We start from the raw sequence: 110,052 nt of genomic DNA on the forward strand, positions 1-110,052 counted from the left end.
CGCGCTGTGGGCCGCCGCCGCCGCGCAGGTCGCGCGGGCCGCCGCCGCCGTCGGGCCGCGCGGCCGCCTGCGCCTGCACCACGCGCTGACCGCGCTCGGCGCGACCACGCTGGTCAGCACCCCGACGGGCGCGATGGACCTGCTGGCCCGCCTGCACCTGGAGTTCCTCCTCGACCCGCTCGACCTCGGGCTCGAACACATCGTCCTGACCGGCGAGATCGCCTCCAGGCGCACGATGGGGCATCTGGCGGGCGAGTTCGGCTGCGCGGTCACCGAAGTGCTCGCCAGCCCGTTCGGCGGGGCCGCCCTCGCGTTCAGGACCGCCGAGGACGCGCCGCTCACCCCGCTCGCGGACGGCGTTCTGGGCCTCGCCTCGCTGACCAAGGACGACCTGGCCGGCCAGGAGGACGCGCTGGCCGAGCTGGTCCTCACGCCGTCCGGGCACTCCACGCTGGGCGACGCCGTGCTCAGGACCGGCCTGGTGGCCAGGGCCGGCGGCGCCGGGCTGCCCGCGCCCGCGCACACGGTCGGCGAGCACGTGCTGGTCAGGGGCGTGTGGCTGGCGCTGCCGCGGGTCGAGAAGGCGCTGTCGAAGATCGACGGCGTGACCGGCTGGGAGTTGTCGGTCGAACGCCAGGGCACCCTGGACGCCGCCGCCCTGACCGTCTCGTTCGGCCGGGAGAGCCTGGTCAGGAACCCGATGTGGCGGTCGAGGATCGAGCAGGCCGTGCGCGCCCTGACCCCGATCTCGATCGACGTGCGGATCGCCCAGGACGTCCTGGAGACCCCCGCGCCCGGCACGGTGGACGACCGGCGCGGCCACCATCTCGGCCGGGACAGGGCCCTCGTCAGCTAGCGCGACGGAGTAGCCGATGGCATCGATGCCCGACTGGGGGACGCTCCCCCGCATGCTGCGCGACCAGGCCGCCCGCCATCCGGACGCCGTCGCGGTCGTCGAGGGCGCCGCCCGCGTCACGCTGTCGGAGCTCAGGACGGGAGCCGCCGAGGTGGCCCGCGGGCTGATCGCGCTCGGCGTCGAGCCGGGCGACCGGGTGGCGATCTGGGGCTCGAACTCGGCGTCCTGGGTGCGGCACGCGTTCGGCGTCTGGGACGCGGGGGCCGTCCTCGTGCCGTTGTCGTCGCGGTACAAGGGCATCGAGGCGGCCGGGCTGATCGAGCGGACCGGGGTGAAGGTCGTCATCGTCGGCGATCCGCCGCTCGCCGGCCTGCTGCCGCCCATGGACGCCCGGGTGGCCGTACGCGCGACCGGTGACCTGGACGCGGGCGGGGTGACCGTACGGGCGGGCGAGGAACGGGCGCTGGCGGTCGGGCCCGGCGACCTGTGCGAGATCATGTCCACGTCCGGCACCACGGGCACGCCCAAGGGCGTGATGCTCGACCACGCCCAGGTCCTGCGCGGCTACTGGGACTGGGCGGAGATCGTCACGCTGGACGAGCACGACCGCTATCCGGTGATCGCGCCGTTCAACCACGGGTTCGGGCTGAACGCCGGGCTCGTCGCGTGCGTGCTGCGCCGGGCCACGATGTTGCCGATCCCGGTGTTCTCGCCGGACGCCCTGATGTCGCTGATCTCCTCCGAGCGGGTGACGATCCTGGCCGGGCCGCCCACCCTGTTCGCCCGGATCCTGGACGAGCTGGACCGCGCCGACTGGGACGTCTCCTCGCTGCGGGTGGCCATCTGCGGAGCCGCCTCCGTGCCCGCCACGCTGATCACCCGGCTGGCCGAGCGGGTCGGCCTGGAACGGATGATCAACGCGTACGGGCTGATGGAGGGCACGGTCGTGTCCATGACGCGGGCCGGCGACCCCATCGACGTGATCGCGAACACCACCGGCAGGGCCGTCCCCGGCATCGAGGTCAAGATCGTGGACGACGACGGCAAGGAGGTCGCGCCCGGCCTGCGCGGCGAGATCCTGCAACGCGGCTACGGCGTCATGCGCGGCTACTGGGACGAGCCCGGCAGGACGGCCGAGGTGATCGACGCCGACGGCTGGCTGCACACCGGCGACGTCGGCGTGCTGGACGCGGCCGGCAACCTCGCCATCGTGGACAGGAAGAAGGAGCTCTACATCGTCAACGGGTTCAACGTCTCCCCTGCCGAGGTCGAGGCGCTCCTGCTGCGCGAGGGCTCGCTGGCCCAGGCCGCCGTGGTCGGCGTGCCCGACCCGGTCTCCGGCGAGGCCGGCGTGGCGTACGTGGTGCCCCGGCCGGACGCCCGCGTCACCGCCGGCGCGCTGCTGGCCTGGGCGAAGGCCAACATGTCCAACTACAAGGTGCCCAAGCGCGTCGAGGTGGTGGACGCGCTGCCCGTCAACGTCAACGGCAAGGTCGACAAGCTCGCCCTCCGCTCGCGGGCCGTCTCCGGATAGCGGCGTTTCAGGGGCTGCCATGAGGGGCCTCGTGAGCGAGAATCCGGTTGGACGGGTATTCACGGAAGACGGGTTCACCGGCGGGCGACCGGGGATACATCGAGCACACGGGCCGGTTGCACCTCTAGGGACGCGTCCTCCGCGTCGCACCTTCACCGGCATGAGGAGGCAGCGTGGCGTTGCACGTGGCGGTCATCGGGTCGGGCCCGGCCGGGATCTACACGGCCGAGGCGCTGGTCAAGCAGTCGGCCGAGCCTGTGCTGGTCGACGTCCTGGAACGGCTGCCCACGCCGTACGGGCTGGTCAGGTACGGCGTGGCGCCCGACCACACCTCGATCAAGTCGATCGCGAACTACCTGCGCAGGGTACTCGAACTGCCCCAGGTGCGCTTCCTCGGCGGCGTCACGCTGGGCGACCACGTCTCCGTCGCGGACCTGCTCGGCGTCTACGACGCGGTCGTCTACTGCACGGGCGCGATGGTCGACCGGCGGCTCGGCATCCCCGGCGAGGACCTGCCGGGCAGCGTGGCGGCCACCGACTTCGTCAACTGGTACTGCGGCCACCCCGACGTCGATCCAGGGCGCTTCACGCTGGACAGCTCCGAGATCGCGGTGATCGGGGTCGGCAACGTGGCCGTCGACGTCGTCCGTGTGCTGGCCAAGACGGCCGACGAGCTGCGGCACACCGACGTGCCCCACGACGTGCTCGACCGGCTGAGCCAGAGCCAGGTCAAGGCGATCCACATGGTCGGCAGGCGGGGGCCCGAGCACGCCAAGTTCACCCTGAAGGAGCTGCGCGAGCTGGGCGAGCTGGTCAACGCCGACGTCTGCGTGCGCCCCGACGAGGCGGCCGTCCTCGGCGCCGACTTCCCGCGCCAGGTCCAGGGCAACATCAAGGTCCTGCAGTCGTGGGCCGGCCGCGAGCCCGTGGGCCGGCCGCGCCGCCTCGACGTGCGGTTCTGGCTGCGGCCGGTGGAGATCCTGGGCGCCGACCGGGTCGAGGGGCTCCGGCTCGAACGCACCCGCCTGTCGGAGGAGGGCCGCGTCGTCGGCACCGGCGAGTACGAGACGCTGCCCGTCGGCATGGTGCTGCGCTCGGTCGGCTACCAGAGCGTCCCGCTGCCCGGCGTGCCGTTCTCCGAGCGGACCATGACCGTGCCCAACGAGGCGGGCCGGGTGCGCCCGCGCGAGTACGTGGCGGGCTGGCTCAAACGCGGGCCGACCGGCGTCATCGGCACCAACAAGTCCGACGCCGCCGAGACGGTCCGCACGCTGCTGGCCGACCTGGAGGGCGAGTCCCTGGAGGGCGGCGAGCGGATGTCGCGGCCGACGGTCGAGTCGCTGCTGGCCGAGCGGGGCGTGCGGCCGGTGACCTACGACGACTGGCTGGCCATCGAACGGGCCGAGGGCGAGCTGGCCAGATCGCTCGGCCGGGGCGAACGCGTCAAGCTGGTCGGCGTCGACACCATGCTCCGCGCCTGCGCCCACCTGGAATGAGCCCGTACGTGCCCGACGAGCCCGTGCCCGGTTTCGCCGAGGTGTACGCGGTGCAGCAGGCCCGCTACCCGATGGCCGAGCCGGGCCGGCAGCCGGTCCACACCGTCTACGTGCCCGCCGACCGTTTCTCCGCCTCGACCGTCGCCGAGTGGGGAGGGCGGGCGCTCTCGCTGGCCGAGGCGCATCTGGAGGCGTTCGCGCCCGACGTGCGCGACCGGGTGCTCGGCAAGCTGGCCCGCGAGCCGGTCGAGGACCTGCGGATCGACTTCGAGGACGGCTACGGCGTGCGCCCGTACGAGGAGGAGGACGGGCACGCCGATCAGGCCGCGCGGGCCGTGGCCCGTCTGCACGCCGCCGGGACCCTGCCGCGCCGGTGGGGGCTGCGGGTGAAGTCGTTCGCCGACGGCGACCCGGCGAGGTCGGTGCGCACGCTCGGCGGCTTCCTGGCCGGGGTGCTGGAGCATGCGGGCGAGCTGCCGGCGGGGTTCACGGTCACGTTCCCGAAGGTGCTGATGGAGGCGTACCTCGGGCAGTTCGCGGGCGTGCTGGAACGGCTGGAGGCGCGGCTCGGCCTGTCCGGGCTGCGCTTCGAGATGCAGGTGGAGGCTCCGCAGACGCTGCCCTTCCTGCGGGCCGAGCTGCCCGGGACGCTCGGCGGACGGCTGGCCGCGGCGCACTTCGGCGTGTTCGACTACACCGCCGCCATCGGCCTGCCGCCGCACGAGCAGCGGCTCGACCATCCGGCCTGCGACCACGCCAGGCACGTGATGCAGACGGCGTTCGCGGGCACGGGCGTCGAACTGTCCGACGGCTCGCTGGCCGCCGGGCCCGCCTCCGACCGGGCGGACGACGTCCACGCCCTGTGGGGCAGGCACGCCCGGCTGGTCGGCCACTCCCTGGCCCACGGCTTCCACCAGGGCTGGGACATGCATCCGGCGCAGCTCGTCAGCAGGTTCGCCACCGTCTACGCCTTCCACCTGGCCCACTACGACTCCTATCGGGAGCGCGTCCGGGCCTGGGAGGAGCGGCGGGCGGCCGGGGGCGGCGTCATGGACGAGCCGGCCACCGTCAGGACGCTGGCCGCCGCCCTCCGCCGCGCCGACGCGGCCCTGTTCCCCTGAGCCGGGCGGCCCGGGGATCCCTGGGGCCCTGAGGGGCTCAGTCGCGCTCGACCAGGGAGCGCCACTGCCGGACCAGCCGCCACTCGACCGGGTCCGTCCAGCTCGCCCGTACGGCCGAGCCCACGTGGAAGGCGCGGATGCCGTAGTCCAGCAGGTCGGGCACGTGAGCGGGCTTGAGCCCGCCGCCGGCCAGGATGATCGACCCGTCGCCGGCCTCGGCCCTGGACCTGAGCGTGGACAGCCCCGCGCCGACCCCCTGAGGGGAGCCGGAGGTGAGCACGGTGGCCAGGTTGGGCAGCAGCCGCACGGCCCGCCAGGACGCCTGCACGTCGGCGGCGTGGTCGACCGCGCGGTGGAAGGTCCACGGGAGCGGCGAGACGGCGTGGATGAGCGCCTCGGTGGCCGCCAGATCGACCACGCCAGCGCCGTCAAGGAAACCGAACACGAACCCGGCCGCGCCGGCCTGCGCGAGCTCCTTGGCGTCGCGGCGCAGCCGGTCCAGGACGTCGGGATCGGCGGTGAAGTTGGCCGCGCAGCGGAGCATCACCATCTGGGGCAGGGGGCACTCCGCGGCGATCGCGGCGACCGTCTCCGGTGCGGGGGTGAGCCCGTCGGCAGCCATGTCGGCGACGACCTCCAGGCGGTCGGCGCCGCCCTGCTCGGCGGCCACGGCGTCGCGCACATTGAGCGCGATCACCTCAAGGAGGGATCCGGTCATGGCAAAGAGGTTATATGGCGCTCTGTCCACTTGCGCCGGAAACGCGCGTGCTCATTGGGGCCGCTGCGGTACGATCTTGGCCCCACTCGACTGGCTGGAGGCTTGGTGCCCGAGGTGCTGGCGCTGTCGTCCGAGGATCCGGGGGCGGTCGGGCCGTACACGCTGGAGGGGCGGCTCGGGGCCGGCGGCCAGGGCGTCGTCTACGTGGGCCGGGACGGCGGCGGCGGGCGCGTGGCGGTCAAGCTGCTGCACGCGCACCTGATGGCCGACGAGCAGGCCCGGCGGCGCTTCCTGCGGGAGGTGGAGACCGCCAGGCGGGTGGCGCCCTTCTGCACGGCGCAGGTGCTCGACTCGGGGTTCCTGGGCGGGCGGCCGTACATCGTGAGCGAGTTCGTCGACGGGCCCTCGCTGCAGAGCGCCGTACGCGACAACGGGCCGCGCGGGGCGGCCGCCCTCCAGCGGCTGGCGGTCAACACCGCCACCGCGCTGGCGGGCGTCCACCAGGCCGGGGTGGTCCACCGCGACTTCAAGCCGGCCAACGTGCTGCTCGGGCCGGACGGGCCGGTCGTCATCGACTTCGGCATCGCCAGGGCGCTCGATCTCAGCCAGTCGGCGGTCAGCAGCCAGCCGATCGGCAGCCCGGCGTACATGGCGCCCGAGCAGATCGCCGGGGACGCGGTCGGGCCGGCGGCCGACCTGTTCGCGTGGGGCGCGACCATGGTCTACGCGGCCACCGGGCAGCGGGCCTTCCCTGGCGACTCGATCCCGCGCGTCCTGCACACGATCCTCCAGGGGGAGCCGGAGCTCGGGCGGCTGGACGGGGTGCTGCGGGAACTGGTGGGCGCGTGCCTGGCCAAGGACCCGTCGCTGCGTCCCACCGCCGCCCAGCTCGTCGAACGCCTACGCGCCGTCCCCGCCTCGCCCCCGATCACTTCCGGAACCCCTCACGGGCCTGCCGCTCCCGGCCCCTTCACGTCTCCCGCCGCTCCGGCGGGGGGTGCGGGCAGGCGGCCGCTGATCGTCGGTGCGGTGAGCGTGGTCATGCTCGTCGCCGCCGCCACCGGCTACCTCGCCTGGGCCCCAGGCGAACGTACGGCGGGCGCGGCGGCCCCCACGGTGTCCTCACCCGCGTCCGCGCCGGTCTCCTCACCGGCCGTCACCACGCCGGAGGCGCCGACGCCCACCCCCGAGGGCTCGGCGCAGTCGTCGTCGGCCAAGGCCACCTCCAAGGCGGCCGCGACCAGGATCGCCGACCCCACGCGCACGCCCGCCGCCACCCACAAGCCCCGCACCAGCCCGGCCGACCCCGCACCGGACGCCCCCACCGCCACCAGGGAACCGGCCCGCAAGCCGACGAGCCGCCCCGCCAAGAGCACGCCGCCGCCCGACGACGACCCGCCGCCGCCGTCCCAGGGCACGATCACCTTCACCGACGTCCAGGAGTACTGCAAGGCGCAGGGCCAGAACATGGGCGGCGGGACCTGGGACAACCTGTGGTGCTTCGGCGGCGCGCGCATCACCGCGACGACCGTGTGCCAGTGGAAGTTCCAGGGCCGCGACGCCGTGGCCGAGCAGCCTTCGAACAACATGGCCAACGAGGTGACCTGCCGCCTGACATGAGGCGGCGCGCGACCACCGGCCGGACCCGGCCCTCTTCCGGACCGGATCCGGCCAGAGGGGTTCGCTAGGCGCTGATCAGCTCCGCGACCGTCAGGTCACGGAAGGCCGTCGTGGACAGGTCGCGCGACGGCCGCTGGAACAGGGCCCCGGACGAGCGGTGCGGCAGGTCCACCGTACGGACGTGCCGGAAACCGCGCATGCGGTAGTACTCCTGCAGCCGCGGGTTGGCCTTGGCGCAGTCGAGCCGGAGCCAGGGCAGCCCGGCGGAACGGGCCGAGGAGCAGGCCCAGTCGAGGAGCGCGTCGCCGAGCCCGCTGCCGGACCACGGCCTGGCCACGGCCAGCTTGTGGACGTAGAGCGCGGCCCCCGGGTCGTCGGACGGGGTCCAGAACTCCGGGTCGGCGTTGCCGTCGAGGGCGATGGTCGCCACGGGCGGGGCCTGGACGTCGGGGTCGAGATAGCGCAGCTCGTCGTCGAGCAGGTACAGGACCCGCTCCTCGATGAGCGGCTCGATCCGCTCGGGGCCGAATCCCTGCCGCGGCCACTGCCGCACTCCCTGCGTGTGCAGCCACTCGGCGGTGTCCGCGAGAAGCCTGAGTACGCCGGGAAGGTCCGCGGGCTCCGCACGCCGGAGTGCGAGCGGGTGAAGGAGGGTGTTTGTGTGCATAATACAGCCCTTCGATGCGTTGGGTGCCCATGCCGACACACAGCGTGATGACGCAATGTCGCGCAGGGGCGATATGGGTCCTCAACCCGATATATATGGATAAATGGCGATTTAGGGGAGTATGCACGACTCCCCTAGGCCAGCGAGGCGGCTTTCTCGCTGCGCCCGGCCGGCGGGATCACCCCTTCAACCGAGCCCGTCAGCGGCGACGATCGAGCTCGTATCTGATCAGATGTTTGTCGGCGGGCAGCACCGACACAGCGACACGCACTGGCATGTCGGCCCCGTCGTATCCGACTCGGACGTAGACCATGACTGGCGTGCCGAGTTCGAGTTGGAGGCGCTCGGCCTCCTCCTGGTTGGGCATGCGGGCCCAGATGTCGTCGACGACGCGAATCTGCGCGTGGCCGAGTTCTTCCAGGACCCTGTTCGCCCCGCGCGCGATGTCTCCGGGCCTGGCGATCTCGGAGTCGGCGACCAGATCACGGGGGAAGTAGGAGTCGTTGGTGTTGTACGGCTGGCCGTCGACGAACCGCAGGCGGCGACGCACGACCGCCAGCTCTCCGTCGGCCAGCTCGAGCCTGCTGGCGATCTCCTCGACGGGAGAAACCGTCAGCACTTCAATGTACTGGCTCGGCGCCCGGCCTTCCTGCGCAACGGCGTAGGCGAAGGCCTCCTTCAGTTCTCCGGTGGGCTGCGGCTCCAGCTCGCGCTGCGGGTAGATGAGCAGCGGCCTGCGGTCGCGGACCACCGTGCCGCGCCTCGGCGTGCGCGTGACCAGCCCCTCGTTGACGAGCTCCCCGAGAGCCAGCCTGACGGTGTTCCTGCTCACCCCGTGGTCTTCCATGAGCTGTGCCTCGGTCGGCAGCTGCGCCCCGGGGCCGAGGACACCCGAGTAGATGGCTCGACGCAATTCCGCCGCCACCTGCTGATACAGCACCGACCTTGCCACTTTCACCCCTTTTGTTCCAACAATTTAGACGATCTGGTTCTAGCAGGCCACAACCCCTTGACCGAAGCCCCTCGACCGGCCCATCATCCATTCGTTGGTACAAATCCATCTAAAGGCCGGTGAGGGGGGTGGAGGCCAAGTGTTGCCGGTTCACTCGGACACGCCGTTCCTGCCCTGGCAGGACCCCCGCGAAGCAACTCGTTTACTGCGTTACGCGTTGCGGCGCGACGGGTTCTCCCACAAGCACCAGAGCAAGGGAAAGGCAATGTCCGTGCTCTCGGTGTCGACCGAACTGACCGTGTGGTGCATAGACGGATCCTTTGTCTGGAACGAGGAGGGTGGCGCCCCCGTCACGCACCCCATCGATGACCCTGTCGGTGCGGCTCGACGCAGCACCGTTCGTCACCGGCGGCACGTGCCTTCGCACACCCCCACCGACTCCGTGAGCGAACTCGCGGCCTAGGACTCCATCCCTCGCCGGAGTCCTGGCGTCGCCGTTCACGGGGCAGGAAGCGCGTCCTGGCGGGTCCCCCACGCCCGCCAGGACGCGCCTTCCTCCGAGAGGGACCTTCTTGCGCCGCCGTACCGCCCCCCGTGCCCGGAGGGCTGCGCGCCATCCGAGCCAGGCCCGGGCCGGCGGCAGGAGTCAGCGGTCGTGACCTCGGTGTCACGTCTGTCGCCGAGTCGCTACCGCACACGTACGCCGCCACGTCCGGGTCGCCTCCATGGTTGACGCCTCAGCTTCATCATCAACCCTCAGGGGCCAACCTGTAGGCACCTTCGCAATGGTGGGACTGGTGGGAATTTCCGGTACGAATCGAATGTCCGGATCTGGACCGATCAGCGGGAGGATGTGCGCTCGGGCGAATGGGCATCCGCGTCCCCGGTCAGGGGCTCCCAGTCGAGCAGGGTCAGCCGATCGTCGATGCGCGTGCGCACCCCTCGTACGCGCTGGCCGGGCAGCGGCTCGGGGGCGGCGCCGCGCCAGTTCCCGTGCACCAGGCAGCCGGGCACGGCGTCCAGCCGGACCATCACCACGACGTACGGCTCCCCCGCCCCCGGTATGAAAGGCCGGCGGTTGACGATCCAGCTCTCGACCACGCCCTCGGCCGGCACCGGGAGCCACCGCCACGCCTCGCCCCGGCAGGACGGGCAGAAGGCCCGCGCCGGGAAGCGCGCGGTGCCGCAGCCGTCGCAGCGCTGCACCGCGAACCCCTCCCGCGCCAGGCGCTCCCACCACTCGGCGGAGTCCCGGTCAGGCTCGGGACGGGGACCGTGGGTCATCGGTCAGGACCTCCTGAGGATCAGGGCGGAGGTGGCGGGCAGGATGTAGCCGGGCTGGGCCGTCGAGAGCGCCACCTCGGCGCCGGGCACCTGCCGGTCGCCGGCCTCGCCCCGGAGCTGGGCGACCGCCTCGGCGACGTGGTTGACGCCGTGCACATACCCCTCCGACAGGAAACCGCCGTGGGTGTTCACGGGCAGCTCGCCGTCCGGGGCCGTGGCGCCCGACTCCACGTACGGGCCGCCCTCGCCCTTGGCGCAGAAGCCGTAGTCCTCCAGCTGCACGATCACCGAGTACGTGAAGCAGTCGTAGATCTCGGCCACGTCCACGTCGCCGGGGCCGAGGCCGGCCTGCGCGTACAGGCGCGGGGCCAGGGCGGCGGCCGCGGTGACCGTGGGGTCGGCCGGGCCCGTGCCCGACAGGTGGGACGTGCCGCCGCCCCAGGCCGCCGCCGAGATCAGGACGGGGTGGCGGCGCAGGTCGCGGGCGCGTTCGGCGGTGGTGACGACGAGGGCGCAGGCGCCGTCGGTCTCCAGGCAGCAGTCCAGGAGGCGGAACGGCTCGGCGATCCACCTGCTGGCCAGGTAGTCCTCCAGCGTGATGGGGGTACGCATGAGGGCCCGCGGGTTCTTGACCGCGTTGGCGCGCTGGGTGACCGCGAGGCGACCGAAGTGCTCGGGCCTGGTGCCGTACCGGAGCATGTGGGCGCGGGCGTACATGGCGTACTGCTGCGGCGGGGCGAAGTAGCCGTACGGGGCCTGGTACTGGACTTCGGGGCTGACCGGCACGCCACGCCCGGTGCCGCCCATGCGGAACTCGGAACGGGCGTTGATCGCGCGGTAGCAGACGACGGTCTCGGCCATCCCGGTGGCCACGGCCAGGGCGGCCTGGCCGATGACGGCGTGCGAGACGCTGCCGCCGCCGAACTGGTCGAGGTGCCAGGCGAGGTCGGGCAGGCCGAGGGCGGGGGCCACCAGGGAGGGCGGGGCCGAGTCGCCGACGCGGTGGGTGGCCAGGCCGTCCACGGCGTCCGGGGGCAGGCCGGCGTCGTCGAGGGCGGCCAGGACGGCGCGGCAGGCCAGGGTGAGGGTGCTGACGCCCGAGTTCTTGGTGAAGGGGGTGTAGCCGACCCCCGCGATGGCGGTCACATCCCGGAAATCAAGCAAGCGCTTGGGCACATAGATCACGCTATGCCCACCTTTTTCCCCATGTCAACCGCAGGCGACCCGGCAGCGGAGGAACGAGCGGCGGCCGGGGCCGGACCACGCTCCGGACGGATTGACAGGGTTTCCGGGACGGACCTAGTGTCCAAGCAAGCGCTTGGTATGTATGATGGGCGCAGTCGGTGACGAGGAGGCGGACCCCATGAGCACACACGCTGCCCGGCTCATAGCGCCGGACGGCTGTCGCGGCCTTCCGGCGCCCCACCAGCGCAGCAGGACTCGCAACGGAGCCGCCATGCCGCCCGGCCCAACACAGCACAACGGGAACGGCCAGGTCGACAGCCGCCGGTTCCGTCAGGTCCTCGGCAGGTTCGCGACCGGCGTGGTGGCGATCACCGCCCTCGACCCGGCGAACGACCAGCCGTGCGGCCTGGCGGCCAACTCCTTCACGTCCGTCTCGCTCGACCCGCCGCTGGTGGCCTTCTGCGTGGCCCACACCAGCACGAGCTGGCCCCGGGTACGCGGCGCGAAGGTCGTCACCGTGAACGTGCTGGCCGAGCACCAGCAGCCGGTCTGCGCGCAGATGGCGGCCAAGGGCGGCGACAAGTTCGCCGGTCTGGCCTGGACCGGCTCCCCCGGCGGCAACCCGGTGCTGGAAGGCGCGCTGGCCTGGCTCGACTGCGTGATCGAGGCCGAGCACCCGGCCGGCGACCACATGATCGTGGTGGCCCGGGTGCTGCAGCTCGACACGCACGCCGACGGCGGCCCCCTGGTCTTCTTCCAGGGCGGCTACGGGGGCTTTGTTGAGCCTGCGTGAGCAGGCCCGCGCCTGGCTGGAGGAGAGCCTGTCCGGCGAGTTCGCGCACGTCCGCGGTCTCGGCGGCCCCGGCAGGGAGCACGAGGGGCACGACCTGCGCCTGGCCTGGGAACGCCGGCTCGGCCAGGCGGGCTGGACCTGCCTGAGCTGGCCCGAGCGGTACGGCGGCCGGGCCGCCTCCCTCGACGACCAGGTCGCCTTCTACGAGGAGTACGCCAGGGCCGGCGCCCCGGCCCGGGTCGGCCTGATCGGCGAGGGGTTGATCGGCCCGACCATCCTGGAGTTCGGCACCGAGGAGCAGAAAGACCGCTTCCTCCCACCGATCCAGCGCGGCGAGGAGCTGTGGTGCCAGGGCTACTCCGAGCCCGAGGCCGGGTCCGACCTGGCGAACGTCCAGACCAGGGCGCGGCTCGAAGGCGACGAGTGGGTGATCACCGGGCAGAAGGTGTGGACGTCGCTGGCCCACGTCGCCGACTGGTGCTTCGTCCTGTGCCGGACCGAGGAGGGCTCGCAGCGGCATCGCGGGCTGTCGTACCTGCTGGTGCCGATGGGCGGGCCGGGCGTCACCGTACGTCCGATCAGGCAGCTCACCGGCACCTCCGAGTTCAACGAGGTGTTCTTCGACGGCGCGCGCACGGCGGCGGGGAACCTGCTCGGGGCGCAGGGCGACGGCTGGCGGGTGGCCATGGCCACGCTGGGCCACGAGCGCGGCGCGTCCACGCTGGGGCAGCAGATCGGGTTCCGGCGGGAGCTGGCCGAGGTGATCGCGACCGCCCGGCGGACCGGGGCGGCGCAGGACCCGGTGCTGCGCGACCGGCTCGTCCGGTCGTGGCTGGAGCTGGAGATCATGCGGCTGAACGCCCTGCGGATGCTGGGCCCGGACCCGGGTCCGGAGGTGTCGATCGCCAAGCTCTACTGGTCGGAGTGGCATCGCCGGCTGGGCGAGCTGGCGCAGGAGGTCCAGGGGAAGGCCGGGCTCGTGGCGGCGGACGGTCTGAACGACCTGCAGCGCTTGTATTTGTTCAGCCGGGCGGACACGATCTATGCCGGGTCGAGTGAGATCCAGCGGAACATCATCGCCGAGCGCACTCTCGGACTCCCCCGCTGATTGGAGCACGGATGGCACCGCCCTATCCGAAGTCGCACGGTCTGCTCGACGGCAAGGTCACGCTGGTGACCGCCGCCGCGGGCGCGGGCATCGGCTACGCCACCGCCAGGCGCTGCGCGGAGGAGGGGGCGACGATCGTCCTGTCCGACCGGCACGAGCGCCGCCTGGCCGCCGCCGCCGAGGCACTGACCGAGCTGACCGGCGTCAAGCCCCTGGCGGTCCCGTGCGACGTGACGTCGGAGCCGCAGGTGCTGGCGCTGTTCGACGCGGTGGTGGAGGCGCACGGCCGGCTCGACGTGGTGATCAACAACGCCGGCCTCGGCGGTACGGCCCCGCTGGCCGAGATGACCGACGAGCAGTGGCACACGGTCCTCGACGTCACCCTCAACGGCACCATGCGGTGCACCAGGGCGGCGGTCCGGCACATGATCGGCCAGGGCTCCGGCGTGATCGTGAACAACGCCTCGGTGGTCGGCTGGCGGGCGCAGCGCGGGCAGGCGCACTACGCGGCGGCCAAGGCCGGGGTGATGGCGTTGACGAGGTGCGTCGCGCTTGAGGTCGCCGAGCACGGCGTCCGAGTGAACGCGGTGGCGCCGTCACTGGCCGTGCATCCCTTCCTGGCGAAGGTGACGAGCGAGGAGCTGCTGGCGGAGCTGGCCGCCAAGGAGGCGTTCGGGCGGTCGGCCGAGCCGTGGGAGGTGGCCAACGTGATCGTCTTCCTGGCCAGCGACTACTCCTCGTACATGACGGGCGAGACCGTCTCGGTGTCCTCGCAACATCCCTGACCTGGCCCTGTCAGGGAGAATTCGGGGTAGGCGGCGAGGATCCGGCGGGCTACCGTCCGTGTCATGGGCACACGCTCCTCCTTCCTGCTCGACGTCCTGATCAGCGAGTTCGGCGAGTCGATCAAACGGGACCCGGCCGCCTTCCGGCGCAAGTTCCGCAAGATGGCGGCCTCCCCGTTCGCCTTCTACCGGGGCAGTGCCGGCCTGTTCTACGCCGACCTGACCGGCGACTTCGCCGACGGCTCCTACCTCGACGAGCCCACGGGCCGGGTCTGGATCCACGGCGACCTGCACGCCGAGAACTTCGGCACGTACATGAACGCCTCCGGGGTGCTGGTCTTCAACGTCAACGACTTCGACGAGGCCTACGTCGGCCCCTACGTCTGGGACCTCAAGCGCTTCGCCGCCAGCGTGGCGCTGATCGGCTACGCCAAGGCGCTGTCGGACGAGACGATCAGCGCGCTGGTGACCGAGTTCGCGCGGGCGTACCTGGCCGAGCTGCACGGCATCGCGACCGGCGGCGACGACGCCATCGGCTCGCTCACCCTGGAGACCACCGGCGGCGTGCTGCACCGGGTGCTGCAGACGGCGCGGCTCAGCACGCGGGTGGCGATGCTCGACGTGGAGACCGTCATCGACGACTACGACCGGCGCTTCGCCCTCATGGACGGCCGGGAGGAGGTCGACGCCGCGGCCCGGGAGAGGGTGCTGGCGGCGTTCGAGGGCTACCTCGGCACGCTGCCCACGCCGTCCAACCCGGTCGAGCACGTCGTCAAGGACGTGGCGCTGCGCAAGGGCGTGGGGATCGGGTCGGCGGGGCTGCCGTCGTACAACCTGCTGCTTGAGGGGCGTTCGCAGGCGCTGGAGAACGACGTCATCCTCTACATGAAGCAGGCCCAGGTGCCGGCCGTGGCCCGGTACGTCGACAACGAGAAGGCGGCCTCCTACTTCCTGCACCAGGGCCACCGCACGGCCGAGTCGCAGCGGGCGCTACAGGCATATGCCGACCCCTGGCTCGGGTACGCCTCACTCGACGGGGTGGGCCAGCTCGTGGCCGAGGTGTCGCCGTACTCGGCCGACCTCGACTGGGACGACGTCAACGAGCCGGACGAGCTGCGTTCCATCATGCGCGACCTGGGACGGGCGGTGGCGCGCATGCACTCGGTGGCCGACGACGAGTCCAGTCACGACCTGGTGGACTTCTCGACGGAGGAGGCGATCGTGGCGGTCATCAACGGCGATCAATCCGGATTCATCGGCATGTTGGTGGATTTCGCCCACCGATATGGGGCACAGGCTCGTGAAGACCATCAACGGTTCGTCGACCTGTTCAGGAACGGTCGCCTGCCCGGAGTGTGAGCCCGCGCGGCGGCCGCGGAGGAGCATCGTGCGTCATCTCATTGGGCTGCTGCTGGGGACCGAGGAGGACTGGCCGGCGGCGTTCGAGACCGTGTTACGCCGGTTGGGGCCGATCAAGGGGGTGGGCGAGTTCGACGTCGAGCGCATCACGATCGAGCCGTTCGACCTGCGTGCCAAGCCACGTCACGAGCTGGTGATCGACCGGCTGGCGTACTGGTACTACCACCCCCGCGAGTGGCTGAAGAAGATCGCCATGATGGACGACGTCTATCTGCTGAACAGCCCGTTCACGTTCCAGTCGATGGAGAAGCACGCGGCCTACTGCGCGATGATGCGGCTGGGGCTCAAGGTGCCGGAGACTGTGCTGGTGCCGTACAAGAACCCGGTGGACAACTCCCGCTACGCCTACACCGCCGAGCGTTACAACCAGTCCTTCGACCTCGACGCGGTCGCCGAGCGCATCGGCTATCCGCTGTTCATGAAGCCGTACGACGGCGGCGCCTGGCGGGGCGTCTCCCGCGTCCGCGACCGCGACGAGCTGCACCGCGCCTACGACGAGAGCGGCGAGATGCTCATGCACCTCCAGCAGTCCGTCGAGGGGTACGACGCCTTCGCCAGGTCGTTGTCGATCGGCGCGGAGACCATGGTCATGCGCTTCCGCCCCGACGAGCCGATGCACGCCCGGTACGCCGTGGACCACGAGTTCCTCTCGCCGTCCGTGGGCGAGGAGGTCGTCACCGTCGGGCGGCTGGTGAACGCGTTCTTCCGCTGGGAGTTCAACTCCTGCGAGACGCTGGTCAAGGGCTCCGACGTGCACCCGATCGACTACGCCAACGCCTGCCCCGACGTGGCCCTGACCAGCCTGCACTACTACTTCCCGTGGGCGATCAAGGCGCTGGTGAAGTGGAGCGTGTTCTGCGTGGCCACCCGCCGCCGGCCGCGCATCGACCTGGAGACGCACGACTACTTCGAGGTCACCGGCGACTACGGGGAACGGCTGGCCCGGTACCGCGAGCTGGCCGACCGGTACTTCGAGGTGGACCGGTACGAGGAGTTCTGCCGGACCCATCTGGGGCACATCGACGAGATCGTGCTGGAGTGGGTGGCCGGCCCGGAGTTCGACCGGCTGCTGGTCGACACGGTGGCGGCCACGTACCCGGCGGCCGAGCGCGAGCGGTTCACCGAGCACTTCCGGGGGCTGTTGCGACTCTGGGTGAAGGACGAGGGCAGCTAGTAACCGACCAGTCGGTATGGCATGCTTCCGGAACATGAGTCTGTTCTCGGTGGAAGGCAAGACGGTCGTCGTCACCGGCGGTTCGCACGGCATCGGCCGCATGATCGCCGCCGGGTTCGTCGCGGCCGGCGCGACCGTCGTCATATCGGCACGCAAGGCGGCGGAGGTCGACAAGACCGCCGCCGAGCTGGGCTGCACGGCCGTCCAGGCCGATCTGTCCACGCCCGAGGGGGTGGACATGCTGGTCACGGCGGTGGGCGGCCCGCTGCACGTGCTGGTCAACAACGCCGGCGCCACCTGGGGCGCGCCTCTGGAGGAGTATCCGGAGCACGCCTTCGACAAGCTCTGGGACATCAACGTCAAGGGCGTCTTCTACCTGACCCAGAAGTTCCTGCCGAACCTGCGCGAGGCGGCCGGCCCGGACGACCCGGCCCGGGTGATCAACGTGGGCTCGATCGACGGCATCCGGGTGCCCGCCCTGGAGAGCTACGCCTACTCCTCCACCAAGGCGGCCGTGCACATGCTGACCCGCCACCTGGCCAGACAGCTGGCCAAGGAGCACATCACGGTCAACGCCATCGCCCCCGGGCCGTTCGACTCCAAGATGATGGCCTTCGCCCTGGACGACCCCTCCACCCGCGCCGCCATCGCCTCGACCGTGCCCCTGGGACGGATCGGCCGGCCCGACGACATGGCGGGCGCGGCCGTCTTCCTGTCCTCGCGGGCGGGTTCGTACCTGACGGGCACGGTCATCCCGGTGGACGGCGGGATCTCCTGCTGATCAGACCAGCTCCCCCAGAGCCCTGGCGAAGTTCGCCGCGGCGTCCGGCGCGTACCGCAGGAACAGGTACGGCTCGGTCAGCTCCAGCTCGATGACCACCGGCGTGCCGTCGGACAGCCGGACCAGGTCGATCCTGGCGTAGAGAAGGGCGTGGGGAATGGCTGCTAGCACCTTCTCGGCCAGGTCGACCTGGTCCGGGGCCGGGGTGCGGAGCTCGGCCCGCGCGTTGTAGTCGAGGGTCGCCTCCGCCGCCAGCATCGGATGGCGGCGGACGGCGTGGCTGAGGCGGCCGTTGAAGTACAGCAGGGAGGTCTCGCCCTCCGACTCCACCATGTCGAGGTAGGGCTGGACCATCGGCTGCCGCCCCGCGGCCTCGAGCGCGGCGGCCAGCTCCGCGGCCTTGTCGCGGTCGGTGGTCCTGGTCGTGTCGCGGGCTCCGGCGGAGATCGCGGGCTTGACGACGTACTCGGGCCAGTCGGGCAGGTCGTGGGCGGACCAATGGGTGGGCACGGTCGGCACGCCCAGGTCTCTCAGGTAGGTCTTGTCGGTGTTGCCCTCAAGGACGACGACCGGGTTGAGCAGCTTGGTGACGGACTCGACGCGGCGGGCCCAGGCCAGGAACTCTTCGCGCCGGTCGATGTAGTCCCAGGCCGATCGCACCACGACGGCGTCGTAGGCGCTCCAGTCGGCCGCGGGGTCGTCCCAGCGTTCGGCGCGGCCTTCGATGCCGTTGGCCTGCCAGTGGGAGAGGGCGAGGTCGCGCTCGTCGTCGAGGCCGGTTGGGTCATCAAAGGTGACATATGCACAGTTCGTCATCCAGGGATGGTAGTGGGAGCGGGCCGGGCCGCCTCGACCCGGCCCGCACGGGGACGCCCTCTCCGCGCCGGAGGGCGCCCCCGGGTCCGGCTAGGAGTCGACGCTGGTGCCGGCGTGGCTGTCGTCGGTGGCGGTCGTGGCGTTGCCGTTGACGTTGTTGACGCTGGTGGCGTCGGTGCCGCTCACGTTGACGTTCACGACGTTGCCGAAGTTGTTGCCCGACTGGGAGGTGTCATGGTTGGAGCTGGAGTTGCCCGCGGTGACGTCGGCGTGGGCCGGGGCGGACAGGAGCGTCAGGGCGGCGGCCGCGGCGACGGCGCCGGTGGTCACGCAGAGCTTCTTCATCATGTCGATGTCCCTTCCTCAGAGCTGTACGGAGGTCAGTAGAAGATGTAGGTCACCGCGATGCCGCCGTCGGTGGCGGTGGTCGCGACGCCGTTGATGTTGTTGACGTTGGTCGAGTCCCAGCCACCGCGGTTGGCCGCGGAGACGTCGCCGAAGTTGTTGCCCGACTGCGACGAGTCGCTGTTGCTGCTCCAGTTGTCGGACCAGGTGTCAGCGTGGGCGGGAACGGCCGCCATGGCGACGCCGGCCGCGGCCAGCACGGCACCTGCGGCGCACAGCCTTTTGATCACTTCTGCTCCTTCACCGGTGAGGACCCCTGCGAGGACGGCGGGCGCCAGGGCCCTGGGCAACCGCCGCCCCCTTTTTGACCTTCTGTGACCCATTGGGATCAAGGTCAATGCGACTATATAACTCTGCGTTGCCGTTCGGTAGCTCAGAGTGATCAGAACATTGTTCGCCGCCTACCCTGACATGAGATGGCAGCGACCCCGCCCTAACGTCCGGGCATGATCTATGAACTACGGCGGTACACCCTTCACCCCGGACGGCGCGACACGCTGATCACGCTGTTCGAGCGCGAGTTCGTCGAGCCGCAGGAGGCGCAGGGCATGCGCGTGGCGGGCACCTTCCGCGATCCCGACGCGCCCGACACCTTCACCTGGCTGCGCGCCTTCCCCGACATGGAGGCGCGCCGGGCGGCGCTGGAGGGCTTCTACGACGGCCCCGTCTGGCGGGCGCACCGCGACGCCGCCAACGCCACGATGATCGACTCCGACGACGTGCTCCTGCTCCGCCCGTCCGGCCCGGAGCTGCCCTCCTGGGAACGGCCGCCCGCGGGCGCCGCCGAGCCGCCGGACGCCCTGTACGTCGCGACGATCTGCCACGTCGGGGCGGACTTCGCCGAGTTCTTCGCCCGGCGGGTCGCGCCCGCGCTGGCCGAGGCCGGGACGCCGCCGGTCGGCTGCCTGGAGAGCGAGCACGCCCAGAACACCTTCCCCCGCCTGCCCGTCCGGACCGGGGAGAACGTGTTCGTGTGGTTCACCCGGTTCGCCCGGCCCGAGGACGAGCGCCGGGCGGACCTGCCCATGCTGGACGCCCGCCTGACCGCCCCGCCGGTGCGGCTGCGCCTGCGTCCCACCGCCCGGTCGTCGATGCGCTGACGACTTCTTCCAACCCTCGGGCCCTCGGTGGAGTTGATTTCCTACATGGACCGCTACGAGGGGTTCCACGAGTTCGTACGCGCCCGTCAGCAGTCGCTGATGCGGACCGCGTACCTGCTCACCGGAGACCCCCATCTCGCCGAGGACCTGTTGCAGACGGTCCTCACCCGTGTCGCCTCGCACTGGGGCAAGCTCGCCAAGGACGGCAACCCCGAGGCGTACGCGCGCCGGGCCCTGGTGAACCAGACCATCTCCTGGCGCCGGCGCAGACGGCCCGAGCTGCCCGCCGCCGAGCTGCCGGAGACCGGCGGGCACGCGCACGACGAGGCGACCGTGCGCCGCCTGACCCTACTCGACGCGCTGGGCCGGCTCACCCCGAAACAGCGCGCGGTGATCGTGCTGCGCTTCTACGAGGACCGCACCGAGCACGAGACCGCCCGGCTCATGGGCGTCTCACTCGGCACGGTCAAGAGCCAGACGCACTACGCGCTGTCCAGGCTGCGTGCCCTCACCCCCACGGAGGTGTACCGATGAAGACGCTGCGCGAGGACCTGCGGGCGCTGGCCGAGCAGGCACCGGTCGTCGACCTGGCCGCGCGGGCCGTCCTGCGCGCCCGGCGCAGGCGCGCGGCCCGCCTGGCCGTGAGCGTCGCGGCGGCGGTCTGCGTGATCGGGGGCGGCGGCGCGGTGCTCCTGCGGGAGGCACGCCCGGCGCCGCCGATCGTGCTCACCCCGCCGACGGCCACCGCCCTCGAACTGCCCGCCGAGGGCGTCGCGCCGGTCGAGCAGTTCTACCGGCCGATGTGCCGCGACGACGCCTCGGCCTGCCCGTGGCGGCTGGTGACCCGGGACGGCGCCACGTACGAGCTGGCCGACGGGCCGCAGAACGGGCCGGTCGAGGCGACGGCCGACGGGCGCAGGATCGCCTACTACAGCCCCGGCAGGCACGCGATCGTCGTCCGGGACCTGGCCGGGGGCCAGGTGTGGACGTCGCCGCTGAAGCAGGATGCGGAGGACTTCGCCGCCGAGTACGCGCTGCGGCTCTCGCCCGGCGGCCTGCGCTTCGTGGTGGCGGGGGCGGGCGTGCCCCGGCTCGTGGACGTGGAGCGCGGCACGGCGACCCCCCTGCCGAAGGGCTCGTGGCCGGTGAGCGTGGCGGACGGGACGGGCCCGGTCGTGCTGGCCAGTGCCAAGGAGGACACCACGTCGTTGCGGGTGCTCGGCCGCGACCCGGTGACGGTTCCGGAGCACACCTACGACTTCAGCGCCCTGGCCCCGGACGGGCGCACGATCGCACGCGTCGGCACGACCCTCGACCGGAACCGGGAGCCCATGGTGCAGCGCGACGGCACGATCGTCGTCTTCGACGTCACGGGAGGAAAGGAGCGCCGGGTCAGGCCGTCGGGACTCGCCGAGGGGCTGCGGCCGGCCAAGCTGGGCGGCTGGACGTCCCCCCAGGAGGTGACGATGCTGGCCTATCCGGACGACGACCCCCGCGCCGTCGCCAGGGTCTACGCGGTGGACGTGACCTCGGGGCGTGCCACCGAGCTGTTCGCGCTGCGGGGGGACGGCCAGTCGTCCGTGCCCGGGCTGGTCCGCTAGCCGGCGGGGATCAGGGGGCCGCGCCGTAGACGGGCTCGGGGGCGGGCGCGGCCTCCAGGAGCGTGGCGACGGCCTCGCCCACCTCCTCCGGCGACCAGCGGGCCCCCCGGTCCACGGCGGGGCCGTGGCGCCAGCCGGTGGCCAGCGCGATCGTGCCGCCCTCCACCTCGAAGACCCGGCCCGTCACGTGCGCGGCGGCCGCCGAGCCGAGCCAGACCACGAGCGGGGCGACGTTCGCCGGGTCCATGGGATCGAACCCGGCCCGCGGCCTGGCCATGGTCGCCGCGAACACCTCCTCGGTCATCCGGGTGCGGGCGGCCGGCGCGATGGCGTTGACGGTGACGCCGTAGCGGGCCAGCTCGGCGGCGGCGACCTGGGTGAGCGCGGCGATACCGGCCTTGGCCGCCGAATAGCCGGCCTGGCCGACGCTGCCCAGCAGGCCCGCGCCCGACGAGGTGTTGACCACCCTGCCGGACACCTCCTCGCCCGCCTTCGAGCGCTCCCGCCAGTACGCGGCCGCGTGCCGCAGCGGCAGGAAGTGGCCCTTGAGGTGCACGCGGACGACGTCGTCCCACTCCTGCTCGGTCATCGAGACCAGCATGCGGTCGCGCAGGAAGCCGGCGTTGTTCACCAGGACGTCCAGCCGGCCGTACGCGCTGACGGCGGTCTTGACCAGCCGGGCGGCGCCGGCCCAGTCGGACACGTCGTCGCAGTTGGCCACCGCCCGGCCGCCGAGGGCCTCGATCTCCGCGACGACCTCGTGGGTCGGGCCGGACGACGCGCCGCCGCCGTCGCGGGCGGTGCCGAGGTCGTTCACCACGACGCGGGCGCCCTGCCGGGCGAACTCCAGGGCGTGCTGCCTGCCGATGCCGCGTCCGGCGCCTGTCACGATCACCACGCGGCCAGCGCAAATGCCCACAAGACCTCCCAAGGGGATCATGCACAGATATCAAGAAATATCGTCAGAAGCTAGGTGTTGCCAGGCGGGGATCTCGCCGCCGCCGTCCACCCGTACCTCGGCGCCGGTGACGTAGCCGGGGGCGGCCAGCCACAGGCACGCCGCGGCCACGTCGGCGGGCGTGGCGGGGCGGCCCGCGGGGATGGTGGCGTCCGCCCGCCCCTGACCGGTGTACCGCTCGGCCGCCGTGGTGTCGGCCAGGCCGACCACGACCGAGTTGACCCTGACCTCGGGGGCCCATTCGGCGGCCAGGCAGCGGGCCAGGTGGTGCAGGCCCGCCTTGGCGGCGCCGTACGCGGCGGTGCCGGGCGAGGGACGCGCGCCGCTGACGCTGCCGATCATCACGATCGCCCCGCGGGCCGCGGCCAGCAGCGGGTGGGCCCGCTGGGAGACCAGCAGGGGGGCGGTCAGGTTGAGCTCGATGACGCGGGCGTGCAGGCGCGGCGAGGTGCCCGACACGGGGGCGGGCGGCGAGCCGCCGGCGTTGTTGACCACCACGTCGAGCCGGTCGAACCCGGCGACCAGCCGTTCGACGTCCGCCGGGACGCGCACGTCGGTCTGGACGAAGCGCAGGCCGTCCAGGGGGCCGGGGTCCTTCCTGGCGCAGACCGTCACGTCGGCGCCGGCCGCGCGGAAGGCGTGGGCGATGCCCACGCCGATGCCCTGGGTGCCGCCCGTCACCAGCACGGACCTGCCCGTGTAGTCGTAAGTGACCGTCACGGGTGCTACCGTACCAAGCAAGCGTTAGGTGCGACCAGGGAGCGCGATGGGGATCACACTGCGGGACGGGCCGGTCGCCGAGGTCGTGGTGGACGTGCCGCCGGTGAACGCGTTGACCGTCCAGGGCTGGGCCGACCTGGCGGCGGCGGTGCGCGCGGCCGGGCGCGACCCGGCGACCAGGGTGGTGGTGCTGCGGGCCGAGGGCCGCGGGTTCAACGCCGGCGTGGACATCAAGGAGATGCGGGCCGACCCCGGGCACACGGCGCTCGTCGGCGCGAACCGGCAGTGTTTCGAGGCGTTCGCGGCCGTCTACGAGTGCGAGGTGCCGGTGATCGCCGCCGTGCACGGACACTGCCTGGGCGGCGGCGTCGGCCTGGTCGGCAACGCGGACGTGGTGGTGGCGAGCGAGGACGCCTACTTCGGGCTGCCCGAGGTGGACCGCGGGGCGCTCGGGGCCGCCACGCACCTGGCCCGGCTGGTGCCCCAGCACCTCATGCGGGCCATGGTCTACACGTGCCGGAACGTCACGGCGGCCGAGCTGCACGCGTTCGGGTCGGTGCTGGAGGTGGTGCCGCCCGACAAGTTGCGCGAGGCGGCGATGGAGGTGGCCGGGCAGATCGCGGCCAAGGACCCGTACGTCATCCGCCGCGCCAAGGAGTCGCTGAACGGCATCGACCCGGTGGACGTGCGGCGCAGCTACCGCTTCGAGCAGGGCTTCACCTTCGAGCTGAACCTCATGGGCATGGGCGACGAGCACAGGGAGCGGTTCCGATGAGCAAGGTTATGTCCGTCGAGGAGGTCGCGGCCTCGGTGGAGAGCGGGATGACGGTCGGGATCGGCGGCTGGGGCTCGCGGCGCAAGCCCATGGCGCTGGTGGGCGGCCTGCTGCGCACGTCCGTCCGGGATCTGACGATCGTCTCCTACGGCGGCCCGGACGTCGGCATGTTGTGCGCGGCGGGCAAGGTGCGCAGGGTCGTGGCGCCGTTCGTCACGCTCGACTCCATCCCCCTCGAACCGCACTTCCGGGCGGCCAGGCAGGCGGGCGCGGTCGAGTTCACCGAGTACGACGAGGGCATGTTCATGTTCGGGCTGCTGGCGGCGGCGCACCGGCTGCCGTTCCTGCCGACGCGGGCGGGGCTGGGGTCCGGCGTGCTGCGGGTCAACCCGGAGCTGCGGACGGTGCGCTCGCCGTACGGGGACGGGGAGGAGCTGGTCGCGGTGCCCGCCCTGACCATGGACGTGGCCCTGGTGCACCTGAACCGGGCCGACGTCCGCGGGAACGCCCAGTACCTGGGCCCCGACCCGTACTTCGACGACCTGTACGCCAAGGCGGCCGGGCGCTGCTACGTGTCCTGCGAGCGGCTGGTGGACACCGCCGACCTGCTGAAGGAGGGGCCGGTGCAGTCGTTGCTGATCAGCCGGTCGATGGTGACGGGCGTGGTGGAGGCGCCCGGCGGGGCCGGGTTCACCTCCTGCGAGCCGGACTACGGGCGCGACGAGGAACGGCAGCGGCGGTACGTGGAGGGCGGCGTCGATGACCAGAACTGAGGTGAGCAGGGCCGACGTTTGCGTGCTGGCCTGTGCGGAGGCGTTCAGGGGCGACGGGGAGATCCTGGCGGCCGGGATCGGCGGGGCGGTCACGGTGCTGGCCGCGCGGCTGGCCCGGCTGACGTTCGAGCCCGGCCTGCTCACCTCCGACGGCGTCTGCCTGCTCACCGGCGACGTGCCCGCGCTGGGAGCGGCGCCCGAGGTGGTGGAGGGGTGGCTGCCGTTCCGGGAGCACCTGTGGCTGGTGCTGAACGGCCGCCGGCACGTGATGCTCGGCGCGAGCCAGATCGACCGGCACGGGAACAGCAACATCTCCTGCATCGGCGACTGGGCCCGTCCCAAGGCCCAGCTCCTCGGGGTGCGCGGGGCGCCGGGGAACACGCGGTGCGACCCGACGAGCTACTGGATCCCGCGGCACTCGCGGCGGGTGTTCGTGCCCGCGGTGGACATGGTGAGCGGGCTGGGCACCGACCGGGGGGCGTACGAGCTGCGGCGGGTGGTGACGGACCTGGCGGTGCTCGACTTCGCCACACCCGACGGCTCGATGCGCCTGGTGTCCACGCATCCGGGGGTGAGCGTGGCCGACGTGCTGGCCGCCACCGGCTTCGACCTGGTCGTCCCGCCGGAGGTGCCCACGACGCGGGAGCCGGACGCCGTCGAGCTGGCCGTCCTGGACCGGCTGGATCCCGGCCGGGCGCGCGACCGCGAGGTGGCCGGATGAGGACGGCGCTGACCGAGCTCACCGGCTGCCGCCATCCCGTCGTCCAGACCGGCATGGGGTACGTCGCGGGCGCCCGGCTGGCCGCGGCCGTCTCGGCGGCGGGCGGGCTGGGCGTGATCGGCGCCGCCACCATGTCGGTGCCCGAGATGACGGCGGCGGTCAGGCGGGTCAAGGAACGGACCGACGCCCCCTTCGGGGTGAACATCCGCTCCGACGCCGACGACGCGGCCGAGCGGGTGGAGGTGATGATCAGGGAGGGCGTGCGGGTGGCGTCGTTCGCCCAGGCGCCCCGGCGCGAGCTGATCGCCCGGCTCAAGGGCGCGGGGGTCGTCACGATCCCGTCGGTGGGGGCGCGCCGGCACGCCGAGAAGGTGGCCGCGTGGGGCGTGGACGCGGTGATCGTGCAGGGCGGCGAGGGCGGCGGGCACACCGGCCCGCTGGCCACCACGCTGCTGCTGCCGCAGGTCGTGGACGCGGTGGACATCCCGGTGATCGCGGCGGGCGGCTTCTTCGACGGCCGGGGCCTGGTCGCCGCGCTGGCCTACGGCGCGTGCGGGATCGCCATGGGCACCCGGTTCCTGCTGACCCGCGAGTCCCCGGTGCCCGGCGCGGTCAAGGACGTCTACCTGGCCGCCCGCGAGACCGTCGTGACGACCAGGGTGGACGGCGTGCCGCACCGCGTGCTCAGCACCCCGTTCGTGGCCTCGCTGGAACGCTCGCGGCTGCTGCGCGCGGTGCTGAACGGCGCCCGCTTCCGTCGGCTGTCCGGCCTGTCGTGGGGCGCGCTGGTCCGCGAGGGACGCCGGATGCGCCGCGGCCGGGAGCTGACCTGGGCGCAGGTGCTCCAGGCGGCCAACACGCCGGTGCTGCTGCGCGCGGCGATGGTGGACGGGCGGGCCGACCTCGGGGTGATGGCCTCCGGCCAGGTGGTGGGCGTGATCGAGGACCTGCCGTCGTGCGCCGAGCTGATCGGGCGGGTGATGGCCGAGGCCGAGGAGGCGCGCAAGCGCCTGGCCTGACCAACCCGACGCCTGACCCACGCGATGCCTGCCCCACCCGACGCCTGGCTCACACGATGCCTGGCTCACACGATGCCTGGCTCACACGATGCCTGGCTCACACGACGGTGATGCCCCGGGCGGCGAGGATGGCGTTGGCCTGGGCTTGGTTGATGATCGCGCCGGCGAAGGCGCGCAGCTTGGCGTCGTCGGGCTGCCCGAGGTCGGCGCCGCGCAGGTCGGCCTTGGCGAACGTGGTGTTGAGCAGCCGCGTGCCGATGAGCCGGCAGTCGCTGAGGGTGGCCTCGGTGAAGTCGCAGCCCGACAGGTCGGCGTCGTCGAAGCGCACCCCCTCGATGAACTCGCCGCGCAGCGAGCAGCCGCCGAGGTTGGCCAGCGTCAGGTTGCACCGCGCGACCTTGAAGCCGGTGCCGCGCGAGGCCGTGAGCGCGGCGCCGATCATGCGGCAGCCCTGGAAGGAGGCGTCGGTGAGCAGGGCGCCGCCGAACTGGGCCGAGGACAGGTCGACGTCGGTGAACGTCGCGTCGATCAGGTCGGCGTCGTTGAACCTCGGGCGCATGCCGCCGCCGCCCGCGAAGACCGCGCCGTCGAGGTCGGCCTTGCGCAGGTCGGCGCCGTCGAGCACGCAGGACTCGAAGCGGGCGCCGGCCAGCGCGGCTCCGGACAGGTCGGCCTCGGTCAGGTCGCAGCCGCGGAAGACGTGCGGCCCGTCGTCGTGGAGGGCGGGGCGGCTGTGGGAGAGGTCTTCGCCGTCGAGGATCACGGTGTCACAGCGTACCGGTGAGCACCTCCGCCGCCGCCTGGCCGCAGACCCGCGCCGACCCGTACGTGGCGATGTGCACGGCGCCGAGGTCGGAGCGGGCGGGCAGGCCCATCTCCACGACGACGGCGTCCGGCCGGGCGCTGAGCAGGTGCCGCAGCGCCTCGCCCTGCCAGGCGTAGCGGTGCGCGTCGCGGACCACGATCACCAGCGGGCGCTGCGCCGCCTCGCCGATCAGCCGCTCCAGCCTGGCCCCGGTGGTGTCCCCGGCCGCCAGCCGGGTGACGGCGGTGCCGGGCAGCAGCCGTCCCAGCGGCTCGCCGACGCCCCACGGGGTGCCCTTGTCGATGGCCAGGTTCATCTCGGGCGTCAGCTCGACCACGTGCGCCGCCCCGGTGAGCGGCAGCACGGGGGCCGTGGACCTGCGGGTGACGCGGACGGCCCGGCGGGCCGCGGAGAGCCCGAGGTAGCCGTCCTCCGGTACGGGGCTGCCCGAGGAGGTGGTCCAGGCGGCCAGCTCGCGGACCCTGCGTGCGGCGTCGGCCAGTCGCTCCTCGGGCAGCAGTCCTTCGGTCACGGCGGCGGCGATGGCGTCGCGGACCTCGACGGCGGTGGCCTCGTCGGCCCGCTCGCCGCCCACGCAGATCGCGTCGGCCCCCGCGGCTATGGCGCGGGCGGAGGCGCCCCCGATCCCGTACGCCCCCGACACCGCGGCCATTTCTATGCCGTCCGTGATGATCATTCCCTGGAAGCCCAGCTCCTCGCGCAGCAGGCCCGTGAGGACCTTGGGGCTGAGCGTGGCGGGCAGCTCGGCGTCGTAGGAGGGCACGAGCAGGTGGCCGGTCATGATCGACCTGACCCCCTCCTTGATCGCTTCCCGGAACGGGAAGAGCGCCTCCTCGATGCCGGCGTCGGCCACCACGGGCACGCCGTGGTGGGAGTCGACGGTGGTGTCCCCGTGGCCGGGGAAGTGCTTGGCGCAGGCGGCCACCCCGGCCGACTGCAGGCCGCGGACGAACGCCCTGGTGTGCCGGGCGACGAGCGCCGGGTCGGCCCCGAAGGAGCGCAGGCCGATGACCGGGTTGTCGGGGTTGGAGTTGACGTCGGCGGAAGGGGCGAAGTCGATCGTGATGCCCGCGGCCGCCAGTTCGCCGCCCATGTCCCTGGCCAGGGCCTCGGTGAGGCCGATGTCGTCCACGACGCCGAGCGCGTACCCGCCGGGACGGCTGCTGCCGGTGCTCACCTCCAGCCGGGTGACCTCGCCGGACTCCTCGTCGGTGCCGACGAGCACCGCGGGGTTCTCCGCGCGCAGCGCGGCGGTGAGCCGGGCGACCTGCGCGGGGTCGGCGATGTTGCGGGAGAACAGCACCACACCGGCCAGTCCCTCGCCGAGTCGTCGGCGGATCCAGTCCGGAGGCATCTGTCCCGCGAAACCAGGGAGGAGGACGGCGTCGGCGAGGCGAAGAAGGTCACCGCTGAGGGGCATGACCCGAAATCTAATAGGAAAGTTTCCTATTTGCTAGAGGCATTTTCTGATGTCAGCCCGGTTCCTTCCGTGTCTTATTCAACCATTGCCGGAAATGCTCACTTCAGTTGGCGCGGCGCGCCTTTCAGCCGAGGCGTTCGATGACGGTGACGTTCGCCTGTCCGCCGCCTTCGCACATGGTCTGCAGGCCGTACCGGCCGCCGGTGCGCTCCAGTTCGTGCAGCAGCTTCACGGTCAGGACCGCGCCGGTCGCGCCGAGCGGATGGCCGAGCGCGATGGCGCCGCCGTTGGGGTTCACCCGGGCCGGGTCGGCGCCGGTCTCCTTGAGCCAGGCCAGCACGACGGAGGCGAACGCCTCGTTGATCTCGATCGCGTCGAAGTCGTCGACGGCCAGGCCGGTCCGGCCCAGGGCGTGGGCCGTGGCGGGGATGGGCGCGGAGAGCATCATGATCGGGTCCGCGCCGCGCGCCGAGAGGTGGTGCACGCGGGCGCGCGGGGTCAGCCCGTGGTCGCGTACGGCCCGGGGCGAGGCGACCAGCAGCGCCGCCGCGCTGTCGGAGATCTGGGACGCCAGCGCCGCCGTGAGCCGCCCCCCTTCGGCCAGCGGCCTGAGCGCGGCCATCTTCTCCGGCGTGGTGTCCCTGCGGGGAGCCTCGTCGTCGGCGACGCCCTCCCAGGGGACGATCTCGCGCCGGAAGCGCCCCTCGTCCACGGCCCGCAGCGCGCGGCGGTGGGACTCGTAGGCGTAGCGCTCCATGTCCTCGCGCGACAGGTCCCAGGCCACCGCCATCTGCTCGGCCCCGGCGAACTGGGAGACCTCCGCCGTGCCGTAGCGGGCGGCCCAGCCCTTGGACCCGGCGAACGGGGTCTCGTGCCCGAGCGGCCGGCCCGCCAGCATGGCCGAGGAGATCGGGATCATGCTCATGTTCTGCACGCCGCCCGCCACCACCAGGTCGCTGGTGCCCGACAGCACGGCCTGGGCGGCGAAGTGCAGGGCCTGCTGCGAGGAGCCGCACTGGCGGTCGACGGTGACGCCCGGCACCTCCTCGGGCAGCCCGGCGGCCAGCCAGCAGGTACGCGCGACGTCCCCGGCCTGCGGCCCGATCGTGTCCACGCAGCCGAAGATCACGTCCTCGACGGCGGCGGGATCGGCGTCCGCGCGGTCCATCAGCTCGCGCAGCACGTGCGCGCCGAGGTCGGCCGGGTGGGCCGCGGCCAGCCCGCCGTTCCTGCGCCCGACGGGGGTACGGACGGCGGCGACGATGTAAGCTTCGTTCATCTCCGCATCCTAACAAGCGCTTGGTAAGCAAGATAATGCCCTACGAGCTGGGCCTGACGTGTGAACAAGCGATTGTCTGAGGGCTCATAATGGGAAACGTGACCACGCGAAAGAACTCCGGCACCACCACGTCACCGGCGAAGCGCCAGCGTGCCTCCTCCACCGGGGCGGCCTCAGAGCGGCGCGACCACCTCGTCAAACTCGCCGCGGAGCTCTTCGCGCGCAAGGGCTTCCAGGCCACGACCGTACGCGAGATCGCCGACGAGGCGGGCATCCTGTCCGGCAGCCTCTACCACCACTTCGACTCCAAGGAGACGATCGTCGACGAGGTGCTGTCCACCTTCCTCGACGACCTCATCGCCCGCTACCGCGCCGCCGTCGACAACAACTCCGACGCCCGCACGGTCCTGTCGGAGATGGTCCGCATCGGCTTCGGCACGCTGGAGCCCCACCGCGCCGCGATCACCGTCATGCAGAACGACTGGAACTACCTGCGCCAGTTCGAGCGCTTCAACTACCTGGTCAAGGCCGAGGACGAGGTCGAGCAGATCTGGGTGACCCAGATCAAGGCCGGTCAGGCGGCCGGGCTGTTCAGGGCCGACGTCGACCCCAAGCTGACCTATCGGATGATCCGCGACACCATCTGGGTGGCCGTGCGCTGGTTCCGTCCCGGCGGCAGGCTCAACACCACCGCGCTGGCCGAGCACTACATCACCGTGCTGTTCGACGGGCTCGCCACCGGCGAGCGCACGACCCAGCGTCAGGGATGAGTCTCGGCAAGGCGGTGCGGCTGGCCCTTGAGGAGGTCGCCGAGCCGGACAAGGCCGAGCCGATGCGCGCGTACATGAAGTCGGAGATGCCCTTCCTCGGCGTGCAGGCGACGCCGAGGCGGGCGGCGCTCAGGCGGGTGTTCGCCGGCCACCGCATCGACTCCGCGCCCGAGTGGCGGCGCGCGGTGCTCTCGCTGTGGCGGGAGGCCGAATACCGCGAGGAGCGTTACGCCGCCGTCGAGCTGACCGGCCACCATTACTACCGCGACTTCCAGACCCTCTACACCGTGCCGATGTACGAGGAGATGATCGTCACCGGCGCCTGGTGGGACCTGGTCGACGAGCTGGCCACCCACCGCGTCGGCGGCCTGCTGGCCGCCTACCCCGACACCATGCGCCGGCTCATGCTGGAGTGGGCGGCCGACGCCGACCTGTGGAAGCGCCGCACCGCGATCCTGTGCCAGAACCGTTTCAGGTCCCGCACCGACACGGCCCTGTTGTACGCCTGCATCGAGCCCAGCCTGTCCGACACCGACTTCTTCGCCCGCAAGGCCATCGGCTGGTCCTTACGCGAGTACGCCAAGACCAACCCCGACGAAGTCATCCGGTACGTCCGCGCCAAGGGCATCTCCGGCCTGAGCCGCCGCGAGGCCCTGAAGAACCTGCCCGTCAGCTAGCCCCTCCCTTTCCGGCCTCACCCGGCCTCACCGGGTCCAGAGCGCGTCCTGCACCGCCTGCACCAGCGCCATCAGCTCCGGCGTCACCCGCTCCCGCGCCCAGGCCAGCGCGTAGGTGATGCGCAGCTCCCCCGCCTCCAGCGGCACGAACCGCACGTCGTCCCGCCTGACGGATCTGACCAGGAGCTGCGGGATCGGCAGCAGCCCCGCCCCGGCGGCCACCAGATCGAGCGCGGCGGCGAAGTCGTCGTCGGCCACCATCCGCGAACGCCCCGGCAGCCCCGCCCACGGCCGGCTCCCGGGCGTCAGCAGCACCTGCCCGCCCAGGTCGTCCGGCGTGACCCTGCCGTGCCCGGCCAGCCGGTGCCCGAGCGGGACGGCCAGATGGTCGACGGTCACGTGGAAGCGGGCCGCCGTGACGAACTGCGCGGGCGCCGGCGTGGCCAGGATCGCGGCCGAGACCTCCCCGCTGCCCAGCGCCCGGGCCGCGGCGCCCCGTCCGGCCGCGACGAGCTCCACGCCGATCGCCGGGGCGCGCCCGGCCAGCCGCCTGGCGATGCGCGCGGCGAGCGTGCCCACCATCGGTGGATAAGCCAGGTGAATGGTCGGACGGGCCAGTCTGGCGGCCTCGGCGGTGAACGTCTGAGCCGATTCGAGCACCTGCCTGGCGTACGGCAGCAGCCCCTTCCCCTCGGCCGTCAGCCGCACCTCGCGGGCGCTGCGCTCGAAGAGCCTGACCCCGGCGGCGCGTTCGAGCCGGTTGATGGCCTGGCTGACGGCGGGCTGCGACATGCCCAGGTCGGCGGCGGCGGCCGAGAACCCGAGCCGCTCGGCGACCAGGAGGAAGCAGTGGATCTCCTTGAGCATAAGCAGCACTTATCGATGATGCACCACCTCCGCTCCGCCGGACACGATTCCCGCATCTGACCGACGTGATCGAGGAGCTGAGATGTCGCCATTCCCCACGTCCACGGTGCTCGGGTATCCGAGGATCGGGCCGCGACGGGAGCTGAAGCGGGCCCTGGAGTCGTACTGGGACGGGCGGTCCGGCCGGGCGGAGCTGGAGCGGACGGGCGCGGAGATCAGGGAGCGGACCTGGCGCCGGCTGGCCGAGCTGGGCCTTGCGGGCCTGCCGTCCAACACCTTCTCCCTGTACGACCACGTGCTGGACACCGCGGTCCTGCTGGGCGCGGTGCCCGAGCGCTACCGCGCGGCCGAGGATCCCTACTTCGCGATGGCGAGGGGCACCGAGGGCCTGGCGCCGCTGCGGATGACGAAGTGGTTCGACACCAACTACCACTACATCGTGCCGGAGATCGGCCCGGAGACCGTCTTCAAGCTGGACGCCGCCAAGCCGCTCGCCGAGGTGCGCGAGGCCCGCGCGCTCGGCTACGAGACGCGGCCCGTCGTGGTCGGGCCGGTGACGTTCCTGCTGCTGGCCGGGGCGCCCGAGCGGCTGGAGGACGTGCTCGGCTGCTACGAGGAGCTGCTCGCGGCGCTGGCCGCCGAGGGCGTCGAGTGGGTGCAGCTCGACGAGCCGGCGCTGGTCGGCGACCGCACGCCCGAGGAACTGGCGGCCGTGCGGCTGGCCTACGACCGGCTGGGGTCGGCGGCCGTCCGTCCGGGGCTGTTCGTGGCCTCCTACTTCGGTGACCTCGGGCCCGCGCTGCCGGTGCTGGCCGGCACGCCCGTCGAGGCGATCGGCGTGGACCTGGTGCGCGGCGGCGCCGTGCCCGACCTGCCGGGCAAGACCGTGGTCGCGGGTGTGGTGTCGGGCCGCGACGTGTGGCGCACCTCGCCGGAACGCGCCCTGGCCGCCCTCGGCGGCGTGCGCGCGGACCGGGTGACGGTGAGCACGTCGTGCTCGCTGCTGCACGTGCCCTACGACGTGGACGCCGAGCCCGACCTCGATCCGGCGCTGCGGGAACGGCTGGCGTTCGCCGAGCAGAAGGTGGCCGAGGTGGTGGCGCTGGCCCGGTCGGACTTCCGGGGGGCGGTCCCGGCCGGACCCTCGGTGCCGCTGACCGCGCCGGCCGCGCCGGAGGAGCGGGCTCCGTACGCGGTACGGGCCGCCGCCCAGGACGCCCACCTGCGCCTGCCCGTGCTGCCGATCACCACCATCGGCTCGTTCCCCCAGACCGGCGAGCTGCGCGCGGCGCGGGCGGCCGTGGTGGCCGGCACGCTGTCGGAGGAGGACTACGAGCGGCGCGTCGAGGCCGAGATCGAGCACGTCGTCAGGGTGCAGGAACGCCTCGGCCTGGACGTGCTCGTGCACGGCGAGCCTGAGCGCAACGACATGGTGCAGTACTTCGCCGAGCACCTGGACGGGTTCGCGGTCACCAGGAACGGCTGGGTCCAGTCGTACGGGTCGCGTTGCACCCGGCCGCCGATCCTGCACGGCGACGTCAGCCGTCCCGCGCCCATCACCGTGCGCTGGGCCTCCTACGCGCAGTCGCTCACCACCAAGCCGGTCAAGGGCATGCTCACCGGGCCGGTGACGATCGTGGCCTGGTCGTTCGTCCGCGACGACCTGCCGCTGCGGGACGTGGTGTTCCAGGTGGCCGACGCGGTACGCGAGGAGGTGCGTGACCTGGAGGCGGCCGGAGTGTCGATCATCCAGGTGGACGAGCCCGCCCTGCGCGAGCTGCTGCCGCTGCGGCGGGCCGCGCAGGCCGACTACCTGGAGTGGGCGGTGGCGGCCTACCGGCGGGCCACCTCCGGCGCGGCCGACCGCACCCAGATCCACACCCACCTGTGCTATTCGGACGCCGACCAGATCCTGGCCGCCATCGACGGCCTGGACGCCGACGTCACCACGATCGAGTCGGCCCGCTCGGGGGCGCGCATCCTGGGCGCGGTGCGCGCGTTCGGCCGCGGCCTCGGCCCCGGCGTGTACGACATCCACTCCCCGCGCGTGCCCGGCGCGGACGAGGTCGAGGACCTGTTGCGCAGGACGCTGGCGGCGCTGCCGGCCGAGCGGGTCTGGGTCAACCCCGACTGCGGGCTGAAGACGCGCACGTACGAGCAGGTGGAAGCCTCGCTGGCGCACGTCGTCGAGGCCACCCGGCGGCTGCGGGCAGAGCTTCAGCCGTAGAGCGCGGTGAACTCCTCGACCGTCATCCCGAACAGGATCCCGTCGTCGTAGCGCCCGGCGGCGAAGCGGCTCCTGCGCCGGCGGCCTTCCTCGACGAAGCCGAGCCGCCGGTGCAGGGCCAGCGACGGGTCGTTGGAGCTGTAGACCCACGCCTCGGCCTTCTGGAAGCGGCGCTCGGCGAACATGTAGCGCAGCAGCAGCACGATCGCCTCGCTGGCGTAGCCCTTGCGGTGGTGGGGCGTGCCGATGGAGATGCCGTAGCAGAACGTGCCGTGCACACGCTCGACCTCGTGCGTGTTGAGCATGCCGACCGGCCGGCCGTCGCCGGCGTCGGCGATCACCAGGCGCAGCTCGTCCATGTCGGACTCCTGCTCGGCCAGCTCCCTGGCCCACTTCTGCGCCTGGGCGGCCGAGCGGGGCGGAGGCACCCGCCAGCCGTTCCTGGCCGCGTCGGTGTCCTCGTCGAAGGCGAGGAACGCCGCCCAGTCCTCCGGTTCGATGGCCCTCAGGCGCACCCGCTCGCCGACCCACGCAGACGTCATGAGGGGGAGCAAACCAGAGCACGCCCCCCGCGCGCGAACCCTTTTCCGGCCCTCACCCGCGCCCGTACGTGTCCTCGGCCCGCCAGAAGTACCAGAGCCCGGAGATCAGTCCGGCGACCGCCCAGAACGCGCAGCTCAGCCAGACGAGCGGGCGAGGGCTGTACGCGTGGATCAGGATGTCGCGCATGAACTCAATGGTGGAGGCGGCGGTGTTGAGATACATGACGTCGGCCACCCACTGCGGCAGCCCGGCCCCGCCGACCGGCCTGCCGGTGACCGGGTCCGGATAACCCACGATCTTGTACTGGATCGAGTAGAAGACCCCGGAGGCGTACAGCCAGGTCCGCAGGACGAACGGCAGGAGCTGGTTCACGTCGCGCAGCGAGGCCCCCAACCGCGCCAGGACCAGGCTCAGCCCGATGTTGAACATCGTCTGCAGGAGCAGGGCGACCGGGATCAGCAGCCAGAACCAGGTGGGGAACTCCCCCATGACGACCACGAGGACGAGCAGCACGCCCATGGAGATGGCCGACTGCCGCAGTTCCTGAAGGGTGTAGGCCAGGGCAGCGCGGCGCGGGGGAAGTGCAGGGCGCGGATGAGCGAGAGGTTCCCCGAGACGGACCTGGCCCCCGCCGAGGCCGACCGCTGGCTGTAGGTGAAGACGAACATCCCCGTGACGAGGAACGCCGCGTAGTTCTCGATGTGCTCTTGTCCGCCCAGGACGAGGCCGAACATGACCCAGTAGATGCCGGCGTTCAGCAGCGGCGTCACCACCTGCCAGAGTTGCCCGAGCGCGGAGGCGGAGTACTTCGAGGCGGTGCGCGAGGTCGCGTACACCAGGATGAAGTGCCGGCGTTCCCATAATCGGCGCAGGTAGACGTGCATGTCCGGGCGGGCCGTGGCTCGCCGCAGCCCGTGCCGGGTCGCGAGGGCGGCGAGTGATTCCTGTTCGGGTGCGGATGACATGGGAGTCCCTCACGGCCTGCTGCGTCGCGGGATGCCCAGGAGTCTAGGCTCCGGCGTGGCGGGGCGGGCGCTCTCGCGCGCCTCCGGCAGGGACGCCCTGCGAGCCCGCGAGGGGCACGGTTCCGCGTGGGCGCCGACGTCGGGTCAGACGGCTCGTCCGTCCAGGAAATCGACGACGCGGGTGTTGAGGTCGGCGGGCTCGTGCCACGGCATCGCGTGATGGGACAGGTGCGGCAGCACCGCGGTCCGCGTGCCCGGCAGCAGGCGGGCGGCGGCCGACGCGACGCGGTGCGGGGAGTGCGCCCTGCCGCGTCCGGCGACGAGCACGAGGGCCGGCGTGGTGAGCGCGCGCAGCGATCCGGGCTCGGGCCGCTTCCCGGTGACGATCTTGGTGTCCGGGAACTCCGCGGCCAGGCCGTAGAGCCGCAGCCAGGCGGGGTCGGCGGGCGCGCCGCCGGTCTCCCACTCCAGGAAGGCCCGCGCGCGCGAGGCCGTCGGCCGCAGCAGGGTGGGCAGCGCGCGGGCCAGGTATTCGGCCCGGAACCCGCCGAAGCACTGCGTCGGGTCGAGGAGGACGAGCCGCCGGACCCGCCGGGGCGCGTGGAGTGCGTACGTCAGGGCGATCCACCCGCCGTAGGAGTGTCCGCACACCGCGGCGCTGTCGATCCCGAGGCCGTCGAGCACGCCGTCCAGCCAGCCGAGCAGGTCCTGGACGTTGCGCGGGGGTTCTTCGCCCCGGACGCTGCGTCCCGGCTCGCCGATGCGGTCGACGGCGTAGACGCGATGGCGGCGGGCGAACTCGGCGACGTTGGCGAACCACATCGCCGCCGTGGTGCCGCCGCCGTGCAACAGGACCAGCGGCGGGCCATCCGCGGGGCCGCACGCGTTCACCCGGGTCGTGCCGTACGCCGACGGCAGGTCGATCGGCTCGACCGGAACCGGCCAGCGTTCGAGGACGGCGTCGTACGCGGAGAGGAAGTCGGACATGCCGTACCTCACTAAATAGCTTGCTCAGCAATAATCTCGTTGGGCGAGATAATGCCATACTGGTGGCATGACGATGCCGCGGGAGGATGCCGGGAACATGGACGATCAGGACGCCGGGATGCGGCTGGTCCACCTGCTGCGCGCCGTCACCGTGGAACTCGACCGCATGGGCGAGCGGTTCGCCGCCGCGCACGCCCTGCACCCGACCGACGTCCGCGCCCTCATCTGCCTCCTCGACGCCGCCCGCACCGGCACCCCCGCCACCCCCGGAACGCTGGGGACGCACCTCGGCCTCAACTCCGCGGGCACCACGGCGGTGATCGACCGCCTGGAGAGGCTCGGTCACGTCCGCCGGGAACGCGACACCCGGGACCGGCGACGGGTGCTGCTGAAGGTCGACGACAGCGCCGTCACGCTCGGCTGGAGCTTCTTCGGCCCGCTCATCCAGGAGATCGTCACCCTCATGGACCGGTACGACACCACGGAACAGGCCACCATCGAACGCTTCCTCGGCGACGTCCACCAGGCCGTCACCCAGGGTTAGGCCGGCGGCTCAGGTGAACGTGGCTGTTGCAGCCTGCTCTCGGCCTGGAGGTTCCCGGCCAGTTCCGCCAGGGTCGCCCCGCAGCGGACGTTGGAGAGCCCGCTGTCACGGGACACGAGGGGGACGCGGAACGCGACCCAGCCGCCGGTCACGTCGATGATCCGCCACCCGGGAAACCTGCCGAGAACTTCCTGGACCGTAAGGCTCATGCCCGTGCTCCCACCGTGAGCGCGGACCTCTCCTGCGACCTGCGCAGTTCCGCGTAGAGGAAGGCGATCCGGCGCGCGGCCCGTGCTGACTCGATGGCCGGATGGCGGGCGTACAACACCCGCGTACGCCAGCCGTCCCAGTCCGCTCGCCACCAGTACCACTCCCCGTCGCACCAGATCACCAGTCCGTCCCACACCCACACCAAGGCGAGGCCGTATCCGATGTGGCTGTCCGTCTGGATGCCGTGCTCGTCTCGCAGGACCTTGCACAGGAGATCTACGGATGGTCCGGCTTGGAGTTCCTTGCCGTTCTTGGGTACGGCGATAACCTTGTCCTGCATCGTTGACGCCCCAAAGCTCTCGATGCCCAGACCCCTGCTTACGAGTGGTGTTACAGCACCGTTTGTCCCGTAGGTGGGGGTCTACTACAGCCCCGATTTAGGGGGGCTAAAGTCGAGGGTAGAGCCGAGGTGAGACCCCTGCAATAGGGGGTCTAAAGTGCGCCGAATGTCGGTCGCTGAGGAGGCGGCACACGGATGGACTTGAAGACGCTGAGGGAAGTCGCCCAGGTCAGCGATCCCGTGGAACGAGCCCGTGTTCTCAGCCGACTCATGACCGAGGAACAGGGACTGGTGACCGAGGCCGCCAAGATGCGGCGGCAGGCCATCGCCGAGGCGCGGGAGTCCGGCATGAGCCTGGAGGACATCGCCGGGCGGCTGGGCGTCTCACCGGGACGCATCTCGCAGATGCGGAAGGGACCGGCGGCTCGCGCGCCAGAAGGGCCCGCCTCGCCCGCCCCTCGGGTGCTGGTGCAGCGGGCCTTGCCGACCGAACCGGCAGTCCGAGGCTCGAAATCGCTCTTCCTTGCCGAGGCGGAACGGCAGGGGCTCAAGGCGGATCGCCGCATGTTGTACGTCGGGCTGGAGCCCGCCAGTGAGCATGTGGCGGCGTGCCTGCGTGTCGAACCCGAGGCCGAGATCGTGGCCCGGCGCAAGATGATGAGCGCGAACGACGTACCGGTGCGGATCGCGACGAGCTACTTCCGGGCGGACCTGTTCGGCGATACCCGGATCGCCGAGCCGGAGTTCGTGACGCCCTCGTTGCAGTCGGCGTTGACCGCCCTGGGCTACGCGTTCGGCCACGCCGAGGAGAATCTGACCGCCCGGTCACCGACCACCTTCGAGCGTGAGACGTTGGAGCTTGATCCAGGCGAGTGGGTGGTCCAGGTGCTGCGCGCAAGCTATTCGACCGAGGGCACGCCGATCCATGTCCTTGAGACGATCTGTGCCGCGAGTCGGCACATCTTCCCCATCGGCCAGGTCTCCGGGTACGACGAATTCTGAGGCGCGACCAGCGAGATGGCACCGCCGCCCGGAGACATCTGGCATCCGGTTTCAAGAGCCACTGCCCTTGGACGCGACTCCTGGCCGGAATCCCAGTCGACCAGTCCGACGACCTGGTGCTCTGACCGCACAGGTCGCCGTGGTGGCGGTCGTGGCGGTTCGATGTGCGGTGACGCCCACCGCAGTCTGATCAAACGCCCCTGGTGGAGAACGTCAGATGCTCGCACTACGGGCGATGCGGTACAGCACGTTCGGACGCAGTGGCCCTTCGGGCTCGGTGGGGTCGTCGAAGTCGTCGGCCGGGTCCCGGGTCATGCCGATCCGGCGCATCACCGCCTGGGAACGAAGGTTGGTGGCCGTTGTGACAGCGAGGATCTCAGGAAGCTCAAGAGCGTCGAAGCCGTGGGCCAGGACCGCCAGCGCAGCCTCGGTGGCGTAGCCCTGGCCCCAGGCCGAGCGGGCGAGCCGCCAGCCGATCTCCACTCCCGTGAACGGCATGTGGTCGTCCACTTCATCCAAGCCCGCGAAGCCGATGAACTCGCCCGTGGCCTCCACCTCGACCGCCCACCACCCGTAGCCTCGCTGGTCGAACTCGGCCTGAAAGAGCGACACGGAGGCATCGCTCTGTTCGCGGGTGAGCAGGTCGCCCAAGTGCTCCCGGACCTCGGGATCGGCGTTCATGGCCGCCCACGGTTCAAGGTCGGAGTCACGCCATCGGCGCAGGACGAGACGATCGGTACGCAGTTCAGCCATGCCGGCCAGCCAACATGAGCTCTGGCCCCCAGGCAATCAATTTTCTTGCGTGACACCGCCTCCCAGAAACACGGGCCGCTCCCAGGGCCAACGAAACGACCACCGATCCGGCGAACGTATCCGGTCAGAGCACTGGCGCCTCGCGGCGCCATGGCGCCGCCAGGCGCGGGGGTTGCGCCGCCAGGCGCCCCAAGAAAGACCGCCTGAGTCTCCAAGCGCGAAGCGCCCCCGACGAAGCCCACTGAGCCAGAGGCGAAGGCCGTTGAGCCCTGGGGCGGACCCCCTTTAGGGGAAGCCGTTCACTTGAGGGCTCCAGAGGTCAGGCCGGACTGGATCTGGCGCTGGAACACCGTGTAAACCACCAGCATCGGCAGGATCGCCAACGTCAGGGCGGCGAACAGCGCCGACCAGTCCTGGTCGTACCCCGCCGACGTGGAGATGTCGGCGATCCCCTGCGTGAGCACCCATTTGTCCCGGTCCTGGAGCAGCACCAGCGGAAGCTGGTACTGGTTCCACTGCCCGAGCACGTTGAAGATCGTGATGCTGATGATGCCCGGCCGCGCCATCGGCAACATGATCTGGAAGAACACGCGGGTGTGCGAGGCGCCGTCCACCATGGCCGCCTCCCCCACCGCCGTGGGCAGCGTACGGAAGAACGCGGTCAGGAAGAACACCGTGAACGGCATCGAGTACGCGATGTAGACCAGCACCAGCCCCGCGTGCGTGTTCAACCCGATGTACGGCCCCACCAGCGGCACCGCCCCCATGTTCTGCACGACGAAGAACAGCGGCGTCAGCTTCAGGTACACCGGGAAGGCCAGCCCGGACACGAACAGGAGGTAGATCGGCCGGTTGGCACGGAAGGGGTACCGGGCCAGCACGTACGCGGCCATCGAGCCGAGCAGCATCGTCCCGGCCACGCTGAAGGTGACGACGATGACGCTGTTGAGCATGTACTGCCCGATGTGCGCCTGTTCCCAGGCGCGGGCGAAGTTGTCCCAGTTGAGCTTGGCCGGCAGCCCCCATGCCTCGCCGAAGATCTCGTCCTCGCTCTTCACCGAGGCCAGGAAGGTCCACAGGATCGGCACCACGACGAGCACCGTCCACACCAGGAGCGCGACGTGGGAGAGCACGGCCATCGGCCCGAGCCGTCGCCGGCGCTCCTGGCGGGCCAGTTTGCGGGAGTTCGCCACCGTCCACGTGGTCGTCGTTGTCATCTAGTACTCGATTCGTTCGCGGCGTGACAGGCGCAGCGAGAGGATGGCGAAGCCGACGGTGAAGAAGAACATCATGATGCCGAGGGCCGAGGCGTAGCCGAAGCGGAAGTACTGGAAGGCGTTGCGGTAGATCTCGGCGGCCATGACGGTGGTCGACCAGTCGGGGCCGCCGTGCTGGTCGGTCATCACCCACACGATCGCGAACGCGTCGAGCGCCAGGATGCCGAGGTAGACCCAGGCCACCTGGATCGTGTCCCAGAGCAGCGGCAGCGTGATGCGGAAGAACAGGCTGAACCGGCCCGCGCCGTCGATCTGCGCGGCCTCGAACATGTCGCGCGGGATGGAGGCCAGCCCGGCCGAGAACAGCACGACGTAGAAGCCGACCGCCTGCCAGACCAGCACGCCGAGCACCGACCAGAAGGCCACGCCGGGGTCGGACAGGAACCCGACCGGCTTGGCACCGAGCGCGATCAGCGGCCCGTTCAGCATGCCGCTGCCGTCGGGCCGGAACACCTGCTGGAACAGCACCCCCACCACGGCCACGGCCAGGACCTGCGGGAAGAAGAACACCACGCGGTAGAACTTCGAGCCCGCGATGCCCGAGGAGCCCTTGCGCCCGCCCACGTTGAGCAGGAAGGCGAAGAACAGCGCGATGACGATCGTGAGCAGCGGCAGCAGCACGAGCAGCATGGCGTTGTGGCTGACGGCCTTCCAGAAGACGCCGTCCTTGAACAGCCGGACGAAGTTGTCCAGCCCGATGAAGTTCGGTGTGGCCGTGACGCCGCGCCAGTCGGTCATCGCGATGCGGAACGCCTGGAGCAGCGGCGAGATGACGTAGACGAGGTAGAGGATCACCGGGGCTGCCAGGAACGCGGTGATGAACAGCCCGCGGCGATACCTGTTGAACAACATCAACGCTTGAACTTCTTGATCGAGGAGTCGTTCTTGATCTCGTCGGCCTTCTTCTGCATGCGCTCCAGGTACTTCTCCGCCGTCAGGCCGCCGGACATCAGCTCGCCGGTGGCGGCGATGCCCTCGTCCTTGAGCTGGCCGTACCAGGTGTTCCAGCGGTAGTAGACGGTGTTGGCGCCCGCGTCGGCGACGGCCTTGGAGGCGCTGGTGACGCCGGGCGAGATCGTACGGCCCTCGGTCGCGCCCTTGACCGCGGTCACCGTCTTGACCATCTCGCTGAAGTCGCCGGCCGCCTTCTTCGACAACATGCCGCGCAGGTACTCGATGCCCGCCTGCGGGTTGGCGCTCCTGGCCGAGACCATGAAGTTCTCGCCGGGCTGGGTGTGCAGGGTGCCGTACGGCATCTTGTCGGAGCCGGTGACGTCGGGGATCGGGAACATGCCGTACTCGAAGTCGGGCGGGGTGGTGCTCTTCTGCTCGTTCTCCAGCCACGACCCGGACGGCAGCATGGCCACCTTGTACTTGTTCTGGGCCGTCTGGGTCTGCACGTGGTCGAGGCCGGTCGTGCCCTCCATGAGGTACTTGGCGCCCACCTCGGCCCAGGCCGTGGCGGCGGTCTTCATGGCCTCGGTGGTCCAGGCGCCGTCCTCCAGGTTGTCGATGTTGACCAGCACCTCGTTGCCGCCGATCTTGGCGGCCATGGTCAGCAGCGGCTCGTACAGGTACTGGGGGAACTTGCCGGCGTACGTGAAGGGCGCCATCTTGCCGGACTTCTTGATCGCCTCGCAGAGCTTGACGAACTCGTCCCAGGTCTTGGGGATCTCCCAGCCGTTGTCCCTGAACACCTTCTGTGAGTACCAGATGCCGTGGATGTAGTTCACGTAACCCAGCACGCTGAACTTGCCGTCGTAGGTGCCGATGTCGATGAACGACTGGTCGATGGTGTCCCTGACCTTGACGGCGGGGTCGTCCCAGCTCGGCGCGTCGAGGAGGGCGGTGAGGTCCTGGAGCTGGCCGTCCTGGGACAGGGCGCCGAAGTCCATGAAGTTGGCGCCGGAGTTGTCGATCACCTCCGGCGGGTTGCCGCCGGCGAACCGCGGCTGGAGGACCTTGGTGATCTCCTTGGTCGCGTTGTGCTTGATCTCGCTCTTCGGGTACTTCGCCGTGAACAGCGGCTCGTGGATGTTCTTGGCGTAGTCCTGGCCGAAGCCGCCGTCGAAGATCCACACCTCCAGCGGCTTGCCGTCCGCGACGCCGAACGGGTTGGCCGCGCTGGTCGCCACCGGCGCGGACGAGGTGGTGGCCGTGGGCTTGGCGGCCGGGGTGGCACAGGCGGCCAGCGTCCCCGCGACGGGGACGAGGGCCGCGCCGCGCAGGAGTTGACGACGACTGATATGGGGGGTGTCAGACATTGATGGCTCCTAGATGTTCATGATCCTCGTCGTATTCGCCCTGCGTATCGGCTCTCCAGGGCCTTGTTGTGCTCGTCGCCGCCGGTCACGTTGACCGACAGGTAGACGGGGGGCCGCTCGCCCAGGGCGACGAGCTCCTCCACCGCCTCGGTGACCACCATCTGCGCCAGCAGCGCCGAGGTGATCGTGGAGACCGCGCCGTACGTGCCGCCGTCCGGCAGGTCGAGGACGGCGTCCCCGTACGGGGAGCCGTTGTCGAGCACGACGTCGGCCAGGTCCATGAGCTTGCCGCCCGAGGGATGGCGCGAGGTCATGCGCGTGCTGTGCGCGACCGAGGTGATCGCGACGAGCGGGTGGCCGCGCTCCTTGACCAGCGTGGCCAGCTCCACGACCGTGCCGTTCACCCCGGAGCTGGAGACCAGGACGAACACGTCCTGCGGCTCGACGGGGGCCAGGTCGTAGATCTCGTGGGCGACGGCCGGGTCGCGTTCCAGCTCCGGGGTGAGCACGCTCGGCGGCCGGCCGCCGTACAGGACGAGGTCACGCGGGGAGAGGCGGTTGCTGGGCACCAGGCCGCCGGCCCGTCCGGCGATCTCCATGGCGATGGCCTCGGAGTGCCCCGACCCGAACGCGTTGACCACCCCGCCGGCGCGCAGCGCGGCGACGATCAGGGCGGCGGCCCGGCGCACCGGCTCCGCCTGGCTCTCGGCGACCTGTCCGGCGAGGGCGAGGGCCGTGGACGCGTACCGCATGTCAGCCTCTCTCCACGCGGTGGCTCTCCACCGCGCTGATCGTGAGCTCGAACGCCTCGTTGGTGCGCTCGTACGTGCGCTGCGCGACCGCCACGTAGACGGCGTCCAGCACGAAGAGCTGCGAGTGCACGGCCGCCAGCCCGCCCAGCCGGAACGTGGTCTCCCTGCTGGCCGTCGTCAGCACCAGACCGGCCAGCTCGGCCAGCGGCGAGCGGGCGAAGGAGGTGACGGCGACCGTGGTCGCGCCGTGGCTGCCCGCCTCGGCCAGCGCCTCCATGACCTCGCGGGTGCGGCCCCGGTGGCTGATGCCGATGGCGACGTCGTCCGCGCCGAGCAGCGCCGCCTCCGACAGCGCCACGTGCGCGTCGCCGGCGCTCCAGCACGGGATGCCGATGCGGCGCAGCCTGCCTTCGAGCATGGTGGCGACGTTCCCGCTGGTGGAGACGCCGATCAGCAGCACCCGGCGGGCCCTGACGACGGCGTCGGCGACCTGGGCCACCACGGCGAGGTCGAGTTGGGCGGCGGTGTCCTGGATGAGCCTGGCGTCGGCGGCGGCCATCACCTCGATGGCCGAGTCGAGCGGGTCGTCGGGGCCGATCTCGTGCCCGACGCCCGCGCCCCAGCCGGCCTGCGCGGCCCGGCCGGTCTCCGTGGCGAGGGCGACCCGCAGCTCGGCGTAGCCGGAGAAGCCGAACGCCCGGCAGAACCTGGTCACGGTGGCGGGCGAGCTGCCCGCCCGCTCGGCCAGCGCGATGATGGTCGACCGCGCGGCCTCGGCGGGGTCGCCGAGTATCACCTCGCCGACCCGGCGCAACGCCTCCGGCAGGCCGGGCAGTTCTGTTTCGACGCGCCCGAGGGCTCCTGAAGTCACGAATATTCCTTCCGAATACTCGGTCTTCTGGCGAAAATTATTCTTGCTTCCCGGTCACGTCAACCCCCAGAATTCGACCGTGACCAAATCGCTGGTGGTCGGTGTCGACGCGGGAGCCACCTCGACGCGCGTCTCCGTCCACACCCTCGACGGCACCCGCGTCGGCTACGCGCGGGCGGGCGCCGGCAACCCCTCGGCGCACGGCCTGGACAAGGCGGTGGCGGCGATCGGCACGGCGCTCGGCCAGGCGCTGGGGTCGCACGACGGCGGCCAGGTCGTGGCCTCGCTGGCCGGGGTCGCGGGCCAGGTCGACACGCTGGTCCCCGAGCTGGCCCGGGTGTGGGCCGGCCACGGCATCGAGGCGGGCCCCCTGATCGAGCGCGACGTGGCCGTGGCCTACGCCGCCGGCACCGCCGAGCCCGACGGCTCGCTGCTGCTGTCGGGCACGGGCGCGGTCGCGGCCAGGGTCACGGGCCACCGCATCGAGACGATCGCCGACGGGCTCGGCTGGCTGCTGGGCGACGAGGGCTCGGGCTTCTGGATCGGCCGCGCCGCCGCCAAGGCCGTGGTCTCCGCCCTCGACCGGGGCGCGACGGGCGAGCCGGGCAGCCTGGTCACGCTCGTCGTGGAGCATTTCCTGGGCGAGGAACGTCCGGGGTCGCCGCGGGCGGTCGCCGACCGGCTCGTACGGCTCGCGCAGGCCGATCACATGCGGCTGGCCGCGCTGTCCGCCCTGGTCAGCCGGGCGGCCGAGGCCGGCGACCCGATGGCGCTCAAGGTCGCCGAGGAGGCCGCCGACCGCCTGGTGGCAACCCTGGGCAGGGTGCACGTCTCGGGCGACGTCGTGCTCGCGGGCAGCGTGCTGACCAGCGAGGGGCCGGTGCGCCGGGCCGTGCTGGCGCGGCTGTCCGGCGAGCGGGTGCGCACGGCGCGCGACGCGGCGGGCGCGGCGGCCTGGCTGGCGGCCCGCGGCGTGCTGCCCGGCGACGACGGCAGGAGCTCGCACGCCGCGTTCACGCTCACTCCCTGACGTTCACCGCGTGAGCAGGGCCGCGCTGCCGTAGCTGCCGTTCACCGCGTGAGCAGGGCCGCGCTGCCGTAGCTGCCGCCGAAGCCGGTCACCAGGGCGGTCTCGCGCCCGGCGCGCAGTTCCCGCACCGCCTGGGCCACGTTGTTGAGCCCGTGCACGTACCCCTCCGAGAGCAGGCCGCCGTGCGGGTTCACCCAGGCGTGCCGCCGCTCCAGCAGGTACGCCCCCAGGTCCTCGCGTGCCGCCAGCCCGAAGTCCTCCAGTTGCCGGGGCACCAGCCAGGAGTAGGCGTCGTAGAGCAGCGCCGCCCGGACGTCCGAGGGCCGCATCCCGGACGCCGCCCACAACAGCGGCGCGACGTGCGCGGAGAAGACGGCCGTCACGTCCGGCGAGCGGTCCATGGAGGAGCAGCCGGGCCCGCCCCCGCGGACCACCGCCCGGATGCGCGGACCGTCCAGGACGCCGCTCACCAGCAGCGCGCACGCGCCGTCGGTCTCCAGGCAGCAGTCGGCGGTGCGCAGCGGCGTGCTGACGTACGGTTTGGCCAGGTAGGCGGCCAGGTCGAGAGGCTCGCGGCGCAGGGCGCGCGGGTTGGCGGCGGCGTTGCGCCTGGACTGGTCGACCACGGCGTGCAGGTGCTCGGCGGTGAGCCCGGTGTCGTGCAGGTAGCGGGTCGCGGCCATGGCGAACAGCGGGATCGGCCCCGCCAGGCCGTAGGTGTGGCGTTCCAGGGGGCCGGTGGAGGCGGTGTTCATGCGCGTGCCGGACCGCCCGTTGAGCGCCCGGAAGACCAGGACGTTCCTGGCCACTCCGGCGTGGATCAGCATGGCCGCGTCCCCCAGCACGGACGCCGCCTGCGTGCCGCCGCCGGAGATGTCGTTGTGCCAGCGCAGCCGCTCGATCCCCAGCGCGCGGGCGACCTGGACGACCGGCGCGGAGTCGTTCATGTGGTAGCTGAGCAGCCCGTCGACGTCGCCGGGCGCGATCCCGGCGTCCGCGCAGGCGGCCCGGCACGCCTCGGCGGCCAGCTCCAGCTCGGTGCGCCCGGACTGCCTGGTCAGCGCGGTCATCCCGATCCCGGCCACGGCCGCGCACCCGGCGAAGGACTGCATCCCGCCCCCTCCAGCTCGGCGATCACGATAACACGCCAAGACAAGCGCTTGCTCGGTATGGGGACGTGTATACCTGTAGCGCAACGTCGAGGGAATCGAGGACGAGCATGCTGACCGTTCCGGGCGCCCGCCTCCACTACGAGCTGCGCGGCACCGGCCCACTCCTGCTGCTCGTCGCGGGCGGCGACGGCGACTCGCGGGCGAGCGCGGCGCTGGCCGACGGGCTGGCCGACCGCTACACCGTCCTCACCTACGACCGGCGCGGCCTGTCGGCCAGCACGGTCGACGACCCCGCGCGGCCGACCACCCTGGCCACCCACGCCGACGACGTCCACCGGCTGCTGGCCGCGCTCACCACCGAGCCCGCCCACGTCTACGGCAGCAGCATCGGCGCGTTGATCGCCCTGGAGCACCTCTCCCGCCACCCCGGCCAGGTGCGGCTGCTGGTCGCCCACGAGCCGCCCGCCGTCCAGCTGCTGCCCGAGGCCGAGCGGGCGGCGGCCGACGCGGCCCAGGGCGAGGTGGAGGAGACGTTCGCGACGGAGGGGGCCTTCGCCGCGCTGGCCAAGTTCGTGGTCATGGCGGGCATCGACCCGGCCGACCGCGAGCGGGACGCCGTGCTGCCCCGGCCGGGCCGGCAGCGGCAGGCGAACCTGGAGTTCTTCCTCACCCACGACGCCCCGGCCGTGCGCCGCCACCGGCTGGACCTGGCCGCGCTCAGGTCGGTCGCCGACCGCGTGGTGCCCGCCGTGGGGGTGAGCACGGGGCCGATCATGCCGTACCGCTGCGGGGTGTTGCTGGCCGAGGCGCTGGGGGTGCCGTACGCGGAGTTTCCGGGCGGCCACAACGGCGGCGTCTTCCGTCCGAAGGCCTTCGCCGCCAGGTTGGGCGAGGTCCTGAGCAGCGGGAAGGCATAAGCCGTGACTGGACGTCTTCACGCGGGCTGCCCCGTCTTGTAATACGGAGATGTGATCAGCCGATAGCCCATCATCATCACCCCGAGGTGAGAGATGGATCTGCGCTACGTCAGATACGCGATGGCGATCGCGCGCGCCGGCAGCCTCCGCCGCGCCGCGACCGCGCTGCACATCGCGCAGCCCACGCTGTCGGAGCAGCTCAGGGCGCTGGAGAAGGAGATAGGCGTCGAGCTGTTCAGCCGTTCGTCCAGCGGCGTGCGGCTCACCGAGGCGGGCGAGGCGTTCCTGGCCCAGGCCACGGTCGCGCTCGACGCCTACGAACGAGCCGTGGCCGCCGCCCGCGGCAGGGGCCGCACCGCCCGGCTGGGCGTGGCCGACGGGCTGGCCGACGTGGCCGCCCGCCTGCTCGCGCAGCTCCAGAACGTGCCGGTGCGGATCGCGCCGATGAGCACGGCCGAGCAGATGGTCTCCATCGCCGACGGCACGTTGCAGGCCGGCCTCGGTTACGCCCCCGGCTCGCTGCCGAGGGGCGTGGCCCGCATGCTCGTCCACCGCTTCCCGGTCCGCGCGCTGCTCCCCCGCGACCACCCCCTGGCCGGCCAGGAGGCGCTGTCGCTGGCGGACCTGGCCGGCGAGCCGCTGATCATGCCGGAGTCGGACGCTGTCGCCGGTGCCCGGCGGTTCCTGCAGGGGTTCGTCCGGCATCGGCTGCATCCCCGGCTGGGCCCGGCCGCCGCCACCCATGACCTGGTGATCGACATGGTGGGCGCGGGGGCCGGCTACAGCCTGTGCGTCCACGAGGGCAGCACCGTGCCCGACGCGCTCACCTTCGTCCCCATCAAGGAGGACGTGCCGCCGCTGGAGGCGGTCTTCCTGTGGAACCGGCAGGCCGACGTGCACGAGGTGGTGAGCGCGGCCCGCCACGTCGCCCGCTCTGGATAGCGCTATTATCTATCGATGCGCATCTCAGAACTGAGCGCCCGATCCGGTGTCGCCATCCCCACGATCAAGTACTACCTGCGTGAGGGCATGCTGCACCAGGGCGAGCAGACCGCCGCGACCCGCGCGGAGTACGACGAGTCCCATCTGCGCAGGCTGCGCCTGATCCGGGCCCTGCTGGAGGTGGGCAGGCTCCCCGTGGCCGCCATCAAGCAGGTCATCGCCGCCGTCGACGACGAGACGCTGCCCATCCATCACATGCTGGGGATCGCGCATTACGCGCTCGGCCCGGTCGTCGAGCCCGAGCAGGACGAGGAGTGGCGGGCCGCCAGGGCCGAGGTCGACCGGCTGCTCGCCGAGCTCGGCTGGACCGTCGCCGAGGACGCCCCCACCCGCGACGAGCTGGCGCAGACGGTGGTCCGCATGCGCCAGCTCGGCCTGCGCGTCGACCTCAGGCCGTACGTCGAGGCCGTCAGGAAGCTGGTGACCGAGATCGAGATGGACACCATCCCCTTCGACGGGCCGCGCGACGCCGCCGTGGAGGCCCTGGTGCTGGGCACCGTCCTGTACGGCAAGGCGTTCGACACGCTGCGCCGCATGGCCCAGGAGTCGGAGTCGGCCCGCCGGGTGGGGCAGCGCTAGCGATCAGGGCCGGTCAGGGGCGGTCAGAGCACGCCGTTGCGCCGCAGGATCTCGACGGCCCGTACGGTGGCCGCGCCCCGCCATTCGAGCGCGCCGGCGGGCGAGATCTGCGCGTAGTCCACGACCCAGCCGCCGTCCTGCTGCTGCGTCCCGGCCAGCCGGTCGAGGTCGGCGGCGATCACCTCGGGCGCGAACAGCTCGCGCGCCGGCCGCCCCGGGTAGGGCGCGAAGTCGAGGGGGTGCAGCCGCTCCTCCGCGGTGCCGCCCTCCACGGGCACCCGCCCGTCCTCGGGGATGTGGACGGACAGCCGCTTGAGCAGCCCGGCCGCCTCGGGCCGCGTCCTGTGGACGGCGTCGAGGAAGCGCACGGCGAAGGAGAGCACGTAGGCGTGCGGCCGTTCGTCCAGCGCCTGGATCGCGTCGAGGCAGTAGCGGGTGGCCCGCTCCAGCCACGGATGCGCGGCCACGGCCGGGTCGTGGGCGGCCACGCCGTGGGCCGCCGCCGCGGAGACGGCGTGATCTGCAACGACGAGGTGCTCGTGTCCGCGCCCGCCCACCAGGGCGCGGTGCCGTCGGCCAGGGTGAGCGGCAGCGCGAACGGCAGGCCGCCGTCGGGCATCGTCACCGACTCCAGCCAGTCGCACAGCGCGACGGCCTGCGGCGCGGTGTCGGGGCCGATCTCCTCGAACACCTCGAAGGCGTGCAGCGCCGCGCCCGGCTGGCTCTCCGGCGAGCGCAGGTCGGGCTCCAGGCCCCAGCCATAGCCGCCGTCGGGGTTGCGGTAGGCGTCGAGGGCGTCGAGCACGGAGGCCGGGCCGGTCTCCTCCATGAGCAAGTGGAAGCGGCGCCGGTCCAGGACCCGCGCGTGCGTGGCCAGGAATCCGGCGACCGCCGAGAGATTGACGTTCATAGGGCCATCGTGCCCGCCGCGCGAGCTCGGGTCTTGTCCGAACCGGACACGTCAGCCGGTGTCGCCCACCGGCCGTTTCAGCAGCCACGACGCGGCCCGCTGGAGCAGGGTCCGGTGGATCTCGTTGTCGTAGGACCTGGTGTCGTGCCCCAGCGCGTCGTAGACCACCCGGCCGCGGCGCACCGGACGCGCCCACACCAGCGGCTGGCCGTTCGAGGAGGCCAGGGGGCGCACGTCCGGCAGCACGTCGAGGTCGCTGTAGACCTCGTCCACCAGGTCGAAGTCACGCAGGCCCGCCACGATGGGGTGGGCGGCGCCGTGCACCCGCACGCCGGTCCAGCCCAGGGGTGGGTGGTGGGACTTGGGCCAGTTCCAGCAACCGCCGAGCACCCGCGGCCAGCCCTGCCAGTCGTCGAAGCAGACCGCGGCCGTGTGCAGGCACAGCAGGCCGCCGCCCCGGTCGAGGTGGTCGAGGAGCGTGGTGCGGGCCTGGGCGGGCAGCGCGAAGCGCCATTCGCCGCGCAGGTCGGCGAAGCGCTCCTGGCCCATCTGCCAGCGCAGCGCGTTGACGGTGATGAGCTGCACCTCCGGCGGCTCGCTCAGCGCGCCCGCGATGTCCTCGGTGATCTCGGACTCGACGCCCACCTCGCCCAGCACGTCGGCGAGCACGGCCGACGTGGCGGCGAAGTCGTGGAAGAGCCCTCCTGACAGGATCAGATTTCTGGCCACGCCCCCAGCCCATCACGCCCGGCCCGCCTTGACCACCCACCGTGCCATTCCACCGGGCCGCCCCGCCGAGTCGCCCGGCCGGGTGACAGGGCATGATGCCGGACGTGGACTTCGAGCAATACCGCCCGATGCTGCTGGGCCTGGCCTACCGCCTGCTCGGCAGCATGTGGGACGCCGAGGACGTCGTGCAGGAGGCCTGGCTGCGGTGGGAGGGCACCGACAGGAGCCAGATCAGGGAGCCGCGCGCGTTCCTGCTGACCGTGGTCTCGCGGCTGGCCCTCGACCAGCTGCGCTCGGCCCGGGTGCGGCGGGAGGCGTACACCGGGCCGTGGCTGCCCGAGCCGGTCGCGACGGGTGAGGCCGGGCCGCTGGACACGGCCGAGCTGCGCGACACCGTCTCGTTCGCGACCCTGCACCTGATGGAGAAGCTGTCGCCGCCGGAGCGGGCGGTGTTCGTGCTGCGGGAGGCGTTCGAGCTGCCGTACGACCAGATCGCCGAGATCGTCGGCTCGTCGGTGGCCAACGCCCGGCAGATGCACCACCGCGCCTCGGTCCGGGTGTCGCAGGGCCGCGACCGGTTCACCCCGACGAACGAGGACCACGCCAGGCTGCTGACGAAGTTCATGGAGGCGGCCGGCGGCGGCGACCTCGACGCGCTGACCGAACTGCTGCACGAGGACGTCGTCATGTGGAACGACGGCGGCGGCAAGGTCAGGGCAGCCCTGCGGCCGATCCTGGGCCGGCGCAAGGTCAGCGCCTTCATCGGCGGCCTGCTGGCCCGCTACGACTTCAGCCGGGCGCGTCTCGTCGAGGCCAACGGCCGCCCCGCCCTGTGGACACACGTGGCCGGAACCGACCAGCTCATCGCCCTCGACGTGCGCGACGGCCGCATCCAAGGGCTCTACGGCATGCTCAACCCGGACAAGCTGACCCGGGTGCGGCCGGACTGATCGGCCCGTCACTATAGTCGGCTTATGGATCTCGGCATCTCGGGCAAGGTCGCCCTGGTCACCGGCGGCAGCGCGGGCATCGGCCTGGCCGCCGCCAAGAGCCTCGCGCGCGAGGGCTGCGACGTGTGCGTCAGCGCGCGCAACCCCGAACGGCTCGCGGACGCGGTGGTGGAGCTGCAGCAGTTCGGCCACGTGGTGCACGCCGTGCTGGCCGACGTGGAGGACCCGGCGGCGGCTCAGCGGGTGGCCGACGAGACGCGCGACGTGCTCGGCCCGATCGACATCCTGGTGGCCAACGCGGGCGGCCCGCCCACCGGCCGCGCCGACGAGGTCGGCCTCAAGGACTGGGACGTCGCGGTGCAGCGCAACCTGCTCGGCACCGTCCGGCTGATCCAGGCGGTGCTGCCGGAGATGCGCTCGCGGGGGTGGGGCCGGATCGTCACCGTCACCAGCTCGTCCGTCCGCGAGGCGATCGACGGGCTGGCGCTGTCCAACGCCATGCGCCCGGCCGTCGCCGGGCTCGTGCGCACGCTGGCCCGCGAGGTGGGCGGCGACGGCGTGCTGGTCAACAACGTGCTGCCGGGGGCGATCGACACCGAACGCCTGCGCGGCATGTCGGGCGGCGACGACCTGGTCGAGGAGCGCGGCCGGGCCGTGCCGGTCGGGCGGGTCGGGCAGGCCGAGGAGGTGGGGGACGTGATCGCGTTCCTGGCCAGCGAGCGGGCCTCGTACGTGAACGGCGTCTCGATGCTGGTCGACGGCGGCGCCGGCCGGGTCATCGCCTGAGCAGGGTGGCGACGACGCCGGCCGCCCACTCCTCGTCCTTGTCGGCCGGGTCGACGAAGTAGGACAGGTTGGCCCGGTGGAAGCAGGCGCCCATCAGCAGGGCGGCCGCCGCGCCGGGGTCGAGGCCGGCGTCGGCGCGGCCCGCGGCCCGCTCGGCGTCGAGGATCTCGGCCAGCGCCCCGATCGGCAGGTGGGGGCCGGTGCCGGTGGTGGCGAGCATGTGCTTGAACCGGGCCAGCAGCGAGGGGTCGGCCAGCATGCCGGAGGCGATGGTGGCGGCCTCGGTGTAGAACTCCAGCGCCGCCAGGGCGAAGCGGGTGAGGTTGTCGGCCAGGTCGCCCTCGCCCGTGCTCAGCCGCAGCCGGGCCAGCGCGGGGGCGAGCGCGGGCAGCCGTTCGAGCAGGACCGAGAGGAACATCTGCTCCTTGCCGGCGAAGTGTTTGTAGAGCAGCGCCTCCGAGCAGCCGGCCGCCTGGGCGATGCGCCTGGTGGTCGCGCCCGAGATGCCGAACTCCCGAATGGCCTGCTCGGCGGCGTCGAGGATGCGCTCACGGGTGCTCATCCGCCCATGATATGAGCGAGTGCTCACCAACCCACGCGTGCATGACATCCTTCCCTTAGGGACCATTGGGGAGAAGGTAGGGGAATGGACAAGCCGGTCATCGTGACGGTTGACGACGACCCGGGGGTGTCGCGGGCGGTGGCGCGTGACCTCAGGCGCCGGTACGGCCATGAGTACAGGATTGTCCGCGCCGAGGCGGCCCACGACGGCATCGAGGCGGTCAAGGAGATGCGGCTGCGCGGCGACGAGGTGGCGGCGATCCTGGCCGACTACCGGATGCCGCAGATGAACGGCGTGCAGTTCCTCGAGGCCGCCATGGACATGTACCCGTACGCGCGCCGGGTGTTGCTGACCGCCTATGCCGACACCGACGCCGCGATCCAGGCGATCAACGTGGTCGACCTCGACCATTACCTGCTCAAGCCGTGGGACCCGCCGGAGGAGAAGTTCTACCCGGTGATCGACGGCCAGCTCGCCGCCTGGATGCGGACCGACCGGACGGCGCGTCCCGAGCTGCGCGTGGTGGGCGACCGCTGGTCGGCGCGCTCGTACCAGGTGCGGGACTTCCTGGCCCGCAACCACGTGCCCTACCAGTGGATGCTGGCCGAGGACCCAGAAGGCGCGCAGCTCGTCAAGGCGGCCGGCGAGGGTTGTCACCTGCCGCTGGTGGTCACCGAGGACGGCACCACGCTGGAGTCCCCCGACCAGGCCGCGCTGGCCACCGCGGTCGGGCTGTCCACCACGCCGGCCACCGACTTCTACGACCTGATCGTGGTCGGCGGCGGGCCCGCCGGCCTCGGCGCGGCGGTCTACGGCGCGTCGGAGGGGCTGAACACGGTGCTGGTCGAGGCGCACGCCTCGGGCGGCCAGGCGGGCCAGAGCTCCAGGATCGAGAACTACCTGGGCTTCCCCGACGGCGTGTCCGGGCAGCAGCTCGCCGACCGGGCGCGCCGGCAGGCGCTGAAGTTCGGCGCCGAGCTGCTGAGCGCGCGCAAGGTCACCCATCTGGAGCCGCGCGGGCAGGCCCGGGTGATCGGGTTCAAGGACGGCGGGGAGATCGCCGCCCACGCGGTGATCCTGGCCACCGGCGTCACCTACCGGCGGCTGGAGGCGCCCGGCCTGGACGACTTCGTCGGCCGGGGCGTCTTCTACGGCGCCGCGCTGACCGAGGCGCCGGCGTGCAAGGACAACGAGGTCTACATCGTCGGCGCGGCCAACTCGGCCGGGCAGGCGGCCGTCTACCTGGCGGGATTCGCGCGCAAGGTCCATTTGTTGGTGAGGGGTGATGGTTTGGAGAAGTCCATGTCCCACTACCTCATCGAGCAGATCAACGCGATCGACAACATCGAGGTCAGCCTCCTGACCGAGGTCGTCGCCGGCGCCGGTGACGACCACCTCGAACGGCTCACGCTGTCGACCAAGGGCGAGGAGCGCACGGTCGACGCCCAGTACCTGTTCGTGTTCATCGGGGCCGAGCCGTACACGTCGTGGCTGGGCGAGACGGTCGAGCGGGACGCCAAGGGGTTCGTGCTCACCGGGCCCGACCTGGTGCAGGGCGGCCGGCGTCCGCGCAACTGGGCGCTGCGCCGCGAGCCCTACTACCTGGAGACCAACGTGCCGGGCGTGTTCGCCGCGGGGGACGTGCGGGCCGAGTCGATCAAGAGGGTGGCCTCCGCCGTCGGTGAGGGCGCGATGGCCGTCGCGCTGGTGCATCGTTATCTGGAGAAGCAATGACCGACACCGTCGACATCGACGAACTGCGCAAGCTCTTCCTGTTCGAGCGGCTGACCGACGAGCAGCTCGGCAAGCTGGCCGCCAGCGGCCGGGTGCGCTCGTTCGCCCAGGACGAGGACATCGTCCGGCAGGGCGAGCCGGCCGAGTGCTTCGCCGTGCTGCTGGAGGGCGAGGTGCAGATGATCAACGAGACGGTCAGCGCCGGCACCGTCGCCATGCCGCGCGCCTCCCAGCCCGGCGTCTACGGCGGCGCGACCTCGGCGTACCTGGGCGACCGGGCGCCGGAGACCTACCAGCACACGCTGCGCGCGACCGCGCCCTCGCGGATCTTCCTGCTGCCCGCCAAGAAGTTCGCCTACATCGTGGCCGAGTGGTTCCCGATGGCGATGCACCTGCTCGACGGCATGATGTCGGGCGGGCGTATGCAGCGGGAGATCATCGACCGGCGGCAGCGGCTGACCGCGCTCGGCACGATCACGGCCGGGCTCACGCACGAGCTGAACAACCCGGCGGCGGCGGCCGTGCGCGCGGTGAGCGAGCTGCGCTCGCTGATCAAGGCGTCCCGCATCCAGCTCGCCCAGCTGGCCGAGGCCGGCATCCCGCCGGAGAAGCTGCGCACGCTGATCGAGGCCCAGGAGGCGTGCACGAGCAACCTGGGCAACCAGCCGCAGCGCTCCCCGCTGGAGATCTCCGACGCCGAGGACGAGCTGGGCGAGGCCCTGGAGGACGTCGGCGTCGAGGACGCGTGGGAGCTGGCTCCCGCGCTGGTCAACGCCGGTTTCACCGCCGAGTACCTGCAGAAGATCCGCGGCAAGGTGGGCGAGGAGCACACCCCGGCCGCCCTCCACTGGCTGGCCGAGGCCGTCGAGATCTCCCAGATGCTGAACGAGGTCACCGAGGCCACCGAGCGCATCACCTCGCTGATCCGCTCGGCCAAGCAGTACTCGCAGATGGACCGGGCGCCGTTCCAGATGATCGACGTGCACGACCTGCTCGACAGCACGATCGCCATCTTCCGCGGCAAGACCCCGCCCGGCGTCAGCGTGGTCACCGACTACGACCGCACGCTGCCGCTCATCCCCTGCTACGCGGGCGAGCTCAACCAGGTGTGGACGAACCTGATCCACAACGCGCTCGACGCCATGGGCGAGGAGGGCACGCTGACCGTCCGCACGGCCCACGACGAGGACGAGGCGATCGTCGAGATCGGCGACACCGGCCCCGGCGTGCCCGAGGCGATCAAGGACCGGATCTTCGAGCCGTTCTTCACCACCAAGAGCGTGGGCGAGGGCACCGGGCTCGGCCTGGACATCTCCTACCGCATCGTGGCCGGGCGGCACGGCGGCGAGCTCAAGGTGCGCTCGGTGCCGGGCGAGACCTGGTTCGAGGTGCGCCTGCCGCTGCGCGAGCCCGCCGCCGTCCAGTAGGCCGGGTCCGCTGAGCCGGGCCTTCTGACGCGGCGCGGGTCACCAGACGTTGTCCCGCGCCGTGTCGAGGGCCGTCAGCACGGCCCCCTCCAGCACCGCGTTGCCCCCGACCCGGGTGGCCCTGACCTCGGTGGGCGCGGGCGACAGCTCGCGCAGCCGGACGGCGACCTGCTCGGCCAGCTCGTCGCCGCCCTCCTGGCCGGTGGCCCCGCCGAGCACCACCAGGCCGGGGTCGAGCAGGGTGACGAACGCGAAGGCGCCCTTGGCGACCCGGCGCGCCAGCTCCTCGGGCCGGGTCGTGTTCTGGAGCAGGATGCACAACGGCGTGCCCTCCACGTCGAGGAAGCCGATCTCGCCCGCGCCCCCCGACGCGCCGCGCCGCACCCGCCCGCCGAGCACGACCGCGGCGCCGATGCCGTCGTCCAGCCAGAGCAGTACGAAGTCGTCGCTGCCCTGGGCGGCGCCGGTGCGCAGCTCGGCGACGGCGGCCAGGTTCACCTCGTTCTCCAGGACGACGGGCACGCCCAGCCGCTCGCGCACCGCGCCCACCAGGCCGGGCCGCCACCCGGGCACGTCGTTGGCCACCGCCAGCTCGCCGTCCATGGGCTTGACCAGGCCGGGCGCGCCCATGACCACGTTGTCGAGCCGACGGCCCGCGGCGGCCTCGGCGACCGTGGCCGCGACGAGGCCGACCAGGTCGCCGGAGATCTCGCGGACGGCCGAGCCGACCACGTGGCCGGTGAGGTCGGCGACCGTGACCTTGATCGCCGTACGGCGCAGGTCGACCCCGGCGACGTGGGCCCGGCCGGCGACCAGCGCGTAGAGGCGGGCGTTGGGGCCGCGCCGGTCCTCGCCGCGCTCGCCGGCCTCCTCGATGAGGCCGCCGCCCCTGAGCCGTTCGATCAGGTCGGAGACGGTGGGCCTGGACAGGCCGGTCAGCTCACGAAGCTGCGGCGCGGTCAGCGGACCGTGCTCCAGCAGCAGGTCGAGGGCGAGCCGGTCGTTGATCGCACGGGCCATGGACGGGGTCGCGGTCTTCACGCCGCCCATAATAGTCAGGAAGGCTCCCTGATAGCTCTTTTCATCAGGAAGGTTGCCTGATAGTTTTTCTGGCCATGAGCCCTCATCGCGCCATCGCGGCCGTCTTCGCCGCGCACGGAGCCGTCGCCGGCAGTTTCGCCACCCGCATCCCGTGGCTCCAGGAGCACGTCCACCTGAGCGCGGGCATGCTCGGGTTCGCACTGCTCTGCCCCTCGATCGGGGCCTTCGCCGCGATGCCGCTGGCCAGTCGCCTGGCCCACCGGTTCGGCAGCCGCGCCACCACGCGCGCGCTGCTCGCCTTGTGGTGCGGCGGCCTGGCCCTGCCCGCCTTCGCCCCCGCCCCCGTCTGGCTGTTCGTCATCTTCCTGCTGTACGGCGCGTCGGCGGGCATGTGCGACGTCGTCATGAACGCCCACGGCGTCACGCTCGAACGGCATCTGAAGAAGCCGGTGATCTCCGGCCTGCACGGCATGTGGGCCGTCGGCAGCCTGGCGGCGGGCGGCCTCGGCACCCTGGCCGCGCACGCCGGCATCGACGCCCGCCTGCACCTGGGGGTCGTCGCCGCCGTCCTGGTGGTCGCGGGCGGGATCGCCGGGCGCGGGCTGCTGCCCGACGGGCCGCGGGCCGCCGCCGGGCCCGCGCCGCGCCGCTTCGCCCTGCCCTCGCGGGCCATCGCGGCCATCGGCGTGGTCGGCTTCTGCGGCACGTTCGCCGAGGGCGCCAGCTCCAACTGGGCCGCGGTCTACCTCACCAACGTCGCCGACGCCGGGCCCGGCGTGGCCGCCGCGGGTTACACGATCTTCATGCTCTGCATGGCCGGGGCCCGGCTGCTGGGCGACCGCGTGGTGCGCCTGACCGGCCCGGTGCGGGCGGTCAGGGCGGGCGGGATCGTCGCGGTCGCGGGCGGCGTGCTGGTGGTCCTGGCCCGCACGCCCGCGCTGGGCATCGTCGGGTTCGCGCTGGTCGGGCTGGGGGTCGCGGTCATCGTGCCGCTGGTCTTCGCGGCGGCGGGGAACGCGGGGCCCACGCCGGGCGAGGGGGTCGCCGGGGTCGCGACGATCACGTACCTGTCGGGGCTGACCGCGCCGGCGGTGACCGGATGGGTGGCCGACGGCGTGTCGTACCCGGCGGCGTTCGCGCTGATCACCGGGATCCTGGTGGCGCTCACGCTGCTCGCGCCGGTGCTGCGGCCGCGCGCGGCGGCCCAGGAGGTGGCCCTGGAGCGGCAGCCGGCGTGATACGCTCCCAAGCGAGCGCTTGGTTTACATACGGAGAGGCCGCCGCATGAAGTTCTCGACCTTCCACCTCTTCCACCGCTTCGACGGGCAGAGCTTCAAGGACGTCTACGACTACCATCTGGAGCTCATCGAGCTGGCCGAGGAGCTGGGCTTCGACGGGGTGCGGCTGGCCGAGCACCACTTCCGCGACTACGGCGTGGCGCCCAACCTGTTCACCATGCTCGCCCACGCCGCCGCCCGCACCTCCCGGCTCCGGCTCGGCACCGGCATCGTGGTGCTGCCGCTGCACAACCCCATCCATGTGGCCGAGGAGGCCGCGCAGGTGGACGTGCTCTCCGGCGGGCGGCTCGACCTGGGGATCGGGCGGGGGTACCAGAGCTTCGAGTTCGAGGGCTTCGGGATCGACCTGGCCGAGGCGCGCGACCGGTTCAACGAGGCGCTGGAGGTGATCCTCGGGCTGTGGACGCGGGAGTCGTACCGGCACGAGGGGAAGTTCTACCGGACCGGCGCCGAGGTCTCGCTCGCGCCCCGGCCGCTGCAGTCACCCCACCCGCCGCTGCACGTGGCCGCGGTCTCCCCCGAGACCGTCACCATGTACGCCGAGCGCGGCCTGCCCGTCCTGGCCGACCCGGCGGCGACGTTCCGCAAGGTCGTCAGGGCGGCCGAGACCTGGCGCGAGACGGCCGCGCGGGCCGGCCACCCGGCGGGCGCCGACCTGGTGGTGGCCCGCAGCGTCTACGTCGCTTCCACGCTGGAGCGGGCCCGCGAGGACCAGGCCAGGTTCGAGGTCTCCTTCGACCGCTCGCGCATCTTCAACGAGCGCAGCGCGCCCATCGACCCCAGGACCGGCAAGGCCGCCCAGGGCTTCGAGTACTACCAGGACCGCTACCTCAAGGGCGGCTCGGTCTCGCCGGACTTCCGCTGGGAGCAGCTGGAGGTCATCGGCGACCCCGCCCGCGTGATCGAGCAGATCTCGCTGCTCAGGGACGCCGGCTTCAGCAACCTCCTGTGCGACTTCGGCAGCACCAGGCCCATGCCGCTGGAGGACATGAAGCGGGTCATGCGCTTCTTCGCCGCCGAGGTCATGCCGGCCTTCGCCCCCGCAGGAGGATGACGATGATCCACAGCCTCACCCTGTCCGACGTCCTGGCCGACCACGCCCGCAGCCGCCCCCGGGTCACCGCCGTGGTGGACGGGGACGTGCGGCTCACCTACCCCGAGCTGGACGCCCGCGTGACGCGGCTGGCCGACGCCCTGGCCGGGCGCGGCGTGGCCGCCGGTGACCGGGTGATGTGGCTCGGCCAGAACTCGCACGCCGTGCTGGAGCTGCTGCTGGCCTGCTCCCGCCTGGGCGCGGTGCTCTGCCCGGCCAACTGGCGGCAGTCGGCGGACGAGCTGCGGTTCGTCCTGGCCGACCTGGCGCCGAGGGTCGTCGTCTGGGAGCACTCCGACACCGCCGCCGAGCTGGCCGACGAGGCGACGTGGGTGCGCGCGGGCGAGGCGTACGAGGAGCTGGTCGCCGGGGGCTCGCCGCGCGAGTTCCCGCAGGTGGACGACGCCGAGCCGGTGCTCGCCCTCTACACCGCCGCCTTCGGTGGCCGGCCCGGCGCCGCCCTGCTCAGCAGCGCCGCCCTGGTGGCCCACAGCGCCACGCTGCTCGTCGTACGGCAGATGGAGCCGGGGTTCACCTTCCTCAACGACGGGCCGCTCTTCCACGTCGGGACGATGATGTTCTGCCTGGCCACCCTCCAGATCGGCGGCACGAACGTGTTCACGCCCGCCTTCGACGCCGAGGAGGTCTGCCGGCTGGTCGACGCCGAGCGGGTGACGCAGGCGTTCCTGTTCGGGCCGATGATCGACGCGGTCGCGGCGGCGAACGCGGGCGGCAAGTACGACCTGTCCTCGCTGCGCTTCGTCGCCCACTCCGCCGAGTGGGACGACATGATCACCGTGGACGACTCGCCCTGGTGCCGCTCGAAGATGGGCGGGTACGGGCAGACGGAGGTGGGCGGCATGCTCACCTTCCTCGGGCTGGCCGAGGGCGGCGCGGGGTTCGCGGGACGGCCGTCGCCGCTGGTCCAGGTGCGCCTCCTGGATCCGGAGGGCGTGGAGGTGCCGGTGGGCGAGGTGGGCGAGATCTGCGCGAGGGGCAAGACCCTCTTTTCCGGATATTTCGCCCGGCCCGACTTAAATGCGGAGAAGTCGCGGTACGGCTGGCATCACACCGGCGACCTCGGCCGCCGCGAACCCGACGGCACCATCACCTTCATCGGCCCGCGGCTCCGCATGATCAAGTCGGGCGCCGAGAACATCTACCCGGCCGAGGTCGAGCGCGCCCTCAGGACCCACCCGGCGGTCGCCGACGCCGCGGTGATCGGCGTGCCCGACCCCCGCTGGCACCAGGCGGTCAAGGCGGTGGTCGTGCTCAGGCCGGACGCCGCCGCCACGCAGGAGGACCTGGTCGCGCACGTCCGGGGTGAGCTGGCGGCGTACAAGAGGCCGCGGGAGGTGGTGTTCGCCGACGCCATCCCCAAGCAGGGATTCACCCCCGACTACGACGCCCTCGACGCCGCGTACGGCGGCGGCAACTACCCGGGCGCCTGACCCGCGAGCCCGGCCGCCCGGTGCGGGCCGGGCCGCACAGGAAGCCCGGCCTCCAGGTGGGCGAGCGCCCTGTCCAGCTCGGCGGGGCCGTCCATGGCCGGGTTGCGGACCCGTTCGAACCACAGGGCCACCATCACGCCCGTGACGGCACCCGTGACATTCCTGATCCGCGCGCTCACTCGTCGGAGATCGATGGATATTGCTAGGCAACTCTTATTTGAGAGTTTACTCTCAGAATTATGCGACTTCCCATCGAACGTCCCACGGAATGTCCCTTCGATCCCCCGGCCGGGCTGGCGGGCCTTCCGGCGATGAGCCGGCTGGAGTTCGCCGACGGCCATCTCGGCTGGCTGGCCACCACGGCCGAGGCGGCCCGCGCGGTGCTGGGCGACCCCCGGTTCAGCGCCCGGCAGGAGCTCAAGCACCGGGCCGCGCCCGGAGGCCCCGCCGGGCTCGGCGTCCCCGCCCCGCCGGGCTTCTTCGCGGCCCTGGACCCGCCGGAGCACACCCGCTACCGCCGGCTGCTCACCGGCCGGTTCACGCTGCGCAGGATGCGCCTGCTCGAACCGCGGATCGAACGCATCGCCGCCGACCACCTCGACGCCATGGCCGCCGCCGGGCCGCCGGCCGACCTCGTGACGGCGTACGCGCTGCCGATCCCGTCGCTGGTCATCTGTGAGCTGCTCGGCGTCCCGTACGCCGATCACGGCCGGTTCCAGGAGCTCAGCGCCCGGCTCGTCACCTTCGGCGCGGACGGCGCGGGGGCGCTCGCCGAGCTGACCGGCTACCTGCGCGACCTGGTCCGCCGCAGGCGCCTGGAACCGGACGGCGGCCTGATCAGCGACCTGACCGGCGAGCTCGACGACGACGAGCTCGCCGGGCTCGCGGTGATCCTGCTGGTGGCGGGCCACGAGACCACGGCCAACATGCTGGCACTGGGGGTGTTCGCGCTGCTGGAGCGCGGGTGCGCGTACGAGGAGGGCGCGGTCGAGGAGCTGCTGCGCTGGCTGTCGATCCTGCATCTCGGCGCGCCGTCCAGAGCCGCGCTGGAGGACGTGGAGGTGGCGGGCGTGACGGTCAGGGCGGGGGAGACCGTGGCCCTGTCCCTGCCCGTGATCAACCGCGACCCGGCCGTGTACGCCGACCCCGACCGGCTGGTCCCGGACCGTCCCGAGGCGCGCCGCCACCTGGCCTTCGGGCACGGCGTGCACCAGTGTCTCGGCCAGCAGCTCGCCAGGATCGAGCTGCGGATCGGCTACCGGGCGCTGTTCGAGCGCTTCCCCGGCCTGCGCCTGGCCGTGCCGGCGGCCGAGGTGCCGGTCAAGCACGACGCCTCGGTGTACGGCGTCAGGAGCCTGCCCGTCACCTGGTGACCGGGCGCGCTCACAGGACGGCGAGCGGGGTGATCGGGCTGCCGGTGCCTCCCTCGATGCGCAGCGGCGCGGCCATGAAGACGAACTCCGTCCGCCCGGCCGCGCCCAGCTCTTCGAGCCACAACATCTCGACCAGGTGGACGCCGTGCCGGTGGAGCAGGATGAGGTGCAGGTCGTCGGCGGCGCACTCGTCGGCGAGCTGACGTTCGTTCAGGCCGCCCACGGCGGCGTTGTCGCAGGCCACCGCCGACACGTCCTGGGCGGCCAGCCAGGCGCCGGCCTCCGCCGACAATCCCGGCTGCCCCGCCCAGTACTCCTCGCGCGACCGCTGCCACACCAGCGGCCATCCCGTACGGACCACCGCGACGTCGCCGGGGCGCGGCGTGGCGATCTCCTGGAGCAGCCCGGCGGGGATCCGGAAGTCCGCCGGCAGGTGGTCGAGCCCGAGCCGCCGGGGCACGTCGAACAGCACTCCCCTGGCCACCACGCCGCCGACGTGCTCGATCCCGCACCTGGTGGCGCCGTAGGAGCGGACGCGGGCGGCCGGATGGCCGTTGTAGAGCCGGTCGCCGGTCCACATGTGGCACAGCGCGTCCATGTGGGTGGTGGTGCCGTGGTGGCTCACCAGCAGGGCGTCGTCGGCCACGCGCAGGCCGTCGCCGACCGGCCGCGCGCCCGCGGCGTAGTCGCCGCCGTCCACGGACATGAAGTGCTGCGGCAGCGGGCGGCCCCGCAGGTGGGGGACGGTCGTGGGGGCCGCCGAGGAGGTGGCTCCCCTGATCGGCATGGCCAGGCTCAGCACCTCGCCGGTGACGGCGCTGCGCAGGGCCTCCAGGACGACGGCGGGGGTCAGCAGGTTGAGGGTGCCCCGCTGATCGTCTGGGCCGAATCGTCCCCAGTTGTTAGGCTCGTGCACCAAGTAAGCGCTCCCTTTCCTGCGGAGGTCTGATGTACTGCGATCCCCGGTTCTCCCGCGTACGCGAGGCGTTCGAGCGGAACTTCGCCGAGGGCGAGGAGCTGGGCGCCGCGGTGGCCGTCCACCTCGACGGCGAGCTGGTCGTGGACCTGTGGGACGGCGTCGCCGACCGGCACACGGGACGGGCCTGGGAGGCGGACACCCCGGCCTTCGCGTACTCGTGCACCAAGGCCGTGACGGCCACCGTGCTGCTGCGGCTCGCCGAGCGGGGGCTGGTGGACGTGCGGGCGCCGGTCGCCGACGTGTGGCCGGAGTTCGCCGCCGGAGGCAAGGACGCGGTCACGGTCGAGCACGTGCTGACGCACTCCTGCGGGCTGCCGGTGATCGAGACGCCGGTGCCGGTGGCGGAGTTCGAGGACCAGCCCGCCATCGCGGCCCGGCTCGCCGGCCAGACACCCCTGTGGGAGCCGGGGACGGCGCACGGGTACCACGCGCTGACGTACGGCTTCCTGGCCGGGGAGGTGGTGCGGCGGGTCACCGGGAAGTCGGTGGGCGAGCTGGTGGCGGCGGAGATCGCCGGGCCGCTGGGGCTGGACCTCTGGGTCGGCGCGCCCGACGACGTGATCCCCCGCGCCGCCCGCCTCAAGGCCCCTGCCCGCCCTCGCCCCGACCCCGAGAACCGTACTCCAGACACCCCGGCTCCCTCCGGCGGCGGGACCGGGCCCGGCACCGGTGGGGGGCGGGATCTGCTGGGCGAGATGAGCCGTGCGGTGCTCGATCCGGGCAGCCTGATGAACCGGGCGCTCGGCAACCCGGCCATCCGCCTGCTCGACGGCGGCGCGAACAACCCGGTGATCCTGCGCGCCGGATGGCCCGCCGCCGGGGTCGTCACCACCGCCAAGGGCCTGGCCGGGTTCTACCGCGCGCTGGTCGGCGGCGACCTGCTGAGCCCCGCGACCCTCCAGGACGCCCTGCGGCCCCGCGTCAGCGGCCCGGACCGCGTGCTGTTCATGGACACCGCGTTCGGGCTCGGCTACATGCGCCCGTCGTTCACGTTCCCGATGCCGTCGGCGACCGCGTTCGGCCACTCGGGGATGGGCGGCTCGCTCGGCCTGGGCGACCCCGCCCGCAACCTGGCCTTCGGGTACGTGATGAACCGGATGGCCGACAGCCTCACCGGCAACCTGCGCGGCCTGCGCCTGATCGAGGCCGTCTACCGCTCCCTGTGACCCCATGGCGCGCGTCACTGCATGGTCACGCCGCCGCTCACCGACAGCGTCTGGCCGGTGATGTAGGCGGCGCGGTCGGTGCACAGGTAGGCGATCAGCCCCGCGACGTCGGCGGGCGTGCCCAGCCGGCGCAGCGGGATCCCCTTGGCGATCTTGTCCACGAGCCCCGGCTCGGCCTCGGAGATCCGCCGGAGCATCGGGGTGTCGGTCGGCCCTGGGCAGACGACGTTCGAGGTCACCCCGCCCCTCGCGGCCTCCCGGGCGAGCGTCTTGGCCAGGCCGAACAGGCCCGCCTTGGTCGCCGCGTACGCGCCCTCGCCGCCCGACCCGGCCCTGGCGCCGTCGGAGGAGACGAACACCAGCCGTCCCCAGCCCCTGGCCGTCATGCCGGGCAGGAGCAGCTTGGTCATGAGCATCGGGCCGCGCAGGTTGACCTGCCACATGAGGTCCCAGTCCGCCGGGTCGCTCGCGGTGAACGGCCGCACGACCGACACCCCGGCGTTGTGCACGAGCACGTCCACCGGCCCGGCCTCGGCGCAGAACGCCTCGACGGAGGCGGGCGAGGCCAGGTCCACGGCCAGCGCCCGCGCCCCGGCCAGCGCCGCGGCCGTCCGGCGGGCGCCCGGCAGGTCCACGTCGGCGACGGTGACGCGGGCGCCGAGCGCGGCGAGGTCGGTGGCGACCGCCGTGCCGATCGCGCCCGCTCCCCCGGTGACGACGGCGACGCGGCCGTCGAGGCGCAGGCCGTCCATCACGTCCACGCCCGGACGAGGTCGGCCGCGGCGACGCGGGTGGCCAGCAGGCCGATCGTGTTGCGCAGGACGGCCTGCGCGTAGTCCTCGGGGATCCCGGCCACCGCGTCCCGCACCACCGTCACCCGGTAGCCGAGGTCGACCGCCTCCAGCGCCAGCCCCGGGATGCCCAGGTTGAGCGAGACCCCCATCGCGACCACCGACGAGACGCCGAGGGAGCGCAGCGTCATGTCCAGCGAGGTGCCGGTGAACGGCGAGAACCCGTGGTGCCGCCGGCTCTCCAGGTCGCCGTCCTCGCGCAGCTCGGGCAGCACCTCCACGGCGGCCGTGCCCTCCAGCATGTGCGCGGGGTCCTTGAGCAGGGAGACGATGAACGGGCAGTTGCCGGTGTGCGAGCCCGCCCGGTCCGGCCGGAAGGCGGCCGTGCAGTGGATCACCGGGAGCCCGGCCGCTCGGGCCGTGCGCAGGACGCGGGCGGCGTTGGGGACGACGTCGTGACGGGCACAGGCCGCCACCAAATCCGGAAATTTCGTGAGATCGCCGACGACCCCCCGCTGCATCTCCATCACCAGCACGGCCGACCGCTCCACCCGCACCCTCCGTCATTTAGCCGAGCGCTTGCTTGGGTTCGCTACAGCATAACACCGCCCCCACGGCCTCACCTTTCATCACAAACGGCGAAATTTCTCCAGACGTGACAACCCACACCCCGGGTGAGACCGTCGAATGCACGACGGCATGCCTGATGGGGGTTGGACTTGGTCCCTGGTTACCGTGAAGTTCGTCAGCTCGGCGCTGGCCGCACCGGCCGCGTGTTCCTCGCCACCTACCAGTCCACCGGCGCCTACGTCGCGATCAAGTACCTGAACGCCACCCTGCGCAGGGACCCCGAGTTCATGGACCGCTTCAGGGCCGACACCCATCAGCTCGTCGAGATCGACGACCCCAGCGTGGTCCGCATCTACGAGTACGTCGAGACCCCGGCGCGGGCCGCCGTCGTCATGGAGCTGGTGGACGGCGTCTCACTGCGCACACTGCTGGCCGAGCACGGCCGGACGCCCCCGGAGGCGGCCCTGGTGCTGCTCAAGGGCATCCTCGCCGCCCTGGCCGCCGCGCACGAGAAGGGCGTGCCGCACCGGGACGTCAAGCCGGAGAACGTCCTGGTCCAGGCGGACGGCACGAGCAAGCTGGCCGACTTCGGCGTGGTCGTGCACGCCGAGGAGCCGGGGGTGCCGGCGGGGAGCCCGGCGTACATGTCGCCGGAGTTGTGGACGCAGGGACGGGCGGGGCCGCCGGCCGACCTGTACGCGGCGGCCTGCGTGCTGTTCGAGGCGGTCAGGGGGCGGCCGCCCTACCGGGCGTACAAGGAGGGCGGGGACGGCGAGCAGGACGTCGCGGCCCTGCGGGAGCTGCACCTGACGGACCCGGTGCCGCTGGAGGTGGTCCCGGACGCCCTGCGCGACCTGCTCAGGCGCGGGCTGGCGAAGGACCCGGCGGCCCGGTACGCCTCGGCCCGGCAGTTCGCCGCCGAGCTGGAGGAGGACGCCGTCGCCGGGTACGGGCCCGACTGGGAGCAGCGGGGCCGCCGCCGGCTCGCCGAGCTGGCCACGCTGCTGGCGCTGCGCTTCCCGCTGGCGGCCAGGACCGAGCGGGACGCCCGCGCCCCGGCCGGGATCCGCGGGCGGGCGGTCCGGCTGCCCGCGCTGCCGCCGCACCTGTGGGTGGCGGGCGCGACGGTGGTCGCCGTGGCGATCGCGCTCGTGATCTCCGGCGGACGGCTGTCGCCGGGGGCGGGCACGATCCTGATGCCGCAGCCGAAGCCGTCGGGCGAGCTGAACCCGGCGCCGGTCGACGCCCACACGCCGACGCCCCGCAGGAGCACGCCCGCCACGTCCCGCGGCAGCGCGCCCCCGCCCGCCCCCACCGGCGGGCCGCACGTCTCCACCGGCCCGCCCGCGCCCACGAGTGCCGCGCCGCCGATTCCGCCGCCGATGCCGACGCGGGCGCAGAGCGGGAGCGCCCTGCCGCCGCCCGCCGTGCGGGAGGCGAGCATCGCGCGGTGGAGCGGTTCGGCGGGCGCGATCAGGGTGTCCGCGGACGGCACCGGGCCGGTGCGGCTGCGGATCGCGTACACGCGGCGGCTCGGCGACGGGCCGGTCACCACCGTGCGGCGGGAGACCCTCACGTTGCGCGGCAGCACCGCCTACACCAGCGGGGTCCGGCACGATCCCGGCAGCGTGGACTGCGGGGTGCGGGCCTACCTCGGGATCGTCGTCATGACCGAGCCGGCGGCGGTCAACGGGCCGCAGGTGAGCGAGGTCCCGGTGGACGGCCCCGCCTGCCCGACCCCACCGCCGACCCGCTCGGGACCGGCCACCCCGACCGGCACCGCGTCCCCGACCGGCGGGCAGCCCGTGGACCACCCGGCACCGGGGGCGACGTCGCCGGCCGGCGGGCAGCCCGTGGCACGTCCCACGCCGGGGATGACGTCCCCGGCGGCCGCGCTCCCGCCCACCCCGGCGGACTCCCCCTCAGGGGAGGGCGGGCTGGTGCCCGGCAGTCAGGAGCGGGAAGGCCGCTAGGAGCAGGGCCATGAGGGCGCAGCGCGCAGTGCAGGGGGGCGGGCGCGGTGGGCCGGTTCGGGGAGGCGGTGGCTCTTGTCGGGTAACCAAGCGTGCGCTAGCTTGGCAGCGATGAGCGGTGACACCTCCCCCACCGGCGCCGCAGGGGCGCGCGGCGAGCTGGTGATCCAGCGCTGCGTGTCCTGCGGCCGCCGCGGCTGCCTGCCCGAGCCGTCGTGCCCGTCCTGCGGCGGCGGCGAGCTTGCCGCCGAGCCCGCCAGGGGCACGGGGACGGTCCACACGTTCACCGTCGTGCACCGGTCGTTCGCGCCCGGTTACCGGGGGCGGGAGCCGTACGTGCCGGCGTGGGTGGACCTGGACGAGGGTGTGCGCGCGTTCGGGCACGTCGTGGGGTGCGCGCCGGAGGAGGTCCGCGTCGGGATGCCGGTGCGGGTGACGTTCGTGGACGATCTGCCGCATTGGAGGCCCGTGTGAAGCTCGGCAACGTGCTCATCCCCGTAGCCGACCTGGACGAGGCGATCGCCTTCTACGGCCTGCCGGTGAAGTTCAGGGACGGCGACAGGTTCGCCGCGCTGGACGGCGGCGGCGTCACCGTGGCGCTGGCCGGTCCCGCCGAGCACGTCACCGCGTCGGCGGCGCCGTCGTACAAGGTGGACGACGTGGCGGTGACGGTGCGCGAGATGGCGGCCCGCGGGGCCGAGGTGGTGCGCGCGCCCGAGGACGGGCCGCACGAGAGGCGGGCCGTGCTGCGCGACCCCTCAGGAAACACGTTCGTGCTCTACTCGCCCCTCTGACCTGGAGGCACCCCCATGGCGCGATCACCCTACGGCAACTACGGCCACGCGATCCTGACCGCGGGAGCGCTGCGCACGCCCGACCGGGTGGCGCTGACGTACTGCGGCGAGCGGAGCTTCACCTACGACGAGCTGAACCGGGCCGTCAACCGCCGGGCGAACGCGCTGCTGGCGGCCGGGATCACCGCCGGGCAGCGGGTGGCGGCACTGCTCAACGAGACGCTGCTGGTCGCCGAGGTCTACCTCGCCCAGGCCAAGATCGGAGCGGTGACGGCGGCGCTCAACCCGTACTGGCCGGCCGAGACGCTGCGGGCGGTGGTGGCCGCCTCCGGCTGCACGGCCTTCGTGTACGACTCCACGGTCGCCGAGCTGGTCGACGGCATCAGGGACGCCCTCCCGGAGGTCACCACCTGGATCGACGCCGGCGAGCTGACCGGCGGCCAGGAGGAGGAACCGCCGCTGGGCGGCTTCCACGACGACCCGCTGGCCCTCTACTACACCTCCGGCACGACCGGCCTGCCCAAGGCCGTCGTGCACACCCACGCCTCCTCCCTGGCGACCGCCCAGATCTGGCTGGACGTGCCGCGCGGCCCCGACTCGGTGTTCGGCACCGGCGCGATCATCTGGGGCATCGGCTTCCCCGCCATCGTCGGCCCCGCCCTGTACGCGGGCATGCGCCTGGTGCTGGAGCAGGACTGGGGGCCGGCGAACTTCCTGCGCGTGGTGCCGCGCGAACGGGTCACGCACGTGTCGCAGATCCCGTCGTTCTACGCGGCGCTGCTGGGGACGTCCGAGCACGAGGGCGTGGACCTGTCGTCGATCCAGGTGATCATGCTGGGCGGCGAGCCGCTGACCGCGACCATGCTCGACCGGATCAAGGCCAGGCTGCCCGGGGCCGGGGTCTACTCCTACTACGGGCAGACCGAGGCGCCGTACACGTGCATGGGCCGCGTGGACGACGGCTCGACGCCGCTCGGGTCGTCCGGGCGGGCGCGCACGGGCAACGCCGTACGGATCACCGGCCCGTCCGGCGCCGCCGTGACCGGCGAGGTCGGCGAGATCAACCTGGCCGGGCCGCACCGCATGGCGGGCTACGACGGGACGGACGACCACGGCGTCCTGCGCGGCGAGTGGTACGTGGGCGGCGACCTCGGCACGTTGTCGGACGACGGCGTGCTGCGCGTCCTCGGCCGCCGCGAGGACTCCATACTCAAGCACGGCCAGTGGACGCAGCCGGCCACGATCGAGGAGGCCGTCTCGGCCCTGGACGGCGTGGCCGAGGCCGGCGCGGTGGGCGTGCCCGAGGGAGCGGCCGAGCAGCGGGTGCTGCTGGCGGTCGTGCCGCGCGCCGGGCAGTCGCTGGACGCCGCCAAGCTGTCGCTCGCCCTGGCCGACACGCTGCCGCCGCACCAGCGGCCCGACCACATCGTGGTGACCGGCGAGCTGCCGCACTCGCAGGACGCCTCCGGCGGCCCCGGCAAGCTGCTGCGCCGCCGGATCCGCGAGCAGCACGGGCACCTGCTCGGGTGAGCGCCCAGGAGCAGGGGAGCGGGGACGTCCACGGCGACGGGGAAAGCCACGACGTCCCCCGCGAGCACGAGGTCAAGGAGCTGGTCGCGGAGGCCGGGGTGCCGGTGCCGCGCGGGGTCGTGGTGCGCGACCTGGACTTCACGGCGGCCGGGGAGCTGGCCGAGCCGCTGGTGCTGAAGGCGTTCGGCCCGGGGCTGGTGCACAAGTCGGAGGCGGGGGCCGTCCGGCTCGGCCTGCGGGTGGACGGCCTCGCCGCGGCGGCCGCGGAGATGCGCTCCCGGCTGGACGTGGAGGGTTTCCTGGTCGAGGAGCAGGCGCCCGCCGGGGTGGAGCTGATCGTCGGGCTGGTCGGCGACCCGGGGTTCGGCCCGGTGCTGCTGACCGGGCTGGGCGGCGTCTGGACGGAGGTGATGCGCGACACGGCGCTGCGCCTCTGCCCGATCTCCGAGCGGGACGCGCGGCTCATGCTGGACGAGCTGCGCGGCGCGGCCCTCCTGCGCGGCCACCGCGGCAGCCCGCCCGTGGACGTGGCCGCCGTGGTCAAGCTGCTCATGACGGTCGGCGGCCCCGGCGGCCTGTGGGAACGGCTGGAACTGGGCGAGTTCGAGCTGAACCCGGTCATCGCCACCCCTTCCGGCGTGACCGCGGTGGACGCGCGCCACCTGCCCGGCCGGGCGCGCCCGCCCGCCGTCCGCGAGCCGGCGGACTTCCTGCCGCTCTTCGAGCCCCGCGCGGTGGCCGTCGTCGGCGCCTCGGCGAGCAGGCCGAACTTCGGGAACATGTTCCTCGACTTCTACCAGGCCGCCGGGGTGCCGCTGGTGGCCGTGCACCCGTCGGCCGCCGAGGTGGCGGGGGTGCCCGCGGTGCCGTCGCTGGCCGCCGCCGACGTGGACTACGCGCTGGTGGCGGTGCCCGCCGAGCGGTGCGCCGAGGTCGTGCGGCAGGCGTCGGGCATTCCGTACGTGCAGGTGATGAGCGGCGGGTTCGGCGAGGCCGGACGCGCGGACCTGGAACGCGACCTGGCCGAGGCCGCCCGCGCGGCGGGCACCCGGCTGCTCGGCCCCAACTGCATGGGCGTGTACTGCCCGCGCGGCCGGCAGACGTTCGTCGGCGGCGGCGTCGGACCGGCGGGGACGGTCGCGCTGATCTCGCAGAGCGGCGGCCTCGCAGGTGAGGTGATCAAGGTCGGGGAGCGGCGCGGGCTGGCGTTCAGCCGGGTCGTCACCGTGGGGAACGCGGCCGACGTGACCCCCGCCGAACTGCTGTCCTGGCTGGCCCGCGACCCCGAGACGCGGGCCGTCGGGCTCTACCTGGAGGACCCGCGCGGCGGCCGGGAGCTGCACGAGGCGCTGCGCGCGGCCGGGCTGCCGGTGGCGCTGCTGGTCGGCGGGCGCAGCTCGCAGGGACAGCGGGCGGCGCTCTCGCACACCGGCGGCATGCTGAGCGACCTGCGGGTGTGGGCGGCGGTCGCGGCCCAGACCGGCACGGCGCTGGTCTCCTCCCAGGACGACCTGATCGGCGTGCTGGCCTTCTTCCAGGCGCACGGCTCCCGCGTGACGGACGGCGACCGGGTGCTGGTGATCGGGCCGAGCGGCGGCGCGGGGGTGCTGGCCGCCGACGCGTTCGACCGGGCCGGCGTGCGGCTCGCCCCGCTGCCGGACGGCGCGCTCGACGGGCTCGGCCTGGCCGCCGCGGGCAACCCGCTGGAGGTGCCGGTGGGCCCGCGCGGGCGTCCCGGGCTGGTGCCGGAGGTGATCGAGGCGATCGTCCGGCGGGAGCCGTACGCGGACGTGGTCGCCCACGTGAACGTGCAGAGCTTCTTCGCCTACGGCGACGCGGCCGAGCCCCTGTACGCCTACGCGCGGGCCCTGGCCGGCGCGCAGGAGGCGCTGCCGCACGTCAGGATCACGCTCGTGACCAGGAACGGCGAGTGCGCGCCCGCGGGCGTGGAGGACGAGGTACGGCGGATCGCGGCGGCGGCGGGCGTCCCCGTCTACCGCTCCATGGAGGCGGCCGCGGCGGCCGTCGCGGCAGGAGGTAGTCGTGGGACTGCTTGACGGCAAGGTCGCGCTGATCACGGGCGGGGCCAGGGGCATGGGCGAGTCGCACGTGCGCCTGTTCCTCGAGGAGGGCGCGCGGGTGGTCTTCGGCGACGTGCTGGAGGAGGAGGGCAAGGCGCTGGCCGCCGAGACCGGGGCCACGTACGTGCGGCACGACGTGCGCAGCCCGGACGAATGGCGGCGGGCCGTCGGCACGGCCACGGAGCTGCACGGCCGGCTGGACGTCCTGGTGAACAACGCCGGCATCCTCACCTACGGCCGCATCCAGGACATGGCCCCCGAGGACTTCGACCGGGTGATCGACGTGAACCTCAAGGGCACCTGGCTGGGGGTCAAGTCGGTGATCGACCCCATGAAGGCGGCCGGGCGCGGCGCCATCGTGAACATCTCCTCGATCGAGGGGTTCGTCGGGGCGGAGGGGTTGTCGGCGTACGCGGCCTCGAAGTTCGCGGTGCGTGGGCTTACCAAGTCCGCGGCGCGGGAGCTGGCCAGGTTCAGGATCCGGGTGAACTCGGTGCATCCGGGGGCGATCAACACGGCGATGGCGGTGAACCCGGACCTGATGGCCGAGGTGGACGCGGAGGCGTTCGTGAAGTCCATGGTCATCAAGCGGTTCGCGAAGCCGGTGGAGGTCTCGCACGTGGTGGCGTTCCTGGCCTCGGACCGGGCCAGCTACTGCACCGGGAGCGAGTTCACGGTGGACGGAGGGCTGCTGACGGGGGCCGGTTACTAGGGCTCCGCGGCACGACACGCGGCACTTTTCCTGTTAAATCACCCACCTTGGGCGCGCCCGACAGCTCGGTTGAGCTGCGGTTATGCGCCCGGTGATGTCTTTACCTGTTCTTGGGGTGTGCTTGACCTTGGTCACGAAGCGGTAACCTCGCACCGCACGGAAGACTACAGGTTTCCGGTTTTGCCACACATGTCCCGGGTTACCCCCGTGTACCCCAGCATGTGCGGATAAATCCGGATCTTGACCGGAAGGTTCCCCCATACTTCCATGACGCCCGAGATGCAGAAGTACATCGACCTGCTGGAAAGCCAGCTCGGCTACTCCGAGAAGGCCGGTGCGTACACCAAGTTCGGCGACTGGTACGGCAAGACCGTCGAGTTCGACGCCGACTACTCCGCCGCACCCTGGTGTGACATGTACCTCTCCTGGGCCGCGCACAAGCTCGGCTACCAGGAGTGGATCGGGCAGTTCGCCTGGACCGTACGGCACGCCGAATGGTTCAAGGCCCAGGGAGCCTGGGGGAAGACGCCCAAGCCCGGCGCGTTCGTCTTCTACGACTGGAGCGGCACCGGGAAGATCGACAACATCGACCACGTCGGCATCGTCACGCGGGTCGAGGGCGACACGATCTTCACCATCGAGGGCAACATCGACGGCGGCGTCGCCAAGCGCAAGGAGCGCGACACCAGCAAGGTCGTCGGCTACGGCTACCCCGAGCGCATCAAGGCCCGCCTCGACGAGGAGGCGGCCCAGAAGCGGGCCGACGAGCAGGCGGCGACGCCCGCCAGGCCCGGCACCGACGTGGGAACGCTCCAGCTTCCCGCCGACTCGCTCAGCTCCCTGATCCCGCACGTCGAGCAGGAGCGCGCCGCCGAGGTCCCGCTCGCGGCGCGTCCGAAGGCCAAGTCCGACGAGCCGGCCAGGACCACGGCGTCCTCGACTCCGGCGTCGCCCGCCGCGCCCTCGGCGTCCGCCTCGCCCGCGACGGGGGCGGCGCCCGTGCCGACGGCGGCGGCCGGCAGGTCGGGACAGAAGTCCAAGCACGCCAAGGCGACGACCGCCGACACCACGTCGGCCACCGCCGAGCCCCTTCCCGCGCTCGTGGACGCCTCCTCGCCCGGCTCGCTGTCCACGATCGGCTCGCCGTCGCTGGTGGGGTCCGCGCTGATCGCCGCCCTGGCGCTGGTCGCCCTGGCGAAGACCCGCCAGGGCCGCCTCCGCCCGGCGACCGCCGCGAAGGCCGCCCGCGTACGCGCCGCCTCCGCGCCGAGCCTCTCCACAGGGGAAGGCGTCACCCTGCGCACCGCCGCGCTGAGCGTCACTTCGGCGGAGAGCACCTCTGCGGGCGTCGTCGCGGGCATCGCCGTGCCCGTTCCCGTGCCCGTCGCCGTGCCTCTTCCCGGGACGCGTTCCAGGCGCGGCACCCACGCCGCCCCCTCACGCCACCGGCGTCGCCGCCGTCCCGCGGAGACGCGCCACGAACACACCCGCCCGTCCCCGCGGCGGACCACCGCCGAGCCCTTCGAGCTCACCACCCCTTCCGGCACGGGCTCCGAACGCGCGGCCGCCTCTCACGAGACCGGTCAGGGCGACCGCTTCGAGCTTGGCACGGGCTCTTTCGAGGCCGGCCGGAGCCGCACCGTCGAGTTCGCCGCCCCCGTCCCCGAGTTCGACCACGCGGGCGGCGCGGAGCTCGCGGCCGGTGTGGACGCGTTCGAGGCGTTCACCGACCGGACGGCCCCGCCGCGGCGGCTGGACAGCGCCTCGTTCCGGCCCGCCCCCGACACGGCGCCCTTCGAGCCCATGTTCGACACCGGCCCGATGGTGCCGATCTCGCTTCCCCCGGCGACAAGCACGTTCAGCGCCTTCTCCCCCGGCCCTCGTCCCGGGGCCGAGGTGGCCGCCCGGACGAGGACGACGCCGCGGGCCGCCCAGGCGTCCGGGATCGGCGCGACCTACCAGGGCCGTCGGCGCCGCAGCGAGCCGCTCCCGGACACCTACGCCTCCGAGCACGTCTTCTTCATGGACGAGTTCACCGCCGACTCCGTCCCGCGCGGCCGCCGGCACCGTCGCGCCGCCACGACGGTCCCGCAGCAGCCGCGGAGCCTGCACCAGGAGTCCGGCGGCACGAGCACCGTCGACGCCTTCGTCCAGGACGCCCCCCTGCGCGGCCGCCGTCACCGCACCCCCACCCGCGAGATCGTCAGCACCCCCGACTGGGGGCGTCAGCCCGCCTGAGAACGACCGGGCGGGGTCAGGCCACGTCGTACTCGGCGGCGAAGGCGGCCAGGCGGGTGACCGCGTCCCGGCTGCGCGTCCACGGCCGGACGATCAGCCGTTCCACCCCCAGCTCCGCCCAGGCGGCCACCTCCCCGGGAGAGCCCAGCGCGTACGCGTGCGCCGTGACCGGCACCCCCGCCCCCAGCCGCGCCACCTGCGGCCTGATGGACTCGATCGTGTGCGGCATGCTGATCCACCCGTCGCACAGCCGGGACGCCCGGCGCAGCGCCGCCGCCGACTCCCCGCCGGCCAGCACCGGTAGCCGCCCCTGCACGGGCTTGGGCTCGAAGGCGACCTCGGGGAACCGGTAGAACCGTCCGGAATGGGCGACCACGGGTTCGGTCCAGAGCCGCCGGACGACCTCGATGACCTCGTCCAGGCGGGCGCCGCGGGTCTCGAAGGGCAGCCCGGCCGCCGCCCACTCCCCGCGGTACCAGCCCGCGCCCACGCCGCAGATCGCCCGTCCGTCCGACACCACGTCCAGGGTGGCGAAGGCGCGGGCCGAGACGAACGGGTGGCGCAGGGCCAGCAGGTGCACGGCGGTGCCGAGCCGGACGCGGGTGGTGAGCCCGGCCAGCCAGCACAGGTAGGCCGGGGCGTCGAACAGCGGGGTCGTCGGCCTGATGCCGGGGTCCTCGGTGCCCGGGTAGACCGCGAGCGACAGGTCGGTGGCGAACACCAGGTGCTCGGGCAGCCACACCGACTCGAACCCCAGCTCGTCGGCGGCCACGGCCACGTCCTTCCAGGCGTCCGGGTGCAGCAGCCCCAGCGGCACGCCGTACTTCACGGGTACCTCCGCAGGTCGCGGGTGCGCAGGCAGGCGCGGACGTGTCGGCGGTGGGCGGCGGTGGTGCCGTGCGCGGCCGACAGCGACCAGGCCCGCGCGAGCCAGAACCGCAGGTCCAGCTCCTCGGTGTAGCCGATCGCGCCGTGGGTCTGCAGGGCGACCCGGGCGGCCAGCGTCGCCGCCTCGCCCGCCGCGGCCTTGGCGGCGCTCGCGTCCCGTCCGGCCGTGGGCGCGCCCCCGTCCACGGACAGCGCCGCGCGGTGCACCAGCGGCGCGGCGAACTCGACGGCGACCGCCACGTCGGCGAGCTGGTGCCGGACGGCCTGGAAGGACCCGATCGCCGCGCCGAACTGCCTCCTGACCCCCGCGTACGACACCGAGACCGCGAGCAGCTCCCGCGCGACCCCGACCAGCTGGGCGGCCGTCGCCACCGCGACGGCCCGCGCCGCGAGCGCCACCCGGTCCGCGCCGGGATCATCATGTCCCGGCGCATCGAAGGCGACGTCGAACATCGGCCGGCACGGATCCACCCCCGGCACGGCGGTGAGCCGCGCCTCGTGCCCCGGCAGCACCCGCACCCCCTCCCCCGCACGCGCCACGACCAGCACGTCGGCGAGATCGGCGTCGGCCATGTACGCCTCCCCCGGCAGCAGCACCCCGACGCACACCCCGCCCGCGGCCAGCTTGGACAACCCGGGCGTCAGGAACGCCGCCGCCACCGCCGTCTCGACCACCGGCCCCGGCAGGCAGGCCCGCCCGGTCTCCTCGACGGCGGGCAGCACGTCGGTCAGCCCGAGCCCGAGCCCGTCGAGCTCGGGCGGCAGGAGCAGCCCGAAGAACCCCAGCTCGGCGAGCCGGTCCCAGGCCGGACGGCGTTCGGTCCGCAGCGCGCCGGGCGGGCAGTGCGCCCGCAGCACGTCGCGTACGGTCGCCCCCAGGGCGAGTTGCTCGTCGGTGAAGGCGAAGTGCATGAGGGCGACTCCAGGGGGGTCATCGGGGCAGGCCCAGGACACGCTCGGCGATGATGTTGCGCTGGATCTCGTTGGTGCCCGCGTAGATCGGCCCGGCCAGCGAGAACAGGAAGCCGTCCAGCCAGGCCGTCCCGCCGGCGCGGTCGCCGAGCAGTTCCATGGCCAGCTCGTGCATGCGCAGGTCCAGCTCCGACCAGAACACCTTGCCCATGCTGGCCGCCGCCCCGATCTCGGCCCCGGCCATGATCCGGCGGGCGGTGGCGAAGGTGTGCAGCCGGTACGCCTCGGCCGCCGTCCAGCAGCGCGCGGCCCGGTCGGCGAGGGCGGGGTCGGCGTCCCGGGCCAGGTCGAGGAGGCGGTCGGCGGTGGCGAGGAAGCGGCCGGGGCTGCGCAGGGTCAGGCCGCGTTCGGAGGAGGTGGTGGACATCGCGATCCGCCAGCCGTCGCCGGGCTCGCCGAGCACCATGGAGTCGGGCGCGAACACCCCGTCGAAGTGCAGCTCGGCGAACCCGGGCAGGCCGTCGAGCTGGGCGATCGGCCGGACGGCGACCTCGTCCAGGGGGAACAGGAAGTACGTCAGGCCCTTGTGCCGCGCGCCGGAGGTGCGGAAGAGGCCGAAGCCGTGGGAGGCGTGGGCGGCTCGGGAGCTCCAGGTCTTGTGGCCGTACAGGAGCCAGCCGCCGTCGGTGCGTTCGGCGCGGGCGGTGAGCGCGGCGAGGTCGCTGCCGGCCTCGGGCTCGGACCAGGCCTGCGCCCACACGTCCTCGGCGGTCGCCATCCGGGGCAGCCAGCGCCGCCGCTGCTCTGGGGTGCCGAACCGCATGAGGCTGGGGGCCAGGAGGAAGATGCCGTTCTGGCTGACCCTGGCGGGGGCGCCGGCGGCCCAGTACTCCTCCTCGAAGATCAGCCATTCGATCAGGGACGCGGCCCGGCCGCCGTACTCGCGGGGCCAGGAGACGACCGACAGCCGCTCGCCGGCCAGCAGCGCCTCCCAGGCGCGGTGGGCCCGGAAGCCTTCGTCGGTGTCCATCGGCGGGAGCCGCTCGGGCACGTGGGCGGCCAGCCAGTCGCGAACCTCGGCGCGGAAGTCCAGCTCGGCCGGGGAGAAGTCGAGATCCACGAAACCAAACTAGCGCACGCTTGGTCTACTGGCCAGGCCGCCGCCCGTCGGCCTAGTCTGGACGTCGTGCAGGGTCTTCTGCTCCGGCTGTCCACGCTCGACACCGACGCCGAGAGCGCGGTGCGGGTCATCGCCTACTTCGACTCGCTGGTGCGCGACCACGTGACCGTGCCCGTGCTGCTCGCGGCCACCGCGCGGCTGGCGCGATGTCCGGTCGGCCTGCACGACGCCACCGGCGGCCGGCGCCTCCGGACGGGCCCGGACGGCCGGGCCGCCGACGCGGAGACGCCAGGGGCCGGGAAGAAGGCCGGTGAGGGGGCGCGGGCCAGGGAGCTGAGCGGCGGCCTGGGCAGCGTGTGGATGGAACGCGAGGGCGTCCCCCACGGCCTCGACGACATCGTGCTCGAACGGTTCGCCGCCGCCGCCGAGCTGACCTTGGAACGCGCCGCCGCGCAGGCCCGCGAGGGCCAGGACCCGGCGCTGGTCGAGCTGGTGCTGTCGGCCGAGACCGGCGAGGCGGAACGGGCACGGGCGCTGCGGCTGCTCGGCTTCGTCCCCTCCACCCCACTCCAGGCCATGGCGTTCGCCCTGCCCACCGACCCGCTCCAGACCACGACGCCTGCTTCCCCCCACGACCCGCTCGCGGCCGGGTTGCGGGCGATGGGGCACCGCGTCCGTACGGCGCGGATCGGCGACACCCAGGCCGTGCTGGTGGCCACCACCGTCGAGGGCGAGCTGCCCGAGGGCGCCCGCGTGGGCATCGGCCCCGAGCTGCCCGGGTCGCACGCCGCCGAGTCGTGGGCCAAGGCCCGCACGGCGCTGCGCTTCACCGGCCCGCACGACCGGGTGGTGCGCTGGACCGAGCTCGGCGCGCTCGCGCTGTTCGCCGACCTGCCCGGCCCGGCCGTCGCGGAGCTGGCCGACGTGCGGGCGATGGCGCGGCTGGGCGAGGACCACCTGCTCGCGGTGCGCGCGCTGTGCTCGGCCGGATCGGTCCGCGCCGCCGCCACCGGGCTGCACCTGCACCACAGCTCGATGGCGGGCCGCATCACGCGGGCGGAGTCGGTGCTGGGCTTCTCCCTCGCCGACCCGGCCGGACGCCTGCGCGCCCACCTCGCCCTGGCCCTGCTGCGCCTCCTTGCGAACACCCCCACCGCTACAGGCGGTACGCCCGCCTGAGCGCGGCCAGCCGGGTCTCCCGCGCCCGCCTGCTCAGCGGGGTGTCCGGCACCATGACGTCGAACCCGTGGAACGCCCCCGGGTAGAGGTGGAACTCGGTGGACACCCCGGCCCGCGCGAGCCGCTGGGCGTAGTCGATGTCCTCGTCCCTGAACACCTCCAGCTCGCCCACGTCGACGAACGCGGGCGGCAGCCCCGACAGGTCCTCGGCCCGCGCCGGCGCCGCGTACGGCGGGACGTCCGGCCCGCCCGCCCGGTCGCCGAGCAGGGCGGACCAGCCGTAGAGGTTCGCGGCCCGGTCCCAGACCACGGCCTCGGTGAACTCCAGGCTCGACGGGGTGGTGTTGCGGTCGTCGAGCATCGGGCAGATCAGCAGCTGGAGGACCACCTCGGGCCCGCCCCGGTCGCGAGCGAGCAGCACGGTCCCGGCGGCCAGCCCCCCACCCGCGCTGGCCCCGCCGACGGCCAGCCTGGCCGGGTCGATGCCCAGCTCTTCGGCGTTCTTGGCGGTCCACACCAGCCCCGCGTAGCAGTCCTCGACCGGCGCGGGGTGCGGGTGCTCGGGCGCCAGGCGGTAGTCGACGGAGACCACGACGACGCCGAGCCGCTCGACGTAGTCGATCATCGTGGCCTCGTCCACCTCCGGTATGCCGACGATCATGCCGCCGCCGTGGATCCAGTAGAGGCCGGGCCGGCCGGCGCCGTCCTGCGCGGGGCGGTAGACGCGGACCCGGATGTCCGGTTCGCCGTCGGGGCCGGGAACATGACGGTCCTCGATCCGCACCTCGGTCTGGGCGGGCGGCGTGGCGGCCAGCATCGCGTGGATCTGGGCCCGGTGCCCGGCCAGCTCCTCGGCGTCGAGCGCCGTCACGTCGAACGCCGGGAACGGCGCGCTCTCCAGGGCGGCACGCAGGTCGGGATCGAGGTTGGGGTGGAACGCCATGCGGACTTCCTTCCACGGAGGGGGCTTGCCGTACCCCTCGATGGTCGGACGCCGCGCGAGGGTGCGGCAACCGCCATCCGGCTGCCGTTGCGCGCGCGACACCCGCCGTCCGGCGACCTCAGTCGAGGTCGATCGGGGTCAGCCCAGCAGGGCGACGACCTGTTCGGCCAGGGGCGCGGCGCTGGCCGGGTTCTGGCCGGTGACCAGCCGGTCGTCCACGACGACCTGCGGCTGCCAGTCGGGGGCGGGCTCGTGCCGGGCGCCGCGCTCGGTCAGCGCGTCGGCCAGCAGGAACGGCACCACCCCTGCCACGCCTCGCACGGTCTCCTCGCTGTTGGTGAAGACGGCCACCCGCCGCCCGTCCACCAGGTGGGAGCCGTCGGACAGGGTCAGGCCGACCAGCGCGGCCGGGCCGTGGCAGACCGCCGCGACCACGCCGCCGCGCTCGTAGATCTCGCGGCCGACCCGGGCCACGTCGGGGTCGGCGGGGAAGTCCCACATGGTGCCGTGGCCGCCGGCGTACAGGACGGCGTCGTAGGCCGAGGCGTCCACGCCGGAGAGCATGGCGGTGTCGTCGTCCAGGCCGGTGGCGAGGAAGGCGGCCTGCGCCGGGTCGTCCGGGTCGTGGCCGTCGCGCGGCGGCCGGCCGCCGGCGATGCTGGCGACGTCCACCTCGTAGCCGGCCTTGGTGAAGATCTGCCAGGGATGGGCCGCCTCGGGGACGTAGTATCCGGTACGCTCCACGCCGCCGAGGTCGTCGTGGCTGGTCAACACGATCAGGATGCGCTTGCTCATGCGTTCGAGCATGGCTGGGAAGCCCCATCAGCAGCAAATAGCGGAATATCGGCGGTGGCATCAGAATACTGATATGTCGCCTCTCTCGCTGGACCTGCTGCGGACCTTCCTCGCCGTCCACAGGACCGGCTCCATCACCGCCGCCGCGCAGACCCTCGGCCTCTCACAGCCCGCGGTGACCGCCCAGGTCAAGACGCTGGAGGCGACGCTCGACCGGCCGCTGTTCAACCGGCTGCCGCGCGGCGTCGCGCCCACCCCCGCCGCCGACGAGCTGGCCCGCCGGGTCGCCCCCGCCCTCGACGCGCTGGAGGAGGTGGCCGGCTCGGAGCTGCCCTCGGACGAGGCCGTGCACCTGGGCGGCCCGGCCGAGTTCCTGTGCGAGGAGGTCATGCCGATCCTCGCCCCGCTCGTACGCGACGGGCTGCGGCTGCGCACCACCCTCGGCCTGGCCGACGACCTGCTGGCCGACCTCGCGGCCGGACGGCTCGACCTGGTGCTGTCCACGATCCGGCCCCGGGTGCGCGGTGTCCAGGCGGACCCGGTCTACGACGAGGAGTTCGTCCTGGTGGCGGCGCCGTCCGTGGCCCGCGCGCTGCCGCCCGGCCGGGTCGGGCCCAAGGAGCTGGCCGCGGTCCCCGTGGTGGCCTACGCCGAGAACCTGCCCATCGTGCGCCGCTACTGGCGGGCCGTCTTCGGGCGGCGGCCGTCGATGGCCGCGCAGGTCGTCATCCCGGACCTGCGCGGCGTGCTGAGCGCGGTGCGGGCCGGCATGGGCGTGTCCGTCCTGCCCGTGTACCTGTGCCGGCGTGACCTGGCCGAGGGCACGCTGGTCGTGCTGGCCGAGCCGGCGGAGCCGCCGATCAACACCGGCTACCTGGCCGTACGGTCGGGGGCGCCGGCCAGGCCGGCCGTGGGGCGGGTGCGGGCCCACCTGCTGGCGGCGTTCCGGGCGGCGCCGCCGTACTGAGGGCGAAGGTGGATGAGGTGCGATCACCTTGGGCATGCTGGGCACATGTGTCATTCCACCGACAGCCGGCCGCCCGCCCCGCCGATCCGGGGCGAGGTGGCAGCGCACGAGCAGATCACCCTGACCTCCGCCGACGGCACCCGCTTCATGGCCTACCGGGCCGACCCGGCCGAGCCGAACGGCCGCGGCGTGGTGATCATGCCGGACGTGCGCGGCCTGCACCCGTTCTACCGCGACCTCGCGGTGCGCTTCGCCGAGGCCGGGTTCCGCACGATCGCGATCGACTACTTCGGCCGCACCGCCGGGACCGACGACCGGGGCGACGACTTCGACTACATGCCCCACGTCGACCGGCTCGAGCTCGACCAGGTGCAGGCCGACGCGGCGGCGGCGACCGCCGAGCTGGCCGCCGGCGGCCCGGTGTTCACGGTCGGCTTCTGCATGGGCGGCGCCCTGTCGTGGCGTCAGGGCGCGGAGGGCAACGGCCTGGCCGGGAGCATCGGCTTCTACGGCGCGCTGCGCTTCATCGACGAGCCGAAGACCGGCCCCGGCGCGCCGCTGCTGCTGCTCAGGGGCGGCGCCGACAAGGTGTCGAGCCCGGAGGAGTTCGACGCCTACACCGCGGCGCTGGACCGGGTGGGCACCGCGCACGAGACCCACGTCTACGAGGGCGCGCCCCACTCCTTCTTCGACCGCTCGTTCAAGGAGTGGGAGGACATCTGCCAGGACGCCTGGCGCCGCATCCTGTCCTTCACCGAACGGCACTCAGCCTAGGTACGCGGCCCGCACCACCGGATCGTCCCTGACCCGCGCCGGCGTCCCGGCGGCGATGACCCTGCCCAGGTCCAGGACGACGATCCGGTCGCAGATCTCCATGACGAAGCCCATGTCGTGCTCGACCAGCAGCACGGTGGTGTCCAGGGCCCTGACGACCTCGCCGAGCCGGGCGGTCTGGGCGGCGTCCAGGCCGGAGGTGGGCTCGTCCAGCAGCAGGAGCCGCGGACGGTCCGCCAGCGCGCGGGCCAGCTCGACCATCCGGCGCTGCCCGACCGGCAGCGCGGCGGCGTACGCGTCGCGCAGCGGGGTGAGCCCGCACAGGTCGAGCACCTCGGCCACACGCGCGCCGCGCTCGCGCTCGATCCGCCGCCGTCCCGGCCACCCGGCCAGGTCGGCGGCCAACCCGCCGCCACCGCCGTGCCAGTCGAGCGCGGCCAGCACGTTCTGGGCCACGGTGAGCCGGCCGAACACCTGCGTGCGCTGGAACGTCCTGCGCACGCCGGCCCTGGCCCGCCGGAGCGCGGACACCCCGGTCAGGTCGCGTCCGTCCAGCTCGACCCGGCCCGCGACCGGCCTGCGCAGCCCGGACACCACGTCGAACAGCGTGGTCTTGCCCGCGCCGTTCGGCCCGATCACGCCGCAGACCTGGCCGGTCCCGGCCTCGAACGACACGCCGTCGAGTGCCCTGACGCCGCCGAAGGCCACGGACACGTCCTGCACCGCGAGCATTCACCTCACCCCCAGGTAGGCGGCGGTCAGCCGGTCGCCGTCCACCTCCGAGCGGGGGCCCGTCCAGGTGACGGCGCCCAGCCGCATGAACGCGACCCGGTCGGCGACGGCCAGCGCCTCCGTCGCCTTCTCCTCGACCAGCAGCAGCGCCACGCCCCGGTCGCGCAGCTCGGCGAAGACGTCGAACACCTGGCGCACCACGAGCGGGGCCAGGCCGAGCGACGGCTCGTCGGCGATCAGCACCCGCGGCGGGCGCACCAGGGCCGGGGCCAGCGTGAGGAGCTGCTGCTCGCCGCCCGACAGCGCGCCGGCGGCCACCGTACGGCGGGCCGCGAGCTGCGGCAGGCGCCGGTAGACCGGCCCCGGATCGTCCAGCCAGGTGCGCAGGTTCTCCTCCACGGTGAGCCCGGGGAAGACGCCCCGCCCCTCGGGGGCCAGCAGGACGCCGGCGCGCGCCCGCCGGTGCGCCGGCCAGGCGGTGACGTCCACGCCGTCGAGCAGGATCCGGCCGCCGGTCACCGGCAGGTCCCCGGCGGCGACGGCGCACGTGGTCGACTTGCCCGCGCCGTTCGCGCCGAGCAGCGCCACCACCTCGCCGGGCCGCACCTCCAGCCGCACCCCGCGCAGCACGGTGCAGTCGGCGTAGCCCGCCACGACGTCCTCCAGCACGAACAGCGGCCCGCCGGGCCCGCCGCCGGTCGCGGCCCGGCGGGGCACGACGCCGGCGACCACCTCGGCCGCAGCCGCGGAAGGCGTGGCGGGAGAAGCGCCGGGGAGGCGGCGGGCACGGTGGCGGGCACGGCGGCGGGCACGGGCCTCGGCCAGCTGGGTGAGCACGCCGTCCGGGTGCCGGGCCAGGATCATGCCGCCCGCGCCGAACAGGATCGACCCCACGTGCGCGGACACGCCCCAGGTCGCCAGCAGTTCGGGCACGGCCACCGCGACCAGCCCGCCGAGCACCGCCCCGCCGATCCTGCGCACGCCCTGCAGCACCACCACGGCCAGCCAGACGAACCCGGCGAACGCCGGCAGGTCGGTGGCCGTGACCGACCCCTTGGAGATCGCGAACAGCACCCCGCCGAGCCCGGCGATGCCCGACGCCAGCACGAACAGCACGATCTTGGCGCGCGGCGCGGACAGCCCGGAGGTGACGGCCGCCGCGGGCGCCGACCGTACGGCGAGGACGGCCCGCCCCGACGCCGACCGCTCCAGGTTGCGCACCAGCAGCGCCACCAGCCCGATCAGCGCCAGCAGCACGGCCACCCGCACCCGCGGGTCGGAGGTGTCGGCGAAGCCGAGCCCGAGCGCCGGCAGCGCCCATCCGATGGTCCCGTTGCTGAAGGCGTCCACCTGGAACAGCACCTGGTCGGCCAGCAGCGCCAGGGCCAGCGTGGCCAGCGTCAGCACCCGCCCGCCCAGCCGCAGCGCGGGCAGCGCCACCAGCAGCCCGACGGCCCCCGCGGCGGCCACCCCCAGCAGGATCGCCACGACGAACGGCAGCCCGGAGGCGAACGCCCACCCGCAGGTCAGCGCTGCCATGGCGGCGAAGGCGGCCTGCGCCAGGTTCACCATGCCGCCGATCCCGGTCACCACCACGAACGAGCAGAAGATCAGCGCCAGCACCAGCCCCTGGGCCGCGACGCCCACGTAGTACTCCGGCCCGAGCAGGGCGAAGGCCGCCAGCGCGGCCAGGCCCGCCGCCCACGGCAGCCGCCTGCGCCAGGCCGGCACCCCGGCCAGGTGGTCGGGCGGCGGGACGTCCTCGGCGGCGCTGCCCGCCACCCGCTCCCGCGACCGGTTCAGCAGCAGCAGCCCGGCGAACAGCAGGATCACCGGCACGGCCGTGCGCAGCCCGGTGACCTCCTCCAGGAAGTCGGTGTACCCGGCGACCAGGTTCTGCACGACGCCGAGCGCGAGCCCGGCCGCGAACGTCCAGGGGATCGAGCGCAGCCGCCCGAACACCGCCGCCGTCGCCGAGGCGAACAGCAGCACCGTGTACGCCGTCGCGTCCAGCCCGAGCACCGGCGCCGCCAGCACCCCGGCCAGCCCGGCGAGCCCCGAGCCGAGCATCCAGGCCAGCGCCGAGGTGGCGTCCGCGTCGATGCCCCGGAGCGTGGCCAGGCGGCGGCGGTCCACGGAGGCGCGCATGCGCAGCCCGTACGGCGTGTGCCGCAGGAACGCCCACAACCCCGCCGCCGCGACGGCCGAGAAGGCGAAGGTGATGAGCTGGTCGGTGTCCAGCCGCACCCCGAGCGGGTCGAACGTCAGGGCCGGATGGGGGCCGACGCCGCGCGGCAGCGAGGTGGCGTCCGTGGCGGGCAGCCCGGCCAGCTCCACGGCCAGCAGGCCGAGCGCGGGCAGCGCGATCGTGAGCCCGATGGTGGCGACGATCTGCGCGGTCTCCCCCGCCTGGGCGAGCCCGCGGAACATGGCCCGGTGCAGCAGGTAGCCGAGCGCGGGCGCGAACAGCCCGGCCGCCACCACCGCCGACAGCCAGGCGGGCAGCCCGGCGGCGGCGGTGAGCTCGTAGAACACCAGGGCGGCCAGGAAGCCGACGGCGCCGTGGGCGAAGTTGAACACCCCGGTCGCCGCGTACGACAGGGTCAGGCCGGAGCCCATGATCGCGAAGACGGCCCCGGTGACCAGGCCGCTGAGCACGTACTGGAGGATCATTTCAGCGGCACGTTGTCGAAGCAGGCCATCCTCCTGGCCACCTGGAAGGCCCCGCCCTCCAGCCTGACCAGGGCGCCGCAGCCGTTCGGCTCGCTGTGGTCCCTCGGGTAGCGGATGCGGCCGAACCCGGGGTTCTCGTAGAGGTAGTCGCCGTTGGCGGTGGCCAGGAACTTCTCCCTGGTCAGGTCCTTGCCGGTGCGCTTGAGGACGTCGAGGAAGATGTCGGCGGCCCAGTAGCCGATCGCCAGGTGCTGGGTGAGCGCGGTGCCGGGGGCGACCTGCTCGACGTCCTTCTTGAGCTGGGCGATCTCGGGCGCCGGTGACTCGAACGGCTCGAACATGGGCGCGGCGATCACGCCTTCGAGCGCCTGCGCGCCGGCCGGGTCCTTGAGGATGGCCAGGTCGTAGCTGGTGGCGTCGGTGAGCACGCCCTCGTACCCGGCCCGTTTGAGCGCCGCGTAGAGCCCGACGTTGAACTTGGTGCCGGCGATCACCGAGACGACGACGTCGGGCGCCTTGCCGCCGTCCGACGTCATGATCTTGTTGACGTACGGGAGCCAGTCGGGGGGCGGGGCGGCGGCCGGCAGGCCGGAGTTCACGCCGGCCAGCTCGAACCCGGCCGCGGTGAACGACTGGGAGATGGTCGTGCCGCCGTACTTGCTGCCGCTGGAGTCGCTGGTCTGCACGTAGACGCTCTTGCCGGCGGCGCCGCCGAGCAGGTCGGCCATCTGCCTGCCCCACCACGTCTGGGAGCCGGCGCCCTGCTTGGGGGCCAGGCAGCCGTTGTAGCCGAACCCGGTCCTGGTGCCGCACCACTGCGGCCCGGTGGCCCAGCCGAACCAGGGGACGCCCTGCTGTTCGAGGAAGGCCGCGCCGCCGAAGTTCGGGGCGTGCACCGGGACCAGGGCGAACACCTGGTCCTTCTGGACGAGCTTCTTGGCCGCCGCGTCGCCCTTGGCCGCGTCCTGGGCGTCGTCCTCGGCGCCGATGAAGTCGATCTTCCGGCCGTGCACGCCGCCCTCGGCGTTGGCGCGGGCGAACCTGGCCTTCGCCCCGATCTCGGCGTCCCTGGTCGAGTAGCCGCTCGCGCTGGTCTTGGTCAGCACGCCGCCGATCTTGATGGTGGTGTCCGTCACTCCCGCGCCCGACTGGGCCGCACCCGTCTGCTGGGCCGCGCAGCCGGCGACGAGCAGCGTGAGGGTGAGCGCCGCCGCGCCCCGCCGTACCATGTTGTTCTCCTCGCGACTCGGCCTAGCGCTCGCTTGGTTTCGCTGAGCGTAGATTTGCCGGGAAGGGGTGTCAACGGCTGACCGAGCAACCGCTTGCTCGCAGGCGGCGCACCGGGCTAGCGTGGGCGCATGCTGATGCGCGCGGCCGTGCTGACCGGGTTCCACGCCCCGATGGAGATCCGCGACGTCGAGATCGACGACCCCGGCCCCGGCGAGGTGCGCGTCCGGATCATGGCCTCGGGCGTGTGCGGCTCCGACCTCAAGGCCATCGACGGCAAGAGCCCGGTGGTGAGCGCGCCACCGTTCATCCTGGGGCACGAGAGCGCGGGCGTGGTGGAGAGCGTCGGCGCGGGCGTCACCTCCGTCAAGCCGGACGACCACGTCATCATCGCCATGAGCGGCCCCTGCGGGCGCTGCCGCCAGTGCGGCGCCGGCCGCTTCCACCTGTGCTCGGGCCCGCAGCGGCTGCCGACCATCATGGGCGGCCCGCCCAGGGTCACCCTCGACGGCCTGCAGACCCGCCGCTTCATCGGCATCGGCTCGTTCGCCGAGTACGCGGTGGTCACCGAGGCCATGTGCGTCAGGATCGCCAAGGACGCGCCCTTCGCCGCCATGTGCCTGCTGGCCTGCGGCGTGATCACCGGCGTGGGCGCCGTCCTGAACGTGGCCGAGGTGCCGCCGGGCGCCTCGGTCCTGGTGGTCGGCTGCGGCGGCGTGGGGCTCAACGTCATCCAGGGCGCGGTGCTCGCCGGCGCCACCACGATCATCGCCGCGGACGTGGCCGAGGCGAAGCTCAAGCTGGCCGAGCGCTTCGGGGCCACCCACCTGCTCACCGCCGGCGACCTGCCGCGCCAGGTGAGCGCGCTGGTACGCGGCGGCGTCGACTACGCCTTCGACGCGACCGGCGTCCCCGGCGTGCTGGCGGAGGCCTTCGCCGCCACCCAGCCGGGCGGGACCACGGTCATGGTCGGCAGCCCGCCCCAGGGCCACCCCATGGCGCTGGACACCGGCCTGCTGTTCTCCTCCCGCCGCCTCATGGGCACCCAGGGCGGCGACGCCGCGCCGCACCGCGACCTGCCCATGCTGGCCGCCCAGTACCTCGGCGGCCGGCTCGACCTCGACGGCCTGATCACCGAACGCCTCCCCCTCGACCAGATCAACGAGGCCGTCACCCACGTCCGCCAGGGGACGGTCGCCCGCACGGTCATCACGTTCTGAGGCGCTATTCTAATTTTCTTTGGAATAGTGGAGGTTGTCCCATGTCGTACCCCGAGCAGCGCTACCTGGCCGAGACCGGCGAGATCAGCGCCACCCTGCGCCCGGCGGCCAACGGCCCCGACCTGTCGATGGCGACCGGCACCCGCGTCCACTACCTGGGCACGGGCGGCTCGACGAACGGCGCCTACGGCCTGTACCGCTGGGAGATGGGCCCGCGCCCCGGCGGCGCGTCCCCGCACTTCCACCGCACCATCACCGAGTCGTTCTACGTGCTGACCGGCACCGTCCAGCTCTACGACGGCGACAAATGGGCCGACGGCCGCCCCGGCGACTTCCTGCACGTGCCCGAGGGCGGCGTGCACGCCTTCCGCAACGCCTCGGGCGAGCCGGCCTCGATGCTGGTGCTCTTCACGCCGGGCGCGCCGCGCGAGGCGTACTTCGAGGAGCTGGCCGAGATCACCCACACCGGCCGCGAGCTCACCCCCGAGGAGTGGACCGAGCTCTGGCTCCGCCACGACCAGTACGCGGTCTGATGACGGCTTTCCCTGAAGAGCCCATCTACCGGCACCTGGCCCGCGTCGGCAAGGCGCTGGCCAACCCGGTGCGGCTGCGCCTGCTCGACGTGCTCGACCAGGGCGAGCGCACGGTCGATGAGCTGGCGCGGGCGGCGGGCGTGCCGCTCAAGAACACCTCGGCCCAGCTCCAGCACCTGCACGCGGCCCATCTGGTGACCAGCCGCAGGGACGGCACGCGGATCCGCTACCGGCTGGCCGACGAGCAGGTCTCGCGTTTCCTGGGCGACCTCCAGCATTTCGCCCACGACCGGCTGTCCGGCCTGCGCGAGGCGGTACGGGAGCACCTGGGCGACCTGTCCGGCGTCACGGCCGACGAGCTGGCCGCCAGGCTGGCCGATCCCGGCACGGTGGTCGTCGACGTCCGTCCGGCCGCCGCCTACGCCAAGGGGCACGTGCCGGGCGCGATCTCGGTGCCCCTGGACGACCTGGCGGGCCGCCTGGCGGAGCTGCCGGCGGACGCCCGGGTCGTGGCCTACTGCGGCGGGCCGTACTGCGTGCTCTCCCCGCAGGCCGTACGCCTGCTGCGCGAGCACGGTCTCGACGCCCGCCCGCTGGACGGCGGCCTGATCGGCTGGCGGCGTGCCGGACACGAGGTCGCACGGGAGCGTACTGTGAGCGGATAATCGCCCACAGTGATGGAGGTCCGCATGCTCGCCAGAGGAGCCGTCGCGGCCGGCCTGCTCGCGGTCGTGACCGTGGGCGGCGCCGGCCCCGCGCAGGCCCGCTACCGTTACGACTTCCGCAGCCGCGAGGTGGTCATCTGGAGCGAGCCGAAGGGCGGCGCGGCCCAGCTCGGCGTGGGCCGTCCCGGCGACGGCTTCGACTCCGACAGGTCGGAGGAGCACGAGCTGTTCCGCTGCGACGACGCGTTCGACAGCACCCTGTGGCACCACGGCACCGACGCGGCCACCGGCGTCGTCGGGTGGGTGCCGGCCTGCCACCTCGACGACCCCGACTGACCGGCCGCCGGCGGGGTCAGCGCCCGGCGCCCACCGGCTCCTGCGCGCGCTCGCGGCGCGGCTCCGGCTCGTCGTCCTCGTGCCCCTCGACCGACAGGTTCGGCAGCAGCCGGTCCAGCCAGCGCGGGCACCACCAGTTCGCCCGGCCGAGCAGCACCATCGTGGCCGGCACGAGGAAGCCGCGGATGACGGTCGCGTCCACCGCGATGGCCACGGCCAGCCCGACGCCGAACGTCTTGACCATCGCGTCCGGGTAGGCGATGAACGCCACGAACACCGCCACCATGATCAGGGCGGCCGAGGTGATGACCCGGCCGGTCGAGCCGAGGCCCTCGGCCACCGCCCGGCTGTTGTCGCCGTGCCGGGCGTGGGCCTGGCGCACCGCCGTCAGCAGGAACACCTCGTAGTCCATCGACAGGCCGAACAGCACCGCGAACAGCATCAGCGGCACGTAGCTCTCGATCGGCACGGAGAAGAACAGCGTCTGGAGGTAGGAGGAGTCCATCGGGGCGTCCATGCCGACCAGGCCGCTGCCGAGGCCGATCGAGAACACCAGCGCGAGCGCGCCGAACGCGGCGCCCAGCGACACCAGGTTCATCACGGCGGCCTTGACCGCGACGACGGGCGCCCGGAAGGCGAACAGCAGCAGCAGCGCGCTGAGCAGCACGACCACGCCGATGACCAGCGGGGTGCGCTCGTTCATGCGGTCCCCGGCGTCGGTCAGCCCGGCCACCTTGCCGCCGACGTGCACCTGGACGTCCGGGATCGAGATGGCCCTGACCTCCCTGACCACCTCGGCGGCCTTAGGGTCGCTCGGGGCGTAGTCGCTGATCGCCTGGAGCAGGACCGAGCGGCCGGAGTCGTTCACCTTCGGGTCGGACACGTGGGCGACCCCGTCGACGCGGGCGACCTCGTCGGCGATCCGCTTCACGGTGGCGTCCCCGGCGCCGGAGACCTTCTCCGGCAGCTCGGCGACCACGATCAGCGGGCCGTTGCTGCCGGGCCCGAAGGCCGTGGCCATCAGCTCGTACGCGCGCCGCCCGGTCGAGTCCTTGGCCGCGTACCCCTCGTCCAGCGGCCCCAGCTTCAGCGCGAGCGCGGGCGCGGCCAGCGCGCCGAGCACGAGGACGCTGCCGATCAGCACCCGCCACGGCCGGCGCGCCACCCACGCCCCGAGCCCGGCCCAGCCGGCGCCACCGCCGCGGGTGGACGACCGCCCGCGCACCAGCGGCACCTTGAGCGCGTTGACGCGGTGGCCGAGCAGCCCGAGCAGGGCGGGCACGAGGGTGACCGAGGTCAGCACGGCGAAGACGACGGAGATGCCGGTCACCCAGCCGAGCGTGCTCAGCAGCGGGAACCCGGCCAGCATCAGCGCGCTCAACGCGATGATCACCGTGCCGCCGGCGAACACGACGGCCCCGCCCGAGCTGGCCACCGTCCGGCGTACGGACTCCACGACCGGCACGCCGTCGGCCAGCAGCTTGCGGTGGCGCGACAGCAGGAACAGCGCGTAGTCGATGCCGACGCCGAGCCCGATCATCGTGGACATGATCCCGGCCTGCTTGGGCATGTCCACGACGTAGCCGAGCAGGCCGATCACGCCGAGCCCGGTCGCCACGCTGACCAGCGCGGCGAAGATCGGCACCATCGCGGCGACCAGCGTCCCGAACGCGAAGACCAGCACGAGCAGCGCGCAGACCACGCCGATGATCTCGCTCGGCCCGGTCTTGATCTCCTTGCTCGCCGGGTTGGAGTCGGCGGCGGCCACCACTTCCAGGCCGGCGTCCCTGGCCGGGGCCGCGGCGTCGGACAGCGCCTGCGTGTCCTCGCCCACCTTGTCGGGGTCGTTGCCCTGCATCTTGACGGTGATCACGCCGATCTGCAGGTTCGAGGCGATGCCGCCCATCCGGTAGGGCGTGTCCACCTGGACGACGTGCGGCATCGTGCGCATCGCGGCGACCGAGCGCTCGACGGCCTCCTTGCGCGGTCCGTCGGTGAGCTTCCCGTCCGCGGTGTAGAGGAGGAGCTGCACGGTTCCGCCGGTGGCGTAGCCGGGGCCGAAGCCCTCCTTCATCAGGTCGTGCGCGCGCTGCGCGTCGGTGCCCGGGATGGAGGCGTCGTTGCTGACCGGGCTGCCGAGCGCGAGGCTCGCGCCCATCAGGCCCGCGGCCAGGGCCACCCATAATGCCAGCACGATCCGCCCGTGCCGCGCGCACCAGCCACCCAGCCGACCAAGAAACCGCGTCATCGTCTCGCCTCTGCCCGACGGCCGTCCTGTACGGTCGTACAGGACTACGATAAAACGGAGGACATCGGAAATTCCGGATCCCGTGGGAAATGAGACGATGACCACACCCGACGACACCCGCTCCCGGATCCTGGCGGCCGCGCGCGAGTTGTTCGCCGAGCGCGGCTACGCGGGCACCTCGCTGGCCGACATCGCCGCCGCGGTCGGGCTGACCAAGACCGCCGTCGCCTACCACTTCCATCCCAAGGACCGGCTGGCCTCCGAACTGCTCTCGCCCGCCGCGGCCGAGATGATCACGCTGCTCGACTCCGACCACCCCGACCGCAAGGCGTTCGTCGAGGCCCTGGCCGTCTTCGCGGTGCGGCACCGCGCGGTGATCCGCTTGTTCATGGAGGACCTGGCGGCCGACGACAGCCAGCCGCCCGGCTCCGAGCGCGCGGTCGTCGGCACGTTCAGGGACGAGATCTTCGCCAAGCTCGCCGGTGAGAACCCGGGCCCCGAGGCCAGGGTCAGGTGCTGGGCGCTGCTCGGGGCCCTGCAGTGGGGCGTGGTCAAGACCATGGACCTGCCCGAGGACCAGGTCACGGCGGTCATGCTGGAGTCCGCGCTGGCCTTCTGACGGGACCGCGAACGCCGGCCTGCGGCTCGTCCTGGAGACCCCGTCCCACCGCTTCCGTGCGCGGTGGGGCGGCTACAGGCCGGTCGAGGGGTCGGTGGCGGGGCCGGTCGGGGTCTGCGTGGGCTCCTCGGGGCCGGGGCCGCCGGACTGGCCGGTGACGCCGACCGTGATCACCAACACGTCGCCGGGCGCGGCGCAGGTGCCCGGGTTCAGGCTCTGGGTCAGGACGGTGTCCGCCTTGGCGTCGTCGTCCACGACCTGGGCGCGGGACCGTACTGTGAAGCCGGCCGCGACCAGGTCGGCCCGGCCGTCGGCGCGGGACCGCCCCACCACGGACGGCACCTCGACGCCCTGGCGGGCCACCGTGAGCGCCACCGTGCCGCCGCCCGGCAGCCGCGCGCCGGCCTCCGGCCGCGTCGCGAGGACCTGGCCGTCCGGCTGGTCGGAGCAGGCCCGGGTGACCGTCCCCGCCGCGAGCCCGGCGGCGGTGAGCGCCGCCTCGGCCGCCTTGCGCCGCCGCCCGACGACGGACGGCACCGGCACCCCCGCCGACACCTCCAGCGCGACCGTGCCGCCCCGGTCCACCACCGTGCCGGCCGCCGGACGGCTGTCCAGCACCCGGCCGATCTCCCGCGGCGAGTCGGTCCTGGTGACCGCGCCGACGGTCAGGCCGGCCTGCTTGAGCGCCTTGACCGCGTCGGCCCGGTCCAGGCCCGTCAGCGGCGGGACCACGACCGTGGTCACCGGCCGCCCGACCGTCGGCCCGCCGATGGGCCCACCGGTGGGCTCGACGGCGGGCGCGACGGTGGACACGCGCTCCCGCTCCGCCGGCTTCCCGCCCGGCCGCGAGGAGGCACGCGCCGACCCCGCCGGGCTCGGCGGCGCCGACGGCAGCACGGACGCCTGGCCGGAGCGGTGGCCGTCGAGCGCGGGCACGATCACGGTGAGCACCACCGCGGTCACCAGCAGCGCCGCGCACACCGCCACGACCGCCTGCACCCACCCGGCCCCGCGCCCCCGGCGGTCCTGCGCGCCCGTCCCGGCCCGCGTCCTCAGCCCGTCCGGCGGGCCCATCTCGTCCGGCGCTCTCGGGCCTCGCGGGGTCGCCGCGACCGGCGCCGTCGGGCCCGGCGGGGTCGTCGGGCCGGTGGACGTGAGCGGTTCCGGGCCGGCGCCCGTCCGCGAGCGCAGATGGTAGGCGCCGGCCACGCCGGTGACCTCGGGCTCGGCCGGCGGCACGGGCGGACGCTGCCCGGGGACCAGCGGCACGTCGCCGTACCCCCGGTCCGGCGAGTCCGGCTCGCCGAGCAGCGCGAGCAGCAGCTCCCTGCTGGCGGGCCGGTTCCTGACGTCCTTGTCCAGGCAGGCGGCGACCAGCACCCGCAGCCGCCCGTCCAGCCTGCCCAGCTCGGGCGGCGCGGTCAGGATGCGGTGCAGCACCGGCGCCACCGAGTCCTGCCCGAACGGCGCGCTCGCGTTGGCCGCGAAGCACATCGTCGCGCCCCAGGAGAAGACGTCGGCCGCCCCGGTCACGGCCGAGGCGGTGATCTGCTCAGGAGCCATGTACGCGGGCGTGCCCACGCCCCTGTTCGTCACCGTGGCCGCCGCGTCCAGCGCCCTGGCCAGGCCGAAGTCGATCACCCGCGGCCCGTCGGGCCCGAGCAGCACGTTCTGCGGCTTGAAGTCCCGGTGCACGATGCCCGCCCGGTGGATCGCGGCCAGCGCGGTCGCGGTGCCGACCGCCAGCCGCTCCAGCGCGCCGCCGTGCCGCGGCCCGGTCAGCGAGACCTCCCGGTGCAGCGAGGGCCCGTCGACGTACTCGCTCACGATGTACGGCCGGCCCTCGTCGAACCCGGCGTCGATCACCTGGGCCGTGCAGAACCTCGCCACATGCTTGGCCAGCTCCACCTCCCGCAGGAACGCCCCCTGCTCGTCCCCCACGGGCCCGTGCAGCAGCTTGACCGCGTACCTCTCGCCGCTCCGCGAACCGAGGAACACCGCGCCCTGTCCGCCTTCGCCCAGTCGCCCGGCGAGCTCGTACTCGCCGAGCCTGTGCGGGTCCCCCGTTCTCAGCGGCTGCGCCGTCGGCACGGGGCGCCTCCCCTCGCCGCCACCCCTTCTTGCTCTCCACTGAAGGCAACGGGCGGCGTTCAGTCAACAGTGTGCACGGCAATCGCCGCCTGACCGTGACACAGCCGGTCAGGAGGCCCGGGAGAGCCGGCCCGAGTACACGACGGCGCCGGTGTCGGACCGGGTCACCTTGACCAGGAACCGGTTGGGGTCGTCCGAGGGGACGATGCGGACCGTCCCGGCGTGGCACGACTCACCCTTGACCTGGCCGAGGTCGAACACGACGGCGCTCCTGGTGGGGGCGAGCCGGCCGGAACAGTGCAGGTCGGCGCCCCAGCGCATGGTGGATCCGCCGTCGGCGCGCAGGCGCAGCTCGACCGGGAAGACCCGGCCGGCCGTGGGGTGCTCGGCCGATCCCGTCCAGGTGCCGTCCAGGGTGGGGCCCTGGGACGCGCGCAACCAGAACACGAAACCGGCAACCCCCATCACCACCGCGGCCACCGCCACAACCACCTGCCAGATCCTGCGCCCCGAGACGGCGGGCGTCCCCTTGGGGGGAGTGGCGGACGCTCCCCCGGCCGCGACGGCGGGCGTCCCTTCAAGAGGCGAGGTGGACGCTTCCCCGGGCGCGACGGCGGGCGTCCCTTCCGGGGTGGGCCAGGGGGCGCGGGTTCCCTCGGGAGAGGGCCAAGGCACTGTGGCGGGCGTCCCTTCCGGAGAGGGCCGGGGCGCTGTGGTGGGGGTGGTCGTGGGGGTGGTACGCGGGAAGGGGGGCGGTGGGGTGGGGACGGCGGCTCGGGCGCCGGAGGGGAGGACGTCGCCCGTTCCGCCGTCCTGGCCGAGCAGCGCGCGCAGCGTCTCCTCGGCGTCCGGCCGGTCGCGCGGGTCGTGGGCCAGGCACGCCTCCACGATCTCCCGCAGCCGCCCCGACAACCCGCGCAGGTCCGGCTTGCCGTACAGGATCCGGGCCAGGACCTCCTGGTACGTGTCCGCCATGTACGCGTGCCGACCCCCGGCCGTGTACGCCACGGTCAGCCCCCACGCCCACATGTCCGCGGGCGGCCCCGCCGGCTCCCCGCTGATGCGCTCGGGCGACAGGTAGGCCGGCGTGCCGATGGGCGACCTGGTCGTGGTGGCGGCGGCGTCCATCAGCCGGGACACCCCGAAGTCGATCACCCGCGGCCCGTCGAGGCTGAGCAGCACGTTGCCCGGCTTCAGGTCGCGGTGGACGACCCCCGCCCGGTGGATCGCCCCCAGGGCGGTGGCGGTGCCGATGGCCAGCCGGTCGAGCGAGCCGCCGCGCCGGGGCCCACCGGCCACCACGTGCTCGCCCAGCGAGGGCCCTTCGACGTATTCGCTGACCAGGTAGGGCCGGTCGCCGTCGAGGTCGGCGTCGAGGAGCTGGGCGGTGCAGAAGGCCGCGACCCGGCGCACCGCCTCGACCTCGCCGAGGAACCTGCGCCGTACGTCGGCGTCCTTGGACACGCTCGCGTGCAGCAGCTTGATCGCGACCTGCGCCCCGGCCGCCGAGTGGCCGAGGAAGACGACGCCCTGGCCGCCCTGCCCGAGCCTGCGCGACAGCCGGTACTCCCCCAGCCGGCGGGGATCATCAGCACGGAGCTCGGACATAGGGCGTCATTATGGCACCGCCTACAGCAGCGCGGCGTAGCCGTCGAGGGCGCGCAGCACGACGTCCGCCGGGCCGCTCGGCAGGGTGGCCACGGCCTCCTCGATGCCGAGCCCGGCGAAGTAGTCCAGCTTCTCCCTGGTGGGCAGCGTCCCGAACGGGATCACCCTGGCCATCGGCCGCCCTGCCTTCTCGCACGCCTCACGCAGCGCGGGCAGCGCGTCCTTGATGCCCTTGCCGCCGATGGGCATCCAGCCGTCACCGTACTCGGCGATGTGGGCGAACAGCTTCGGCCCGGCGGCCCCGCCGAGGTAGACGGGCAGGTCGTGCGCGGGCTTGGGCCACGACCAGGACGGTTCGAGCCCTTCGACGGCGGCCACCTCTTCCCGCCAGAAGGCCCGCATGGCCAGTACGTTGCGCCGGGCGACCTCGCGCCGCCGCCCGTACGGCACGCCGTGGTTCTCGATCTCCTCGACGTTCCAGCCGAACCCGACGCCGACCACCACGCGCCCGCCCGACAGGTGGTCGAGCGTGGCCAGGGCCTTGGCGGTCACGATGGGGTCGCGCTGGGCGGCGAGCAGGATGCCGGTGCCGACGCGCAGCCGCCGGGTCGCGGCGGCGGCGAAGGAGAGCGCGACCAGCGGGTCCAGGGTGCGCTTGTACTCCTCGGGCAGCTCGTCCTGGCCGCCGGCGGGCGGCGTGCGGCGGCTGACCGGGATGTGGGTGTGCTCGGGCAGGTAGAGCGAGTCGAACCCGCGCTCCTCGGCCGCGGCCGCGAGGTCCTGGACCGGCATGGCCAGATCCGTGGCGAACATCGTGACACCCAGCCTCATACGGCCTCCTCATGTCAACCAAGCGATTGCTCGGCTAAGATTTCCAGGGTAGCTTGCAAGGCGACGTCCGCGGAAAGAGGTTCCCGGTGAAGTTCTCTATCTTCCTGAACCCGCAGATTCCAGGCTCTGGATACGCGGCCGAGGAGAACGCCAAGGCACGGCGTCCCATCGGACGCGACACCGAGTCGTATCAGCGGCTGCTGCACGAGGTGCGGGAGATAGCCGTCCACGCCGACCAGATCGGGTTCGACGCGCTGATGATGACCGAGCACCACTTCCACTCCGAGGGGATGGAGTTCTCGGTCAATCCGCTGATGTTCCTCACCGACCTCGCCGCGCGGACCGAGCGCATCCTGCTCGCGCCGCTCGGCATGGTGCTGCCCGCCTGGGACCCGATCAGGGCCGCCGAGGACGTGGCGCTGCTCGACCAGTTCAGCAAGGGCCGCCTGCGGCTCGGCGTGGCCCGCGGCTACCAGAACCGCTGGATGAACGTCCTGGGCCAGCGCTGGCAGGCCGCCGCCGCCCGCTCCGACGGCTCGGCCTCGGACACGCGGAACTTCGACGTCTTCGGCGAGGTGCTGAAGATCATGAAGATGGCCTGGACGCAGGAGACCCTCCGCTACAAGTCCGACGTGCTGGACTACGAGGTGCCGTACCCCTACGACGGTATCGAGGGCTGGCCCGCGATGGAATGGACCAAGACATTCGGGGCGCCCGGCGAGGTCTCCGACGACGACAAGATCCAGGCCATCTCGGTCTGCCCCCGGCCGTACCAGAACCCGCACCCGGAGTTGTGGCAGCCGTTCACGATCTCCGACCGGTCGGTGATCAGGGCCGCGCAGGAGGACATCCTGCCGTGGATGTTCACCCCCAACCCCGACGACCACGCCGCCAAGGCCAAGCTCTACCAGGAGGAGTCGGCCCGCCAGGGCCGCCACTACAAGCTGGGCGAGCACACCGGCATCCTGAAGATCGTCGGCATCGCGGACACCACCGAGGAGGCGATCAACACCTTCGGCCGCAGCATCCCCAAGGACTTCGCCGCCTTCTTCGGCCCGTTCGGCTACCTGGAGGTGCTGCGCAAGAAGGAGGACGAGAAGCACAAGCCGATCTCCCCCGAGAAGGGCGACGCCAAGCGCATGAACGACGTGGAGATGGCGCTGTTCGGCACCCCGGACGACGTCAAGCGCGGCATCCAGCGCATGCTCGACCGCATGCCGGACCTGGAGTGGTTCGGCCTGTACATGCAGGGGCAGCAGGGCGTGCTCCCGCTGGACACGGTCAAGCGGAACCTGGAGATGTTCGCCACCAAGGTCGCGCCGGAGTTCCGATGAAGATGTGGCTGGGGGCGTCGTTCGTCCCGACCGACCAGTTCGTGGAGCTCGCGCGGGCGGCCGAGCGCTGCGGGTTCGACACCTTCACGCTGTCGGACCACCTGTTCTACGCCGACTTCGCCTCGCGCTACCCGTACTCGCGGTCGGGCGCGCCCCGGTGGAGCGCCGAGACGCACTGGCCCGACGTGTGGGTGACGATCGGCGCGATGGCCACGGCGACCACGACGCTGCGCTTCTCGCCGAACGTCTACATCGCCCCGGCCCGCGACCTGTTCACCGTGGCCAAGCTGGTCTCCACGGCGGCGGTGCTGTCGCGGGAACGGGTGTCGTTCGGGGTCGGGGTGGGGTGGTGCGAGGAGGAGTTCGCCGGCACCGGCCAGGACTTCCACACCCGGGGCCGCCGCCTCGACCGGATGCTGCCCACGCTGCGCGCCCTGTGGTCCGGCGAGACCGTCGAGCTGGACGGCCTGCCGCCGCTGTCGATCTCCCCCACGCCGGCCGGGCCCGTGCCCGTCTACGTGGGCGGCGACAGCGAGGCGGCGCTGCGCCGGGCCGCCCGCTTCGGCGACGGCTGGCTGGGCAACCGCATCTACACCGAGGAGCAGCTCGACCCGGTGCTCGACACCCTCCGCCGGCACCTCGACGAGAACGGCAGGACGGGCCCGTTCGACATCGTCGCCCCGCTGGCCGTGCTGCCGGACGCCGAGACCTACCGCCGCTTCGCCGCCAAGGGCGTGACCGCCACCATGGCCGCCCCCTGGTGGCTGGCCACCCCCGAGGAGAAGGCCCGGTACGGCGAGGACAGCCTCGACCTCAAGATCGCCACCATGGAACGCTTCGCCGAGGAGGTCATCGCCAAGCTCTGACCCGAAGGCCCGGAACCCCGGAACCCCGGAACCCCGGAACCCCGGAACCCCGGAACCCTCGACGATCGTGGCCGGGAACGCGGCACGCGCGTCCCGGTCACGATCCCCCTTCCGCCAGGTTGGCCATGATCCGCCGCAGCATGCCCGTGACCTGCTCGATCTCCTCCCCGGAGAAACCTGAGAAGACCTGGCGGCTGACCCCGCCGAAGATCGGCGGCAGGCGCGGCACCAGCGCGTGCCCCTCGTCCGTCAGCTCGATGACGACCGAGCGCCGGTCCTCGGGCCGCCGGACCCGCCGCAGCAGCCCCTTGGCCTCCAGCCGGTCCAGCAGCCGGGTCATCCCCGCCGTGTCCGTGCCGAGCCGGCCCTTCAGCACGCCGGGCGTGCTGCGGCCGCCCGCCGCGTGCAGCAGCAGCGCCGCCTGCTGCGCGGTGAGCCCGAGCGGGGCCAGGCGGCGCTCGGTCTCGGTGTTGAGCTCCCGCCCCACCTGCACGAGCAGCGACCCGCCGCCCAGCACCAGCTCGAACGGCGGCGGCATGCGATCGTCGGTCACGCCACCAGAATAGCTGCCGCAAGCATTTACTGTCGCGACAGCTATCGTCTATCGTCGCATCCATGGACACTTCTCCCCACGTCATCGTCGCGGGAGGCGGCATCGGCGGCTTATCCCTGGCCCAGGGCCTGCGCAAGGCCGGTTTCCGGGCCACCGTGCTGGAGCGCGACCCCTCGGCCGGCCACCGCCCCCAGGGTTACCGCATCAGCCTCAAGGAGACCGGCGCCGCGGCGCTGCGCGCGTGCCTGCCCCCCGGCCTGTACGACCTGGCCGTGGCCACCTCCATCCGCCCGGCCACCCGCATGACCTTCCTGGACACCCGGCTGGTCCCCAAGTTCTCCAAGGACGTCCCGCCCCAGCTCCCCGGCGTGGACGGCTTCGGCGTCAACCGGCTCACCCTGCGCGAGATCCTGCTGTCCGGCCTCGACGTCCGCTTCGGCACCGAGTTCACCCGGTACGAGCCGCTGCCCGGCGCCCGCGTCCGCGCCCACCTCGCCGACGGCTCCGCCCTGGACGGCGACCTGCTCGCCGGCGCGGACGGCGTCGGCTCCCGCGTCCGCGCCCAGCTCCTCCCCGACGCCGTCGTGGACCGGCTCGACTGGGCCCTGTACGGCAAGACCGTCCTGACCCCCGACCTGCTGGCCGCCACGCCTCCCGACCTGGTCGACACCTTCAACCGGGTCACCGCGCCGGACCACACCGCGATCTCGGTCGCCACCTGCCGCCCCTGCGTGCCGGTGGCCGAGGCCGCCGCCCGGCACGCCCCCGGCCTGCGGCTGACCGACGTCCCCGGCTACTTCTCCTGGACGCTGACCGCCCCCGGCCCCCGGCCGGACGACACCTCCCCCGCCGCCCTGCACCGGCTCGCGCTCGCCACGGTCGCCGGCTGGCACGAGGGCGTGCGCCGGATCGTCGAGCGGGCCGACACCGAGGCGACGTTCCTGGTGCACACCCACTCGGCCCGGCGCGTGCGCCCCTGGGACGAGCCCGCGGTGACCCTGCTCGGCGACGCCGTGCACAGCATGAGCCCCGGACGCGGCGAAGGCGCGAACGTCGCGCTGCGCGACGCCCACACCCTGAGCGCGGGTCTGGCCGCGGCCGTCGCCGAGGGCCGCCCGCTCGCCGAGGCGAAGGCGGCCTACGAGCACGCCATGCTCGACTACGCGTTCACCGCCGTCGAGGCCTCGTTGCAGCAGCCGTTTGCCCCCTTCGCCCGTCCTGTCCGGCCACCGGCGCGTTGAACCGGCCCGGAGTTACGGGTGGGGGCCAGGGGGACGATAGCCTCGTCCCGTGCTGGAAAAGATCGCAGCCACCCGATATGTGACCCCGCTGCGGGAGGGCGGGTCGCTGCCGGGCGTCGTCGAGGCCGACGACCTCGGCACGTACGTGGTGAAGTTCCGCGAGGCGGGGCAGGGCCGGCGGGTGCTCGTCGCGGAGATCATCGCCGCCGAGCTGGGCCGCCGCCTGGGGCTGCGCACTCCCGAGCTCAAGCTCATCGACCTCGACCGGCAGCTCGGCGTCCGCGAGCCCGACGAGGAGGTCCAGGACCTGCTCAAGGCCAGCACCGGCCTCAACCTGGCGGTCGACTTCCTGCCCGGCGCGCTCGGGTTCGACCCGCTGGGCTGGATCCCCGACCCGGTGTTCGCCTCCCGGGTCGTCTGGTTCGACGGGCTGATCCACAACATCGACCGGAGCTGGCGCAACCCCAACCTCCTGGTCTGGCACCGCGACACCTGGCTCATCGACCACGGCGCGGCCCTGTGGTTCCACCACAACTGGCGTACGGCCGACCCGCAGCGCGCCTTCGACACCGGCGACCACGTGCTCGCGCCGTTCGCGGCCGACGTGCTCGCCGCCGGCGACCACCTGGCCGGCCGGATCACCCGCGAGCTGCTCGGCGAGGTGACGGCCCTGGTGCCCGACGAATGGCTCGACGGCGAGCCGGGCTTCGACTCCGCCCAGGCCGTACGGGAGGCCTACATCGACCATCTGCTGAGCCGGGCGCACGGGCCGCGCGAGTGGCTGCTGCGCGGCCCCGACAAGGAACGCAGGGCGCCTGGGCCCGGCTCGGTCGGCGAGTTCTGGCGGGGAGGCAGCCGGTGACCAGAGACGTCTACGAGTACGCGGTGATCCGCGTCATGCCGAAGGTCGAGCGCGGCGAGCTGATCAACGCCGGCGTGCTGCTCTACTGCCAGCCGCGCGACTACCTGTGCGCGCGCGTGCACCTCGACCCGGCCCGCCTGCGAGCCCTCGACCCCGGCGCCGACCTCGACGGCGTGCGCCACGCGCTCAGCGCCTACGAGCGGGCCTGCGGCGACCGGCCGGGCCCCCTCGCGGGCGAGCCGCTGGGCGGCCGGTTCCGCTGGCTGACCGCGCCGCGCAGCACGATCGTCCAGACCGGGCCGGTGCACGCCGGCCTGACCGCCGACCCCGCCATCGAGCTGGCCCGGCTGTTCGACAAGCTGGTGCGCCTCTAGCCGCACACCCTCAGAACAACACCGACATGAAGGTGTCCACCTCGCGGAACCCCACCTTGCGGTAGACGGCCCGCGCCGAGTGGTTGAAGTCGTTGACGTAGAGCGACACGACGGGGGCGAAGCAGCTCATCGCCGCCTCCACGACCGCCGCCATGCCCGCCACCGCGTGGCCCTTGCCGCGCTGGTCGGGGGCCACCCACACGCCCTGGATCTGGCAGGCGTGCGGCGTGACCGCGCCCACCTCCGCCTTGAACACCACCCGGCCGTCGTCGATGCGCGCGTAGGAGCGGCCGATGCGGATCAGCTCGGCGACCCGGGTGCGGTAGAGCGCGCCGCCGTCGCCGAGGTTGGGCGAGACGCCCACCTCCTCGGTGAACATCGCCACGCACGCCGGCAGCACGATGTCGAACTCCTCGGGCCGCACCCGGCGCACCAGCGGATCGGCGGGCACGGGAGCCTTGCTGGAGGTCGCCATCACCGGCTGGGCCCACCGGATGGCCCGCGCCCTGCCCCAGTGCGGCTCCAGCCGCTCCCACAGCAGGGACACCGCCTCGACGGGGCCCACGATGGACGAGCACCTGCGCCCCTGCTTGCGGGCACGGTCGGCGAACGCGTGCACGGCCTCGGGGCCGGCGTTGACCGGCACCATGTTCGCGCCGGCGTAACAGAGCGACACGAGCCCGCCGCGCGGCCCGAACCCCCACATCTGCCCCCCGAGGCGTGCCGGATTGAGTCCGACGGCCCGCACCCGGGAGGAGACGAAGACGTTGGCGACCGGATCGCAGTCAAGCAGGGCGAGAACCTCGTCCCGGTCGCTGTCGTCGAGCACGCGCGACGCCGATGTACGCAGCATCACATGGTCAGACTACGCGAACGTCCCCCGAATAGCTCACCGGGACAGCACGTCGGTGAGCCGATCGTGACCCTGCACGCCTCCCGCGGCCATATGAGCGGCCGGGGCCGGGTCCGGCAGGGCCGCGCAGGACGCCGTCCGGGCCGGCAGCGTGCCGTCGGCCAGGTACGCCGCGAGGTGGCCGTCCACGCACCGGTTGCCGGCCAGCGACACGCCGTGGTTGCCGCCCTCGTCGATCACCAGGCCGCTGCGCGGGAAACGCCGGTGCATGGCCAGCGCGCCCCGGTACGGCGTGGCGGCGTCGTCGCGCGACTGCAGGAACAACACCGGCGGCAGCTTCGGCGCGGCGCGCACCTCGACCGGCGTGCCGCCCTTGACCGGCCAGAACGCGCACGGCGCGTTGAACCAGGCGTTCGGCCAGGTCAGGAACGGCGCCCTGTGGTGGAGCCGGGTCATGTCGGTGCGCCACTTGGCCCAGTCGCGCGGCCACGCGGCGTCGCGGCACTGCACGCCGAGGTAGACGGCGTAGCCGTTCTCGTCCTCGGCGTCGTTCTTGCCGCGCCGGTTGTACGCCTCCACCAGCGGCTGCACGTCGCCCTTGCGCACGTAGGCGGACCAGGCGCGGGCGAACTCCGGCCACACCCGGTCGGTGTACCCGCCGAGGGTGAAGGTGTCGTCCAGCTCGCTCGGCCCCACCACGCCGCCGGCCGGACGGGTGCGCAGCCGGTCGCGCATCGCGTAGTAGGCGAACGAGGTCTGCTTCAGCGTGCCGCCCAGCCGGTAGACGTCGTTGTGCCGGGCCGTCCAGGCGAGGAAGGCGCGGTGGCGGCGTTCGAAGGCGACGTCCTGGCCCAGGTTCGACCGGTACCAGACGCCCTCGGGGTTGACCGTGCTGTCCATGACCAGCCGCCTGACCCGCTGCGGGAACAGGGTCGCGTAGACGGCCCCGAGGTAGGTGCCGTACGAGTAGCCCAGGTAACTGATCTTCTCCTCGCCCAGCGCCGCCCTGATCGTGTCCATGTCCCTGGCCGAGTTCTCGGTCGTCAGGTACGGCAGCACCCAGGCCCAGAGGTCGCCGCAGCGGGTGGCGTACTCGCTGGCCCTGGCCAGGAGCTTGCTCTCGTCGCCGGCCGTGTGCGGCACCGCGTCGGGCCGCGGCGCCCGGTAGTAGGTGTCGGGGTCCACGCAGTGGAGCGACGGCTCGCTGCCGCCGACCCCGCGCGGGTCGAACCCGACGACGTCGTAGCGCTCGCCGAGCCTGTTCGGCAGCCCGTTCGAGACGAACTCGGTCAGGTCACGGCCCGAGGCTCCCGGGCCGCCCGGGTTGATCAGCAGGGTGCCGAGATGGTTGCCGTCCCTGGACACCTTGGCCTTGATGCGGTTGATCGCCAGCTTGATCGACTGGCCCCAGGGATCGCGGTAGTCGAGCGGCACGCGTACGCTGGCGCACTCCAGGTCGGCCCGGACCGTCTTGCCCTCCTTCGCCGGGCACGCCCCCCAGACCACCTGCTGCGCCCCCCGAGCCGCGCCTCTGCCGGCCGACGCCACACCGTCCGCGCTGACAACCCCGGCGACCAGCACCGCGATGCCGACGGCAACACTGAATACGCGCTTCACCCAGCCCCTCCCCCTCGTCATGGCCCTGTGATGCTCCCGCGGGCGACGGGGTCATGACGCTGGGTATGGAGAAAGGCTTGCCAGTTTGTAATGAGGCCATTGCACCGGGTCACCGGCCCCCGGAGGCACTCAGCCCACGGTCACCTGAGGGCCGGAGACGGCGTCGTCGTCGAGGTCGACCTCCACGCCCATCTCCTCGGCCAGCCGCAGGGCCTCCTCGATCAGGGTCTCGACGATCTGCGACTCGGGCACGGTCTTGATGACCTCGCCCTTGACGAAGATCTGGCCCTTGCCGTTGCCGGAGGCGACGCCGAGGTCGGCCTCGCGCGCCTCGCCGGGGCCGTTGACCACGCAGCCCATGACGGCCACCCGCAGCGGGACCTTGAGGCCCTCCAGGCCAGCCTGGACCTGCTCGGCCAGCGTGTAGACGTCGACCTGGGCCCGGCCGCACGACGGGCAGGAGACGATCTCCAGCCCCCGCTCGCGCAGCCCCAGCGACTCCAGGATCTGGGCGCCGACCTTGACCTCCTCGACGGGGGGCGCGGACAGCGAGACGCGGATGGTGTCGCCGATGCCCTCGGCCAGCAGCGCGCCGAACGCCACGGCGGACTTGACCGTGCCCTGGAAGGCGGGGCCGGCCTCGGTGACGCCGAGGTGGAGCGGGTAGTCGCACTTGGCGGCGAGCAGCCGGTAGGCGTTGATCATGACGACCGGGTCGTTGTGCTTGACCGAGATCTTGATGTCCCTGAAGCCGTGCTCCTCGAACAGCGAGCACTCCCACAGGGCGGACTCGACCAACGCCTCGGGCGTGGCCTTGCCGTACTTCTGGAGCAGGCGGGGGTCGAGCGAACCGGCGTTGACGCCGATCCTGATCGGCACGCCGTGGTCGGCGGCCGCCCTGGCGATCTCGCCCACCTTGTCGTCGAACTTCTTGATGTTCCCCGGGTTGACGCGGACCGCCGCGCAGCCCGCCTCGATGGCCGCGAACACGTACTTCGGCTGGAAGTGGATGTCGGCGATGACCGGGATCTGGGACTTCCTCGCGATGATCGGCAGCGCGTCCGCGTCGTCCTGCGACGGGACGGCCACGCGCACGATCTGGCAGCCGGACGCCGTCAGCTCGGCGATCTGCTGCAACGTGGCGTTGACGTCGGCGGTGACCGTCGTCGTCATCGACTGGACGGAGACGGGCGCGTCGCCGCCCACGGGAACGCTGCCGACCATGATCTGGCGGGAGTGCCGGCGTTCGGCGAGCGGCTTGGGGCGGACCGTCGGGATGCCAAGTGCTACAGAAGACATTTCTACCCTTAGGTGTGACGACGCTACCCAGTCTAGGTAGCTAGAAGGACTGCCCGGCTGTGAGTTCGGCCGCACGCGCCCGGGCCCAGGCGTCGGCGGCCAGCACCTCCTCCACGCTGGAGGCCGGGGTGACGCGGTGTTCCTCGACGACCTTGGCGACCGTGTCGACGATCGCGGGGAAACGCAGCCCGCCCCTGGTGAACGCCTCGACGCAGACCTCGTTGGCGGCGTTGTAGACGGCGGGCGCGGTGCCGCCCTCGGCGCCGACGTGCCTGGCCAGCGCGACGGCCGGGAAGGCCGCGTCGTCGAGCGGCTCGAAGGTCCAGGTGTGGGCCCTGGTCCAGTCGACGGGCCGGGCGGCGCCGGGCACGCGGGCCGGGTGGGCCAGCGCGAGCGCGATCGGCAGGCGCATGTCGGGCGGGCTGGCCTGGGCGATGGTGGAGCCGTCGACGTACTCGACCATGGAGTGGATCACCGACTGCGGGTGGACCACGACCTCGATGCGGTCGAAGCCGATGTCGAACAGCAGATGGGCCTCGATGACCTCCAGCCCCTTGTTGACCAGGGTGGCGGAGTTGATGGTGATGACCGGGCCCATGGACCAGGTGGGGTGGGCCAGCGCCATCTCGGGGGTGACGTCGGCCATCTCCTCGCGCTTCATGCCCCTGAACGGGCCGCCGCTGGCGGTGATGACGAGCTGCTTGACGGCGGCGGGGTCGTGGCCGCCCGGGCCGGACGCCCACAGGCACTGCTGCACCGCCGAGTGCTCGGAGTCGACCGGGAGGATCTGCCCCGGCGCGGCCAGCCGCTTGACCAGCGGCCCGCCGATGATCAGGGACTCCTTGTTGGCCAGCGCGAGCGTGCGGCCGGCCTCCAGCGCGACCAGCGTGGACGTCAGGCCCAGCGCGCCGGTGATGCCGTTGAGCACGGTGTCGCACCGCCAGGCCGCGACCTCGGCGACGCCCTCGTGGCCGCCCAGCACGACGGGGGACGCCCCGCGCGCGGCCAGCGCCTCCTTCAGCGCCGGGACGGCGGCGGCGTCGGCCACCGCCACGACCTCCACGCCGAACGCGGCCGCCTGCGCGGCCAGCTCCTCGACCCTGCGGCCCCCGGCCGCCAGCCCGGCGACCTTGAACCCGGCGGGGTCGGCGGCGATGACATCGAGGGCCTGGGTGCCGACCGAGCCCGTGGAGCCGAGCACGACGACGGAGCGGAGGGTCTCTGCATGCACCTGTCCATTGTCCCCGCTGCCGGACGCGGACGCGCACGTGAGGGGCCGACAGCCGCGATCCCGGCTCCCGAGTGACAGGCGATAACCCAGACCAGTTATGTCCAAATATCGCTATATCGGGATGCGCATATCTCGAGAAATCCCGATTATTGGGCGGCTACCTTCCAAGCCCCAGCTCCGGTTTCGGGAGGTTACGTAATGCACCGCAGATTTGCCCTGCTCTCCGTCCTCACCCTCGCCGCCGGGAGCATCGCCCTGCTCCCCGGCACCGCGGCGCAGGCCGGCGCGGCACCCCGTCCCGCCCAGCACGCCGCCGCGGACTCGACGTCCGAGCAGCGGCAGGTCACGCGGTACTGGACCGAGGCGCGCATGGAGAGCGCGCAGCCGCTCGACCTGCCCGCGCCCAAGAACGGCGGGAAGGCGGCCCGCGGCGCGGCGGCCGAGCCCGGCGAGCCCGATGGCGGCACCCCCTGGCAGGCGCCGCCCACCGGCGGCCGGGGCGACGGACGGCAGCTCCGGTCGGCGAACAGCTCCGGCGCCCCCTGGAGCGGCGGCGGCGCCGTGGTGAAGACCACCGGCCGGGTCTTCTTCACCTACCAGGGACGCAGCGCCTCGTGCTCGGGCTCGGCGGTGACCAGCGCGAACAGGAGCGTGGTGCTGACCGCCGGCCACTGCGTCAAGCTCGGCGGCGCCTTCCACACCAACTGGGTGTTCGTGCCCGGCTACGCCGCCGGCCAGCGCCCCTTCGGCACCTGGCCGGCCGCCAGGCTGCTGACCACCCCCCAGTGGAACGCCAGCGAGGACGTCAACTTCGACGTGGCCGCCGCCGTGGTGGCCCAGGTGGACGGCAAGAGCCTGGTGGACGTCGTCGGCGGCCAGGGCGTGGCCTTCAACCAGCCGCGTGGCCGGCAGATGTACTCCTTCGGCTACCCGGCCGCGGCCCCCTACGACGGCTCGAAGCTCATCTACTGCAGCGGCCGCACGTTCGACGACTTCCTGCTCTCCGACGACCTCGGCCTGACCTGCGACATGACCGGCGGCGCCAGCGGCGGCCCGTGGATGCTGAATTTCGACGAGTCGACCGGTCTCGGCACGCAGAACTCGGTCAACAGCTTCAAATACAACTTCGCCCCCAACTGGATGTTCGGCCCGTATTTCGGAAACGAAGCACAGGCCGTTTACCAGGCGGCGCAAACCACCGGCACACTCTGATCAATTTACGGAAAGTAGCCACAAGAACACACCTCGTGGTGCACACTCGGGGGCCATGACCCTGAGCACCTCCCTGCTTGCGGCCGCCCCGCTGATCGTGGGGCTGACGGGACCGGCGATCCTCGGCGCGGTCCCCGGCCAGCACCTGGTCGATCGTCCCGCCGTCGAGCACGCCGCGGCCCGGCCGAGCCTGGTGGTCGAGCACGAGGCCGCCCGGAGCGACGCCGAGCAGCGGCGCGTGCTCGGCTACTGGACCCCGCAACGCATGGCGGCGGCCCTGCCCATCGGTCTGCTCGACTCCGTGACCGACGGCGACGGCCTGCTCAGCGGCCTGACCGGCCGCGGCGGGGCGCAGGCGAAGCCCGGCGTGTCCGGCGGCCGTACCGAGATCAACGTCGGCCGCCGGCGCCAGGCGTCGTCCAGGCCCCAGGCCAGCACGATCGGCGCGCGCTGGAGCACCGGCGGA

General features: G+C 72.9%; 111 protein-coding genes (1 of these 111 only partly in view). 59 read left to right on the forward strand and 52 right to left on the reverse strand.

Annotation, left to right across the window (positions count from 1 at the left end; translation table 11 throughout):
- The 4 genes from ABZ459_RS42975 to ABZ459_RS42990 all read left to right on the forward strand — a co-directional run.
- Window positions 1–856 (forward strand): hypothetical protein (locus tag ABZ459_RS42975; protein ID WP_357983801.1); only part of this gene is annotated, 856 nt, incomplete at its 5' end.
- Window positions 857–872: 16 nt separating this feature from the next.
- The gene (locus ABZ459_RS42980; protein WP_357983804.1) at window positions 873–2,390 is read left to right on the forward strand and encodes an AMP-binding protein; all 1,518 of its coding nucleotides are present in this window, start codon (window positions 873–875) and stop codon (window positions 2,388–2,390) included.
- Window positions 2,391–2,563: 173 nt separating this feature from the next.
- On the forward strand, window positions 2,564–3,886 hold the full coding sequence (locus ABZ459_RS42985) for an FAD-dependent oxidoreductase (protein WP_357983807.1): 1,323 nt from the start codon (window positions 2,564–2,566) through the stop codon (window positions 3,884–3,886).
- An 8-nt stretch (window positions 3,887–3,894) separates the two neighbouring features.
- Window positions 3,895–5,007, forward strand: a complete 1,113-nt coding sequence (locus ABZ459_RS42990; protein WP_357983810.1) for an aldolase — start codon at window positions 3,895–3,897, stop codon at window positions 5,005–5,007.
- Between the two features lie 37 nt (window positions 5,008–5,044).
- On the opposite strand, the gene ABZ459_RS42995 is transcribed toward ABZ459_RS42990, so the two are convergent.
- Window positions 5,045–5,725: a copper homeostasis protein CutC gene (locus tag ABZ459_RS42995; protein ID WP_357983813.1), complete on the reverse strand. Its 681-nt coding sequence runs from the start codon at window positions 5,723–5,725 to the stop codon at window positions 5,045–5,047.
- A gap of 105 nt (window positions 5,726–5,830) precedes the next feature.
- Here ABZ459_RS42995 and ABZ459_RS43000 point away from each other — a divergent pair, with 105 nt between their 5' ends.
- Entirely contained in the window at window positions 5,831–7,345 is a 1,515-nt protein-coding gene (locus ABZ459_RS43000; protein ID WP_357983816.1) for a protein kinase, read from the forward strand.
- Window positions 7,346–7,409: 64 nt separating this feature from the next.
- On the opposite strand, the gene ABZ459_RS43005 is transcribed toward ABZ459_RS43000, so the two are convergent.
- The 4 genes from ABZ459_RS43005 to ABZ459_RS43020 all read right to left on the reverse strand — a co-directional run bounded on the left by ABZ459_RS43005 (window position 7,410) and on the right by ABZ459_RS43020 (window position 11,412).
- On the reverse strand, window positions 7,410–8,012 hold the full coding sequence (locus ABZ459_RS43005) for a GNAT family N-acetyltransferase (protein ID WP_357983819.1): 603 nt from the start codon (window positions 8,010–8,012) through the stop codon (window positions 7,410–7,412).
- A gap of 199 nt (window positions 8,013–8,211) precedes the next feature.
- On the reverse strand, window positions 8,212–8,952 hold the full coding sequence (locus ABZ459_RS43010) for a GntR family transcriptional regulator (protein ID WP_352363150.1): 741 nt from the start codon (window positions 8,950–8,952) through the stop codon (window positions 8,212–8,214).
- Window positions 8,953–9,804: 852 nt separating this feature from the next.
- Window positions 9,805–10,248 carry an OB-fold domain-containing protein gene (locus ABZ459_RS43015; RefSeq protein WP_357983822.1) on the reverse strand — a complete coding sequence of 148 codons (444 nt, stop codon included), beginning with the start codon at window positions 10,246–10,248 and terminating at the stop codon, window positions 9,805–9,807.
- Window positions 10,249–10,251: 3 nt separating this feature from the next.
- Window positions 10,252–11,412: an acetyl-CoA acetyltransferase gene (locus tag ABZ459_RS43020; protein WP_357984122.1), complete on the reverse strand. Its 1,161-nt coding sequence runs from the start codon at window positions 11,410–11,412 to the stop codon at window positions 10,252–10,254.
- 292 nt (window positions 11,413–11,704) lie between these two features.
- Between ABZ459_RS43020 and ABZ459_RS43025 the strand changes: the two genes are divergently transcribed.
- From ABZ459_RS43025 to ABZ459_RS43050, 6 genes are all read left to right on the forward strand, one after another.
- On the forward strand, window positions 11,705–12,226 hold the full coding sequence (locus tag ABZ459_RS43025; protein ID WP_357984124.1) for a flavin reductase family protein: 522 nt from the start codon (window positions 11,705–11,707) through the stop codon (window positions 12,224–12,226).
- Window positions 12,213–13,334, forward strand: coding sequence for an acyl-CoA dehydrogenase family protein (locus tag ABZ459_RS43030; protein ID WP_357983825.1), 1,122 nt, complete (start codon window positions 12,213–12,215; stop codon window positions 13,332–13,334). Before ABZ459_RS43025 ends, ABZ459_RS43030 begins: the two co-directional genes overlap by 14 nt.
- 11 nt (window positions 13,335–13,345) lie before the next feature.
- On the forward strand, window positions 13,346–14,119 hold the full coding sequence (locus tag ABZ459_RS43035) for an SDR family oxidoreductase (protein WP_357983828.1): 774 nt from the start codon (window positions 13,346–13,348) through the stop codon (window positions 14,117–14,119).
- 63 nt (window positions 14,120–14,182) lie between these two features.
- Complete coding sequence (locus ABZ459_RS43040; RefSeq protein WP_357983831.1) at window positions 14,183–15,478, forward strand: DUF2252 domain-containing protein; 1,296 nt, start codon at window positions 14,183–14,185, stop codon at window positions 15,476–15,478.
- A gap of 28 nt (window positions 15,479–15,506) precedes the next feature.
- Window positions 15,507–16,712, forward strand: coding sequence for a hypothetical protein (locus ABZ459_RS43045; protein WP_357983834.1), 1,206 nt, complete (start codon window positions 15,507–15,509; stop codon window positions 16,710–16,712).
- A 34-nt stretch (window positions 16,713–16,746) separates the two neighbouring features.
- Complete coding sequence (locus ABZ459_RS43050) at window positions 16,747–17,493, forward strand: SDR family oxidoreductase (protein WP_357983837.1); 747 nt, start codon at window positions 16,747–16,749, stop codon at window positions 17,491–17,493.
- Here the strand turns inward: ABZ459_RS43050 and ABZ459_RS43055 are convergent, their stop codons facing one another.
- From ABZ459_RS43055 to ABZ459_RS43065, 3 genes are all read right to left on the reverse strand, one after another.
- Window positions 17,494–18,309 carry a hypothetical protein gene (locus tag ABZ459_RS43055; protein WP_357983840.1) on the reverse strand — a complete coding sequence of 272 codons (816 nt, stop codon included), beginning with the start codon at window positions 18,307–18,309 and terminating at the stop codon, window positions 17,494–17,496.
- Window positions 18,310–18,399: 90 nt separating this feature from the next.
- Entirely contained in the window at window positions 18,400–18,657 is a 258-nt protein-coding gene (locus ABZ459_RS43060; RefSeq protein WP_352363132.1) for a hypothetical protein, read from the reverse strand.
- Between the two features lie 32 nt (window positions 18,658–18,689).
- Window positions 18,690–18,944: a hypothetical protein gene (locus ABZ459_RS43065; protein WP_357983843.1), complete on the reverse strand. Its 255-nt coding sequence runs from the start codon at window positions 18,942–18,944 to the stop codon at window positions 18,690–18,692.
- Between the two features lie 216 nt (window positions 18,945–19,160).
- Here ABZ459_RS43065 and ABZ459_RS43070 point away from each other — a divergent pair, with 216 nt between their 5' ends.
- The 3 genes from ABZ459_RS43070 to ABZ459_RS43080 are packed head-to-tail and all read left to right on the forward strand — an operon-like array spanning window position 19,161 to window position 21,415.
- Window positions 19,161–19,814, forward strand: coding sequence for an NIPSNAP family protein (locus tag ABZ459_RS43070; RefSeq protein ID WP_357983846.1), 654 nt, complete (start codon window positions 19,161–19,163; stop codon window positions 19,812–19,814).
- Between the two features lie 45 nt (window positions 19,815–19,859).
- A complete protein-coding gene (locus ABZ459_RS43075) occupies window positions 19,860–20,348 on the forward strand; it encodes a SigE family RNA polymerase sigma factor (RefSeq protein WP_357984127.1) in 489 nt (162 codons plus the stop codon).
- Window positions 20,345–21,415: a hypothetical protein gene (locus tag ABZ459_RS43080; RefSeq protein WP_357983849.1), complete on the forward strand. Its 1,071-nt coding sequence runs from the start codon at window positions 20,345–20,347 to the stop codon at window positions 21,413–21,415. Before ABZ459_RS43075 ends, ABZ459_RS43080 begins: the two co-directional genes overlap by 4 nt.
- Window positions 21,416–21,425: 10 nt before the next feature.
- Here ABZ459_RS43080 and ABZ459_RS43085 read toward each other — a convergent pair whose 3' ends face one another.
- Both ABZ459_RS43085 and ABZ459_RS43090 read right to left on the reverse strand, forming a co-directional pair.
- Window positions 21,426–22,355 (reverse strand): SDR family oxidoreductase, encoded by a 930-nt coding sequence (locus ABZ459_RS43085; protein ID WP_357983852.1) that lies wholly within the window; start codon window positions 22,353–22,355, stop codon window positions 21,426–21,428.
- 9 nt (window positions 22,356–22,364) lie between these two features.
- Window positions 22,365–23,093, reverse strand: a complete 729-nt coding sequence (locus ABZ459_RS43090; protein WP_357983854.1) for an SDR family oxidoreductase — start codon at window positions 23,091–23,093, stop codon at window positions 22,365–22,367.
- 46 nt (window positions 23,094–23,139) lie between these two features.
- Between ABZ459_RS43090 and ABZ459_RS43095 the strand changes: the two genes are divergently transcribed.
- The 4 genes from ABZ459_RS43095 to ABZ459_RS43110 are packed head-to-tail and all read left to right on the forward strand — an operon-like array spanning window position 23,140 to window position 26,381.
- Complete coding sequence (locus tag ABZ459_RS43095; protein ID WP_357983857.1) at window positions 23,140–23,868, forward strand: enoyl-CoA hydratase family protein; 729 nt, start codon at window positions 23,140–23,142, stop codon at window positions 23,866–23,868.
- The gene (locus ABZ459_RS43100; protein ID WP_357983861.1) at window positions 23,865–24,641 is read left to right on the forward strand and encodes a CoA-transferase; all 777 of its coding nucleotides are present in this window, start codon (window positions 23,865–23,867) and stop codon (window positions 24,639–24,641) included. The genes ABZ459_RS43095 and ABZ459_RS43100 overlap by 4 nt, the downstream gene beginning before the upstream one ends.
- Window positions 24,628–25,362, forward strand: coding sequence for a CoA-transferase (locus ABZ459_RS43105; protein WP_357983864.1), 735 nt, complete (start codon window positions 24,628–24,630; stop codon window positions 25,360–25,362). Before ABZ459_RS43100 ends, ABZ459_RS43105 begins: the two co-directional genes overlap by 14 nt.
- Window positions 25,359–26,381, forward strand: coding sequence for a nitronate monooxygenase (locus tag ABZ459_RS43110; RefSeq protein ID WP_357983867.1), 1,023 nt, complete (start codon window positions 25,359–25,361; stop codon window positions 26,379–26,381). The genes ABZ459_RS43105 and ABZ459_RS43110 overlap by 4 nt, the downstream gene beginning before the upstream one ends.
- A 97-nt stretch (window positions 26,382–26,478) precedes the next feature.
- Here the strand turns inward: ABZ459_RS43110 and ABZ459_RS43115 are convergent, their stop codons facing one another.
- From ABZ459_RS43115 to ABZ459_RS43125, 3 genes are all read right to left on the reverse strand, one after another.
- Window positions 26,479–27,144: a pentapeptide repeat-containing protein gene (locus ABZ459_RS43115; RefSeq protein ID WP_357983870.1), complete on the reverse strand. Its 666-nt coding sequence runs from the start codon at window positions 27,142–27,144 to the stop codon at window positions 26,479–26,481.
- 4 nt (window positions 27,145–27,148) lie between these two features.
- Window positions 27,149–28,627: a glycoside hydrolase family 3 N-terminal domain-containing protein gene (locus tag ABZ459_RS43120; RefSeq protein WP_357983873.1), complete on the reverse strand. Its 1,479-nt coding sequence runs from the start codon at window positions 28,625–28,627 to the stop codon at window positions 27,149–27,151.
- A 124-nt stretch (window positions 28,628–28,751) separates the two neighbouring features.
- Entirely contained in the window at window positions 28,752–29,906 is a 1,155-nt protein-coding gene (locus ABZ459_RS43125; RefSeq protein WP_357983875.1) for an acetyl-CoA C-acetyltransferase, read from the reverse strand.
- A gap of 98 nt (window positions 29,907–30,004) precedes the next feature.
- On the opposite strand from ABZ459_RS43125, the gene ABZ459_RS43130 reads away from it, so the two are divergent.
- Both ABZ459_RS43130 and ABZ459_RS43135 read left to right on the forward strand, forming a co-directional pair.
- Window positions 30,005–30,676 (forward strand): TetR family transcriptional regulator, encoded by a 672-nt coding sequence (locus tag ABZ459_RS43130; RefSeq protein ID WP_357983878.1) that lies wholly within the window; start codon window positions 30,005–30,007, stop codon window positions 30,674–30,676.
- Window positions 30,673–31,353: a DNA alkylation repair protein gene (locus ABZ459_RS43135; RefSeq protein ID WP_357983881.1), complete on the forward strand. Its 681-nt coding sequence runs from the start codon at window positions 30,673–30,675 to the stop codon at window positions 31,351–31,353. Before ABZ459_RS43130 ends, ABZ459_RS43135 begins: the two co-directional genes overlap by 4 nt.
- Window positions 31,354–31,380: 27 nt before the next feature.
- On the opposite strand, the gene ABZ459_RS43140 is transcribed toward ABZ459_RS43135, so the two are convergent.
- Entirely contained in the window at window positions 31,381–32,220 is an 840-nt protein-coding gene (locus tag ABZ459_RS43140; protein WP_357984130.1) for a LysR family transcriptional regulator, read from the reverse strand.
- An 82-nt stretch (window positions 32,221–32,302) separates the two neighbouring features.
- Here ABZ459_RS43140 and metE point away from each other — a divergent pair, with 82 nt between their 5' ends.
- The gene (gene metE / locus ABZ459_RS43145) at window positions 32,303–34,447 is read left to right on the forward strand and encodes a 5-methyltetrahydropteroyltriglutamate--homocysteine S-methyltransferase (RefSeq protein ID WP_357983884.1); all 2,145 of its coding nucleotides are present in this window, start codon (window positions 32,303–32,305) and stop codon (window positions 34,445–34,447) included.
- Here the strand turns inward: metE and ABZ459_RS43150 are convergent.
- The 4 genes from ABZ459_RS43150 to ABZ459_RS43165 form a co-directional block, all read right to left on the reverse strand.
- Window positions 34,438–34,989, reverse strand: coding sequence for a GNAT family protein (locus tag ABZ459_RS43150; protein ID WP_357983887.1), 552 nt, complete (start codon window positions 34,987–34,989; stop codon window positions 34,438–34,440). The two genes, metE and ABZ459_RS43150, sit on opposite strands and share 10 nt — an antisense overlap.
- Before the next feature lie 52 nt (window positions 34,990–35,041).
- The gene (locus tag ABZ459_RS43155) at window positions 35,042–35,509 is read right to left on the reverse strand and encodes a hypothetical protein (RefSeq protein ID WP_357983890.1); all 468 of its coding nucleotides are present in this window, start codon (window positions 35,507–35,509) and stop codon (window positions 35,042–35,044) included.
- Window positions 35,446–35,955, reverse strand: coding sequence for a hypothetical protein (locus tag ABZ459_RS43160; protein WP_357983893.1), 510 nt, complete (start codon window positions 35,953–35,955; stop codon window positions 35,446–35,448). Before ABZ459_RS43160 ends, ABZ459_RS43155 begins: the two co-directional genes overlap by 64 nt.
- Window positions 35,956–36,099: 144 nt before the next feature.
- Complete coding sequence (locus ABZ459_RS43165; RefSeq protein ID WP_357983896.1) at window positions 36,100–36,942, reverse strand: alpha/beta hydrolase; 843 nt, start codon at window positions 36,940–36,942, stop codon at window positions 36,100–36,102.
- Window positions 36,943–37,039: 97 nt separating this feature from the next.
- Here ABZ459_RS43165 and ABZ459_RS43170 point away from each other — a divergent pair, with 97 nt between their 5' ends.
- Window positions 37,040–37,486, forward strand: coding sequence for a MarR family transcriptional regulator (locus ABZ459_RS43170; RefSeq protein WP_357983899.1), 447 nt, complete (start codon window positions 37,040–37,042; stop codon window positions 37,484–37,486).
- Here the strand turns inward: ABZ459_RS43170 and ABZ459_RS43175 are convergent.
- Together ABZ459_RS43175 and ABZ459_RS43180 are read right to left on the reverse strand one after the other, a co-directional pair.
- Window positions 37,483–37,695: a hypothetical protein gene (locus ABZ459_RS43175; RefSeq protein WP_357983902.1), complete on the reverse strand. Its 213-nt coding sequence runs from the start codon at window positions 37,693–37,695 to the stop codon at window positions 37,483–37,485. The two genes, ABZ459_RS43170 and ABZ459_RS43175, sit on opposite strands and share 4 nt — an antisense overlap.
- On the reverse strand, window positions 37,692–38,036 hold the full coding sequence (locus ABZ459_RS43180) for a hypothetical protein (RefSeq protein ID WP_357983905.1): 345 nt from the start codon (window positions 38,034–38,036) through the stop codon (window positions 37,692–37,694). Before ABZ459_RS43180 ends, ABZ459_RS43175 begins: the two co-directional genes overlap by 4 nt.
- Window positions 38,037–38,231: 195 nt before the next feature.
- Between ABZ459_RS43180 and ABZ459_RS43185 the strand changes: the two genes are divergently transcribed.
- On the forward strand, window positions 38,232–39,038 hold the full coding sequence (locus ABZ459_RS43185) for a UTRA domain-containing protein (RefSeq protein WP_357983908.1): 807 nt from the start codon (window positions 38,232–38,234) through the stop codon (window positions 39,036–39,038).
- A 213-nt stretch (window positions 39,039–39,251) separates the two neighbouring features.
- On the opposite strand, the gene ABZ459_RS43190 is transcribed toward ABZ459_RS43185, so the two are convergent.
- The 6 genes from ABZ459_RS43190 to ABZ459_RS43215 form a co-directional block, all read right to left on the reverse strand.
- Entirely contained in the window at window positions 39,252–39,791 is a 540-nt protein-coding gene (locus tag ABZ459_RS43190) for a GNAT family N-acetyltransferase (protein ID WP_357983911.1), read from the reverse strand.
- Window positions 39,792–40,090: 299 nt separating this feature from the next.
- A complete protein-coding gene (locus ABZ459_RS43195) occupies window positions 40,091–41,008 on the reverse strand; it encodes a carbohydrate ABC transporter permease (protein ID WP_357983914.1) in 918 nt (305 codons plus the stop codon).
- On the reverse strand, window positions 41,009–41,920 hold the full coding sequence (locus ABZ459_RS43200; protein WP_357983917.1) for a sugar ABC transporter permease: 912 nt from the start codon (window positions 41,918–41,920) through the stop codon (window positions 41,009–41,011).
- Window positions 41,920–43,332 (reverse strand): N-acetylglucosamine/diacetylchitobiose ABC transporter substrate-binding protein, encoded by a 1,413-nt coding sequence (ngcE, locus tag ABZ459_RS43205; protein ID WP_357983920.1) that lies wholly within the window; start codon window positions 43,330–43,332, stop codon window positions 41,920–41,922. Before ngcE ends, ABZ459_RS43200 begins: the two co-directional genes overlap by 1 nt.
- 17 nt (window positions 43,333–43,349) lie before the next feature.
- A complete protein-coding gene (locus tag ABZ459_RS43210) occupies window positions 43,350–44,084 on the reverse strand; it encodes an SIS domain-containing protein (RefSeq protein ID WP_357983924.1) in 735 nt (244 codons plus the stop codon).
- A 1-nt stretch (window position 44,085) separates the two neighbouring features.
- Window positions 44,086–44,955, reverse strand: a complete 870-nt coding sequence (locus ABZ459_RS43215; RefSeq protein WP_357983927.1) for a MurR/RpiR family transcriptional regulator — start codon at window positions 44,953–44,955, stop codon at window positions 44,086–44,088.
- A gap of 79 nt (window positions 44,956–45,034) precedes the next feature.
- On the opposite strand from ABZ459_RS43215, the gene ABZ459_RS43220 reads away from it, so the two are divergent.
- Complete coding sequence (locus ABZ459_RS43220) at window positions 45,035–45,985, forward strand: BadF/BadG/BcrA/BcrD ATPase family protein (RefSeq protein ID WP_357983930.1); 951 nt, start codon at window positions 45,035–45,037, stop codon at window positions 45,983–45,985.
- Window positions 45,986–46,026: 41 nt separating this feature from the next.
- On the opposite strand, the gene ABZ459_RS43225 is transcribed toward ABZ459_RS43220, so the two are convergent.
- Complete coding sequence (locus ABZ459_RS43225) at window positions 46,027–47,097, reverse strand: acetyl-CoA acetyltransferase (protein WP_357983933.1); 1,071 nt, start codon at window positions 47,095–47,097, stop codon at window positions 46,027–46,029.
- Window positions 47,098–47,204: 107 nt separating this feature from the next.
- Between ABZ459_RS43225 and ABZ459_RS43230 the strand changes: the two genes are divergently transcribed.
- The 3 genes from ABZ459_RS43230 (at window position 47,205) to ABZ459_RS43240 (ending at window position 49,595) form a co-directional block, all read left to right on the forward strand.
- Complete coding sequence (locus ABZ459_RS43230; protein ID WP_357983936.1) at window positions 47,205–48,014, forward strand: alpha/beta hydrolase; 810 nt, start codon at window positions 47,205–47,207, stop codon at window positions 48,012–48,014.
- A 93-nt stretch (window positions 48,015–48,107) separates the two neighbouring features.
- A complete protein-coding gene (locus tag ABZ459_RS43235; protein WP_357983939.1) occupies window positions 48,108–48,956 on the forward strand; it encodes a LysR family transcriptional regulator in 849 nt (282 codons plus the stop codon).
- A gap of 15 nt (window positions 48,957–48,971) precedes the next feature.
- Entirely contained in the window at window positions 48,972–49,595 is a 624-nt protein-coding gene (locus ABZ459_RS43240; RefSeq protein WP_357983942.1) for a MerR family transcriptional regulator, read from the forward strand.
- A 23-nt stretch (window positions 49,596–49,618) separates the two neighbouring features.
- On the opposite strand, the gene ABZ459_RS43245 is transcribed toward ABZ459_RS43240, so the two are convergent.
- Window positions 49,619–50,083 carry a hypothetical protein gene (locus tag ABZ459_RS43245; protein WP_357983945.1) on the reverse strand — a complete coding sequence of 155 codons (465 nt, stop codon included), beginning with the start codon at window positions 50,081–50,083 and terminating at the stop codon, window positions 49,619–49,621.
- Between the two features lie 27 nt (window positions 50,084–50,110).
- Between ABZ459_RS43245 and ABZ459_RS43250 the strand changes: the two genes are divergently transcribed.
- Window positions 50,111–50,359: a hypothetical protein gene (locus ABZ459_RS43250; RefSeq protein WP_357983948.1), complete on the forward strand. Its 249-nt coding sequence runs from the start codon at window positions 50,111–50,113 to the stop codon at window positions 50,357–50,359.
- 197 nt (window positions 50,360–50,556) lie between these two features.
- Here the strand turns inward: ABZ459_RS43250 and ABZ459_RS43255 are convergent, their stop codons facing one another.
- Complete coding sequence (locus ABZ459_RS43255) at window positions 50,557–51,234, reverse strand: ThuA domain-containing protein (RefSeq protein ID WP_357983952.1); 678 nt, start codon at window positions 51,232–51,234, stop codon at window positions 50,557–50,559.
- A 104-nt stretch (window positions 51,235–51,338) separates the two neighbouring features.
- Here ABZ459_RS43255 and ABZ459_RS43260 point away from each other — a divergent pair, with 104 nt between their 5' ends.
- Together ABZ459_RS43260 and ABZ459_RS43265 are read left to right on the forward strand one after the other, a co-directional pair.
- Window positions 51,339–52,184, forward strand: coding sequence for an RNA polymerase sigma-70 factor (locus tag ABZ459_RS43260; RefSeq protein ID WP_357983955.1), 846 nt, complete (start codon window positions 51,339–51,341; stop codon window positions 52,182–52,184).
- Window positions 52,185–52,208: 24 nt separating this feature from the next.
- Window positions 52,209–52,970 carry an SDR family oxidoreductase gene (locus tag ABZ459_RS43265; RefSeq protein WP_357983958.1) on the forward strand — a complete coding sequence of 254 codons (762 nt, stop codon included), beginning with the start codon at window positions 52,209–52,211 and terminating at the stop codon, window positions 52,968–52,970.
- Here ABZ459_RS43265 and ABZ459_RS43270 read toward each other — a convergent pair.
- Entirely contained in the window at window positions 52,960–53,532 is a 573-nt protein-coding gene (locus tag ABZ459_RS43270; RefSeq protein WP_357983961.1) for a helix-turn-helix domain-containing protein, read from the reverse strand. The two genes, ABZ459_RS43265 and ABZ459_RS43270, sit on opposite strands and share 11 nt — an antisense overlap.
- Window positions 53,533–53,616: 84 nt before the next feature.
- Between ABZ459_RS43270 and ABZ459_RS43275 the strand changes: the two genes are divergently transcribed.
- Together ABZ459_RS43275 and ABZ459_RS43280 are read left to right on the forward strand one after the other, a co-directional pair.
- Window positions 53,617–55,266 carry an FAD-dependent oxidoreductase gene (locus ABZ459_RS43275; protein WP_357983964.1) on the forward strand — a complete coding sequence of 550 codons (1,650 nt, stop codon included), beginning with the start codon at window positions 53,617–53,619 and terminating at the stop codon, window positions 55,264–55,266.
- Window positions 55,263–56,693, forward strand: coding sequence for an ATP-binding protein (locus tag ABZ459_RS43280; RefSeq protein ID WP_352319971.1), 1,431 nt, complete (start codon window positions 55,263–55,265; stop codon window positions 56,691–56,693). The genes ABZ459_RS43275 and ABZ459_RS43280 overlap by 4 nt, the downstream gene beginning before the upstream one ends.
- A 39-nt stretch (window positions 56,694–56,732) precedes the next feature.
- On the opposite strand, the gene ABZ459_RS43285 is transcribed toward ABZ459_RS43280, so the two are convergent.
- Window positions 56,733–57,734: an ROK family transcriptional regulator gene (locus tag ABZ459_RS43285; RefSeq protein WP_357983968.1), complete on the reverse strand. Its 1,002-nt coding sequence runs from the start codon at window positions 57,732–57,734 to the stop codon at window positions 56,733–56,735.
- Window positions 57,735–57,808: 74 nt separating this feature from the next.
- Here ABZ459_RS43285 and ABZ459_RS43290 point away from each other — a divergent pair, with 74 nt between their 5' ends.
- Genes ABZ459_RS43290 through ABZ459_RS43300 form a run of 3 tightly spaced genes read left to right on the forward strand, consistent with a single transcriptional unit; the run spans window position 57,809 to window position 61,576 of the window.
- Window positions 57,809–58,972, forward strand: a complete 1,164-nt coding sequence (locus ABZ459_RS43290; RefSeq protein ID WP_357983971.1) for an MFS transporter — start codon at window positions 57,809–57,811, stop codon at window positions 58,970–58,972.
- Between the two features lie 46 nt (window positions 58,973–59,018).
- Window positions 59,019–60,086 (forward strand): LLM class flavin-dependent oxidoreductase, encoded by a 1,068-nt coding sequence (locus ABZ459_RS43295; RefSeq protein ID WP_357983974.1) that lies wholly within the window; start codon window positions 59,019–59,021, stop codon window positions 60,084–60,086.
- A gap of 2 nt (window positions 60,087–60,088) precedes the next feature.
- Window positions 60,089–61,576: an AMP-binding protein gene (locus ABZ459_RS43300; RefSeq protein ID WP_357983977.1), complete on the forward strand. Its 1,488-nt coding sequence runs from the start codon at window positions 60,089–60,091 to the stop codon at window positions 61,574–61,576.
- Here ABZ459_RS43300 and ABZ459_RS43305 read toward each other — a convergent pair.
- Entirely contained in the window at window positions 61,561–61,713 is a 153-nt protein-coding gene (locus ABZ459_RS43305) for a hypothetical protein (RefSeq protein ID WP_357983981.1), read from the reverse strand. The genes ABZ459_RS43300 and ABZ459_RS43305 overlap by 16 nt on opposite strands.
- A gap of 102 nt (window positions 61,714–61,815) precedes the next feature.
- Between ABZ459_RS43305 and ABZ459_RS43310 the strand changes: the two genes are divergently transcribed.
- Window positions 61,816–62,949 (forward strand): cytochrome P450, encoded by a 1,134-nt coding sequence (locus tag ABZ459_RS43310; protein WP_357983984.1) that lies wholly within the window; start codon window positions 61,816–61,818, stop codon window positions 62,947–62,949.
- 10 nt (window positions 62,950–62,959) lie between these two features.
- Here the strand turns inward: ABZ459_RS43310 and ABZ459_RS43315 are convergent, their stop codons facing one another.
- Window positions 62,960–63,868 (reverse strand): cyclase family protein, encoded by a 909-nt coding sequence (locus ABZ459_RS43315; RefSeq protein WP_357983987.1) that lies wholly within the window; start codon window positions 63,866–63,868, stop codon window positions 62,960–62,962.
- Window positions 63,869–63,897: 29 nt separating this feature from the next.
- Between ABZ459_RS43315 and ABZ459_RS43320 the strand changes: the two genes are divergently transcribed.
- On the forward strand, window positions 63,898–65,094 hold the full coding sequence (locus ABZ459_RS43320) for a serine hydrolase domain-containing protein (protein ID WP_357983990.1): 1,197 nt from the start codon (window positions 63,898–63,900) through the stop codon (window positions 65,092–65,094).
- Window positions 65,095–65,108: 14 nt separating this feature from the next.
- Here ABZ459_RS43320 and ABZ459_RS43325 read toward each other — a convergent pair whose 3' ends face one another.
- Both ABZ459_RS43325 and ABZ459_RS43330 read right to left on the reverse strand, forming a co-directional pair.
- Window positions 65,109–65,846: an SDR family NAD(P)-dependent oxidoreductase gene (locus tag ABZ459_RS43325; protein WP_357984133.1), complete on the reverse strand. Its 738-nt coding sequence runs from the start codon at window positions 65,844–65,846 to the stop codon at window positions 65,109–65,111.
- A complete protein-coding gene (locus tag ABZ459_RS43330; protein WP_357983993.1) occupies window positions 65,846–66,436 on the reverse strand; it encodes an isochorismatase family cysteine hydrolase in 591 nt (196 codons plus the stop codon). Before ABZ459_RS43330 ends, ABZ459_RS43325 begins: the two co-directional genes overlap by 1 nt.
- A 168-nt stretch (window positions 66,437–66,604) precedes the next feature.
- Here ABZ459_RS43330 and ABZ459_RS43335 point away from each other — a divergent pair, with 168 nt between their 5' ends.
- The 7 genes from ABZ459_RS43335 to ABZ459_RS43365 all read left to right on the forward strand — a co-directional run bounded on the left by ABZ459_RS43335 (window position 66,605) and on the right by ABZ459_RS43365 (window position 75,783).
- Entirely contained in the window at window positions 66,605–68,428 is a 1,824-nt protein-coding gene (locus tag ABZ459_RS43335; RefSeq protein ID WP_357983996.1) for a protein kinase, read from the forward strand.
- Window positions 68,429–68,539: 111 nt separating this feature from the next.
- Complete coding sequence (locus ABZ459_RS43340) at window positions 68,540–68,902, forward strand: OB-fold domain-containing protein (RefSeq protein ID WP_357983999.1); 363 nt, start codon at window positions 68,540–68,542, stop codon at window positions 68,900–68,902.
- Window positions 68,899–69,222, forward strand: a complete 324-nt coding sequence (locus ABZ459_RS43345) for a VOC family protein (RefSeq protein WP_352319442.1) — start codon at window positions 68,899–68,901, stop codon at window positions 69,220–69,222. Before ABZ459_RS43340 ends, ABZ459_RS43345 begins: the two co-directional genes overlap by 4 nt.
- Window positions 69,223–69,237: 15 nt before the next feature.
- Window positions 69,238–70,752, forward strand: coding sequence for a class I adenylate-forming enzyme family protein (locus tag ABZ459_RS43350; protein WP_357984003.1), 1,515 nt, complete (start codon window positions 69,238–69,240; stop codon window positions 70,750–70,752).
- Window positions 70,749–72,809, forward strand: coding sequence for an acetate--CoA ligase family protein (locus ABZ459_RS43355; RefSeq protein WP_357984006.1), 2,061 nt, complete (start codon window positions 70,749–70,751; stop codon window positions 72,807–72,809). Before ABZ459_RS43350 ends, ABZ459_RS43355 begins: the two co-directional genes overlap by 4 nt.
- Window positions 72,796–73,545 (forward strand): glucose 1-dehydrogenase, encoded by a 750-nt coding sequence (locus ABZ459_RS43360; RefSeq protein ID WP_357984009.1) that lies wholly within the window; start codon window positions 72,796–72,798, stop codon window positions 73,543–73,545. The genes ABZ459_RS43355 and ABZ459_RS43360 overlap by 14 nt, the downstream gene beginning before the upstream one ends.
- 267 nt (window positions 73,546–73,812) lie before the next feature.
- On the forward strand, window positions 73,813–75,783 hold the full coding sequence (locus ABZ459_RS43365; protein WP_357984012.1) for a CHAP domain-containing protein: 1,971 nt from the start codon (window positions 73,813–73,815) through the stop codon (window positions 75,781–75,783).
- A gap of 16 nt (window positions 75,784–75,799) precedes the next feature.
- Here the strand turns inward: ABZ459_RS43365 and ABZ459_RS43370 are convergent, their stop codons facing one another.
- The 3 genes from ABZ459_RS43370 to ABZ459_RS43380 are packed head-to-tail and all read right to left on the reverse strand — an operon-like array spanning window position 75,800 to window position 78,703.
- Entirely contained in the window at window positions 75,800–76,612 is an 813-nt protein-coding gene (locus tag ABZ459_RS43370; RefSeq protein WP_357984015.1) for a TIGR03619 family F420-dependent LLM class oxidoreductase, read from the reverse strand.
- Entirely contained in the window at window positions 76,609–77,583 is a 975-nt protein-coding gene (locus tag ABZ459_RS43375) for an acyl-CoA dehydrogenase family protein (RefSeq protein ID WP_357984018.1), read from the reverse strand. The genes ABZ459_RS43370 and ABZ459_RS43375 overlap by 4 nt, the downstream gene beginning before the upstream one ends.
- A gap of 19 nt (window positions 77,584–77,602) precedes the next feature.
- On the reverse strand, window positions 77,603–78,703 hold the full coding sequence (locus ABZ459_RS43380; RefSeq protein ID WP_357984021.1) for an acyl-CoA dehydrogenase family protein: 1,101 nt from the start codon (window positions 78,701–78,703) through the stop codon (window positions 77,603–77,605).
- A 66-nt stretch (window positions 78,704–78,769) separates the two neighbouring features.
- On the opposite strand from ABZ459_RS43380, the gene ABZ459_RS43385 reads away from it, so the two are divergent.
- Complete coding sequence (locus ABZ459_RS43385) at window positions 78,770–79,882, forward strand: helix-turn-helix domain-containing protein (protein ID WP_357984025.1); 1,113 nt, start codon at window positions 78,770–78,772, stop codon at window positions 79,880–79,882.
- Here the strand turns inward: ABZ459_RS43385 and ABZ459_RS43390 are convergent.
- Complete coding sequence (locus ABZ459_RS43390; protein ID WP_357984028.1) at window positions 79,860–80,825, reverse strand: alpha/beta hydrolase; 966 nt, start codon at window positions 80,823–80,825, stop codon at window positions 79,860–79,862. The genes ABZ459_RS43385 and ABZ459_RS43390 overlap by 23 nt on opposite strands.
- 138 nt (window positions 80,826–80,963) lie before the next feature.
- Window positions 80,964–81,620 (reverse strand): type 1 glutamine amidotransferase domain-containing protein, encoded by a 657-nt coding sequence (locus ABZ459_RS43395; protein ID WP_357984031.1) that lies wholly within the window; start codon window positions 81,618–81,620, stop codon window positions 80,964–80,966.
- A 73-nt stretch (window positions 81,621–81,693) separates the two neighbouring features.
- Here ABZ459_RS43395 and ABZ459_RS43400 point away from each other — a divergent pair, with 73 nt between their 5' ends.
- A complete protein-coding gene (locus ABZ459_RS43400) occupies window positions 81,694–82,587 on the forward strand; it encodes a LysR family transcriptional regulator (protein WP_357984034.1) in 894 nt (297 codons plus the stop codon).
- A gap of 45 nt (window positions 82,588–82,632) precedes the next feature.
- The gene (locus ABZ459_RS43405; RefSeq protein WP_357984038.1) at window positions 82,633–83,361 is read left to right on the forward strand and encodes a dienelactone hydrolase family protein; all 729 of its coding nucleotides are present in this window, start codon (window positions 82,633–82,635) and stop codon (window positions 83,359–83,361) included.
- Here the strand turns inward: ABZ459_RS43405 and ABZ459_RS43410 are convergent.
- Genes ABZ459_RS43410 through ABZ459_RS43420 form a run of 3 tightly spaced genes read right to left on the reverse strand, consistent with a single transcriptional unit; the run spans window position 83,353 to window position 87,995 of the window.
- Window positions 83,353–84,093: an ABC transporter ATP-binding protein gene (locus ABZ459_RS43410; protein WP_357984041.1), complete on the reverse strand. Its 741-nt coding sequence runs from the start codon at window positions 84,091–84,093 to the stop codon at window positions 83,353–83,355. The genes ABZ459_RS43405 and ABZ459_RS43410 overlap by 9 nt on opposite strands.
- On the reverse strand, window positions 84,094–86,766 hold the full coding sequence (locus ABZ459_RS43415; protein ID WP_357984043.1) for an ATP-binding cassette domain-containing protein: 2,673 nt from the start codon (window positions 86,764–86,766) through the stop codon (window positions 84,094–84,096).
- Window positions 86,763–87,995, reverse strand: a complete 1,233-nt coding sequence (locus ABZ459_RS43420; protein WP_357984046.1) for an ABC transporter substrate-binding protein — start codon at window positions 87,993–87,995, stop codon at window positions 86,763–86,765. The genes ABZ459_RS43415 and ABZ459_RS43420 overlap by 4 nt, the downstream gene beginning before the upstream one ends.
- Before the next feature lie 129 nt (window positions 87,996–88,124).
- On the opposite strand from ABZ459_RS43420, the gene ABZ459_RS43425 reads away from it, so the two are divergent.
- From ABZ459_RS43425 to ABZ459_RS43440, 4 genes are read left to right on the forward strand one after another with little or no spacing between them, the layout of a single operon-like run.
- Window positions 88,125–89,213, forward strand: a complete 1,089-nt coding sequence (locus tag ABZ459_RS43425; protein ID WP_357984049.1) for an alcohol dehydrogenase catalytic domain-containing protein — start codon at window positions 88,125–88,127, stop codon at window positions 89,211–89,213.
- 41 nt (window positions 89,214–89,254) lie between these two features.
- The gene (locus ABZ459_RS43430) at window positions 89,255–89,746 is read left to right on the forward strand and encodes a cupin domain-containing protein (RefSeq protein ID WP_357984052.1); all 492 of its coding nucleotides are present in this window, start codon (window positions 89,255–89,257) and stop codon (window positions 89,744–89,746) included.
- Complete coding sequence (locus ABZ459_RS43435) at window positions 89,746–90,411, forward strand: metalloregulator ArsR/SmtB family transcription factor (RefSeq protein ID WP_357984055.1); 666 nt, start codon at window positions 89,746–89,748, stop codon at window positions 90,409–90,411. Before ABZ459_RS43430 ends, ABZ459_RS43435 begins: the two co-directional genes overlap by 1 nt.
- Before the next feature lie 24 nt (window positions 90,412–90,435).
- Entirely contained in the window at window positions 90,436–90,747 is a 312-nt protein-coding gene (locus ABZ459_RS43440) for a hypothetical protein (RefSeq protein WP_352319407.1), read from the forward strand.
- 16 nt (window positions 90,748–90,763) lie between these two features.
- Here the strand turns inward: ABZ459_RS43440 and ABZ459_RS43445 are convergent, their stop codons facing one another.
- On the reverse strand, window positions 90,764–92,995 hold the full coding sequence (locus tag ABZ459_RS43445) for an MMPL family transporter (RefSeq protein ID WP_357984058.1): 2,232 nt from the start codon (window positions 92,993–92,995) through the stop codon (window positions 90,764–90,766).
- Between the two features lie 97 nt (window positions 92,996–93,092).
- On the opposite strand from ABZ459_RS43445, the gene ABZ459_RS43450 reads away from it, so the two are divergent.
- The gene (locus ABZ459_RS43450) at window positions 93,093–93,614 is read left to right on the forward strand and encodes a TetR family transcriptional regulator (RefSeq protein WP_357984061.1); all 522 of its coding nucleotides are present in this window, start codon (window positions 93,093–93,095) and stop codon (window positions 93,612–93,614) included.
- Between the two features lie 72 nt (window positions 93,615–93,686).
- Here the strand turns inward: ABZ459_RS43450 and ABZ459_RS43455 are convergent, their stop codons facing one another.
- From ABZ459_RS43455 to ABZ459_RS43465, 3 genes are all read right to left on the reverse strand, one after another.
- Window positions 93,687–95,705 (reverse strand): PASTA domain-containing protein, encoded by a 2,019-nt coding sequence (locus ABZ459_RS43455; protein WP_357984064.1) that lies wholly within the window; start codon window positions 95,703–95,705, stop codon window positions 93,687–93,689.
- A 108-nt stretch (window positions 95,706–95,813) separates the two neighbouring features.
- Window positions 95,814–97,313, reverse strand: a complete 1,500-nt coding sequence (locus tag ABZ459_RS43460) for a serine/threonine-protein kinase (RefSeq protein ID WP_357984067.1) — start codon at window positions 97,311–97,313, stop codon at window positions 95,814–95,816.
- A 21-nt stretch (window positions 97,314–97,334) separates the two neighbouring features.
- Entirely contained in the window at window positions 97,335–98,144 is an 810-nt protein-coding gene (locus tag ABZ459_RS43465; protein WP_357984070.1) for a TIGR03619 family F420-dependent LLM class oxidoreductase, read from the reverse strand.
- A gap of 86 nt (window positions 98,145–98,230) precedes the next feature.
- Here ABZ459_RS43465 and ABZ459_RS43470 point away from each other — a divergent pair, with 86 nt between their 5' ends.
- Both ABZ459_RS43470 and ABZ459_RS43475 read left to right on the forward strand, forming a co-directional pair.
- Window positions 98,231–99,478: an LLM class flavin-dependent oxidoreductase gene (locus ABZ459_RS43470; RefSeq protein ID WP_357984073.1), complete on the forward strand. Its 1,248-nt coding sequence runs from the start codon at window positions 98,231–98,233 to the stop codon at window positions 99,476–99,478.
- Window positions 99,475–100,344, forward strand: coding sequence for a TIGR03619 family F420-dependent LLM class oxidoreductase (locus ABZ459_RS43475; protein WP_357984076.1), 870 nt, complete (start codon window positions 99,475–99,477; stop codon window positions 100,342–100,344). The genes ABZ459_RS43470 and ABZ459_RS43475 overlap by 4 nt, the downstream gene beginning before the upstream one ends.
- Before the next feature lie 97 nt (window positions 100,345–100,441).
- Here the strand turns inward: ABZ459_RS43475 and ABZ459_RS43480 are convergent, their stop codons facing one another.
- Window positions 100,442–100,897: a MarR family winged helix-turn-helix transcriptional regulator gene (locus tag ABZ459_RS43480; RefSeq protein WP_357984079.1), complete on the reverse strand. Its 456-nt coding sequence runs from the start codon at window positions 100,895–100,897 to the stop codon at window positions 100,442–100,444.
- A 62-nt stretch (window positions 100,898–100,959) separates the two neighbouring features.
- Here ABZ459_RS43480 and ABZ459_RS43485 point away from each other — a divergent pair, with 62 nt between their 5' ends.
- Genes ABZ459_RS43485 through ABZ459_RS43495 form a run of 3 tightly spaced genes read left to right on the forward strand, consistent with a single transcriptional unit; the run spans window position 100,960 to window position 103,374 of the window.
- Complete coding sequence (locus ABZ459_RS43485) at window positions 100,960–102,138, forward strand: NAD(P)/FAD-dependent oxidoreductase (RefSeq protein WP_357984082.1); 1,179 nt, start codon at window positions 100,960–100,962, stop codon at window positions 102,136–102,138.
- A gap of 49 nt (window positions 102,139–102,187) precedes the next feature.
- A complete protein-coding gene (locus ABZ459_RS43490; RefSeq protein WP_357984085.1) occupies window positions 102,188–103,000 on the forward strand; it encodes a HipA family kinase in 813 nt (270 codons plus the stop codon).
- Complete coding sequence (locus ABZ459_RS43495; protein WP_357984087.1) at window positions 102,997–103,374, forward strand: DUF3037 domain-containing protein; 378 nt, start codon at window positions 102,997–102,999, stop codon at window positions 103,372–103,374. Before ABZ459_RS43490 ends, ABZ459_RS43495 begins: the two co-directional genes overlap by 4 nt.
- 10 nt (window positions 103,375–103,384) lie before the next feature.
- Here the strand turns inward: ABZ459_RS43495 and ABZ459_RS43500 are convergent, their stop codons facing one another.
- From ABZ459_RS43500 to dxr, 4 genes are all read right to left on the reverse strand, one after another.
- Entirely contained in the window at window positions 103,385–104,227 is an 843-nt protein-coding gene (locus ABZ459_RS43500) for a GNAT family N-acetyltransferase (RefSeq protein WP_352319456.1), read from the reverse strand.
- Between the two features lie 36 nt (window positions 104,228–104,263).
- Complete coding sequence (locus ABZ459_RS43505; RefSeq protein WP_357984090.1) at window positions 104,264–105,844, reverse strand: alpha/beta hydrolase; 1,581 nt, start codon at window positions 105,842–105,844, stop codon at window positions 104,264–104,266.
- Between the two features lie 129 nt (window positions 105,845–105,973).
- Window positions 105,974–107,143: a flavodoxin-dependent (E)-4-hydroxy-3-methylbut-2-enyl-diphosphate synthase gene (ispG, locus tag ABZ459_RS43510; protein WP_357984093.1), complete on the reverse strand. Its 1,170-nt coding sequence runs from the start codon at window positions 107,141–107,143 to the stop codon at window positions 105,974–105,976.
- Window positions 107,144–107,183: 40 nt separating this feature from the next.
- Window positions 107,184–108,374, reverse strand: a complete 1,191-nt coding sequence (gene dxr / locus ABZ459_RS43515) for a 1-deoxy-D-xylulose-5-phosphate reductoisomerase (protein WP_357984096.1) — start codon at window positions 108,372–108,374, stop codon at window positions 107,184–107,186.
- A gap of 198 nt (window positions 108,375–108,572) precedes the next feature.
- On the opposite strand from dxr, the gene ABZ459_RS43520 reads away from it, so the two are divergent.
- Together ABZ459_RS43520 and ABZ459_RS43525 are read left to right on the forward strand one after the other, a co-directional pair.
- Window positions 108,573–109,586, forward strand: a complete 1,014-nt coding sequence (locus tag ABZ459_RS43520) for a peptidase (RefSeq protein ID WP_357984099.1) — start codon at window positions 108,573–108,575, stop codon at window positions 109,584–109,586.
- Between the two features lie 55 nt (window positions 109,587–109,641).
- On the forward strand, window positions 109,642–110,052 hold the start of the coding sequence (locus tag ABZ459_RS43525; protein WP_357984102.1) for a trypsin-like serine protease. 654 nt of this gene lie beyond the right edge of the window; 411 of the gene's 1,065 nt are visible here — the first part of the coding sequence; it begins with the start codon at window positions 109,642–109,644; its stop codon lies beyond the right edge, outside the window.

Source organism: Nonomuraea sp. NPDC005692, assembly GCF_040631115.1.
Lineage (GTDB): Bacteria > Actinomycetota > Actinomycetes > Streptosporangiales > Streptosporangiaceae > Nonomuraea.

Bases quoted from the DNA above. Each gene is read 5' to 3' on its own strand.
- ABZ459_RS43175 (WP_357983902.1), bottom strand. From the start codon at position 37,695: ATGAGCCTTACGGTCCAGGAAGTTCTCGGCAGGTTTCCCGGGTGGCGG.
- ABZ459_RS43400 (WP_357984034.1), top strand. From the start codon at position 81,694: ATGTCGCCTCTCTCGCTGGACCTGCTGCGGACCTTCCTCGCCGTCCAC.
- ABZ459_RS43185 (WP_357983908.1), top strand. From the start codon at position 38,232: ATGGACTTGAAGACGCTGAGGGAAGTCGCCCAGGTCAGCGATCCCGTG.
- ABZ459_RS43485 (WP_357984082.1), top strand. From the start codon at position 100,960: ATGGACACTTCTCCCCACGTCATCGTCGCGGGAGGCGGCATCGGCGGC.
- ABZ459_RS43460 (WP_357984067.1), bottom strand. From the start codon at position 97,313: ATGTCCGAGCTCCGTGCTGATGATCCCCGCCGGCTGGGGGAGTACCGG.
- ABZ459_RS43120 (WP_357983873.1), bottom strand. From the start codon at position 28,627: ATGCCCCTCAGCGGTGACCTTCTTCGCCTCGCCGACGCCGTCCTCCTC.
- ABZ459_RS43195 (WP_357983914.1), bottom strand. From the start codon at position 41,008: ATGACAACGACGACCACGTGGACGGTGGCGAACTCCCGCAAACTGGCC.
- ABZ459_RS43320 (WP_357983990.1), top strand. From the start codon at position 63,898: ATGTACTGCGATCCCCGGTTCTCCCGCGTACGCGAGGCGTTCGAGCGG.
- ABZ459_RS43465 (WP_357984070.1), bottom strand. From the start codon at position 98,144: ATGAGGCTGGGTGTCACGATGTTCGCCACGGATCTGGCCATGCCGGTC.
- ABZ459_RS43225 (WP_357983933.1), bottom strand. From the start codon at position 47,097: ATGCAGTCCTTCGCCGGGTGCGCGGCCGTGGCCGGGATCGGGATGACC.
- ispG (WP_357984093.1), bottom strand. From the start codon at position 107,143: ATGTCTTCTGTAGCACTTGGCATCCCGACGGTCCGCCCCAAGCCGCTC.
- ABZ459_RS43415 (WP_357984043.1), bottom strand. From the start codon at position 86,766: ATGATCCTCCAGTACGTGCTCAGCGGCCTGGTCACCGGGGCCGTCTTC.
- ABZ459_RS43180 (WP_357983905.1), bottom strand. From the start codon at position 38,036: ATGCAGGACAAGGTTATCGCCGTACCCAAGAACGGCAAGGAACTCCAA.
- ABZ459_RS43270 (WP_357983961.1), bottom strand. From the start codon at position 53,532: ATGAGCACCCGTGAGCGCATCCTCGACGCCGCCGAGCAGGCCATTCGG.
- ABZ459_RS43150 (WP_357983887.1), bottom strand. From the start codon at position 34,989: ATGACGTCTGCGTGGGTCGGCGAGCGGGTGCGCCTGAGGGCCATCGAA.
- ABZ459_RS43265 (WP_357983958.1), top strand. From the start codon at position 52,209: ATGGATCTCGGCATCTCGGGCAAGGTCGCCCTGGTCACCGGCGGCAGC.
- ABZ459_RS42980 (WP_357983804.1), top strand. From the start codon at position 873: ATGGCATCGATGCCCGACTGGGGGACGCTCCCCCGCATGCTGCGCGAC.
- ABZ459_RS43290 (WP_357983971.1), top strand. From the start codon at position 57,809: ATGAGCCCTCATCGCGCCATCGCGGCCGTCTTCGCCGCGCACGGAGCC.
- ABZ459_RS43395 (WP_357984031.1), bottom strand. From the start codon at position 81,620: ATGAGCAAGCGCATCCTGATCGTGTTGACCAGCCACGACGACCTCGGC.
- ABZ459_RS43390 (WP_357984028.1), bottom strand. From the start codon at position 80,825: ATGGCGTTCCACCCCAACCTCGATCCCGACCTGCGTGCCGCCCTGGAG.
- ABZ459_RS43015 (WP_357983822.1), bottom strand. From the start codon at position 10,248: ATGACCCACGGTCCCCGTCCCGAGCCTGACCGGGACTCCGCCGAGTGG.
- ABZ459_RS43275 (WP_357983964.1), top strand. From the start codon at position 53,617: ATGGACAAGCCGGTCATCGTGACGGTTGACGACGACCCGGGGGTGTCG.
- ABZ459_RS43475 (WP_357984076.1), top strand. From the start codon at position 99,475: ATGAAGATGTGGCTGGGGGCGTCGTTCGTCCCGACCGACCAGTTCGTG.
- ABZ459_RS43095 (WP_357983857.1), top strand. From the start codon at position 23,140: ATGGGGATCACACTGCGGGACGGGCCGGTCGCCGAGGTCGTGGTGGAC.
- ABZ459_RS43050 (WP_357983837.1), top strand. From the start codon at position 16,747: ATGAGTCTGTTCTCGGTGGAAGGCAAGACGGTCGTCGTCACCGGCGGT.
- ABZ459_RS43450 (WP_357984061.1), top strand. From the start codon at position 93,093: ATGACCACACCCGACGACACCCGCTCCCGGATCCTGGCGGCCGCGCGC.
- ABZ459_RS43445 (WP_357984058.1), bottom strand. From the start codon at position 92,995: ATGACGCGGTTTCTTGGTCGGCTGGGTGGCTGGTGCGCGCGGCACGGG.
- ABZ459_RS43025 (WP_357984124.1), top strand. From the start codon at position 11,705: ATGCCGCCCGGCCCAACACAGCACAACGGGAACGGCCAGGTCGACAGC.
- ABZ459_RS43340 (WP_357983999.1), top strand. From the start codon at position 68,540: ATGAGCGGTGACACCTCCCCCACCGGCGCCGCAGGGGCGCGCGGCGAG.
- ABZ459_RS43170 (WP_357983899.1), top strand. From the start codon at position 37,040: ATGGACGATCAGGACGCCGGGATGCGGCTGGTCCACCTGCTGCGCGCC.
- ABZ459_RS43435 (WP_357984055.1), top strand. From the start codon at position 89,746: ATGACGGCTTTCCCTGAAGAGCCCATCTACCGGCACCTGGCCCGCGTC.
- ABZ459_RS43080 (WP_357983849.1), top strand. From the start codon at position 20,345: ATGAAGACGCTGCGCGAGGACCTGCGGGCGCTGGCCGAGCAGGCACCG.
- ABZ459_RS43280 (WP_352319971.1), top strand. From the start codon at position 55,263: ATGACCGACACCGTCGACATCGACGAACTGCGCAAGCTCTTCCTGTTC.
- ABZ459_RS43200 (WP_357983917.1), bottom strand. From the start codon at position 41,920: ATGTTGTTCAACAGGTATCGCCGCGGGCTGTTCATCACCGCGTTCCTG.
- ABZ459_RS43375 (WP_357984018.1), bottom strand. From the start codon at position 77,583: ATGCACTTCGCCTTCACCGACGAGCAACTCGCCCTGGGGGCGACCGTA.
- ABZ459_RS42995 (WP_357983813.1), bottom strand. From the start codon at position 5,725: ATGACCGGATCCCTCCTTGAGGTGATCGCGCTCAATGTGCGCGACGCC.
- ABZ459_RS43155 (WP_357983890.1), bottom strand. From the start codon at position 35,509: ATGGGCGTGCTGCTCGTCCTCGTGGTCGTCATGGGGGAGTTCCCCACC.
- metE (WP_357983884.1), top strand. From the start codon at position 32,303: ATGTCGCCATTCCCCACGTCCACGGTGCTCGGGTATCCGAGGATCGGG.
- ABZ459_RS43230 (WP_357983936.1), top strand. From the start codon at position 47,205: ATGCTGACCGTTCCGGGCGCCCGCCTCCACTACGAGCTGCGCGGCACC.
- ABZ459_RS43300 (WP_357983977.1), top strand. From the start codon at position 60,089: ATGATCCACAGCCTCACCCTGTCCGACGTCCTGGCCGACCACGCCCGC.
- ABZ459_RS43070 (WP_357983846.1), top strand. From the start codon at position 19,161: ATGATCTATGAACTACGGCGGTACACCCTTCACCCCGGACGGCGCGAC.
- ABZ459_RS43190 (WP_357983911.1), bottom strand. From the start codon at position 39,791: ATGGCTGAACTGCGTACCGATCGTCTCGTCCTGCGCCGATGGCGTGAC.
- ABZ459_RS43440 (WP_352319407.1), top strand. From the start codon at position 90,436: ATGCTCGCCAGAGGAGCCGTCGCGGCCGGCCTGCTCGCGGTCGTGACC.
- ABZ459_RS43060 (WP_352363132.1), bottom strand. From the start codon at position 18,657: ATGATGAAGAAGCTCTGCGTGACCACCGGCGCCGTCGCCGCGGCCGCC.
- ABZ459_RS43035 (WP_357983828.1), top strand. From the start codon at position 13,346: ATGGCACCGCCCTATCCGAAGTCGCACGGTCTGCTCGACGGCAAGGTC.
- ABZ459_RS43005 (WP_357983819.1), bottom strand. From the start codon at position 8,012: ATGCACACAAACACCCTCCTTCACCCGCTCGCACTCCGGCGTGCGGAG.
- ABZ459_RS43240 (WP_357983942.1), top strand. From the start codon at position 48,972: ATGCGCATCTCAGAACTGAGCGCCCGATCCGGTGTCGCCATCCCCACG.
- ABZ459_RS43040 (WP_357983831.1), top strand. From the start codon at position 14,183: ATGGGCACACGCTCCTCCTTCCTGCTCGACGTCCTGATCAGCGAGTTC.
- ABZ459_RS43210 (WP_357983924.1), bottom strand. From the start codon at position 44,084: ATGCGGTACGCGTCCACGGCCCTCGCCCTCGCCGGACAGGTCGCCGAG.
- ABZ459_RS43135 (WP_357983881.1), top strand. From the start codon at position 30,673: ATGAGTCTCGGCAAGGCGGTGCGGCTGGCCCTTGAGGAGGTCGCCGAG.
- ABZ459_RS43365 (WP_357984012.1), top strand. From the start codon at position 73,813: ATGACGCCCGAGATGCAGAAGTACATCGACCTGCTGGAAAGCCAGCTC.
- ABZ459_RS43125 (WP_357983875.1), bottom strand. From the start codon at position 29,906: ATGAACGAAGCTTACATCGTCGCCGCCGTCCGTACCCCCGTCGGGCGC.
- ABZ459_RS43165 (WP_357983896.1), bottom strand. From the start codon at position 36,942: ATGTCCGACTTCCTCTCCGCGTACGACGCCGTCCTCGAACGCTGGCCG.
- ABZ459_RS43350 (WP_357984003.1), top strand. From the start codon at position 69,238: ATGGCGCGATCACCCTACGGCAACTACGGCCACGCGATCCTGACCGCG.
- ABZ459_RS43430 (WP_357984052.1), top strand. From the start codon at position 89,255: ATGTCGTACCCCGAGCAGCGCTACCTGGCCGAGACCGGCGAGATCAGC.
- ABZ459_RS43310 (WP_357983984.1), top strand. From the start codon at position 61,816: ATGCGACTTCCCATCGAACGTCCCACGGAATGTCCCTTCGATCCCCCG.
- ABZ459_RS43160 (WP_357983893.1), bottom strand. From the start codon at position 35,955: ATGTCATCCGCACCCGAACAGGAATCACTCGCCGCCCTCGCGACCCGG.
- ABZ459_RS43325 (WP_357984133.1), bottom strand. From the start codon at position 65,846: ATGGACGGCCTGCGCCTCGACGGCCGCGTCGCCGTCGTCACCGGGGGA.
- ABZ459_RS43425 (WP_357984049.1), top strand. From the start codon at position 88,125: ATGCTGATGCGCGCGGCCGTGCTGACCGGGTTCCACGCCCCGATGGAG.
- ABZ459_RS43500 (WP_352319456.1), bottom strand. From the start codon at position 104,227: ATGCTGCGTACATCGGCGTCGCGCGTGCTCGACGACAGCGACCGGGAC.
- ABZ459_RS43085 (WP_357983852.1), bottom strand. From the start codon at position 22,355: ATGATCCCCTTGGGAGGTCTTGTGGGCATTTGCGCTGGCCGCGTGGTG.
- ABZ459_RS43420 (WP_357984046.1), bottom strand. From the start codon at position 87,995: ATGGTACGGCGGGGCGCGGCGGCGCTCACCCTCACGCTGCTCGTCGCC.
- ngcE (WP_357983920.1), bottom strand. From the start codon at position 43,332: ATGTCTGACACCCCCCATATCAGTCGTCGTCAACTCCTGCGCGGCGCG.
- ABZ459_RS43520 (WP_357984099.1), top strand. From the start codon at position 108,573: ATGCACCGCAGATTTGCCCTGCTCTCCGTCCTCACCCTCGCCGCCGGG.
- ABZ459_RS43140 (WP_357984130.1), bottom strand. From the start codon at position 32,220: ATGCTCAAGGAGATCCACTGCTTCCTCCTGGTCGCCGAGCGGCTCGGG.
- ABZ459_RS43105 (WP_357983864.1), top strand. From the start codon at position 24,628: ATGACCAGAACTGAGGTGAGCAGGGCCGACGTTTGCGTGCTGGCCTGT.
- ABZ459_RS43110 (WP_357983867.1), top strand. From the start codon at position 25,359: ATGAGGACGGCGCTGACCGAGCTCACCGGCTGCCGCCATCCCGTCGTC.
- ABZ459_RS43410 (WP_357984041.1), bottom strand. From the start codon at position 84,093: ATGCTCGCGGTGCAGGACGTGTCCGTGGCCTTCGGCGGCGTCAGGGCA.
- ABZ459_RS43075 (WP_357984127.1), top strand. From the start codon at position 19,860: ATGGACCGCTACGAGGGGTTCCACGAGTTCGTACGCGCCCGTCAGCAG.
- ABZ459_RS43405 (WP_357984038.1), top strand. From the start codon at position 82,633: ATGTGTCATTCCACCGACAGCCGGCCGCCCGCCCCGCCGATCCGGGGC.
- ABZ459_RS43100 (WP_357983861.1), top strand. From the start codon at position 23,865: ATGAGCAAGGTTATGTCCGTCGAGGAGGTCGCGGCCTCGGTGGAGAGC.
- ABZ459_RS43295 (WP_357983974.1), top strand. From the start codon at position 59,019: ATGAAGTTCTCGACCTTCCACCTCTTCCACCGCTTCGACGGGCAGAGC.
- ABZ459_RS43235 (WP_357983939.1), top strand. From the start codon at position 48,108: ATGGATCTGCGCTACGTCAGATACGCGATGGCGATCGCGCGCGCCGGC.
- ABZ459_RS43055 (WP_357983840.1), bottom strand. From the start codon at position 18,309: ATGACGAACTGTGCATATGTCACCTTTGATGACCCAACCGGCCTCGAC.